Consider the following 115,343-nt stretch of genomic DNA (forward strand, 5'->3'; position numbering starts at 1 on the left):
ATGTCACCAGACAGCCGGTACAGTGGTTTTCCCAACCGGCAACGGAGCCGCTAATGTTAGCGACGCAGGCAGTGGGGTCGTATCGCTATCTAGATATTACCGATTTCGCCCAGAGAGCCGGTTGGAAGATGGAGGTAAAGGGCACCAAGCTCTTGATTTCCTCTAAGCCAGCGCAAGTGGCAGATATTCAACCAGCACTGCAACCGAGGGGTTCGCGCATGACGATCGAGATCGATCGTCCGACGCCGTGGCAAGTGAGAAAAGAGGGTGAAGAATTAGTCGTCACAATGGATGCAGTGGCTACTCCCGCTCTCCTCCAGCGTTTTTCTTCCGCTCCAGTACCGCTGCTACAGGCTCCGAAGCAAGGGAAGGTCGCAGAGAAGGACAGGGAAACAGAAGGAGAGATTCCCTCGATAGTTCCACTTCCCCATCGCTCGAAATTACCGACTCCAGTGGTGGAATCAATTCAGAACCAAACCCAAATCCGTATCAACATTCCAGCCGGTCTGTCTCCTCGCTTTTCCTCCCTACCCAACCCGAATCGATTGGTTATCGATTTTCTACCAGAGGCGATGGTAGAGCGAGATATTCTTTGGGCGAAAGGAATCCGCTGGAAACAGCAGTATGTGAGTTTGGGTTCTTCCCGATTTCCGGTAGTTGGGCTGATATTGAATCCCCGTCTTCAGGGGGATGTCAACTTGCCCTTTTTTAAAATGAAACCGATCTGGAGCCATCCTTCCAAGATGATGGGAGTCGCTCCCCTGAGCGAGACAGCCCAGATGTGGCACGCCTCGGCGGCAGTCAACGGGGGCTTTTTTAATCGCAAGAACCAGCTACCTTTAGGCGCAATTCGGCGGGATGGGCGCTGGTTATCCGGGCCGATTCTGAATCGAGGCGCGATCGCCTGGAATGATACGGGAGCGGTGAAAATTGGGCGTCTGGCGCTCCAAGAAACTTTAATCACCTCAACGGGTGCGCGGTTGCCAATTTTTTTCCTCAACAGTGGCTACGTCAAGGCAGGCATTTCCCGCTATACCCCGGAGTGGGGAGCAACCTACACGCCGCTCATTGATGATGAAATCATTGTCGTTGTCCAGAACAACCAAGTCACGAGCCTTCTACCCGGAGGGATTGCGGGTAAAACTGCCTTTCCCATTCCCCGCAATGGTTTCTTACTCACCCTACGCGCTAACCGAGGACCAGCCGCTTCTCTCCCGCTTGGTACGAAAGTATGGGTAGAGGGAGCTACTGTCCCTGCTGACTTTAACCGCTACCCGCACATTGTTGGTGCTGGTCCCCTTTTGTTGCAAAATCGGCAAATTGTGCTGAATGCCAAAGGCGAGCAATTTAGCGACGCTTTCGATAAGCAAGCCGCAATTCGCAGTGCAATTGGAACGACCGCAGACGGCAACCTAATGATTGTTGCCGTTCACAATCGCGTTGGTGGAACTGGGCCTACCTTGAGAGAAATGGCTGCCCTGATGCAAAAAATGGGTATCATTGACGCCCTCAACCTTGACGGTGGTAGCTCTACCAGCCTCTACTTAGGAGGACAGCTCCTAGATCGTCCTCCCTCTACTGCTGCCCGCGTTCACAACGGTCTTGGTATCTTCTTCCCGCCCACCCGGTAGTCGCTGATTTAGGATTTTTTTACGATTTAGCCAATTTGTCAACCGTTAAAACTTCTATGAAGACTTGATGTAGATTGCGAGGATTCAGTAGTTTACGGTTACAACAGCCTGGTTTGATTTGCTATGTTTGGCAAAGATTCCCTCAATGTGTCAGCGATCGCTCACTACAATCGTCCATTCTCAAAATGTATTCACCATGCTGACAAAGCAACGGTTTTAAGGAGAAACATCAATGGCTCAGGCGCAAGAAATTTCTCAAACTTCTGCCTTCCCTTTACCCAGTTCGATAGCCACCAACGGAATTGCTGCAACGGAATTGCGCCCTTGGGGTTCTTTCACGATTCTGGAAGAAGGGCGAGGCTACAAAATTAAGCGTATTGAAGTAAAGCCTGGTCACCGGCTCAGCCTGCAAATGCACTACCACCGTAGCGAACACTGGATCGTGGTTTCAGGCACAGCGAAGGTTGTTTGTGGCGAGCAAGAACTGACTCTTAGCAGTAATCAATCGACCTATGTTCCTCAATGCCATACTCATCGCCTAGAGAATCCTGGTGTCATTCCTCTAGTATTAATCGAGGTTCAGAATGGGGAATATTTAGGAGAAGATGACATTGTTCGTTTTCAAGATGACTACTCCCGCAGTCAGCAAAAAAAGTAGGCTAGGGTTCAAAGTTGGGTAGCTCGACGAGCGACTACCCGATTTCAGTATTTTTTTGAAATCAAATTTTCTAGGGCGTTCTTCCATGATGATGTGGGAGTCGCCCTAAATGGTTTCCGGAGGGTATGCGATCGCGCCAAAGTCCAACTCTATCTTTCATTCATTTGTTGCATTTTCACGGCTCTTGTCATTCCTGGACGAGTCAGGAGTCCTCTAAAGCGAGACGAATGTTTCTACTCAGTTAGACTTGTGAAACTGGACGAGTTTCCTGATTTCTCTTGCAGGGGTAGCGGTTGGGCGTTAAAACATCTAAGGCTGGCAAGCAAAACCAGAGCCTTGGGGACTAATCTAGAATAACTGCCAGAACACTGCATCTACCTCATGCTGGGAAAAACGCTCAGTGGTCGCTACCAAATCATCAAACACTTGGGAGGCGGGGGGTTTGGTCAAACTTACCTTGCCGAAGATCAGCAGCTACCGGGCAATCCACAATGTGTCGTTAAGCAACTCAAACCCAAGGCTAACGATTCATTAACGTTGGAGGTAGCTAGACGTTTATTCGATCGGGAAGTTCAAGTCCTCTATCGCTTAGGGAATCACAATCAAATTCCTCAACTTTTAGCTCATTTTGAGGAGGAGCAAGAGTTTTATTTAGTACAAGAATTCATCGAAGGGCACGAACTCAAGCAAGAATTACCCGTTGGTAAGCAACTGAAAGAGGACTTAGTCCTTGTCCTTTTACAAGACCTTTTAGAAATCTTAGCTTTTGTCCATCAGCAAGATGTCATCCACCGGGATATTAAGCCGTCAAACTTAATTAGGCGCAAGCAAGATAGCAAATTAGTCTTGATTGATTTTGGAGCCGTTAAAGAAGTCGGCACGGAGACTGTCAGTCCTTCCGGGGAGACAACTTTAACGGTGGTGATTGGTTCGCCTGGTTATATGGCAAACGAACAACTCAGTGGTAAACCCCGATTCAGCAGCGATATTTATGCTGTAGGGATGCTGGGAATTCAAGCCCTTACCGGATTACCGCCATCTCAACTGCCAGAAGACTCTAAAAACAGTGAAATTTTATGGCGCGATCGCCTGCCGGTAGGGACGCGGTATACCGCGCCCCTACTAGACGTTTTAGACAAGATGGTGCGCTATGACTACCGCCAACGCTACCAAACAGCAATAGAAGCTTTGCAGGCGCTCCAGCAGCTCAATACTGGCTTAGTAACGCAGCCGATGACACCCCCTCCTTATAACGTCAGGTCATCACCTACTGCTTCTTTGCTACCCGTCACGCAGACGCTGTCGATTCAAATCTCATCAGCAAGGCAACCGACAAGCCAAAATTCTTCTGTGGCGACATCGGTTATTCAGGAAGCACCACCAAAGTCTGAAGAAGAAGGGATTTCTACTATCCAAAACAAGGCTCCTGTACTAATAAGAATTGGCGCGGGTATTGCTACAGCTCTAGTTCTGACAGTCGGAATTTTCTATTTTCAAAGACCTCATACCATTGGAGAAAAACCACAAGAAATTGCTTTAGTCAACACCCTCCCCGGTCATGCAGGCGGCGTTACATCGATTGCAATTAGCCCGGATGGTCAGTTCCTTGTCAGTAGCAGTCTCGACCAGACGATTAAGATTAGAAACGTCCGCAGCAAAGAAATCATTCACACGCTAACCGGGCATTCAGGATATGTTTATTCTGTTGCCATCAGTTCGGATGGTCAGACCCTCGTGAGCGGGAGTGCCGATAAAACAATTAAGGTGTGGAACCTGCAAACAGGGAAACTGCTTCGCACCCTGAGGGGGCATTTAGGAAATGTGTATTCCGTTGCGATTAGCCGAGATGGACGAACCCTTGTTAGCGGGAGTCAGGACAAGACCATCAAAGTGTGGAACTTGCAAACAGGTGAATTGGTGCGATCGCTGATCGGGATCAAAGAAGGGCTAGATGAGGGCGTTCGGAATGTTGCCATTAGTCCAGATGGACAAACGCTGGTCAGTAGTAACGTTTATGACATCAATGTGTGGAATTTGGAAACGGGCGAACTGCGCCGCACCTTTGGGGGACATATCGAGGCAGTGAGGGCGATCGCGATTAGCTCGAATGGTGAAACCTTAGCCAGTGGCAGTCCAGATGGAACTACAAAATTGTGGAATTTACAAACAGGCGAACTGCTGAATACGTTTCCTCATGGATCTCGATTGCCGAATGGCTCTTTTTCTGGGGGGGTGTATGCGGTTGCCCTTAGTCTAGATGGTCAGACGCTCTTTAGTGGCAGTGGTACTAGGGAAAACAGCCTAAAATTGTGGAATCGGCGGACTGGAGAATTGATTCGCACCCTGACGGGACATTCCAACACGATTTTCGCAATTGCGATTAGTCCGGATGGGCAGACGATTTATAGTAGTAGCCTGGATGGAACCATTAAGGTTTGGAGCGTGCCTTAAAGCGAGGAGCTTGGGGAAATAAGGGTAGAGAATCAAGGCTGAGGAAACAAGAGGGCGAAAAGCGATCGCGCTCATGCGAAGCGAGGGGTTAGCCTAGCGCTGACTTGTCAGTTCGCGTACTCTGTGGATTTCCCGATTCCCAAGGCTAAACTATCAGACAACTACACTGTACAAATGTCATGCTGGGAAAAACGCTCAGTGGTCGCTATTACATCGTCAAACACTTGGGAGGCGGGGGTTTTGGTCAAACTTACCTGGCTGAAGATTGGCAGCTACCCGGAAATCCACTGTGTGTTGTTAAGCAACTTAAACCCCAAGCTACCGACCCCTTAACTTTACAAGTATCACAGCGTTTATTCGATCGAGAAGCCCAAGTCCTCTACAAGCTGGGAAAACACGATCAAATTCCCCAACTTTTGGCTCATTTTGAACAAGAGCAAGAGTTCTATTTAGTACAAGAATTTATCGAAGGGCATGAACTCAAGCAAGAGTTACCTGTTGGTAAGCATCTGAGTGAAAATCAGGTAATGACCCTCTGTGGAGACATTTTAAAAATATTAGAATTTGTTCATCAGCAAGAGGTCATTCATCGCGATATCAAACCTTCAAATTTAATTAGGCGCAAACAAGATGGAAAGATCGTTTTAATTGACTTTGGGGCAGTTAAACAAGTTAGCGCTCAAAAAACTAACTCTGAAAGGAATACTACTTTAACGGTTGCGATTGGTTCGCCCGGTTACATGGCGAACGAACAACTCGGTGGCAAACCGCGATTTTGCAGCGATATCTATGCAGTGGGAATGATTGGTATCCAAGCAATTACAGGAATACCACCCAGCCAGTTACCAGAAGATCCGACAACCAGCGAGATGATTTGGCGGGATAAGGTACAAGTCAGCCAGCCGTTCGCCGATGTTTTAGACAAAATGGTGCGCTATGACCACCGTCAACGCTACCAAACAGCAACAGAAGCTTTGCAAGCACTTCAATGGGTTAATTCCCAAATGTCAACGGGGGCTTATCATGTGCCACCCACACAAACCCTAACGCCTCCAGCCGCCACGACTCAACCAATTGTCACTTCTACACTATTACCTCAAACCGACCCATCTCAGCCACAAACAATCCAGGATGCTGTTGCTGAGTTATCAACATCCTCGGTCGATACACCCATTAGCAATGCTGGTGTTGCGACTCCTCGAAATAAACCTCATTGGCTGATCGGAATTGGAGTCGGTCTTGCCACTGCTTTCGCGCTAACAGCGGGGATTTACTACTTTCCGAAACAAAATAATTCATCACCTTTATTACAAATTGCAAATAGTCCATCACCGTCGTTGCAACAACTTAATAATTCTTGGGATCGGGTAGAAAATATTGCTTTAGCCAATACTTTTATTGGAAATTCAAAAAATGTTTATTCGGTTGCGATTAGCCCGGATGGTCAAACCCTCGCAAGCGGTGGTGATGACAACACTATCAAGCTGTGGAATTTAGGGACGAGACAACAACTGCAAACCCTCAAAGGTCATTCAGACTGGGTTTATTCTATCGCCTTCAGCCCTGATGGGCAGAAGATAGCAAGTAGTAGTGGCGACGGAACCATTAAAGTGTGGAATTTGCAGTCTGGGCAACTACTGCAAACCCTCAAATCAGGGTCTGAAGATCGGGTTTATTCGATTGCGATTAGCCCAGATGGACAAACTCTCGCCAGTGGGAGTAAGGACAAGACAATCAAGCTGTGGAATCTGGGCACGGGGCAACTGAAAAATACTCTCAAGGGGCATTCAGGCTTTATTTTATCGGTTGCGATCGCTCAAAATGGACAAACCCTTGTCAGTGGCAGCGATGACAAAACAATCAAAGTGTGGAATCTGTCCACAGGTACCCTGATTAGCACCGTCTCTGAGCCTTCAAACAATGGTGTTCCTGCTGTCGCTATTAGCCCAGATGGTCAGATTCTCGCCACTAGCAACATTTCCGACAAAGTTTATCTATGGAATCTGCAAGAACTTTTGAAGGGTTGTAAAGGTGCACAGCCATGTAGCCCTACACGGACTATTTTTGCCCATAAAGACTATGTTAATTCGGTTGCTTTCAGTCCCGATGGGCAGACTCTCGCGAGTGGAAGTCGGGACAAGACAATCAAGCTGTGGAATCCACAAACAGGAGAGCTAAAAAGCCCGATTTCTAACCATTCAGGCGCTGTTAATTCTGTTACTTTTAGTCCTGATGGGAAAACCCTGGTCAGCAATGGTGAGGAAGGGAAAATCGAGGTTTGGCAATCGTCGCCCTAAAATATTGAGGATCTTGGGATAATTTTTCTAGAAAACCTAGAAAGCGATCGCCCTGAAACATTCACCACTTTTCTTGCAGTTTTTCTAAATCCTGGATAGTCAGACTCATGGGAACCTCCTTCTGCACCGAGCTGAGGCTACGGCTATCGTATCCTCAATCGCTAGACCTACAATTTGCCAAAATGGGATTGTGAACCATTCCACGAAACAATTGACTCAGCGCCCTATTTATCTCGATTGCCATGCAACGACACCTCTTGATGAGCGGGTGTTAGCGGCAATGCTGCCTTACTTTACCGAGCATTTTGGCAACCCTGCCAGTATTACCCATGTCTATGGCTGGGAAGCGGAAGCTGCTGTCAAACAAGCGAGAGCAATTTTGGCAGACGCGATTAACGCCACACCGGAAGAAATTGTCTTTACCAGCGGTGCGACGGAGGCAAATAATTTAGCAATTAAGGGCGTCGCGGAAGCTTATTTTCAAAAAGGACGCCACATTATTGCTGTAGAGACGGAACATAATGCGGTTCTCGATCCTTGTGATTATTTGCGATCGCTTGGTTTTGAGGTGACTTTCCTCCCCGTCCAAAGCGATGGACTTATTGATTTAACCCAGTTAGAGAAAGCGATTCGTCCGGACACGATTTTAGTTTCGGTGATGGCGGCGAATAACGAAATTGGGACTATACAGCCGTTGGCAGAAATTGGAGCAATTTGTCGCCAGCATCAGGTACTTTTCCATACGGATGCAGCCCAAGCAATTGCCAAAATTCCCCTAGATGTAGCGGCGATGAACATCGATCTGATGTCAATGACTGCCCATAAAGTCTATGGTCCGAAAGGAATCGGCGCTCTTTATGTCCGACGCCGCAACCCTAGAGTTCAAATGGCACCCCAAATGCATGGAGGCGGACATGAGCGGGGGATGCGCTCTGGTACTCTTTATACACCGCAAATTGTTGGGTTTGCTAAGGCAGTAGAACTCGGACTCACGGAAATGGAATCGCAGACGCAACGCCTCGTCCAGTTGCGGGAACGCCTATGGCAGCAACTGAGCGGTTTGACAGGGATTCATTTAAATGGACATCCGACCCAGCGATTACCAGGAAACCTTAATATCAGTGTCGAGGGTGTAGATGGAGCAGCGCTCTTGCTGGGATTGCAACCAGTAGTGGCAGTGTCTTCTGGATCGGCTTGTACCTCTGTCAAAGTGTCTCCCTCTCACGTTCTGACGGCGCTGGGACGCTCGGAACTTTTGGCTTATGCGTCGGTGCGGTTTGGGATTGGACGGCAGAATACCGCGGAGGAGATCGATCGAGTCGCACAGCACGCGATCGCGACGATTTCCAGTCTGCGTAGACAAGCTTCGATTGTCGGTTAAGCAACCAAATCTGCAAACTTAGGCTGAGAAAGTTCTGGCTAACGCCACTGCCAATCTAAGTTACGTCCGATCGGCGTAACAGCGCGATATAATACATCACAATAGAAGCAATTGCGGATCGAGGCTCCATCGGGTTGCCCCTCGTGTGAACCTGTCATGGTGGCGCTCGCGCAGCTAGCTTTTCTTTGAGACTTTCTGTTCATTCTTGGCAAAGTCCAGCGTTCAACCTTTTTGAAAAAGGATGGCACTGGCAACTTAAATTCATCGGGGAAGAGTTGACCCAGCTTGTCGGTTACTGATTCCAGTGACTATGGGCGATCGCACCTTTATTCTCTCTAGGTAGGGGCGGGTTTAGAATCTATCCCTGCTGTCATTGAACCAGAAGGTAAAACAAAACCGGCCCGTACAGAGTTGTTTCAGGCTGACACTGTTATTTTTTTTGAGCAAAAGTGAGAGTCACCTCGAAAGGATGAAGGATGTGGGGCGTAGACCGAAGGTCTTCTCGAAGAGCCGCTCTTCGTTGTACCTCGAAGGGTACGGAAGGATAAATGAATACATTCCATTCCGCCTTCTGCCAGTGAGCAACTTCCGCCTGTCTGTTGTGCTATCAGCTTGCTGCAAATTTTGAGGAAATTGAATGCCAAAGCAAATTATCATCGCAGAGCAGCATCGAATCGCTGCCGTATTTTGGGAAGATCAAATTCAAGAACTCGTCGTTGCGACTGGCAACCATCAAGTTGGAGACATTTATCTGGGCGTTGTTGAAAATGTCTTACCTGGGATAGATGCCGCCTTTGTAAACATTGGAGATACAGAGCGCAATGGCTTTATTCATGTTACTGACTTGGGTCCGTTGCGGCTAAAACGCTCTGCGGGTGCGATTACAGAACTGCTGACACCCCAGCAGAAAGTCTTGGTACAAGTGATGAAAGAGCCGACGGGCAACAAAGGCCCCCGGCTTACCGGAAACGTCAGCTTACCCGGACGCTATGTAGTGTTGATGCCCTTCGGACGGGGTGTAAGTCTGTCTCGGCAAATCAAGAGTGAGAGCGAACGCAACCGCCTAAGAGCGTTAGCGGTTCTGATTAAACCCGCAGGTATGGGGCTGATCGTGCGGACAGAAGCAGAAGGACGCTCGGAAGAAGCCATCATTGAAGATTTAGAGTCTCTGCAAAAACAGTGGGAGGCAATTCAGCAAGAGGTAAACTCCACCAGGGCACCAGCGCTGTTGAATCGAGACGATGATTTCATTCAGCGCGTCCTGCGAGATATGTACAGTGCGGAAGTCAATCGCATTGTGGTAGATTCCCACACGGGAGTCAAACGAGTTAAGCAATACTTACTTAGCTGGAGCGGAGGGCGATCGCCTGAAGGGGTTTTGATCGACCATCACCGCGAGCGTCTCCCGATTTTAGAATACTTCCGCGTCAATGCCGCGATTCGAGAAGCCCTCAAGCCCAGAGTTGATCTTCCTTCTGGTGGCTACATTATCATTCAACCGACGGAAGCATTGACGGTCATCGATGTTAACTCCGGTTCCTTTACCCGCTCCGCAACAGCCCGCGAAACAGTTCTTTGGACAAACAGCGAGGCAGCAACGGAAATTGCCCGCCAACTGCGGCTTCGGAATATCGCCGGTGTGATTATTGTTGACTTTATTGACATGGATCAGCGGCGAGACCAGCTGCAAGTGCTGGAACACTTTAACAAAGCACTGAAAGTAGATAAAGCAAGACCGCAGATTGCTCAACTCTCAGAACTCGGCTTAGTAGAACTGACCCGCAAGCGCCAAGGTCAAAATATTTACGAATTGTTTAGTCAGGCGTGCCCGACCTGCGGCGGCTTGGGGCATCAAGTTCGCCTTCCCGGTGAGCCTGCCCGAAATGGCGGGGAAATTTCCGAGCATTCTGTGCCAGTGCCTGTAAGGGAAGTCCGGACGGCACCTTATCGAAACGAACGAAACGAACGAAACGAACTTGGCGTCCGGGAAATGCCCCTCCCAGACATCCGTGAAAGTCGCAGCGAAGCCCTAGATTTAGCTGTTGATGATGATGATGATGATGACGCAATGGATTTGATGCATCATCCCAGTTATCAGGAACGGGGAGGAGTCAATAACAATAATCGCCGTCGTCGTCGCCGCCGTATTGGCGAACCTCCTGCAAGAGAGGAAATCACTAAAAATCCCGTTCGAGTCTCGACTTCTCCGCCACTAGTGAATCATTTCAGACAGAGTCCGGTGGCAGAACCAGAAGTATCGAGAGATACCGAGGTATTTACAGCAGCGCCATTGCCCGTTTTACCCGCTGTGGAAGAAGGTCGTCGGGCGTCAAGACCGGAGCGACCTAAACCTTCCAGGCAGGAAGTTGAACCGCCGGAGATTGTTTCGATTGAAATGACCCCAGAGCAACAAGATATCTATGCTTTAATGGGAATTTCTCCGTTGGTACTCCTGAATCGGCAGGTCAAAAATCCTAAATCAGCGATTGTTTCTGTCACCTTACCCGGAGAGTCTGCCCAAACTGCACATGCACCGTCTGTAGAACCAAGCAGGGAAGCTGTCAGCGTCATAGATAACATCATAGATAGGGATATTCCTGGCGTAGAGTCCGCGCTTGACGAGAAATTCTCTTATATATCCTCCGCCTACGAGGAAGATGAGATGAGAGATGGGGGAGATGAGACAACGGACGAGGAACCACCAACTCAGTTGGTGATGCCTGTGGTGATGTCCGAACCAGAAGCCCCTAGGGAAGAAGACACTGTGGAGAGTGCTTCTTCTGCATCCTCTAATGAAGCCGAAAGTAGCCCCGTGATAAACCGGCGGCGTCGTCGTCGGTCTTCTGCAACGGAGGCTTCTGAAGGCTGAAGGATGTTAGCGAAGCGGCGCTAATGCGCCGGATGAAGGATGAAACGAGAAAGACTGTAGGTATTTACCTAAAAATTCAGTTCCATACTGTTATGATTCATCCTTCATTCGTCAGAAGCTAAATTCTCAAGGAGTCAAAGATCGTGTCGCCGGAAGTGCAAAATGCCCCCGCCGTCGTAAAGCGAATCCGTAAACCGAATTTCAACCTAGCAGATCTGCCAGAGTTAGCTGGCGATTGGGAACTGGTTGCCGGTGTGGATGAAGTGGGGCGCGGAGCCTTATTTGGGCCGGTGGTAGCGGCGGCTGTAATTCTACCCAAGTCTGCTTTTGAGGAACTTGCAGCCGCTGGGGTTAGAGACAGCAAACAGCTGTCTAGCTATCGGCGCAGCAAACTGGCAGAACACATTCAAGCGATCGCGCTTGACTGGAAAATCGGCTATGCCAACAATCAGGAAATTGACCAGATCAACATCTTGCAGGCGTCGTTATTGGCGATGAAGCGGGCTGTCACTAAGCTAAAGGTGCAGCCGCAGATGTGTCTGGTTGATGGGAAGTGGTCGCTGCCAGACTTGGCGGTACCGCAACAGAATCTTGTGAAGGGTGATGAGCGATCGCTGGTCATTGCTGCGGCCAGCATTGTTGCCAAAGTGTGGCGCGACGACTTAATCATGCGTTTCGCCACCCAGTATCCTGCCTATCATTTAGCAGCTAATAAAGGTTACGGTACTGCTCCGCATCTCTTAGCTCTGCAACAATACGGTCCTTCGCGCTTGCATCGAATGTCTTTTAGTCCCTGTCGGGTGGGTAATCAATAAAAACAATTTACTGATGCCCTACTCCTGAGCAATTGAGTACAAGCGGGTTTATCCAAACATATTGCTGAGACAACAGATAAAACGAGCAAAACCGCTCTAATAATTTCAAAACTCAAAACTTTCGGAAGGCTGATTGCTAATTGCAGAGGACTGAGAATTAGTAGCGTTTGCCCACCGACGATAGTCTAAAAGTAACTGATGCATCAATCGTTGTTTGATAGTTAACAGTACACTTTTGAGTAGCGCATTTCCAGTCGCTTCTAAAAACGGCTTAGGGGTAAACAAAAAAGGCGGCGGCAGCTCTACTTTGACCTCTAAATCTGCTTTTCCTTTGAGATGAGTTGTTCCATTCAATTCGCACGGAGAAAGCTTACCAATTAAATTGAGAGCAAAGCGTTGGTTGATATATTCAACACCGCGCAGTTCGCAATTTGTAGATGTTAAATGAACTGTTCCATCCGACTCTGCCCATACTCTTAAATCCACAATTGGTTGAATGCTCAGGGTCATAAAGCTTAAGGGACGCATTTTCAAACGAAAAAGCTCGTCACTGAGTTGTTCAATTCGAGTCGGATCGACTAGAGCCTGCACAAGACGTTGGGGCTGGCGCAAATAATGCTGAATGGGAACAGGTTGTTCCGGAACAGCAATTTGAACAGATTGGGAGGCAACAAATTGAGTTTGCATGAGAGGATGGTAACAGAATGTAATTCTGTACGCTAAATTAAATTAATTTTACTTTACAGTTCTTAAAAAAGCGGACAGAATTTTTTCTGGAGCTAAAATCCGTCCTAGTAAAGAAGGCATTAACTAAAGCATTTTGTAATTATAAAAATTTATGAAGCAGATCTCCTCTTTCGGAGGCATAAGAAATAGACACTGGGATAGGGCATAAAGTAGCTCCACTCTATCCCTTGCGAGGGACAGCCTCGTTAGCACCGACTTTCTGAGAAAGGTAAAAAAGGTGTCAGAATGACTATCACGGAAAAATAAAGGGCTAGCTTTAATGGTCGTATCCGTTGCACACTTAGGACCTCCTGGCACTTACGCAGAAGCCGCTGCTTTGGCTTATGTTAGCTGGCTAACCCAGATGGGAAAGGAAGCGTTGTTATGTCCCTATCCCAGCATTGCTCAGACACTCCGAGCCGCAGCACAGGGACAAGTGGATCTAGCTGTGGTGCCGGTAGAAAATTCGGTTGAGGGCAGTGTTACGACAACGTTGGATACCCTGTGGCAGCTGGATACGCTGCAAATTCAACAAGCTTTGGTACTGCCAATTTCTCATGCTCTGATGTCACGAGCGCCGAATTTAGAGGCAATTCAGACCGTTTATTCTCACCCACAGGCTTTGGCTCAGTGTCAGGGGTGGCTGGAGCGGTTTCTGCCGCAGGCGCAGCTGGTACCGACAAATGCGACGACGGAAGCTCTCAAGTATCTGGATGAGGACAAAACAGCGGGGGCGATCGCTTCCTCTAGAGCTGCTCAACTCTACAATCTACCGATTCTGGTTTGCCCGATTAATGATTATGTTGACAACTACACGCGGTTCTGGGTGCTGAGTTTACAACCCGCTACCGGAGGCAATTGTACTTCTCTGGCGTTCAGCGTTCCTGCCAATGTACCTGGGGCACTCGCCAAACTGCTTCAAGTGTTTGCCAGTCGTGACATTAACTTGAGTCGAATTGAATCTCGCCCGACGAAGCGGAGTCTTGGCGACTATCTGTTCTTTATTGACTTGGAAGCGAACACTACAGAGGCATCGGTTCAATCTGCCTTAGAAGAATTATCCACCTATACCGAAACGCTCAAAATCTTTGGTAGCTATTCAATTCTGCCGGTAGGGAAACTCTAGCCTTGGGACTGTAGTCTCTAAAACTCAAACCAGACGCTATATCGAGCGTCTCTACAAAATCCCAAACTTTTATGTTTCAATCTGCTCAAGGCATTCCCGGATTGCCCGATTTAACGCATCCGGCTGAGCTAATGAAATTTGGGGGGCAGGTACTGAGTACCTTCCTCATCATTGTGTTTCTAGTTGGTGCGTTGGGAATTGCGATCGCGCTGCTAAATTTCTCTCTCCGTCGAGATCAACCAGAACAAGCGGTTTTCATGGGTGAGTGGGTTGTTCGCTACTCCCGATTACTGCGGAGTTTACCCCACGCTGCCTTGGTTTTAATTCTAATGGTGGGAGGATTTTTTCTTAGCTCAACTTTAGGCAATCGCTACCACCACTGGGAACAAGCACGGGTCGCTCAGGTAGCTGCCAGTGTTGCCGGTGACAGGCTAGAGCAACCTGCACCCCAAGTGCGCTATGTCCTCAAAGAGCCTTACACTTATACCACTCAAGTTGAGGGTAAAATCGTCAAAGTCAACGATACGCGAGAAGTTAGCCGTTTGCTAACTCTGAGTGAATCGCAAGTTCAGGTCAAAATTGACCAAAGCACAGATGCCCAAGATCGTCGCGCAATTTATCGCGTTGACTACAGTGCCGATTATAAAGTTACCAACCCGTTGACTGATATTAGCAATTTTTTCTTTGAAGTCCCGCCGCCTGCCGGTTATTCACTGCTGCAAAGCTATAAGGTAGAGCGGGACGGGACTCGGCTTCAGCAAGCGAATCCCGGTGACTATGGTTTTCCATTCCGTCTCGAACCCGGACAAACAGCTAGTTTTAAAGTCACCTATAAAGCTCAAGGAGGGCCGCGCTGGGTTTATAGTGCCACCGGGCAATTACTCTCCAATTTCCGCCTCACCGCGCTGGCTAACTTCCCTGGAGCGGATTTTGCTAGTGGGATTATCCCCACAGAAAGTAAGGTTGAGGGACAAGGCACCCGATTTACTTGGGTATTTGACGACAACGTTTCCGTCCAAAATCCATTTGGTGTCTTTACTTCGACTGGCCCAATTCGCAACACTGGCATCCTTCCTCGGTTGCTGTTACTCGCACCAGCCGTATTCTTGTGGTGGATATTATTGCTTTATATGTCGCTACCCATGAGCCTCAGAAATGTAGCGATCGCTGGCGGGATTTTCTTCGCTTGTCTGCTAACTTTGACTTATCTTAGCCGCCTGATTGATGTCAAGGTAGCTTGGACTCTCATCTCTATCGTCTTACTAGCCTTGGCGTGGGGATTGGGGTCAAACCGCCGTGCGTCTCTTGCGGCCGTCATTTGCACGATTGCTGGTGCGGTTGTGCCAGTCTTGGGACTCGTCGTTCCTTACACGGGACTTACTCTCAGCGTAGCCGCTCTCTTGGGCGCTGTCTGGCTTGCAGTTCGTCACTGGTATGGCTGGTATGACTTGCGAGCAGATGCTCGTGTTTAGTCCTTAGTCATTAGTTCTGAATCAGTGATTAGCGAGGCTTTTTGCACTGAACTAATCATTGAAGACTAATGACTAACAACTAATGAAACTTACTGGAGTGCATCTTTGAGGACTGTACGAGCCGCGAGGTGATTGCGAGTAGACGTGAGAATTTCGGCTTCGCGCTCTAGGCGGGTTGTCGTATCTTGCATTTCCAGAAGGGCTTGCTGTTCAGATGCCACCCCGTAAAGATTGCTGGCAACCCAGTAGGATAATTCTCTGGGGAGGGTAGGCAAGTCTTCTGGTAGCTCCATGTCTTGGTCGGTCAACTTGGATGAGAGACGTACCACATCTCTGAGCAGTTGTTCAACCTCAGAGGCTAAGGTTCTGAGGTCTTTTTCTGGTGGATGGTCTTCAATCCATTCCACCAAACCGACGCGATAAGGCTTTTCGCGGACGTACTCTAAGACCCTAAACCGCTGCTGTCCCAAGGTCAAGATTTTCATTCGGTCATCGGGAAGACGCTGGAAGTGGATAATTTCAGCGCAGCATCCCACGGCAGCTGGTTTACTTTGAACTGGGTCCCACATCAAAACCCCAAAACGGCGATCGCTTTCCAGAATCGTGTTCATCATGATTCGGTAGCGAAATTCAAAAATATGTAGCGGTAAAGGTCTCCCTGGAAATAGCACCACTTCGGGCAGTGGAAACAGGGGGAGTTCTCGAACTGCGATTGAGGAAGAGGATGCCATTGTCCCTATACTTGCTGTACGTGCGATTCTTTACTTACTTTAACCGATCTCTTTCCTAGAATCCCAACGACGAAGCCCTTTAGAGGTATCTCTAAAGGGCTTCGTCGAATGCAGACTCACAAGAGCGTGTATTTAAAGTTTGACTTCAATATCAACGCCTGCTGGCAAATCCAGTTTCATCAAAGCGTCAATTGTCTTGGAGGTGGGCTGATAAATGTCAATGATGCGGCGGTGAGTCCGAGTTTCAAAGTGTTCCCGCGAATCCTTATCAACGTGAGGAGAGCGCAAAAGACAGTAAATTTTCTTCCGGGTTGGTAAGGGAATGGGGCCAATAGCTGTTGCCTGTGTCCGGTTTGCCGTATCGACAATCTTTTCGCAAGAGGTGTCAAGCAAACGCCGGTCAAAAGCCTTCAAGCGAATGCGAATTTTTTGCTGCTGGATAGTTGCCATTTTCAGTTGTCCAGGTTCTAATTAGTGGTTATTTGTTAGGTTTTAGTTGCTACTAGAACGGCGGTTTTTTGCCGTACACGTACAGCTCTTGGAGTTTAGCATCTGATTTCAAGGACATAGATAAGGAGCAGAAAAGCATATGCTTTTCTGCTCCTTATTTGTTGGTCAAAATCCTACTTTAGGATCTTGGAGACGACGCCAGCACCAATGGTGCGACCGCCTTCACGAATCGCGAAGCGCATCCCTTGCTCAATTGCGATCGCGTTGATCAACTCAACGGTCATTTTGATCCGGTCTCCTGGCATCACCATCTCGGCGTTAGAGCCATCATCCGAGGTGAAAGCTTTGATGGTTCCAGTTACGTCGGTTGTCCGCACGTAGAACTGAGGACGATAGCCAGCGAAAAACGGTGTTTTCCGACCGCCTTCTTTTTCCTGAAGGATGTACACTTCAGACTCAAACTGAGTGTGAGGAGTAATTGTACCAGGCTTGGCTAGCACCATACCCCGCTCAATATCTTCCTTCTTCAAACCCCGAAGTAGAACGCCGACGTTATCGCCAGCCATCCCTTCATCCAAGGTCTTCTGGAACATTTCCACGCCAGTTACTGTTGTGCTGCGAGTGTCTCGAATTCCCACCAGCTCAACAGTTTCCCCAACTTTGACTTTGCCCCGCTCAATCCGACCAGTCGCAACGGTACCGCGCCCTGAGATGGAGAATACGTCTTCCACAGCCATCAGGAAGGGCTTATCAATATCCCGCTCTGGAGTAGGAATGTAAGCATCGACCTCATCCATCAACTTGTAGATTTTATCTACCCACTCATTCTCACCCCGTGGGGTCTTGGGATTGGCAGCCATCGCTTCCAACGCTTGTAGCGCCGAGCCGGCGACGATGGGAATATTGTCACCGTCGAATTCATAAGAACTTAGCAGTTCCCGGACTTCCAGTTCTACCAGTTCCAACAATTCTTCATCGTCCACCATGTCTTGCTTGTTCAAGAAGACAACTAGCCGGGGAACGCCAACTTGCTTAGCCAGGAGGATGTGTTCCCGCGTCTGAGGCATGGGGCCATCTGCCGCCGACACCACCAGAATGGCACCATCCATTTGAGCTGCACCCGTGATCATGTTCTTCACATAGTCCGCGTGACCTGGGCAGTCCACGTGGGCATAGTGACGAGATTCGGTTTCATACTCAACGTGGGCGGTATTGATGGTAATACCGCGAGCCTTTTCCTCCGGCGCTGCATCAATGTCGGCATAACCCTTTGCTTTCGCCCGACCCATTGCTGCCAGAGTCATCGTAATGGCAGCGGTTAAGGTCGTTTTACCGTGGTCAACGTGACCAATCGTGCCGATATTGACGTGGGGTTTAGTGCGTTCAAACTTTGCGCGTGCCATGTATTACCTGTTCCTTTTTCCTTTTTCCTTTGCCAGTTGTCAGTTGTCAGTTGTCAGTTGGCTTTTCTACTGACAACTGACCAAAGACTACAGACCGATTTATGTGTTCCCTTTGCTCTTGGCGATGATGGTTTCAGCCACGTTGCGAGGAACTTCTTCGTAATGGCTAAACTCCATTGAGAAGATACCCCGCCCTTGAGTCATCGACCGGATATCCGTCGCATAGCCAAACATCTCTGCAAGCGGAACTTTGGCTGTTACTCTTGTAATGCCTTGTTCCGAATTCATGCCTTCAATTTGACCGCGACGGGAGTTGAGGTTTCCCATCACATCCCCAAGGAAGTTTTCTGGAGCTTCCACCTCAACTTTCATCATAGGCTCCAATAGCACTGGTGAAGCCTTCATTACAGCTTCTTTAATCGCCATTGAGCCTGCGATTTTGAAAGCCATTTCTGAGGAATCTACCTCGTGGTAAGAGCCATCCACCATCGTTGCCTTGAGGTCAATCACCGGATATCCAGCTACAATACCCGATTCGCAGGCTTCTTTCATCCCTTGCTCTGCTGGGTTGATGTACTCTTTAGGTACTATACCCCCAACAATTTTGGAGACAAACTCGAAACCAGTCCCCGGCTCTCCAGGCTCGACTTGAATCACAACGTGACCGTACTGACCTTTACCACCGCTCTGACGGATAAATTTCCCTTCAGCTTTGACAGCTTTGCGAATGGTTTCGCGGTAGGCAACTTGCGGCGCACCAACGTTGGCTTCTACTTTGAATTCTCGCATCATCCGATCTACGAGAATCTCTAAGTGCAGTTCGCCCATCCCCGCAATTACTGTCTGGTTAGTTTCTGGGTCAATGTGAACTCGAAACGTTGGGTCTTCTTCTGAGAGCGATTGCAGAGCCTTGGAGAGCTTCTCCATATCCTGCTTAGTTTTGGGTTCCACTGCTACGGAGATCACAGGTTCTGGTATAAACAGAGACTCCAGAATCACTGGTGAGTTTTCGTCACAGATGGTATCGCCCGTATAGGTTTCTTTCAGACCTAAAGCTGCACCTAAGTCACCAGCCCGCATTTCATCTACTTCGATTCGTTCGTCAGCTTTGAGAACGATCAAGCGGGAGATGCGTTCCTTTTTATCCTTGGTTGAGTTGAGGATGTAACTGCCTTTTTTGATTACGCCAGAATATACCCGAATGAATGTCAAGCGTCCATAGGGGTCTGCCATAATCTTGAAAGCTAAAGCAGCCGCTGGTTCGTCATCGCTAGCGTGTCTTACTACCTCAGTACCATTTGGCAATAGTCCTTGAATTGGGGGAACGTCAATAGGAGCGGGTAGATAATCTACCACGGCATCCAACAGTAGCTGGACACCCTTATTTTTAAAGGCAGAACCACACAACAGCGGGACAATTGTGCCAGCAATTGTGCCTTTACGCAACGCCTTTTGAATCTCTGGTTCGGTTAGTTCTTCGCCTTCCAAATATTTTTCCGTCAGGGCATCATCGGTTTCTGCTACAGATTCGATGAGCTTAGTGCGGTACTCTTGGGCTACCTCCTGAAGGTTTGCAGGAATGTCTATTTCCTCAATTTCTTTGCCCTGATCGTCTTTGTAGAGGTAGGCTCGCATCCGAACTAGGTCTACAATTCCCTCAAAGTTGCTTTCAGCACCAATAGGAATTTGAATGGGGACAGCATTTGCCCGCATGCGATCGCGTATCTGGTTATAAACTTTGTAAAAGTTCGCTCCAGTCCGATCCATTTTGTTGATAAAAGCGATCCGAGGCACCTTATACCGATCTGCCTGTCGCCATACAGTCTCAGATTGAGGCTGCACGCCTCCCACCGAGCAGAACACAGCAATCACGCCATCCAACACCCGCATTGAACGTTCTACTTCAATCGTGAAGTCTACGTGACCAGGGGTATCAATGATGTTGATTTGGTGATTCCGCCAGCTCGTGCTAATCGCAGCGGCGGTAATGGTAATACCTCTTTCCCGCTCTTGCTCCATCCAGTCAGTCGTTGCTGTGCCTTCGTGGACTTCGCCAATTTTATGAACGATACCGGAATAGAACAGAATCCTTTCTGTTGTTGTTGTCTTGCCCGCATCAATATGGGCAGCAATTCCGATGTTGCGTGTTCTCTCTAGCGGGACGGTACGTGCCACAGCTACCTCCTTCCTCTGTGCCGCATAGCTAGTAATGTGCTATGCGTTCTATCTCGTTTAAAATTGTATACTTTATTTAAGATTTTCAGCTCGTACAGACGCGAGCAAAACAGTCGCAATAACCGATCTCGCGTCTGTAGTAGTGCTTAGTATCGATAGTGGGCAAACGCCTTATTCGCTTCAGCCATTCGGTGAGTTTCTTCGCGTTTGCGAATCGCATTCCCTGTCTCATTAGCGGCATCAAGCAGCTCATTTGCGAGCTTCCCAGCCATTGTGCGGCCTGGGCGAGAACGAGCAAACTGAATTAGCCAACGCAGCGCTAGCGCAGTTCCACGGTCAGGGCGGACTTCCATTGGCACCTGGTAGGTGGCACCACCCACTCGACGAGCCTTGACTTCCACCAAAGGGGTCGCATTCCGAACTGCTTTCTCAAAAGTCTCTAGGGGATCTGCTCCAATCCGTTCTTCGATGGTTTTTAGCGCATCATAGATAATCCCAGTCGCAATAGATTTCTTGCCACTATGCATAATCCGCCGCACCATCATACTGACAAGACGGCTGTTATACATCGAATCAGGGGGAACAGGACGCTTTTTAACAACGGTACGACGAGACATACTAAGCCTTCAATGAATAAAATACAGAATTTTTACGATCCCTCCCAATGTTCGTGCCTGAGATGGGATTTTTTTCAACAAGTCTTTGCGGGTTCTAGAGAGCCGCCTTCTACTAAGGTAGAGATTTCGCCCGACTGTGAAACTCTTCCCTACCTACATTGAGGACATTGAGGTTTTCCCTAAATGCCAGCAACGGTTGTCTCCCTGGCGCATTAATTTCCCAATTTTTTGGTTTGAGGAACTGAAGCAACCTTCTACGGATTTGGATACATCCTACTGGATTCGCATACACTCGCTTTAACGGGTGCTTATCTACGTGTTTACAACATCTCTGATGCGTCTTCCCGCACGGAATCCAGTAAAAACATCCTCAATCCAACTCTATCACCTATACCGGGGGTTCATCGGCATCCGCTCGTAAGCGGATATCTTCACACATTTCCTGTGCAATTGGCACGAGATTCGGGAGCTTTCGAGCCGTATGAGCGTTTTGTCTTTTCTGCAAAACGGAAGCCATCAATTGTGACTGTACCAATGCAGATAGGCACTCCGCTTACTTTGCCTTGGGACGTTTTGTACCGTACTTAGAACGACCCTGACGGCGATCCTTAACCCCGGCGGTATCTAAGGTTCCGCGAATAATATGGTAACGGACTCCGGGCAAGTCCTTAACCCGTCCCCCCCGAATCATCACAACCGAGTGTTCTTGCAAATTGTGACCGATGCCAGGAATATATGCCGTTACTTCAAAACCTGAAGTCAAACGGACTCTTGCCACTTTCCGCAGGGCTGAGTTTGGCTTTTTAGGCGTCGTTGTATATACTCTGGTGCAGACACCACGACGTTGCGGGCAGCTTTTTAGGGCTGGTGACTTAGTTTTCTTCTGTGTACTTAGGCGCTCGTTACGAATGAGCTGCTGGATTGTGGGCATGAGTTACTGGGGTTACTGAATCCTTGCTAGTTCCAAATGCAGACAAATTCTGAGTGTATCATCTGTCAGGGGTTCTGTCAATTTAAAGGAGCTGGAGATTAAGCTTCTGGGGTGGCAGAGTCGGCAAGCGGCTCATTAATAGAGAAAGAATTACCGCAACCACAACTTTCTTTAGCGTTTGGGTTGTGGAAGCGAAACCCGCCACCCATGAGATCCTCTGAGTAATCTAAGGTGAGACCATTGAGGTAGGTTAGGCTTTGAGCATCAACCAATACTTGAATGCCATTGCATTCATACAGTCTATCGTCTGGTTTTGCGGCTGCATCAAAGCTGAAAGTATAGGAAATGCCAGAACAACCACCTGATTGAACTGCTAGACGAAATAATAGAGCGTTGGCGTTTTGACGCTTGGATTGCAAACGCTTTATTTCACTAGCTGCTGCTTGAGTGAGATCGATAGTGGACTGAGTGAGTTTCACAGAGCTTTCTATAGAGTGCTGAACCAATGCTACAGCCGGTTGCGGGAAAGCTTGTCAATTTTTAAAGGAGAAAATCGAGCGTTCGGTGCTCCAGCTTGGTAGTTTTGCTACTTGTACCTCAGGATGCTTGATTTTTATCACTCCAATAGATAATAACTTGGTAGCAGAGTCTGTTCTTCACTTCTTGATTAGAAAAAGCAGAACTAGAAGAAACACTCCCATAACCAACCAAGACATCAAGTTGTTGTCATTCCCAAAAATTGATATGAATCCTGAAACTCCCTCTTCTGAAAGTAGGCTTGAATCTGAAAATCCTTCAGTAGAAGTCAATGTACAAAACGTAGAAGCAACACCTTCGGAGTTACAAGTGTCGTCTACTCAAGCCTATACTGGGCAAGTGCAGCAGGTGTGGGCACAAATCGCTAGGTTTTTAGAAAAGATGCCAAGTTATGCGGGCAACTTTTTTTCCTCCTACCAGCGATCGCTCGTTACCCTTGGACTACTCTTAGCAGTGTTAGTCACATTAAGGATAACAGTGGCTTTGCTAACGGCGATTCATAGCTTGCCGTTGATAGCGCCAACCCTACAGCTGATTGGCATCGGATATACGGCTTGGTTCGTTTATCGTTACTTACTTACTGCTGAAAGCCGCAAAGAACTATCTCAAGACTTCCAGACCTTAAAACAGCAAGTTTTGGGCAGAGGAGCTTCAAACACCTAAGCGTCCTAATCTTCGATTCGACTGAATTTGTTTAGCCTGTGTAGGCAGGCTAAGTTTCTTTATAGCCGCACCTGAAGGGGTCAGGCTGGAATCATGACATACGCAAAAACTGCGTTAGCAAAGGGTGGGCGAAGCGCAGTTGCTCTTGGTAGCAACCTCGGCGACTCCCGCGCCACTCTAGAGGCTGCTCTAGAAACGCTGAACCGAACTCCTGGAATTACTCTGCAAGCCCAGTCTAGTTGGTATCAAACGAAGGCTGTGGGGCCACCTCAACCAGATTATTTGAATGGTTGTGCCCTGCTGCACGTTCAGATGAAGCCTCAGCAATTGTTAGAGACGCTGTTGGCAATTGAAGATCGCTTTGGTCGCGTCCGTCAAGGGCGCTGGGGGGCGAGAACACTTGACCTTGATTTATTGCTCTTTGATGATGTGATTTTGGACACTCAGGGTGGGGAGATTCCGCCTCTCCAGTTGCCTCACCCTCGGATGAGAGAAAGAGCGTTTGTGCTGGTGCCTTTAGCGGAAATTGCACCAGATTGGCTCGATCCAGTTTCTGGATGTGCGATCGCGCAACTCGTTCAGGCTGTAGACTGTTCAGAAGTCCGTCGTTTGTAGTTTCCTATGGCACTGGGTCAAGAACCCCCTGAAGTCCTCAAACAACGCTTGTTCTACCAGGGGCGTAAATTTAATTTTGAAGTCAGCCGTCTGCGCCTCCCGAACCAAGTAGAGGGAGACTGGGAATGCATTCGACACCCTGGCGGTGCGCTAGCTGTACCTGTAACGTCAGAAGGGAAGTTGATACTCTTGAGGCAGTATCGTTTTGCTGTACAGGGGCGTCTTTTGGAGTTTCCGGCTGGAACCATAGAACCAAATGAAGCTCCAGAGGAGACAATTAAGCGCGAAATTGAAGAAGAAACCGGATATCGCGCTCATAAATGGCGAAACTTAGGTAAATTTTCGCTGGCTCCCGGTTATTCGGATGAATTTATCTACGCCTTTTTAGCGCAAGATTTAGAACGGCTGGAGACGCCTCCCAGTCAAGATGTTGACGAAGATATTGAAACGATTTTGATGACTCCCCAGGAATTAGAGCAAGCAATTCTGGCGGGTGAACCAGTAGATGCTAAATCGATTTCTAGTTTTTTCTTAGCTCGTCCTTTTTTACAATAGTTCGTCAGGTTAAAGTCTGCGAATACACAAAATTAGCCAGCCTAAACTGGCTAATTTTTTATATTTTAATAGCCAGATATAAGATTATTTCAATTCTCGATTAGGTGCATACATCAGTAGGGACATGGCATTGCTATGTCTCTATTGAGCATTAGAACTGCAATATATTCCACCTACCTGAGAAACGCTATATAGCAATCTTGTTTGATTTGTAAGATACCAGCGGTTCAGATCCCCCGCTTCTTTAAAGTCGGGGATTTCGCCTTCACGAATCATTTAGGATTGCTGTAGCCGTTTAGTTTGCAGTCACTCGCAGGAGTGATACACATGGTGTTGTCACCTTTTAAACTGTCAAACATAAGCGAGTTATTTGAAAAGCAAGGATTGAATGTCTGACCTGATTTTGTTTTGGCACCGCCGCGATTTACGCATTTCCGACAATCTAGGATTGGCTGCTGCACGGCAGCAAAGCCAAAAGGTGGTAGGGGTTTTCTGCCTAGATCCGAATATTTTGAAAAGGGATGATGTGGCACCGGCAAGAGTGACTTATATGATTGGTAGTTTGCAGTCACTCCAAGAACGCTACGCGAAGGCTGGTAGCCAGTTGTTGATCCTTCTAGGCAATCCGACTCAAGCAATCCCAGCTTTGGCAGCGGCGCTGAATGCGAAGGCTGTATTCTGGAATTGGGATGTCGAGCCTTATTCAAAAGAGCGCGATCGCGCTATCAGCGAAGTCCTGAAAGAAAAGGGTATTTTTGTCCAAAATCACTGGGATCAGCTATTACACGCACCAGAGGAGATTCGCTCAGGTTCTAATCAGCCGTACACGGTTTATACTCCGTTCTGGAGAAATTGGAGTAGTAAACCCAAGGCTAAACCTGCACCCGAACTCCAAAATGCCGAGGGACTTACACCAGAAGAACAGCAGAAAGCACGACAAGCGGGTGCGGGTGAACTGCCTACGGCTAAAGATTTGGGATTTATTTGGGAAAACGAACTGGTGAGTGCGGCAGGGGAGAAGGCGGCGCAAGAGAAGCTGGCAGAATTTTGCGCTAACGCGATCGCAGAATATAAAGAACAACGGAATTTTCCAGCAGTTAGCGGCACCTCTCAACTCAGCGCCGCTTTGAAATTTGGCGTAATCGGCATTCGCACCGTTTGGGATGCCACGCTAAAGGTGTTAGAACACAGCCGCAGCGATGAAGAAGACACCCATATCCGCACATGGCAACAAGAACTAGCATGGCGAGAATTCTATCAACACGCGATGTATTGGTTCCCAGAATTAGCCGAGGGTGCCTTCCGGGAAACGCTCAAAAATTTCCCTTATGACAACCATCCAGAACATTTCCAAGCTTGGTGCGAGGGGAGAACCGGCTACCCGATTGTCGATGCAGCAATGCGCCAGATGAATCAAACAGCCTGGATGCACAACCGCTGTCGGATGATTGTTGCCAGTTTTCTCACTAAAGACTTGCTGATCGATCCGCGCTTGGGGGAAAAATACTTCATGCAAAAGCTTTATGACTGGGATCTTTCGGCGAACAATGGCGGCTGGCAGTGGAGTGCTTCTAGCGGGATGGACCCCAAGCCAGTCCGAATTTTTAACCCAGCTTCTCAATCGCAGAAATTCGATCCAGACGGGGAATATATCCGGCAATGGGTGCCAGAACTTAGGTCTGTCAATACAGAATATCTCGTGAGTGGGAAGATACCGGCGAATGAACGCGATCGCTGTAATTATCCCGCTCCGATTGTGGAACACCAGCTACAGCAGCGTCTGTTTAAACAGCGCTATCAGCAGCAAAAAGAAGCACTAGGGGATAAAGATAAAGAGTAAGCGTCTGGTGGACGGTGTCCGCCGGACAAGCGTGCTTTCAATACCCTAAAGTGTCACAATAACCACAGCCAATCCTTCAATCAAGAAGATGATTTGAGTATTCATCTTTAGGGTGGCTGCTGATGTCATCTTCACATGACCGCTCCATCAACATTAAAGTAACGATTAGCAATTCGCAGCCTCAGTTATTGGAAGGACTGGATGTTTGGCTGCGCTTGGGTTTGATTTCTGAGGCTCAGGTTAGCGATTTAAGTCAAAAATACTTGGTTTGTGCGTTGCCACCCGCTGCGGGAACGCCCAAACTAACGCCTCAAGTTACGATATTTTCTGATTTGCAGTTACTACCAGGTGCTGCTGGTAAGAATGCTTCTCGCCAACATCCCAAAGCGATCCCAGGGATATGGCAGTCGCTGATGGCAGAACTCAGCGTCCGGTGGCTGCTGTTTTTGGGAGTGTTCATGGTGGTAGTGTCCTCCGGGGTGCTAGCCGCCACTCAATGGGAAAGATTTCCTGCTGCTGGGCAGTATGGGGTTTTATTGGCGTATACCTTGATTTTTTGGCGGGTAAGCGCTTGGGCGAATCGCCAACCCAGTTTGCAATTGACGGCGCAGACGTTGCAAATTGTCACCCTACTGTTAATGCCCGTGAATTTTTGGGCAATGGATAGCTTTGGGTTGTGGCAAAATCCTTTAAATCAGATGGTAGTCGCGATCGCATCCGTTCTTCTGACAGCGATCGCTTTCCAAGTATTGAAAAATTGGCGATTGGCGACTTCTGGACGGCTGAAACTACTAGAAGCGTTACCAGCATTGAATATCCTGGGACTCAGTTACCTGCATTGGGGCTGGAATTTGTCAGGCTTTCCAGTCATCGCCATTTATCTGGGAATGGTGGGAACGTCCCTCCTCGCGTTCTATCAAGTTCGTCACCGACAGCCTGCGGGGACTATCGAAAAAAAGGGAATCGGGATTGAGTTGCCAGCCGGGGTAGTGATTTATGCCTTGGTGGTGCTGCTGGTACGAGCAATTTTTATTGTCCAAGTACCTGTAACGCAGTTGGGGTTAGCCCTTGGTATCTGCGGCTGGCTGGTGGTGTGGTTATCGCAACAGCAACCGGAAACATCCACCGAATCACTCCCATTGCCGTGGGAGAAAGTGGGCGGTAGTTTGTTGTGCCTCGGTTGGCTGGTTTCGATAGGAACAACGGTTCCCTGGCAAGCAACAGCAGTTAGCGGATTAGGCTTGTGGTTTTTTTTCAGCCGATTGCAGCGTTTTTGGCTAGAGATTGATCTGGCAGCATTTTTAGGAATTGGCTTACAGACGATTTGGCTGGTTTGGCGGTTAGTTCCAGGTTCCGTGCAAGAATGGGCGATCGCAACTGGCACTCAACTGACGGGTTCGGAAACAGTTCCTTGGGCTTTGCTGAGCCTGGTTTTATTTCCCTACATTATTTTTATCGTCGGGGTAAGCGATTGGCTGCATCGAGCTTCTAAGACCGATTTAGCCACTTTTGGCGAACAACTGGCACTCACTTTTGGGGCGGTGCTGAGTTTAATTAGTTTACTAAATCCCACATTGCGATCGCTCAATCTGTTGTTTTCGACTGTGATACTGGCAGTTGTGACACAGCGCCGACTTCCCACTAGGGTCAGTCTGGTGTATTTCACTCACTTGGTGGGGTTGCTGACGCTATTCTCTACAATTGACCGCTTTTTTCCCAATCTGCACCAAGAAGTTTGGGCAAGCATTTTGTTGGCGGTGATGGTTGCCGAATGGACGCTTCACGCCCTACTACCCTCCTCAGTACTTCTGTGGAAGCAAAGTGCTTGGCACATCGGTTTAGGGCTGGCGGGACTCAGTTATCAATTACTGTTAGCGAATGTTTCCTTATTCGGGGACGATGCCTTTAGCCGTCAGCAGTGGGCAATTTTCTGGCTAATTACACCTTTGGCATTAACCGGAGTTGCCAGTCAAACTGCTGGAAAGCAACGCACATTGGCGAGTTGGTTGAGTGTCGCCAGTTTGGGAATGCTACAAATTCTCACATTCGTGCTACCTGGAGGTAGATTCATTAGCTTAGGAATGGCAACTGGGCTGATGTTAGTGAATACGCGCTATTTGCGACATCTGGCAGCAGCCGTCATTACAGTCGGGTTTAGCCTGAGTTTTCTCGGTGTGCTGCTGGGGGATGGCGTGCCTGGAGTGCCGCCCCTTTCGGTACCGGGTTGGTTTTTAGCCGGAGCGATCGCGGTGGTGGGTTTATGGCTTGCCAGAGCCTGGCTGATGCGTCGTCATGGGACGTTAGCAGCACTTTATGCACAAGCGGTTGAGGGTTGGGCGATCGCGTTGTGTAGTTTTGAGCTGTTGATGCTAACGCTGCATTCGCTTTTTGTCTACCAAGGGGTTGCTTCTCCCGGTGGGGAATATTTAATGGCGGTTACGTTGACAATTGGGGCGATCGCTTATCGCAGTTGGCAACAGCCGAATCATTGGGCATTTTATGGACTGGGTTGGGGTTTAGAACTGTTAACAGCCGAGACGTTGGGCTTCTTTGAACACTCGGTGATGAATTTAGCGATCGCAAATATCGTCTTAGGTTTAAGCACGCAGCTTTTGGGAGAAGCATGGCGGCGGCGATCGCAAATCGAAAGTGTTCCGAACAGGTGGCATATCCTGCCGCTACTATACGGCGTGTTGGGGGCACTTCTGCGGTGGGATACTTTTACCAGTTGGACGGGATTGTGTACGCTTGCGATCGCGTTCATTACGATTGGAGTTGGCAGACGACGGCAGGAACTTAAACCCATCCTCTATTTGGGACTTCTAGGAGTATCCATTTCTGCCTACGAACTTTTGTTCTATCAACTTTTACAAGCATCAGGTGGAGCTTTGGGCGATGGATTCATTGTCATGTCCGCCCTCGGCACCAGCATCATGTATGCCTATCGCCTGCTATTCCCCTGGCTTCTAAATTACTTACACCTTACTGCTGAAGAACTGAAAGTAATTGCCCATCTTCATTGGGCTTGGAGCAGTTGCTTACTCATCGCGGCGATTGGTAATCCCATTGCAGCTAGCCGAATTCTCGGATTAGGAACTGGCTTGTTTTTAATCCGATACGCGATTTTTCAAGGTCGCAGATTTTCCCTTTCTTTCCTCCCAAAAGACAGGGAAAGTTCCCAAGTCCCTTTAAAGACAGAGGAAAATTCAGCACCTTCCTTATTCAGTGAAAACTGGAGGATTACCATTGCAGAAGTCTGGGTTTACCTAGGTTTATTAGAAGTAGGTGTCATCAGAATATTCTGGCTTTATACAGCCATTGGGCAGTTCTGGGCTGGGCCATTAGTTCCCTGGAAAGCCCCGATTTCTTGTGTTTGGGCTTATTTTCTGTATATTTTGCCTTGGGAGAAGTGGGGATGGCCTAAAAGACCTTGGCTGCACGCGGCATATATTCTGCCACTGGTGATGATTTGGGAAACCAGAGTAGAAATTCACCCGATTAGCTTGCTGATTACAGCGGCATTTTATATCTTTACTGCCAAATTATCCAATCAAATTCGCTTTACTTATATCAGCCTAGCACTGATTAATTGGGCACTTTTTCGGTGGTTTTTGGAATTACAATTTTTCGATTACTTGTGGTACGTTATGCCGATTGGCTTATCCTGGCTGTATATTGCCCAAGTCGATTCTGGGTTGAGGCTACCAAGCCGCAAACAGACTCGCCACCTATTTCGTTGCCTAGGCGTTGGGGTAATTTGTGGAGCGGCATTTTTGCTACACCAAGAAACTGGATTGGTACCGGGAATTTTGAGTATTTTATTCATTTTTGCTGGATTAGCTTTCCGAGTCCGGGCATTTCTCTACGTTGGTACCGCCACTTTTTTACTGACTGCTTTTTATCAGTTGGTGATTTTTGTTTTCCGTTACTCCTTTTTCAAGTGGGTGATCGGGTTGATAGTGGGTATCAGTTTTATCTCGATTGCCGCTAATTTTGAAACTCGGCGCGATCGCTTTATCGCTTTGGTTCGGCACTGGCTGTCGGAATTGGAACAATGGCAATAATTTCCTTTCGTTCAATCCCCCTCATCTAATCCCAAAACGATTCCCAAAACGATTAAATCTAGACTTGCTTGCTTCCATCCATCAGGTGTCTCTTGGCTAACTTAGACATTTGGTAATTGCGTGGCATAATGAAGTATTTGCTTGCCTTATACGATTTGCCCTGTAAATTTACTTGGTTTTCAGATGGGAAATCGTCCCTGAGGATAAGCCGCTGGATTGAGGCGCTGTCCCTAGTCTGGGCGGGCGTACAGCCTGCAATTTAGCAAAATTCAAGAAAACAAAAACAGGAGCGCGAGGCGAACGTGAAGGTTTTGGTTGTTGGCAATGGGGCACGCGAACACGCCCTGGTATGGAAACTGCTGCAATCTCAACGCATTCGGCAGATAGTCTGTGTTCCTGGAAACGGCGGCACAGCTTCTCTGGAGCGTTGTCAGAATCTCCCTTTAAGTGTTGATGATTTTGAGGGAATAGCACGATTTGCTCAAGTGAATAACATCTCGCTGGTGGTCGTCGGGCCTGAAGCCCCCCTGGCTTTGGGGATCGCAGATTACTTGCAACGCCAAAATCTCAAGGTGTTTGGTCCCACCAAAGCGGGAGCGCAAATTGAAGCGAGTAAGTCTTGGGCAAAGGATTTGATGCGGGAAGCGGGTATCCCAACCGCCAACTCAGAGGTGTTTACAGAGCCAGAAGCTGCAAAAGCTTATGTAGCAGCGCAAGGGGCACCGATTGTTGTTAAAGCCGATGGTTTGGCAGCGGGTAAGGGTGTTACGGTAGCGGCAACGGTGGAAGAGGCATACTCTGCGATCGCAGATTTATTCTCCAGTCGAGTCAAGACTGTAGTAATTGAAGAATATTTAGCGGGTCAGGAAGTCTCGGTTTTGGCGCTGTCGGATGGCTTGACCGTTCGCCAGTTGTTACCGGCTCAAGATCACAAACGCATCGGTGAGGGCGATACAGGGGCAAATACGGGCGGAATGGGAGCCTATTGTCCTGCTCCCATCCTGACACCTGCCTTGAGTGCGCGAGTTCAGAAAGAAATTCTGGAGCCGACTGTTGCCGCTTTAAAAGCGAGGGGCATCGACTACCGGGGTGTCCTTTATGCTGGATTAATGATTACCCCCCAAGGCGATCCGAAAGTTTTGGAATTTAACTGTCGCTTCGGCGATCCGGAAACACAGGCGATCTTGCCTTTACTCGAAACCCCTCTAGAAGACTTACTGGTTGCCTGCGTCGGACAGAAACTTGCCCAACACCCTCCGATTGCCTGGAAATCAGGCGCTTCCGCCTGTGTCGTTGTAGCGGCGGGGGGTTATCCCGAAAGCTATAAAAAAGGTCACGTCATTACCGGCATTGAGCAAGCCGAGGCAGCAGGAGCGAATGTGTTCCATGCAGGCACTCAGAAGAAGCAGCAACAAGTGGTGACAGAAGGCGGTCGGGTGTTGGGAGTCACCGCCATTGGAGAGGATTTTGATGCAGCGATCGCTCAAGCATACGCGGCGATTAATTGCATTGAGTTTGAGGGGATGTACTACCGACGGGATATTGGTTATCGCGTCCGCACGGCAGGGAAACTTTAGCGTTTAACGTCATGTGCAACTGCAATCCAATCGCTCCTCGTTTCCAAAGCTCTGTAGCCTAAGCTAGAGAGTTTTGAAAAGTTGCACATCACGTAAATCTTTAAATTTCTTCAAAATCTTAGTCAAGCTGCATCCAAAGATACATGAGAGTTCCAGGGGGAACTTGAGAAAATAGAAGTGGATAAATATAATTGAGAAACGTTCAAAAATCCACCTATCCCTGGGAAGAATCCTCTACAATTTTTGATAAATCTCTAATTTTTACCATTTTTAGTGGCAAATTTACCTTGCTGGCTCTATTAAAAACCCTTCGAGAAGTTATTGCCCATTGGTGGTCTGAGTTTACTCTCCAGACGCGCCTGATGGCGGCTGCTACCTTAGTCGTCTCCTTGGTGATGAGTGGTCTGACCTTCTGGGCAGTGAATACAATTCAGCAGGATGCTCGGCTGAATGATACTCGCTTCGGGCGCGACCTGGGTTTGTTGTTGGCGGCGAATGTCGCGCCTCAGATTGCTGAAAAGAATCTGACGGAGGTGGCACGTTTTTCTCACCGCTTCTACAGCAGCACCTCCAGCGTGCGCTATATGCTCTACGCCGACGAAACTGGCAAAATCTATTTTGGAATTCCTTTCTCTGAGTCCGAGGTACAAAACTCGCTGACAATTCAGCGTCGGATTCAATTGCCAGAGGATTACGCTGATAATTCCGACTTACCAATGGTGCGTCAGCACCTAAGTCCGGATGGGGAAGTTACGGATGTCTTTGTTCCCCTGTCGCACGATGGCAAAAATTTAGGGGTTTTGGCAATTGGGATTAACGCCAATCCGACCGTGGTGGCGTCGTCCCATCTGACACGAGATGTCACGATTGCGGTATTTATTTCCATTTGGGTGATGGTGATTTTGGGCGCTGTTTTTAATGCCTTAACTATTACTCAGCCAATTAAAGAACTTCTCGTTGGGGTTAAAAATATTGCCGCGGGCAACTTCAAGCAACGAGTTGACCTGCCACTCGGAGGAGAACTGGGCGAACTGATTTACAGTTTCAACGAGATGGCAGAACGGCTGGAGAGTTATGAAGAGCAAAATATCGAGGAACTGACAGCAGAGAAAGCCAAGCTAGAGACGTTGGTTTCTACGATTGCTGATGGAGCGGTGCTGATCGACACCAACTTTCAGGTGATATTGGTCAACCCGACAGCGCGACGAATTTTCGGGTGGGATGGCGTTGATGTGGTGGGATCTAATGCTCTGCATTGCTTGCCTTCTCCAGTAAACTTGGAGCTAGCGCGACCCCTGCATCAAATTGTTGCTGGCGAATGCGAAGGGGCAGAGTTTCGGGTGACGCTATTCCAACCGGCGAACCGCACCGTCCGCATTCTCCTAACGACCGTCCTCGACCAGTACCGGGAAACCATCAAGGGAATTGCGATGACGGTACAGGATATTACTCGTGAGGTAGAGCTGAACGAGGCGAAAAGTCATTTTATTAGCAATGTTTCCCACGAATTGAGAACGCCGCTTTTTAACATCAAGTCGTTTATTGAAACGCTCCACGAATACGGCGAAGATTTGACAGAAGAGGAACGTCGGGAATTTTTAGACACTGCGAATCGAGAAACAGACCGCCTGACTCGCCTGGTAAATGACGTTTTGGATTTATCTAGGCTTGAGTCGCACAAGCGCTATCACTTTGAGCCTGTAGATATTGCCCAACCTGTGGAGCAAACGCTGCGGACTTACCAGCTAAACGCCCGCGATAAAGGAATTGAACTCATCCAAGAGATTGAACCGAATTTGCCAGCAGTCTGGGGCAACTATGATTTGTTGCTCCAGGTGTTTGCTAATCTGGTCGGTAATGGACTGAAGTTTACTGAGACAGGCGGACGGGTGGCAATTCGCGCCTATTTGCTGGAGTCGAGGGATGAGCGGAGTCAAGGCGGAGTCTTCCCTTCCGGCGCAGAGGAACGCGGGAAAATTCCTGCAACGAACAATCCCAAATTAGTGCGGATTGAAATTTCTGATACGGGAATCGGCATCGATACAGAAGACCAAGAGGCAATCTTCGATCGTTTTTTCCGAGTAGAAAACCGAGTTCACACCCTTGAAGGAACAGGTTTGGGTTTGTCAATTGTTAGAAATATCATTGAGAAGCATCACACCAGGGTTCACTTGGTTAGCGAGGTCGGCGTCGGTACAACTTTCTGGTTTGACTTGACGGTTTTTCAAGAAGCAGCACCCGTTGAGGAGTTGCCTCTAAAAGAAGCAAAAGAAGCTTCAGGAACCAGTTCGGTTACGGCGAAGGTTGTCTAGATTATTTGCTTGCATAGAAAGCGATCGCTAAACTTACGACGATGAGACTGAATAGCAGCAGCAAAGGCTGGTTTCGCTGACACCAAAGTTGAAGCGAGTGACGCCAGCCGAGACTGTAGCGAGTGGCAGTCATCGGGTGAGATTCTTGAGAGCGATCGCTATACATCGTACATTCCTTGGCGTAAGGACGCTTGGAAAACGTACAGGTATCATCTTCGTGGTAAGTACAGGTATCGCACAGAAATTTCTCCCCCGTTGCTCGATGTAGGGGAATGCCAGGATGACCGTAGGCTTTTAACTCGGTTCGGCAATAAGGACAGGTTGTTACCTGGGCATTGACGGGTTGATGGCACTTAGGACAGTTCGGCATGGATAGCAGCACGGTAATTCTAGGTTTCTATCCAGTCAGCAAGTCGCAATCTAAAAAGACCTCTAGATCCAGTTTAAGCTTGGGGAAACTTTCGGATTTGATATTCTGCTAACTGAACGATGGGAAAAGCCTCTCCCATCGCTTGGACAAACTGCTGCTCGATTTCTTCCAGGCGTTCTGATGGAACAGACTTCCACTGTTCCCGCGTCGCCCAGCGAATGACTAAAATGACCTCTGTTGGCTCGTTCGGGTTGAGCCAGACTTCTTTACCCAAAAAACCCGGACAGGTAGTAAGGAAAGCTGTCCAGATTTCGCCATCCTTCTGAATGTATTTTTCCCGCAGTTCGGGGGCGACTCTTACCTGAAGCCACTCAATTACCATGAGCTGGAGTATAAGCTGCTTTGAAGCTGTAAATAGACTCTTCAATCATCCATCAGACAGATTGATTTTGCCACGAGCAAAGTCTGGAAGATAGGCGGCAGTTGTTGAGAGAATGTCACAAAATAGAACTGTAGGCGAAAAATCGGTAAGATTTTAGCACCGCTTTATGATACGTGTTTAGCCGCTCAAAGTCGCGGCGGAGTGACAGGAAGGGAAAATGGATAATAACAACTGGCTTAAGCAGCTACTAATGATGGGTGTGGGGACTACGTCTTTGGTAGCCGACAAAATCCGCGAAGTGAGCGATGAATGGGTCAAAGAAGGTAAGATCAACCCCGAGCAAGCTAAGGGGATGGTAGATGATTTGATGCAGCAGCTCAAGTCAGATCAGGGGAACTTGGAGATCCAGATGCAACGGCAAATGCGGAATATGTTGCAGGATCTGGGGGTTCCTCGCCAGTCGGAAATGGATGAATTGCGGGGACGCATTGACCGGCTCGAACGTCAGGTGCGTGATATGGAAAATAAGCTCTGGCGGTAAGTAAAGCTGATAGGATTGAAAATCTAGTGGGACAATCAATTTTGGATTTTGGATGGGGAATTTTGGATTAAATCGAAAATTCTCTCAATCTAAAATCTAAAGTTTTGAGGTCTTAGAGGTACGGAGAACGGATGAATGAGAGAAATTCTAATCAGCGTTGGGGTAATGTTTACCTGTGTGGTACTCCTGATTTTTGCTCAAATTACCAGCAGCAATCAAGGGGATGCAAAAGCAGCTGAACTAACCAAAACTGAAACCACAGTTGTTGCAAAAACTCCCAGTAACGATCCTACTGCTGATATTACAAGGCTTATAACGATGAATACCAACCCAGGAAGTGATGAAACTGCCAGCGGCGAAGTGAAGACAACGCCTTCTGGTCTTAAGTACACTGAGTTAAAGGAAGGCGACGGAGCAACTCCTAAAACAGGTCAAACGGTGGTAGTGCATTACACCGGCACTCTAAAGGATGGCACGAAGTTTGATAGTTCGCGCGATCGCAATCAACCCTTCCAGTTCAAACTCGGCGTTGGACAAGTCATCAAAGGCTGGGACGAAGGACTCAGCACCATGAAAGTTGGCGGACGCCGCCAGTTAATTATCCCTCCTGAATTGGGATATGGCCCTCGTGGTGCGGGTGGAGTCATTCCTCCCAACGCGACTCTAATTTTCGACGTAGAATTGTTGGACATTAGATAACTAAATCCTCAATTTTTAGAACCCCGATTTCTTCAAGAAATCGGGGTTCTTTTTCGCATAATCAACAAGAATATACGTTGAACTTCTTCTTGGTAGAAGAATATACAATTACTTGCTAGGCAAAAATGTAGTATTTAAACAACATCCAGCGTAAATTCAGCGAGCACGATCGGCATTTACGTGACAAAATTCATTAGGAATGCCAAAAAGTGTGAGGAGAGACCGTCTTGAAACTGTTTCGTGCCCCTCTAAAATTTTGCCTCGCGGTGCTAGTTAACGCTTTAGCGATCGCTAGCATTGCCCAAGCAGCAGAATTTCCAACTGTGTCAGAGGAAACCGTTGATCCCTTTCTCCAGGATACTGACGCTCTAGTTGGGGCAGATACCGTTTCTCAGGGAACTGAAGAGACTGATGCGATGGATCGAGTCAGCAACGTGTCGCAGTTGCGAGATGTAGAACCGACGGATTGGGCGTATGAAGCCCTGCGATCGCTTGTTGAACGTTATGGCTGTATTGCAGGATATCCGGATGGCACCTTTCGTGGCAATCGGGCGCTGAGTCGTTATGAATTTGCGGCTGGGATAAATACCTGCTTGCAGCAAATTGAGAAATTGATTGCTGCTAGTTCAGCAGATTTTGTCACCAAAGACGATTTAGGAACCTTACAACGGCTGATTGATGAATTTGGAACGGAACTGACGGCGCTGCGGGGTCGAGTGGATACTTTGGAAGCTCGAACAACCCAACTGGAAGCTCACCAATTTTCTACAACCACTAAATTAGGCGGTGAAATTATCACCTATGCAGGCGATGCTTTTGGTGAGAATGCTAGCGATGTAAATAACGCTACTCTCGGTCATCGGACTCGCATTGATTTTAACACTAGCTTCACTGGAAAAGACCGCTTAAGGACTCGTTTTCAAATCACTAATTTGAGGCAGTTTGACACTGGGGCAACATTTGGTGGCGGGCCAGATCCAGGCTTAACAGGTGAAACTCGATTTACTCCCAGTAGCGTATCTCAAAATAACGAAGCCAGAATTAGCCAGTTAGAGTATCGCTTTCTAGTCGGAGACAAACTCAAAATTTATATTGAAGCGGGTTCAATCGATCCGTCGTATGTAACAGATACAGTTGCTCCTTTTATCGATACCTCTACGGGTTCTATTTCTAATTTTGGTCAAGTCAATCCTGTGTATTTTCCTTTGGGAAATCGAGCAGGGATTGCAGCAAATTATGCCCTTAGCGAAGCCCTCAGTTTAGACGTTGGTTACTTTGGTGAAGACGCTCCTAATGGTCCTAGTAACCCTGGTAGAGATTCAGGTATATTTAATGGTGGTTACAGTGCTTTTGCCCAGTTGGTTTATAGTGGCGATCGCTTGAAACTTGGCTTGCTTTACCTGAACTCTTTTTCTCAAGCTTTTGGTGTCGATACTCTCGCAGGTAGCAACGCCGCCAAAGTCATTGATCTCACCGATCCTGATGGCAATCCTGTGGTCGGTAATGGTTATGGCGCACAAGTTAATTACCGATTTAGTCCCCGCTTTGAACTCGGTGGCTGGGTGGGTTACACTGCCGCCCGCGCTCTTGGTAATATCAAGGGGGATGCAGATGTCTGGAATTATGCGGTAACGCTGGCTTTCCCTGATTTGGGCAAAAAGGGAAATTTAGGTGGCATTGTGTTAGGGATGCAACCAAAGTTAACAGGGACTAGCAATCGTGCTTTAGCAGAGGCGATTGGTTTACCTCCCGGACAAAGAAGCGATCGCGATACCGGATATCACATCGAAGCTTTCTACAAATATCAATTAACCGAAAATATTTCGATTACTCCTGGTTTCTTTTGGCTAACAGCACCTAACCATGATGAGCGAAATCCCGATGCTGTGATTGGTGTGGTGAGAACGAGTTTCGTCTTTTAGAATCAAACAAACCTAACCTGCTGACTTTCTCCTCTTAGGAGAGGGTTAGAGGGAGGTGAAGAGGGTTTGGAGTAAGGTTAACAAACTTATGTTTTTTTATGAGCTTATTTATCATAAAAATTTTGAAAATGTCACTTTATGTAAGCAAAATATCATCCTTAAGATAGTAGAAATGGTCTTGTGGTTTGAGTGTTAAATATTCATACGTCAAGACATTAAGGACTTACTAGCCATGCCAAAAAGGAAATGGCTTTTTGCCATCCTATTTTCTATTGCATTATCGATAAGTTTACTTTTTGGAGGGTGGAGAAGCGATCGCGTCTTTGCACAATCGCCACAATATCAAGGTAAAAAATTTGTGATGGTCACGTCAGCGGACTATCCACCTTATGAATTTCGAGATACGGCTAGCGGTAGCGCTGATATTGTAGGTTTCGACGTAGACATTGCCAACTATATTGCTAAAGAGCTAGGGTTTCAACTTGAGATTAAAGATACAGATTTTAGCGGCATAATTCCGGCTGTGCAATCCGGTCGGGCTGACTTTGCGATGGCTGGGATGACACCGACAGCAGAACGGAGAAAAAATGTTGATTTTTCCGATATTTACTATGAAGCTAAAAATACAATTGTCGCTAGAAAAGGTAGTAACCTAACTACACCTGAAAGTTTAGCGGGAAAAAAAGTCGGCGTTCAGTTGGGTTCAACTCAAGAAAAAGCTGCTAAAGAAATAAAGGGCACAAATTTGGTAGCCCTTAATAAGACTGGTGAAATTATCCAAGAAGTTAAATCAAATCGTATCGATGCTGCAATCATCGAAGATACCATTGCCAAAGGTTTTATTGCCAACAACCCAGATTTGGAATTTAATACGGTTCCGAATACCGGGGAAGCAGGGAGCGCGATCGCTTTCGCCAAAGGTTCGCCTCTAGTCAATGACTTCAACCGCGTTCTGGGAGAAATGAAACAGAACGGGAAAATAGAAAGTTTAGTGACAAAGTGGTTTGAAAATAATGGAAAGACTGAAACTCCCGCCAGCAGTTCCAGCTTAGCTTTTGCTAAGATAACGCCTCGGATTCCTTTTATTCTAAAAGGAATATTAGTAACTCTCCAATTCACTGCTATCTCAGCAATTTTGGGCTTTATTTGGGGGACAATCCTCTCTTTATTTAAGATTTCCACCTTTAAGCCACTGGTTTGGTTTGCAACAGCCTACACCTCTATCTTTCGAGGGACGCCGCTACTATTGCAAATCGCTTTAGTTTATTACGCAACGCCTCAATTGATTGGCTACAATATTCCGGCATTATTAGCCGGTGTCATTACTTTTACTCTCAACTCAGGCGCTTACATTTCTGAAACAATTCGCGGCGGTATTCTTGCCGTTGATAAAGGGCAACAGGAAGCTGCTTTGTCTTTAGGAGTTCCCTACAGACCGATGATGCTGGATATTATCTTGCCACAGGCGATAAAAAATATTTTGCCAGCATTAGTAAATGAGAGTATTGCACTACTGAAAGACTCAGCATTAGTCTCTACAATTGGGGTAACTGACTTGTTACGCCGCGCCCAAATTGTGGGTGCAGAACAATATATTTACTTTGAACCTTTGCTATTTGCAGGCGCGATTTACTATTTAATGGTCATGAGTTTAACATGGGGGGGTTATGTACTCGAACGAAGATTACAACGCAGCAGTTAAGGTTGAAGATTTGCATAAATCTTTTGGAAATCTGAAGGTTTTGCAAGGAATTTCGACTGAGATTGGACACGGGGAAGTTGTGGCGGTGATTGGCCCTTCGGGTTCTGGTAAGTCCACTTTCTTGAGGTGCATGAATTTACTGGAAGTGCCAACTTCGGGTAAGATTTATATACAAGGCGCAGACATCACCTCACGAAAAACCGACATTATGAAGGTTCGGCAAAATGTCGGGATGGTGTTTCAACATTTCCATTTATTTCCTCACAAAACCGTCCTTTCTAATGTGACGTATGCGCCTAAAAAGGTAAAGGGCATTTCTTCGGAAGAGGCGCGGCGAGAAGGAATGGAGCTACTGAATAAAGTTGGTTTAGCGGAAAAGGCTGATGTTTATCCTTCTAAGCTGTCAGGAGGACAAAAGCAGCGGGTAGCGATCGCGCGTTCCTTGGCAATGAAGCCAGATATCATGTTGTTTGACGAACCGACCTCGGCACTCGACCCGGAAATGGTGAAAGAGGTGCTAGAGGTGATGAAAGACCTCACCAAAACTGGTATCACAATGGCAATTGTCACCCATGAAATGGGGTTCGCGCGAGAAGTTGCCGACCGCATTTTGTTTCTTGATGGTGGAAAACTGGCTGAAGATTCACCGCCTAGTAAGTTCTTTACAAATCCAGACTGCGATCGCGCTAAGCAATTTTTGGATAAAATCTTGTAAGAGATAATCGTTAGAGGCTGCATTCTTTCTGTATACACTTGGGCTAATCTACCACGCTCCTCAGAAATTTAGGCAGCCTCATTCGCTCATTTGAGTAATAAACCAGTGAGTTTTTAAGCAATTGTTGTAGTTTTTGCCGTAGTTTTGCTGTTGTTTCTACTGTCTCTTCATCTCTTACCCCCTTATTTACCCAAAGTTGATTGAAAAACTTCTGTATTTTTATATAGATAAGTAACTTAAATTACAAATACTAGTCTTGAAAATATATTTTCAACTAAATACTTCTGCTTCGATTACTCTTCATTTATCCTAAAATTAGTAGATACCAATTGACAGCGCTCTAAATATATCTTAGCAACTTTATCCATCGGGTTATGCCATAAACAATCTTGAAAGAGTTGTGCAGCTTCACTAAAATTTTGATTTTTGTAGAATAACAAACCTTTCTCAAATATTGTTTTTGCGCTTAATTTACCATCTTTTAATTCCGCTAAATCCCCATCGAATACTTCATAAACTGTTACTTCTTCGGATTTACCTTTTATTTTCACCCGATCGATAATGCGGATGAAATAATCAGATGAATTCTGTAACTGCAAAAAAGTCTGATGACTGATTAATAATGACACTCCATACTCTTTCGTCAATCCTTCAATACGGGAGGCTAAGTTGACAGCATCGCTAATGACAGTGCCCTGTAGCCGGTTATTTCCTCCCACCGTACCCAACATCAAAGAACCCGTATTGATGCCAATCCCGATTTGAATTGGATGATAACCAGCTTGGGCGCGATGCTGATTATACTCGGCAAGATTATGTAGCATGGTAATGGCTGCTTTAATCGCATCATCTGCACTGCCGCTAAACAGCGCCATAATCCCATCACCGATATATTTATCAATGAAGCCGTTATTCTCGGTAATAGCAGGCTCCATGCGGCTTAAAAAGGCATTAATAAATTGAAAATTGTCTGACGGCGTCATTTTTTCTGATAGTGCAGTAAAGTCTCGAATGTCGGCAAATAATACCGACATTTCCTGCTGCACTTGGTCGCCTAATGTGACATCAATAATGCTTTGTTTCTTCAAAAACTGAAGAAATTCACGGGGTACAAACCGCTCGTAAGCAGTGTTAAGTTGATAAAGTTGATCGATCAACTGAATTCGCTCTGCTTCTGCCTTTTTGCGTCGCGTGATATCTTGAAAAGCCGCGATCGCGTAGACAATTTCGCCCTTCTCATCAAAAATTGGCGTTGCCCACACCTCTATCGGGATAATCTTGTCTGCTTGGCGAACCTCCATATCATCAACAGTCGAGCAGGAGCCACTCAACGCCAGCGCTAGGGGCTGTTGGGCATTCGGGTACAACCGATCTGTCCCTGCCACATAAGCTTGATAAAGTTCTGGCAGGTGAGCGGTGGTGTCTTCCGGGGCGATGCCCTTGCCGAGAAGCCGCTGTGCTGTATGATTGGCGTAGTAGGGTTTGCCGCTCGCATCAATCACGAAAACACCTACCGGCACGGCTTCTAGAAATTGAGCCAACCTTCTCTCGCTGGCACGTACTGCCTCCTCTGCTTTGTGATGCAACTCAGCTTCCACCCTATCGGAATGTTCCGTAGTCGTCTCCAGCAAAATTTCCAAATCGATCTTATCTCTAGTAACAATTGTCAAAAGAGACTGGAGCGCTGCTTGACTCGCTTGTAGTGCTTCTTCGGTGCGCTGGCGTTCGGCAATTTCGGCTTGTAGCTGTTGATTGGACTGATGCAGCTGGGCTTCAACCATATCGGAGTGTTCTGTCGTCGTCTCCAGCAAGATTTCCAAATCAGCTTTTTTGTTTTTTAAGTCTTCCAATTCCCGGCGCAGATTTGCGATTTCTAAAAACAGCTGTTCCCTTGAGGGTTGTTCTTCTTGCATCGCCTTAGGATTTGCACTTTGACGAAAATGAACTTATCTAGTTTTCAGTGCCAGTATCTTAGCCTTGTAGGAGTTTTTATGCCAATTCCAGCTGCAAAGAAGGCATTAGCCGCTGCAAATTTTTCAACGACTTACTTTGCCAGGGGATATTCTTAGAGCCTTGTACAATCATCTGCATACTTTCTTTTTGACGCACGTTGATGACAAATTTCGACAGAACATTGATTCCCGAACTATTCAAAAATTCTAGTTCCCGCAAGTTCAAGGTAATTTTTGGTGGATCTGAGTCTACTAGATCGTTAAGTAACTTTACGATTGGTGCATATTCTTCCATTCCGCTAAGTCGAAGCGAACCTTGAAAGATCGCTGTTTCAGTAACCGAGTCGTACCAAATGCTGTAATCTTCGGTCTTAATTTCCATTACGCATCAACTCCTTGCATATTCTGAACAACTCGGTAAGCTATACTGCCAACTGCACCATTGTGGTCACGGCGATCGCTTCCGGCTCCGACTCTTTTTGGATAGTCTCAAACTTCCAACCTAGCTTAGCTTGATAATCGTTCATCATTGTCAAAAAGCCTAGCCCAGATTCGCTCTCGCTCTCGTCTTCTGCATTTTTTTCTAGCTGGCGAAGATACAACTCGCTCGGGTCGCAGGTGGTTAACTCTGTGATAAATGCCTGAAACTTAGCGATCGCGCTTGGATTGATATTGTTCGTACCGAGGAATACCAGGCGATCGTTATGCATTTGCAGCCGAATACTAATAGGTTGCACTGATATATCATCATTAAATTTCATCGCATTCTCTAGCAACTCATTGGCGATAAAACTAACAGCACTTTTGATCTCTGCTTTTGGGTCGGTTTCGGTCGTATTTTTATTACCAGGAAAGAAAGTTGCAAAATAGTCAGCCATAAAATCAGCCGATAAACCATTATTACGCCAGCGTTGCTTTAGGGGGATGGAGGTAGGCGAAAATACAATTGTTAAGCCTTCCTGACTGCTTGGAAGCTCGTCCCTGAAGTCTCCGAATATTTGAATCATATCAATTTGGTAATTGGTAATTGGTAATTGGTAATTGGTCATATTTTGAGTTCTAAGTCTTGAAATATAGTGGTTACTCCTCTCGCTTACAATACATTCTGCTACTTGCTTCTTAACCGCGTCTTTGAAAAGCAAAGAAGGGGAATATGGAACTGCTCCCTGGTTTTCGGGCAGCGGCAGAGGTGGGATTAAACTGTACTGCATCCAAACGAGAATTACTATAAATAATTCCTTTTAACTCAACATTCATTACCAACTACGCATTTTTGCTTGAACATCGCGAAGATGATTTGCTTGTACATTGGCTCATTGATTTGCCTCTGTACAGCTAATCGGAATCTCAATGTAGAATTCTGTTCCTTGGCCTAGTTCAGAGATACATCCAAGCTGTCCCCCATGTTTTTCTACTACAATTTGATGACTGATTGAGAGACCCAATCCAGTGCCTTTGCCGACTTGCTTGGTTGTAAACAAAGGTTTAAACAACTGTTGCTTTGCCTCTTCTGAAATACCAACTCCATTATCTGCAATCCGAATCAAAATATGAGAGAAATTAAGCCCAAAGAATGAAGAATCAACTAATTTATTTTCAGTTTTTACCCTTAGATTATTCTGCTTTATTTCCGTGCTAATCCGAATAGTAGGCACAAGTTTTTGATTTTTACTGAAAATTCCAGAAGCTATTGCTTCTTCTAGCGCATCAATGGCATTGGCAATGAGATTCATGAACACTTGATTAAGTGGTCCGGCATAACACTCAACAAGCGGGATATTTTCATATTCTTTAATTAAAGTAATTCCTAGACGATTTCCGTTTGAATTTAAGCGATGCTTCAAAATTAGTAGAGTGCTATCAATGCCATCATGAATATTAAAAAGTGTCTTTCTGGATGTATCTGCACGAGAGAAGGTTCGCAGAGACACGCTAATTTGATGGATGCGGTCTATTCCTATCTTCATAGAAGAAAGTATTTTAGGCAGGTCTTCTGCTAGGAAATCAACATCAATCGCTTGTGCCTCTGATTGGATTTCTGGTACTGGATTTGAATAATGCTGTTGGTAAAGTTTTAACAACCTGAGCAAATCGCAGGTGTAGTCATGGACATAGGAGAGATTGCCAGATAGAAAGTTGACTGGATTGTTGATTTCGTGAGCGATTCCGGCGACCAATTGCCCAAGAGAGGACATTTTTTCACTTTGTATTAATTGAACTTGAGCTTGCTGCAAATCGCACAGCGATCGCGCTAACTGTTGAGCTTTTTCTCGTTCTCGCGCTTCGCTTGCCCTTAGAGATTGCTCAATCTGCTTGCGCTCAGTGATATCAATGATGGTTCCCTCGTAGTAGAGTAAGGTGCCGTTGGCATCACAAATCGCGCGGGTATTCTCGGAAACCCAGATGATGCTGCCATCTTGTTGATAAATTTGATACTCGAATCCTTTAACTTCACCCTGTTTAGTTAATAAATCTAAAAGGTTCTTGCGGCATTTCGGGTCAACATAAACTTGCTCTTTGATTTCTGGGATGCTATTCATCATCTCCTCAGGAGACTCATAGCCGTAAATTTTTGCTAGTGCCGGATTGACACAAATGTAGTGTCCGTCTAATGTAATCTGGAAAATTCCCTCAATGGCATTTTCAAAGATACTGCGATACCTCGTTTCCGCTTGTTGCAGCGCTTCTGCGGATCGCTTGCGCTCGGTGGTGTCTTGAAAGGCAGCAATCGCATAAGCAATATCGCCCCGGTCATCAAAAATGGGGGACGCCCACACCTCTATGGGAATTATTTTGTCTGTTTGATAAATCTCCGTATCGTCAACGGTTACTTTTTCGCCTCTCAACGCTCGTATAATCGGCAGGCGATCGCTGGGGTACAATTGCTCTGTGCCTGCGAGATAAAGTTGATAAGTCTCTGGCAATTCCTCGACAGTGGCTTCTGACATAATGCCTTTGCCTAGGATTTGCTGTGCCGTCTGATTGGCGTAGTAAGATTTACCGCTAGCATCAACCACGAAGACGCCCACTGGCAGGGCTTCTAGAAATTGCGCCAGCCTGCGATCGCTTTGTTTTCCCGCCTCCACTGCCTTGTCATACAACTGCGCTGCAACCGTATCCGAGTGTTCGGTAGTATTCTCCAGCAAGATTTCCAAGTCAACTTTTTCTCTTTTCAAGTCTTCCAATTCTTGGGACAAGCTTTCTATCTTCAAAAAGAGCTGTTCTGTTAATGATTTTTCTTCCTCAATTGCCATAAATTTTTATCTTTGCCAAAAAATGGATTACCCTAGCAAGGGATATTTTTAGAGTTTTGTATCACTATTTAAATATTCCCTTTCTTAGGGGCTTTTGTAACAAACTTTACAGAACATTTACTTACAAACTGGTTAAAACTTCTCGCTTCAGCAGTTTGAGTTTGAGAGCGGCAGCAAACTCACGAAAGATAAAGTGCAAGTTCTATACAAACAGCGCAGACTACAGCCTTTGGTGTCAAGGCAATGCAAGCTGTTTTGCATCTACAACAGATAAGAAGTCAAACTCGGCTTATTTCTGTTTAAGAATCAGCAAAGTGATGTCATCGTAAATTTTTTGCTCACCGATATGCCGTCGCAGATCCTCAATCACAGCTTGTTTAATTTCCTCAACGGTCTGTTGGCAGCTGCGGCTGACTATGTCGCACAGCCGATCTAACCCGTATTGCACCTTGAATCTATTTTCGGCTTCAGTAATGCCATCGGTGTACAGCACCACGACGTCCCCTGAGTGCAATTGCAACTGAATCTGGGCAACGAAATTGGTAATGTCTGCTTCTAGCCCAATCGGGAAACCTAAATCAACCGTGTCCATCCGTTCCACCTGACCGCCGGAACGCACAACAATCATTTCTTCGTGTTGCCCCGTCAGGCGTAGCGTTCCTCCTTGGTAGTCCAGTAAGGAAAGGCTGAGATTTTTATCGGAACTCATCCGCTGCACATTGTGATAAATGGTTCGGTTGAGTACGTCTAAGAATCTCTTGGGGTCGGTTTCGTTGTTTTCCAGTAGCGTCCGGACTGCTGTCTGCACCATGATCGTTAAGACGCCGCTTTCGAGTCCGTGTCCGGTGACATCGCCGATGCCAATTTTGACTTTATCCTCATAATTGAGTACATCGTAGTAGTCGCCGCCTACCTCTTCGGCGGGTTCCATAAAGCTGGCAATCTCCAGCCCAGGAAGCGATTCAAGTTCTTGCTGTTTGGGCAATAGCATCTGTTGCAGTCGGCGCGTTACGGCTAACTCAGCGCTCATGCGGATATTGTCGGCTTGAAGACGTTCGTTGAGGGCAAGAATCTCGGCGTTGGCGTGAGCGAGTTCGCTGGTGCGTTCGTCAACTTTTTGTTCCAAAGTGTGGCTGTAATTCCGCACCGCCTCCTCAGCTTGCTGGCGTTCGGTAATATCGCGCACCAGTACTACATATTCTTGAAAGTCCTGATTGAAACGGTTAGAGACGGCTGCCTCAACGATGGTGGGATGTTCGGGCGTTTTTAGGGTATGTTCGCTCCGACTCGACCAATTATCTGGTTGACCTGCCAAGGCGGGAAATATCTGGTTGAGACGACATCCTAGGAGATTGGGAGCGATCGCTTTTAATAGTTGCTCGGCGGCTGGGTTGGCTTGCCGAATAACGCCCTTTTCATCGACGACGAGAATCCCGTCAATGGCAATATTGAACAAATGCTCAGACTGTTCTCTGGCTTCGACGATTGCCATGACTTGGGGCAAACTTGTCCAGCAAGCGATTGCTACCCCAACAAAGGCAGCGATCAGCAGCATCACCACATAGAGATTGTTGCCATTCTGACCTAGGTCTACCGCCCCAATTCTGGCTCTAAACATCCAGCTAATCGTGGCAGCGCTACAGATCAGTAAGATCAGGATGACTACCTGAAACCCTACAAAATCGGATATTTTAGTTTGCGATCGCCCTCGGTAATGCTGAATCCACCAAGCAGCATGAAAGGGTGCCCACCGGATGCGGCGTATCACCCGATCTGCTGCCAAAATCCCTAGGGGGAATAGCAACCCAATCAAGAAGTCTTTCCAACCCCAAGCCAAACCCCCAACCACTAAGATAACGACTTCCAGCAAAAAGAAGACCCCCGACCACCAAGGCAGAAATACCTCCGGTCTCTTTCGGCGCAGCCACAGTGCTAAATGTACCGACATGATAGACACAAACCAGCCGGTGTTACTCACCACCGCAATCCGGGCGACATCTCCCCAAGCTAGACAAATGAAAGTGAACAACAACGTCAGCACCAAAGCGGGACCGAATACACCCCGTCGGGACACCACAGCGAACACAGGAGATAAATGTCCGTCTGTAGCAAGTTGGTACAGCATTCGGGGACAGTTGGAAAGCACCGTCGCGCAACTCAGAAGCGACCCAGCAGCGAGAAAAAAGGTAACGATGATCGCTGCCGACTGCCCCCAGAACGGCGTAGAAACTGCTAACAAATTTAAGAAAGTGTCACTACCCAAACCTGGGTCGGTTGCTAAGCGCATCAGTACCCAGGAACCCCCCAGAAAGATGGGCGGCATGATCCAACAGGAGATACTTAGAAACCGCAACGTTTCATCAGGGCGTCGGCTATCAGCAACAAATGCAGACGCAGATTCACAAGCGTAGGTCGTGTAGGTGACGAAGAATAACCACTTCGCCCAATCCACAAAAGAGGGAGGCGACCAACTGGATGGGAAAAAGCCAGGACTTGCTGGGGAAAGGGCTAACCAGCCGATGCCAAATAGACAAAAAGCGAGTAAAAGTCCAATTGCCGGGATAACAAAAAATAAGTGCAGGATACTTAAAGCGCGGGTGCCGCTAAACGCCAAAATAAACGCGATCAGCGTCAAGCCAATTTTCACAAGAGTATCGGGACAAGCAATTCCTAAAGGCTCCAGGTTTACCTTAATGAGTTCTGTAAGGACAACCACGTTAATCGCCAGCGTCGAAACCCAGCTGAAGAAGTAACCAACTGCCGCGTAACGGGCTAACCCCGGATAGTGCTTTAGCAATCGGGTGGTATAGTTGGGCGTTCCTCCGGCTACGTCAGGAAAATGCCTGCCTAAGCGTTTTACTTGCAGGTTTAGCAAGATGCCAAGGATCGTTCCTGGCAACCAGACAAAAATAGCCCCCGTACCGAGAGCAATGTGCAGTACGGGGGCTATGGCAGGCCAAGAGATATGAGCCGTTACACCAAAGCCCCACGTTTCCAGAGAGCTAAGACTGCGGGGTAAGCGCGGGGCTGAGTACTGATTTGGAGGCGCAGAGTCTATGATTGTCGGCAATGGTGTTGAGGTCATCAGGTTTATTCGTATTTTTGTCTCAATTTATTTTTAAAGCTTGACAATGAGAGCGATCGCGCTATTGAGATTTCCAGGACATTAATTGCAGTAAGATACTTTTTTTAATTTATATGTCGAACTATTCCTATTGGAGTCCTGGCATGATGTCATCGTAAATTATGCGCTCTGCAAATCATCGCAGGTTTTCAACACAACGCTGTTCTCGCCAGTATTGCATCCTAGACCTGTTTTCGGCTTCGGTAATTTCATCGGTTATCCTAATTTATTTTCTCTAGAAATACTTGCCTATCTATTCATCGTTGATTGTTATTGGAGAAGTCGTGATAAAACCTAAGCTAAAAGCTATAAACTAAAATCAAATCTTTGAATTTGATACTAATAGAAAGTTTACTTATTAAGTGATTCATATCCTTTCGCTTTATATCTCCAACCGCAACCCTAATCGAGTATTGGTCAGGGTTCTGCTATGTAGCATTACCAGAGAAAGTGGTATTTGTTTATTTGATAACTACGTTTTTTTTGAGAATTCGCACTTTGTAGAGATGCTTTCCAGAAAAGACTTTTACAAAGTGTTAAATCCTTGAAATAAGCGATTTAAGGAGCGCCCGACGGTTCGACTGGACGAATAATTGCTGGGGTAGCAGATTCTTCGGGTTGAAAGATTGCCTGAAGTGCTTCTTCTAGAGTTTCTGCCATAACGATACGGTTTTCGTAAGCGACAATCACTCTCACTAATGTTGGTAGACTATTTTGTTCTGCTTCTAGATAAAGAGGTTCGACGTAGAGAAGCGATCGCTCAATTGGAATTACTAACAAATTACCTTGTATTGCCCTAGAACCCTGCCGATTCCATAGAGAAATCTGTTGAGAAATAACCGGATCTTGGTTGATTAAAGCTTCGATTTGCTCTGGGCCATAGACCAACTCCTGTTTGGGAAACCGATAAAGCAACAGCTTGCCGTAATTCTCCCCATCGGAACGCGCTGCTAACCAGGCAATTAAATTGTTACGTTGGGTGGGTGTAAAAGGAAGCAGCAGAATAAATTCTTCCTCCTGGGCAGTTGGCAGTCTTGTGATCAAGTAGTAGGGTTCTACGGGTCGCGGTTCGCTGCCATAAATCTCAGTCGGAACCTGCCACTGGTCTTCCCGGTTGTAGAACACCTGGGGGTCGGTCATGTGATAAGTCCGCAACCGTTCCGACTGAATGTTGAAAAAGTCCACTGGATAGCGGAGATGGCTCCGCAGGGAAGTGGGCATTGCATTTAATGGTTTTACCAGGTCGGGAAAGATAGCAGTCCAGGAGTTAATAATCGGGTCTTGGGGGTCGGCAACGTAAAAATTAACCGAACCGTTATAGGCATCGATAACGACTTTGACAGAGTTGCGGATGTAATTAAATTGGTTTTCGCCAGGATCGGAGTAAGGATAGCGATCGCTTGTCGTATAAGCGTCAATAATCCAGTAAAGGTAATTTTGCTCCTTCGATGCATCGGTCTTGGCAACCACTAAGTAGGGGTCGCTGTCAAACCGCAAGAAAGGCGCGATCTTCTGAACTCGCTGTGCAATATTGCGACGAAACAACAGCTTGGTTTGCGGTGTGAAATTCCGCGTAAACATCATCTGCCAGTCTTTCAAATACTCGGCAAATAAAAGACGCCGCCACCACGAACCGATGGAGACGCCGCCAGTACCATCGTAAGTGTTATAAACATTCTCGTTGCCACTGGGATAATCTAACTCTTCGACTGTCGTTGGCGTCATTACATAAGTATTCGTGAGTTCGCCGTAGTAAATCCGGGGTATCCCAATCGGAATGCTGACTCGAATGCGTTCGCTGGATACATTTAAGGCATTGTTATCACCAGAATCCGCACTCGTTCCAATATCTTTAACAAAGTAATCTGGCAACCCACCTGCGCCAACTGTATTCACAGGGCTGAGGGTAAAGCCATAACCGTGAGTGTAAACTAAATGTTTATTAACCCAAGTTTGAGCTTCTTGGGGAACGGCATTGTAATCTAATTCTCTTGCTGCCAGAATCACCTGTCGCTTTTCTGTCCCATCGCTTTGTGCAGATGTTTCTAGCTTCAAAGTATACCGATCGATATCGGCGTCAGGAAATTTGTAGTAAAGCCGAATCTGTTGCAGTTGGCGATTTGTTTGTAACAGGGGACGTGTATCCCAAAGGCGAATATTGCGAATCGTCAGTTCATTTTGCTGGAGGTCTACGGCAGTAAGATTTGCTTGAGGGTCGAAGGTTTGAACGTCAATATTCTCTAAATTAAATGCTTCCCTCGTATAGGCAATACTGTGTTCAATATAGGTTCTTTCTCGCACCAACTCATTGGGTTGAACAATGAGGCGTTGCACTGCGACAGGTAAGCCAATTAAAAATAAAAAATTGAAAATTGAAAATCCCAACAAACCAATTTTTAATTTAAAAGTTTTAATTTTTAATTGAATTGTCTGCCAAAACAAAAGCAACGCGATCGCTAGTAAAAATACGCTCAATCCGGTATACAGTGGCAATCGCACGGTGACATCGGTGTAACTGGCACCATAAGTAACGCTGGTGGTGGAATACAACAATTGATACCGCAATAACCAATAACCGAGAGAGAGAGCAGCACATAGGCAACCGCTGAGTCCGTACAAATGGCGCATCTGGGATTTGGAAAACCCTAGAAATCTTCCCTCACTAAAACTATCTCCAGATAGCAAATATATTAGAGTGACTGCTGCAAAACCATACAAAAATAGTCCAAAAAACCAAAATTCTAGTAACTCCCAAACAGGCAACTGAAATACATAAAAGCTGATATCTCGTCCAAATAAGGGGTCAACACTGTTAAAACTGGTGGGATGAAAATACTGTAAAATTCTCGCCCAGTGGCTTGATAGCACCAGTCCAAAAAATAAACTGAGGACAAGCGCGATCGCTGTTAACAAAAACTGCGGATAAACCAACACCAGTGCCGCCGATACCAACACTAGGACAACCTGCCAGATGCTAGAGAGCATCTTTCTACCCATCTGCCAGATCAAGTCAGGCTGAAACCAAACTGGCAACAGAGGAGATACACTTGGCAACCCGACCTTAGAATGCCAATAACTCGTGGCTCTTTGACTGTAGTGCAGCAGCATCAACCCGATTGCTAAACTAAGTACCCCTAGCAAAGGCAAAAGCGATCGCAATTTCAGTGCTGAGGACTGAGGACGGATCGAAGAAAAAGATTCTCTTTGGTACTCTTGACTTAAGACTTTATCTCCCCTAACTCCCGCACCAACGCGCTGCTTCGCTAGAAAAAAGTGAGAATCAACCTCCCCCTTTTTAAACCCTGTTGGGGGGATCTCTTTAGAATACTTAAGACGATGGGCAAGATATAGATTACCCAGTAAAAAGCCAGCGGTGACAATAAATGCGATCGCCCACAACCCCGCTTGAGTGCTTACCCTGAGAAGAAACGCCGGTAGATATCCGACTTCCTGAAACCAAAAAACATCTGCTACTAGGTAAGCGACTAGATCGAAGGCTAGCCACAGTCCTAGTAGCAGTAAAAGTCCTGGAAAAATTCGATTCATTATTCATTGTTCGTTGTTCGTTGTTCATTGTTCATAGAAGTTTGCCATGAACCCTGAACGATGAACCCCGAACGATTAACTAAATTGTTCGCCTATATCCAGGTTAAACAGAGTTTGGAGTGCCTGCATCGCTTTGCGTCTGGCTTCGATATCCTGCTGCGATCGCAGTTGTACCATCGGATCGTGCAGAATTTTATTGACAATTCCGCGCGTTAGTGCCTCGATAACTTCTTGATGTCTTTCGGCAAATTCCGTACCCAAGCGAGACAAAGCTTTTTCTAACTCTTGGGTGCGAATCGTTTCCATTTTATCGCGCAGGCAGCTGATGGTAGGAACGGTTTCCAGCGATCGCCACCAGAGATCAAAGGCTTCCACCTCTTCTTCTAGCAATTCCTGGGCTTCCATTGCCATCTTGCGGCGGCTTTCGTGATTCTGAGCCACCACTGCCTTTAAATCATCGACATTAAACGCCTGCACGTTGTCCAGATCGTTAACATCCCCATCCACATTACGCGGCACGGAAATATCAAAGATCATCAAACCTCGGTGCGCTTCCAGGTGAATTTCCAGTTTCGACCGATTCAACAATGGTTCTGTGGAAGAGGTACTGGTAAACACTAAATCCGAGGAAGTGATCGCTGACATCATTTCTGACAGTGGATACAGTTGCAACTGTGCCTCTGGGAACTGATTCGCCAATTCCTGTGCCCGTTGCATAGAACGGTTCAACACCGAGATGTGAACCGCTCCTTTTGCCAGTAAATGTTGCACTAACAGCCGGGACATTTTCCCCGCACCTAGAATCATCACTCGACAAGCTGCCAAGTTCTGGGCTTTGATCTGGGCTAACTCTACCGCTGCTGAACTGATGGAGACAGCACCCGTACCGATACTGGTTTCCGTCCGAACTCGCTTCCCAGCAGTCAGTGCTTGCTTGAACAACCGATTCAGGATGCTACCAATGCCCTTGTATTGCTGTCCCAGTTTGTGAGTATGTTTCACTTGCGCCAGGATTTGCCCTTCCCCCAGCACCAAACTATCTAAACCTGCTGACACTCGCATCAAGTGCATGACTGCATCTTCATGCAACAAAACAAACAAGTGTTGCCGCAGTTGATGGAGGGGAAATTTGCTGTGTTCGGAAAGAAATTGGGTGACTTCCCGAACGCCCTGTTCGGTTTCATGAGCAACGATGTAAATTTCCAGGCGGTTGCAGGTGCTAAGAATCGCGACTTCTGCAATGTGGGGGTAGCTCATGAGGGCAAGAGTTGCACCTTCACACGCTGGCTCTGGAATACTTAATTTTTCCCGAATCTCAACCGGCGCTGTTTTATGGCTAAGACCTACGACTGCAATATTCATTTGCTAATTGCTAATTACTAATTGCTTATTGGGTTGATGGTTAAAAGATTAGAAGATTGAAGATTGAAGGGTGAAGATTGAAGGGTGAAAGTTAACCTGCACGACCTTCAACCTGCAACCTACAACCTGCAACCCGATTTCCGATTATCCGCAGACTACCTCAATTGCAGTTGCTTCGGCTCTTCAAACATGTGGATTGTATCAACAAAGCGGGCGGTCTGCGACTGGCTGGAAATGACCAAGCTTTGAGTCCGTGCCCCACCCTTGAAGAACCGCACGCCTTCCATGAGCGTACCAGGAGTGATACCACAAGCTGCGAACAGAACTGTCTTGCCAGAGGCGAGTTCCTCAGCACTGTAAACTTTGTCTGGGTCTGTGATGCCCATGCTATTAAGCCGTGCGATATTGCTCTCTCTGCTCTCTCCGATCAATCCAGTTTTCACCACATCTGGATCGTAGATCAGCTGACCTTGGAAGTGTCCACCCAGACAGCGCAGAGCGGCTGCTGAGATGACGCCTTCGGGTGCAGCACCAATTCCCATCAAAGCGTGAATATTGGTACCGGCAAAGGCGCAGGAGATGGCAGCAGAAACGTCACCATCGCTGATCAGTCGCACTCTGGCTCCCGCTTGCCGGATTTCTTGAATTAGTTCTTTGTGACGAGGGCGATCCATCACTACGACCACCAGTTCCTCAATCGAGCGACCCAGGCACTCTGCGAGAATCTTTAGGTTTTGGGTGGCGGACTTGTTAATATCAACATGACCGCGTGCCACTGGGGGCGCTGCCAGCTTTTTCATGTAAAAGTCAGGAGCGGCAAACAAACCGCCTTTTTCAGCAATTGCCAGAACTGCCATTGAACCATTTTGACCGTAGGCAACGAGGTTGGTGCCTTCGCAGGGGTCAACGGCAATGTCAATCTCAATTAATTCATCTGGGTTGCAATAAGTTTTGGCATCTTCGCGGGTACAGATACCAACTTCTTCTCCGATATACAACATGGGGGCATCATCCCGTTCGCCTTCACCGATGACGATCCGACCCCGCATATAAATTTTGTTCATCCGCTCCCGCATGGCTTCCACCGCGACTTGGTCAGCGATGTTTTTTTCGCCTTTTCCCATCCACCGGGAGGATGCGATCGCAGCTTGCTCAACTACCTCTATAATTTCTAATCCCAGCGTGTTTTCCACAAAAATTATCCTCTCAACTGCTTGATTTAGCGTCGTTTCATCTGGCGATTCCAGTTAGAAGTCTATCAGAGGGGGGATACCCAAAGCTGGAGATTAACGGCTTGGTTTATGTTAACTTTTGTAATTCGTCCGGCTGATGGGTCATGGGTCATTCGTTGGGAAATCACGAATAACTCATGACTCCTGGCTTTTTTTAAGGCAATTCAACCGATGTCGGTTTAGCAATGTGAGGCAGACCCCAACCGAGTTTTTCTCGTAAAATTCGGAAAAACTCAGGGGATTGCAAGCGGATGAATCGAGCTGAAAAAGGCGATCGCTCCAGATACACCCGATCTTCTGGCAATACATAGCATCCAGCATTCCCATCCACCACCATTACCAGTCGGTTAGGATTTGCGGGGAAAATCGTCACAGGTTCGCTATCTGCAAACACCAACGCCCTAGACGCCAGTGAATGAGGACAAATCGGCACCAACTGTAATGTCGGCACTCCAGGCGTCACCACCGGCCCCCCAGCACTCAATGAGTAAGCCGTCGAGCCAGTCGGGGTCGAGATAATCACCCCGTCTGCGGCAATATCCATCAGCGCGTGACGCCCAATCAGCACCTCGAAATGGCACATACTGGTGAGCGGTTCCCGATGAATCACCATTTCATTCAGGCACAGCGCTTCCCACAGCCGGACATTATCGCGAAATAGTTGCACCGCGAGCATCGCCCGCTCTTCGACTTCATACTCCCCAGCCATGAGCATTTCCAGCGCTTGCGGGATCTGGTTCACATAAGCTTCAGTGAGAAAACCCATGTGCCCAGTATTCACCGCCAGCAAGGGAATCCCGCAAGGTGCCACTTGGCGAAATGCCGCCAGAACCGTGCCATCTCCCCCTAACACCACGGCAAATTTCATCTCTTCATCAAAGCCGGGGGGAGCCAGGGAATCGATTGGGGTATGACATACCGGACGATCGGGGCGAGAATATCCCAAAATCCCACCGGAACCTGTTGTCATGCAAACTTCCCAACCAGCGGCTGTCAGCTTGTCTTTTAACTCTGTTGCAGCGCGACAAGCTACAGGTTTGGTGTCATTGTATATAATCCCTGCTTTGGGCACGCTTCGAGTCCGGTAGTAGTTCATTCTTAATTGTTAGCGATCGAGGATTGGTTTTTAGGTATGTAACCTATTAAAAACCAACAACTAACAACTCACTTTGCTTTGAGGCTGTAATCAGTTCAAGAGGTATAGGGCATCTTCTTTTTATTCTGCTTTTTATTTTTTGATTTTTCGTAATCAATTTCCTTGAGTTTTTTCAAGATGCGACTGAAGTAGTCTTGCAGGTATGCCTCCAAAGTCGTGATTTGGGCTGAGTCTATCCCGAAGACTTGATAAACCTCATCCATCGACGCATTCAGGGGTTTGCCGGTCGCTACCACTTCGGCAAAAGCCAACCGATCTGCTAGGTTCCAGCCCCATTCAAAAAAGCGAGCGATCCGTCGCACTGTCCGCAGTAAGCCCAAAGGCATTCGCGTCACCTTGGATTCTCGCCCAGAAAGACGTTCGCACAGGCGGATGATTTCATAAGCACCCCAAGCGCGAGAACCGACAATCGGGAAGGTTTTCTTTTCAGTTTCCGGAACCTTCAGGGCTTTGATTGCAAACTTAGCAATATCCTGAGTGTCCATGTAAGCCACCGGAGAGGTGTCCCCTGTCACCCATACAGCTTGTCCATCTAAGATCGGCACTGCATACTGACCAATCAGCCCTTGCATAAAGCCGCAAGGTCGCAAAATGGTGTAATTTAACCCGGATTCTGCTAAGAAAAGCTCCGTACACCGCTTGATTTCCATCAACGGGACATTAGGATACTTTTCAGCATCCAAGATGGAAAAGAAGATAAAACGATCAACTTTGGCAGCGCTGGCGGCTTGAATCAGCGCTACTTTGCCATCCCAGTCTACCTGTTTGATACTAGTGGCGTCTGTCGGTCGTGAAGTTGCCGCATCAATCACGGCTGTGACACCTTCAAAGGCTGCTTTCAGGCTTTCAGGATTGGTGAGATCGCCGCCGACTAACTCAGCGCCCCATTCTTTTAAAAATGCCGCCTTCTTCGCACTTCGTACCAGACAGCGAACTTGATAGCCCTCTTCTATTGCCCGACGAGCCACCTGTCTGCCCAGGGTGCCGGTGGCACCGACAATTAATAAAGTCATCTAGTAATTAGTAAGGAATCTTAAACTTTCTATAAGATGTTATCAGAAATCTCAGAATTAACGCAAAGAAAGTTTACAAAACTAGTAATCAGAGCGATCGCGCACTTCAATTACTAGTCGCTAATCCTATGAAAATGCCCAATAGTAAATTCTCGCCAGATGACAAAGCAACGGGCGAGGAACAAATCAACGATTCGTTTTTATGGCAACGGACAAGCTGCTAGGCGCGTTGATGGAACACGCCCCAGCGTGGCTTGCCCTTGCTTTCAGGGGTTGCCCTTAGAGGGACTCGTTTTCGCCGCCTTGGATTTTGAGTAACAAAAAGCCTAGACCCAGACCCACTAAAATCAGGGTAGAGGACAATATAGCTGCATTAAAAATCTCACCGCTCATCGGTTATAGGCTCCTTGGGAATCAATTAAAAAGTTTAGAGTATTTTAAACTGAAAGCTGTGAAAACTTTCTTTACACAAACACCGACCAATCTCACACAACGGCAAGAACGTCCTCGGTTAGCGGTAACACTGGGAGATCCGGCGGGGATTGGGCCAGAGGTGGTGCTGAAGGCGTTGGCAGATCCGATTACCGAAAATTGCGAGATTACTGTCGTTGGCAGTCGGGGACTGTTGCAAGAAACTTATCATCGATTGACCCGACAATGTAAGGGCAGGGTGCCGTGCCGCTCCCAGCAACAGGAACAAAGCCTGCCTACACAGACTTTAGAAGCGGGTGGGGAGGCATCTGAGTTGGTGTCAGCACCGCTAGCAGACCCGGCACAGTTATCAATTCTTGATGTCCCACTGGACGGGGAAATAGAGCGGCAAATCAAGATTGGAACTGGGAATGCTGCGAGTGGCGCGGCAAGCTTTGCTTATATGGAAACAGCGATCGCGCACACGCTTTCGGGTGAGTTCCAAGGCATTGTTACAGGCCCGATTGCGAAATCTGCTTGGAAAGCCGCAGGATATGATTATCCTGGTCAAACAGAATTGTTAGCCAAGCGTTCTGGCGTCCAGCGATTTGGGATGTTATTTGTGGCGCGCTCGCCGCATACTGGTTGGACACTCCGCACTTTACTTGCCACTACTCATATTCCCCTCCGTCAAGTCGCTGAGGTGCTGACACCGCAACTGCTGACGAATAAGCTTGATTTGCTGGTGGAATGCTTAAAGGCAGATTTTGGGATAGAAAAGGCAAAGATAGCGATCGCTGGATTAAATCCCCACAGCGGCGAACAAGGTCAACTAGGACGAGAAGAAATCGATTGGTTAATCCCTTGGCTAGAGCAACAACGGCGACCCGATCTGCAACTGGATGGCCTAATTCCCCCAGATACGATGTGGGTAAAGCCCGGTCAAGCCTGGTTCGGTTCAAATGGCATCTCATCGGCTCACGATGCTTACTTGGCGCTCTATCATGACCAAGGTTTAATCCCCGTTAAACTGATGGCATTTGACCGAGCGGTGAATACTTCTATCGGTCTTCCCTTCATCCGCACCTCTCCCGATCACGGGACTGCTTTTGATATCGCTAGTCAGGGAATTGCCGATGCTACCAGTATGAAAGCAGCGATTCAACTTGGGGCTGAATTAGCGGCTCGGAGGACAGCCGCGAACGCTATGTAGCTTTCGCTAGCGAATCAGGTATCGTCAGCCAGATTAATTCGAGAAGAGATTGTTCATGTTTGCATATTTGATTTTTAGCGCGATCGCTCAAAGCATCCACTTGAGCGCTCCAAAACTTCCTGCGTCTAAATCTGAGAACGAGCGAGCCAAGTTCGAGCGAATAGCAGCCTCAACAGTACCAACGAACTCCGCCTTCGCAGACTTAAGGTATTTAAAAACCGCACGGAGGGGTTTTGCCGTTTTACCTGTTGCTTATGTAGCCGCGAATTCTATTCACCGGGAACATTCTCTAGGGTTGGATGCTAAAAACGGTATCTCCTCACAAACACCATTTGTTAAAAACGATCGCAATCAAAAATTCTTTCCTCTTGGTTTTAAAGCTATTAGAAGTGCGCCAGGAGTTACGCTTTATAACCAAAAATCTGATTATGTGCAAGTTGTTGATTTGAGCCAAGGCGCGTCTGTCAAATTCCTTTATGGCGAGATTACCAATCCCGGTAAGAAACAAGGCGCTTATGGAGGAAACGATCCTAAGTTGAGACGCCAAACGCTGACACAAGCTTGGAAAAATTTCTATTCTTTTAATAAAAAAGCTTTTTCGATAACGAATGGTCAGTTTTTCAGAAATGACACTAAATCCGCCACCATCACTAACTTAGCTTTTCCAGTTAAAGCCAATGGAATCATTATGAGTGACGGCTATGCAGGCGAAAGTGAATTTGCTAGCCAAAAGCTGATGCTTGCGGTTTGGAAGAATCGCGCAGAAATTAGCGTTTTCAATGGTAAAAACTCTCTTTACTCTTCTTCAGCTCCCAATATCATTGTTGGTTTAAGCGAAAAGGCGAATAAATTTATGAACAAAAATTTAGGTAGAACTTTTATGGGAGTCCTAGATAGAGACTATAATGGAATCTCCGAAACCGTTTTAATTTTTAATTCGAGTGATTCAACTCAGTTTCATGCAGCACAGACACTAAAAAAGTTTGGTGCAGATCAAGTAGTTATGCTCGATGGTGGCGGCTCTTCACAGTTGCTTGCTCAGGGTGTAAATTATATTACATCTCCAAGAACAATTCCACAAACTATTGGCGTGGTGAGCGCTCCTTGAGCAAAGAGTAGGCAGGAATAAGAATGCGATCGCAAGGAATGCCCTGTTGATTCAGGTAGGGTGCGCTCGCATTTTCATTTTTTTGCTTTCTTCATTTTAAACCTTTGCAAATTAGGTAAACCAAGTAGATGGGGAAAAACTCTGCTCAGACGAGCTAGGAAGTTGATGTTTAATCCAATCTCTCTTCCTTTGGAGAATCTCAAAAATTCCTTGGCGAATTACTGTTTCTATGTGCAGCTTTCTTTCTCCAGAGCAGTAACGGCGATTACATTTCTCTGAAAGTTTTTGACCATCCTCGATCGCAGCGTATACGTTAGGAACTCGACTCAGGGTATAAGTCATTAATTCTTTATATAATCTAGAATTTAAAAAAGCTCCGTATTCAAAATACTCTTGTTCATTGTCTAAGATTTGAGCAATTTCATCGGCAACCCATAACATTGTTAAATTGATGGTTCGATTAGCCATTTTAACCTCACTTTTTATCGAATAACATTCTGGTTTTGTCTGGTTGATTTTCTAATTTATATCTATTATTTTTACTTTTAAAAATATCAACGTCTTGCCCGAACCAAATTTTAAAACTGGAGATTTTCTCTTATTTTATTTATGAAGTTTTCACGTAAAAACACAGATGAAATTTAATTACTTTCTTTGCAAATAAAGAGACAAAAATAGTACTTATAGGCTGACTAATAGGTAATAATTTCCCCCAGCCATAAAGTTTATGGGTATCTTGCTTAGAGGTTTTTGTTAACATCGGCTGCTTTGTAAACTCAAGGCATGAATATTAACAGGAAACTCAGCTTCTATTGGATTAATATCAGTTCTATCTACTAGCGCAAAGAGAGCATACTGGATTAATCGCTTCTAGCGTATGCCGACTAACCCAGCCTGCATTAAAAGGAGGTCGTCAGATTGGGAAACAGACTCTAGCCTGTTTTGAATCTAAGATTACGTCTCAAATGTAAAAAACTAGAGGAGAAATCGGGAAGAAATCGAGAAGAAATGAAAAAAACAGTAAACTTTTGTAAGGAATATTTTGCTGCTGTTTACAAAGCATCAAATTAAGATAGCTGTTTAAGGCGATACCCAATACCGTGAATTGTCTCAATCAAATCGGGCGGTGCGCCTACTGCTCTGAGTTTCTGCCGTAGGCTTTTAATATGGGCTTTAACAGTCTCCTCCTCTGGCGGTTCCTCAAGAGACCATACGTGTTCAATGATGCTACTGCGGCTGAGTACCCGCCGACCATTGCGGAGGAATAGCTCCAATAAAGAATATTCCTTGCGGGTTAAGTGCAAAGATTGCTCAGCATAGCTAACTTCATAGGTACTAGGGTTAAAGCTCAAGCTGCCCCACTCTAGCACTGGAGACGCTGAGGAACTCCCTCGACGCAACAAAGCGCGTATCCGGGCTAATAACTCTGGCAGATCGATCGGTTTAACAATATAATCATCCGCTCCAGCATCTAAGCCGGTGACTTTATCTGCGCTAGTGTCACGGGCAGTGATCATGAGGATTGGCTGGTTGTAGTCATGAGAGCGCAATCGACGGCAAAGGCTTATGCCATCTAGCTTAGGCAGCATTACATCTAGCAAAATTAAGTCATACGTAACGGTTTGGACTTGATCCCAAGCAGCTTCCCCATCTGTCACCACATCAACCACATAAGTTTGATCGGTAAGAGCTTCTACTAAAGCTTCTGCAAGACGCAAATCATCTTCTATTAGAAGGATTCTCATTGCATAAATTGCTTTTAGTTGATAAAAAACGGGAAATAAAGATGATTGATAAAGTCTCTAATTGGCTAAAATGCCCTATTCATAGAATATCATCTATCATTCGGACGATTAACGCAGGATAAACAGTAACCTTAGCAAGAAAACAATGCGATGAAGTGGCCTATTAAAAAAACAATGATTATCAGCGGTTTAGGGTTGGCATTGTTGCTACTCGGTGCAACAAGTACAGCTTCGTATTGGAGCATGACTCAACCGATCGAATGCCATGAATGGATACAGCACACTGAAGAAGTTGTGCAGAACCTTGATGAGATGCTTTCTACGCTAAAAGATATTCAAGCAAAGGAACGCAACGATATCCTCAGGGGCGACGAAACTTGGCTAAACACCGCTCCCGCGGCTAGTCCGGAAATTGGCTCGAAAATTCAAAAGCTCCGAAAGTTGACGGGCGATAATTCCCTGCAACAGACAAAGTTGAATGTGCTTGAGTCTTTAGTGACAAAGGAACTCCCTGTAGTCGAAAAGTTAGTTTCCTTGCGGCAAAACAATGATGAAGATGCGGCTGGTCAGATTGCCCTGATTGAAGAGGAGCAAAAGCGTCAGGGTGAGATTCGCCAGTTAATTCAGCAGATGCAGAATGATGAGCGAGCATTTTTACAGCAGCGATCGCTAGCAGTATCAACCAGCGCTCAAAATACAATCCTGATGCATTATCTTGGCACAGGCTCGGTTTTTTTGCTTTTATGCTGGGTTTACTTGCTTCTGTATAGCGAAAATGCAAAGCGTCAACGCGCAGAGGAAGCACTCAGAAAGGTTAATGAGGAACTAGAAATCAGAGTTCAGGAACGAACCGCAGAAATCGTTAGTACGAATGAATTGCTGCTGGCTGAAATTATCGAGCGCAAGCGAGCTGAAGAAGCGTTACATCTAACCCAATTTTGTGTCGATCGGGCAGTATATGCGATCGCTTGGATAAATCCGGAAGGGCGGTTTGTCTATGTAAACGACGCCCTTTGTCATTCCATCGGTTATTCACGAGAAGAATTACTCTCGATGAGCCTATCTGACGTAAATCCGGACATTCCCCCAGCAGTCTGGCCAGATATTTGGCAAGCTATCAAGCAACGCGGCTCTCTCTCCCTGGAGTCTCATCATCGTAGTAAAGATAGCAGGATATTCCCGATTGAGGTGACAGGCAATTACTTGCAGTTTAAGGGCAAGGAGTACGCTAGTTTTTTTGCTCGCGATATCAGCGATCGCCTGCGGCACGCTACGCTACGCCAACAAGCAGAACTCGCTCTCAAAGAGAGCGAACAACGGCTACAGGCAATTTTAGATAACTCTCAAGCAATTATCTACCTTAAAGACACTTCTTGCCGACACATTCTAGTCAATCGCCAGTTTGAAAATTTATTGCACCTCACTAGAGAGCAAGTTCTTGGCAAAAACGATTACGATATATTTCCCAAGGAAATCGCAGATAGATTGGTATCAAACGACAAAAGAGTGCTTGAATCTGGAAGTTCCTTTGAGTTTGAAGAACTCATTCCTTGCCCCGACGGTATCCGCACTTACTTATCGCTCAAGTTTCTCATTCATAACACCGAAGGGATTCCCTACGCAATTGGTGGTATTTCTACCGATATTAGCGATCGCAAAGCTGCTGAAGAAGCACTGAGAATTAGTGAGGAACGCTTTCGGATTGCGCTCAAAAATTCACCCATCGTTGTCTTTAATCAAGACACCGATTTACGCTACACCTGGGTACATCATCCCACCTCAAGGGTTGTTGACGAAGTTTTACTAGGAAAATTAGAAACCGAAGTCTTTTCGCCTGAAGATGCCCAACAGCTGGTAGCGATTAAGCGCCCGGTGCTGGAAAGCGGAATTGGAACGCGCAAACAGACGTGTATTGCACTCAATGGAAAAGTTCGCCACTACGATTTAACCGTAGAGCCGTTGCGGAATCCAACCGGGGAAGTTATTGGCATTACCGGCTCAGCGATGGATATTACCGACATCCGTACTAGGGAAGAACAACTGCGAGCAATCTTTGAGAGCGCACTCGAAGCGATATTAATTACAGATAACGAGGGCGCTTATGTAGAGGGGAATCCCGCTGCCTGCCAACTACTGGGGCTGCAACTTCCAGAACTCCTGGGAAAGCGGATTGCAGACTTTATGGAGCCTAGTTTCGATTTTGAACAGGCGTGGCACAACTTCCAAAAACAAGGGCTGGCAACCGGAGAATTGCGCCTCCTTCATCCAGATGGAACCGTGCGAGAAGTTGAGTATTCGGCTAGAGCTAATTTTCTTCCTGGGCGAAATCTATCGGTGCTACGCGACATCACCCTGCGTAAACAAGCGGAGGCAGCGCTACGGGAAAGCGAGGCTCGTTTCCGCATGATGGCTGATAGTGCCCCTGTGATGATTTGGATGTCCGATCCAGACGCACTTTGTACGTTTTTCAACCAGACTTGGCTAAACTTTACCGGACGGACTCTAGAACACGAAATTGGGAATAGTTGGTTGGAAGGCGTGCATTCTGAAGATATTCAGCATTGTTTAGATAGCTACTTATCCGCTTTCAATTCCCGAATGTCCTTTTGTATAGAATATCGATTGAGAAAGGCTGATGGCGAATACGGTTGGATTGTAGATAAAGGAGTTCCCCGGTTTACCCCAGAAGGAGATTTTGCGGGTTACATTGGCACCTGCATCGACATTACCGAGCGCAAAGCTAACGAGGAAGCGCTGAAGGAAAGCCAACGTTTCATTCAGAAAATTGCCGATACAACTCCTAATTGGCTCTACATTTATGACATAATCCAAGATTGTAATGTTTATGCCAATCGCCGAACGGAAGACTTTTTTCAATGCACCCAGGCAGAAATTCAAGCAATCGGATCGCGGATTTTATCAGATTTTTTACACCCAGAAGATTTCGCTAAAATCGAGGAATTTAGCAAAGAGTTTGCCACTACTACAGAAGATCAAGTAATCGAAAAAGAATACCGGATGAAAAACGCCACGGGTGAATGGCGTTGGTTTCATATCAGTGAGGTTGTCTTTACAAGAACTGCTGACGGTAGACCCGAACAAATCCTAGGTACAGGAGTAGACATCACCGATGTTAAAAAAGCGGAAGAAATTCATCTGGCGCTAGAAAGAGAAAAAGAACTCAGTCAGCTTCAGATGCGCTTTTTTTCAATGGTTTCCCATGAATTTCGCACTCCAATCAGCACGATTTTACTCTCTTCGCAATCCTTAGAACATTCCTTCGAGCGATGGTCAAAAGAGAAATTATTGAAAAATATTGCTCGGATTCAAGCCAGTGCCAAACACATGGTTCAGCTATTAGAAGATATTCTAATAATCAATAGAGCAGAAGCTGGGAAACTAGAATTTAATCCTGCGTCTATTGATATCAAAAAGCTTTGCTACTACTTAACTGAAGAAATGCGGTTAATTGCAGGTAGTAAGAATTCAATAATATTTGTCAGCCAGGGAGATAGCCCAAACTCAGCAATCGATGAAAAACTTCTGCGCTCGATTGTTACCAATTTACTTTCCAATGCGATTAGATACTCCCCCCAAGGCAGTCATATTCATTTTTCCCTCGTTTGCGATCGCCAAGAGGCAACTCTGCAAATTAGGGATAAAGGCATTGGTATTCCACCAGAAGACCAACTTCATCTATTTGAGCCGTTCTATCGAGGGGAAAATGTTGGAAATGTCGCTGGTTCGGGATTAGGACTAACCGTGACTAAGAAGTGTGTGGACTTACACGGCGGCACAATTACAGTAAAGAGTGAAGTCGGGGTGGGAACCACTTGCACTGTGACATTGCCTTTATACAACCCTGTAAGGCCAGGAAGTCTCCAGCCCAGCTAGAGCAGTCAAACCATTCTGAGGGTAGACGGCTGCGATCGCACCCACCGAGTACAGTAAAAAAGTAGCTCAATTGACTAAGATTGGCATTTGGTAGCAAGATAAGTCATGACTTCTTGGCGCGATCGCTTCAATCAAATCAGTGGCAAAAGCCGCTTTGTAGTCTGTCGTTTGTTTGTCCATCTAGCAGGTGCAGAGGTTGCGCCTCTGTTGGGAGTTCTAAATCGTGCTGCTAGAGAAGCCGTCGAAGCTGACGGGGATCTGCAAATTTTGGGCGAAGGACTGGTTGAAATTTGTCAGAACCTCTTACAGTACGATACTTACTGGCAATCCGCAGCGAATGAAGGCGACGTTTTCTGGAATGAAGGTGAAGCTGGGGACTATGTGAATGAATTGTTCACAGACTCTGCTGAGCGCTATTTGAGCGAACCAGACTTCAGCCAACCTTCTCACGGAAATGAACCCTTGTCATTGCCAGTCACTCGCAACTTGATTGTGATGATTACGGTGGCTTATGAGGGGGAAGTTCCCCCACTCGAAGGCGATCTCGCCAATCTTAGTGCGCTTAAAGAAGGTCTAAAAGCCTTGGTTAATCTGCACTATCAGGAAAGGCTGCGAGCAATACAAGTTCACTTTTCTCCAGCGCAGTTGGGTGATGAACTCACAAACGATCAATTGTTGCTGAATTTTCCAGAACTGATTCCCCTTTAGATTCCCCTTTAATGGCTAATAGCTTCCTCATCAAAATTATTCATCCGTTTATGTTACGTAGATTGACCATTCTTTTCATGTCCCTGACGTTGTGCTTCACAACGGTAGCTTGTGGTAGTCCCTCAACCACAACCCAAGCCCCATCTCAGAATCGGGACTTTAAGACAACGACCACTCAAAGTCGTTTGCCTGACGGACAATATCCAGTCCAGCAGGCAACCTACAATGATGCCGATGGGGAATACACCCTCATGTTGCTCAATACCCCTCCGGGCACGCCCGCCGTTTATCGCTCTACAGATTTGCAAATGGCACGTCTGACAGACGAAGAAATTAAGTCTGGTCAGAAGGGTTATGTGAAAGCAGCTAACGGTCAGGCATCTCTGCACATTCCAGAAGACTTCAAAATTGAATACGTTCACAACGTCACTGAAACGCGACCCGACCCTCAAACAGGTCAACCCCAGACCGTGGTCGTGCGTCAGCAGTCAAGCTTCTGGGCACCTTTTGCAGGAGCATTGGCAGGTCAAGCCGTAGGCAGTTTGTTGTTTACGCCGCGTTACTATATGCCGCCAGTGTATCAACCGGGCGGAATTATGAGAGGTTACGGCGGATACGGCAACACTTATAGTCAAGCGGTTCAGCAATACCAAACCCGCTACCAAGCACCGCCACCTGCTGTTAGAAATCGTCAAACCTTGCGGACAACTGGGCGCTTAAGATCGCCTTCATCCAGTCAACCGACCAGCATTCGTCGAGTCCCGCAAAGCGGAAACCGTTCTACTGGATCGGGTTATGGTTCCAGCACGCTGCGTCGCTCTAACGGATCAACTCCCAGCCGCGCGAATAGAAGTCCCAGTTTTGGCAGCGGATCGCGATCGCGTCCCAGTCGTAGTCGGGGATCGTTTGGTTCTGGTGGCAGACGCCGCTAATTATCGAGAGCGTGGGTAACGCCTATTCTCCTAGCTAGCTCTGTAAGCGCACATTGCCTTGCGCTTACAGAGTCAAAAGAAATTTTTACAAGCTGTATCTTATTGCTTTTGGCCGTTTGAGAAGACTCTGGGGCTGAACTTCCTGGAACCCCTCCCCGCAAGCGCGGAGGGAAATTAACTTGCGGTTACGAGTATTAAGTCAAACAAAAAACGCCCAACAAAAACTTGAGGGCGTCGATCATCAGGGTGCATCTACTAAATTCAATATACCTCACTGAGGGGTCACACCCCCCACCCCTAATAAAAGATTGTTATAAAACTTCTCAATCGCTTCTCAAAGAGCCAAACGTTCTGGCTGTCGCGCGTTATCCCCCTTCACTTTATGAGCGCTACATCTGTGATTCCTCTTTTCCCACTTTGGTAGGTAGCGTAGCGGCGCGCCCATTGCGGGGGTTAAGGAACTGTTGCAGACGATTTGCACAACAAAATGACATTACTACCAGAAGCTGCTTCTACCAGCTTCAAAGAACCGAGTAGCCGCCCATAGCCTGCGCGATCGCTACTCCCCCAAAAACAAAAAACGCCCAACAAAAACTTGAGGGCGTCGATCATCAGGGTGCATCTACTAAATTCAATATACCCCACTGAGGGGTCACACCCCTCACCGTTAAAAAAGTTGTTACAAAACTTTACATTTTGGGGGAGCGATTAGCCGAGAGTCCTTATCAAAGGGGTTGAAGGATGCTTGCAGTCAATCCAGATAAAGCAATACCTTGAAACCTACGTACAGCCTAGACGTCAAGAGAGACTGAGAGACACACTAAGCGATCGCTTCTGTTAGCTTTGTATTTACTTGATCTGTACTTTGTCTACCCAAATCGCTTATCTCTCAAGCAGTGCGTGCAGATTGAGCTTTCTCGCCTGATTGACTGAAAAAACTCCCCTCCTTCCTATCCCTGCTACCTATAGCAGTCCTCAAGGATTCATGAAGCCTTGCTCCCCGGCTTCTTAGAGAAGTTGAGAAGCTGAAGGGCTGGCATTCCACAACTCAAATAGGATTGCTATAGTTAGTTGAATTTCTCCAGCGTAGCTGCTACTTAAACGAAATTCGCCCAAAATAGTATCAGTAGTTTTGGTCGCAACAATGCTATATTTGATAGCCGTTATCGTTCTTATTTAAATTTGTTTTTATAAATTGACGGCGACTTAGGGCGTAAAATTTAAATTCGATCTATACTAATCCCTCAGACGATCCCCTGTATTTTTCCTAAGAAAAGTTTACCCATTAGGGTGATGTGTAAAGGAGGTGAGGAGGGAAACATGGTAATAGCTTGATGGAATGACCCTAAACAGGGCAACTTGACAACAAGTAGCCTGCATATTCGATTTCAAGAGGTTTTGGATATGTCCTTGCTTTTTTTAATCCCTTTAGCAATCTCGATAGCATCAGCCTTCGTCATCTTTGAGAATTCTCACGATGAAGTTGCCATGCTTGCTGCATCAGCAGCATCTGTCAGTTTGATTCTATGTTTGCTCTTTTTGCCTTGGCAAGTCCAGCTTTTGGTGTTGATGTTTGTCTTAACGATTACTAGACGGGTTTCTGTGCCAAATCAGAGCAAATTTAGGTAAAAAGACAATAATTTATGCTGCGCTTTCCTGTACAGCGAACTCCAATCCAGTCTCGATCTAGGTTGTTAGAGCTGGATTTGGTAACGCTGATACTGAACCTCTAACTGAAACATCTGATGAACTGCTGCCATTTTGAACAGCAGCTATCGTTTACAGGTTCTTCGGATAAACTCATCGACTCTCAAGAGTTTATTTGCTTTAGTAGATATATCCCAGTTTGCCCTGCCAACCTAAGCGTGAAAAGGCGCGATCGCTGGAACCTCTACACCCAGCGCTGAAACTGCCCTTTCTTAAACACAGTCTTTACCAGTGCTGCCTTGTGCTTTTCGCCTTGATAATTCACTTAATAGAGTTTGGTGTGAATACGCCTACTTTTTTGGGATACGTCATGAGCTGAGGATAGAACCATGTTTGTCCTCTAGTTGTTTGGCGCTCGGCACGCATAGCCGCGCCATTGCTTGTGACAGATGTGTAAGTCCTGACGATTTTACTTCATGTCTGCAATGGAGACATCTATTGTCCCCTTAAAAGAGGACTGGAGATATCTGATATGTAGTCTCCAAAAATGAAAGGTATAACACCTGTCTTGAAAGCTTCAATCAAACTTTTAGCAATTAATACCAAAGGAAGAGCCTAAATCATTTTTGATTTGATAATAACTTTTTCGAGAAAATAAAAATACGAAATATTAAGCTTATAAAAATTTTCCGGATTCATTGCCAGATCTATCGTTGAAAATACTGAATACTAAACTTACAAATAAACGTTTAGTTGACCACTACACAGAAACGCCTGCTATTGTCAGAAAATCACTCGAACAACTTCCACAGCTTTGTTTAGCGTACCTTACTACAGATTCTAACTTTACAAATTCTTTGTAGAAGCTCAAGTTTTCATGAAGAGAAAGTAAAGAAAAAGATTTGATAAAGGTACTGGCTACTGAGGTTTTCAGTGGATATACTGATATTACTGGCACTCCCAAAAGTGGCACTCCCAAAAGTCTAGGAACTGTAACGGGTGTTATGAGTAATTACTTTCGATTCACAGGAACAGCAACTTTACTGATTGGGTTGCAACTATTCAGCCCCCAGATGGTGTCTGCCAGAATCGACCCCACTCTTCCCAACAACAGCCCGTCAAACAGCTTCTGGAGTGCTGCTGAGACCCAGAATTTACTACAATCTGGCGGGGAAGGGAAAGCATTTCAACCGAAAGATAACGGCCCTCCTGCTGGCGATGGTACTGGTGCAGGAACGCGCTGAACCAGGCAAAGGTAAAGGTCAAGTAAAAGTTAAAAGGCAAGCAGAAAGAAGTTTGTTCTCTCTTCTAACTGTTTAGTTTTGCAGAGGGGGAGATTTCCACCAATGCTGATGTTGAACTAAGGTGTGAACTTGCCAGTTTGGCGAGGTTTGAGAGAAGTCAGTTCGGTAGTGTCCGCCTCGACTCTCTGTACGAAAAGCAGCACTTTTGAGAATTAGATACGCTACATCTAGTAAGTTGTGAGTTTCTCCCCAAGTTCGCAGTTGTTGGTCGGCATCGGGTAAGTCGAAACTAGCACGCTGACCGGGGATTAAATTCATCAGGTACTCACTTAGAGACAGAGCAGCAAATTCCTGTTGCCAAACTTCGATTTGAGCGATCGCATTCTCTAAAACCTCTTGCGATCGACAAATTCCAGCACTTTGCCACACTAAGCGCGGTAAATCTTGCCGTAAAGCTTCAATTTTGTCTCGTTCGGTCGAATCGCAGGTGAAGGATAAGGGATGAGAAGGAGTCAAAGGGGAATTTTCTCCCCTTCTTCCACTGTCTGGTTTTTCTTGTATTGTTTCATCCTGCATCGTTGCTGTTTGATCCTTTCGAGTCTTTCCTTCTTGCTTCTGACTCCTTTCTAAATGAGCCAGTTGGGCACCAAACACCAAACATTCCAGTAGGGAATTACTGGCGAGACGATTGGCACCGTGAACGCCAGTACTAGCTGTTTCCCCAATCGCATATAAACCGGGAATCGAGGTGCGATTCATTAAATCGCTGGCGACGCCTCCCATCCAGTAATGAGCCGCTGGCGCAACCGGAATTGGCTCGTGAAAGACATCAATTCCCCACCGCTGACACACCTGGATAATGTTAGGGAAACGGTGGCGAATCTTTTCTTCGGGAATTGGGCGCAAATCCAAGAAAACGTGGCCTGTCGCAGGGTCGGCTGCAATTTGCTGCAAGTGGCTAAAAATCGCTCGACTGACAACATCTCTCGGTGCGAGTTCACCCGCTGGATGGTAATCAAAGGCAAATCGTCGTCCTTGGGAATCGACCAGATGAGCGCCTTCCCCCCGGACTGCTTCGCTAATCAAAAAACGAGGCGCACCCGGCTTGGTGAGGGCTGTAGGGTGAAATTGGACAAATTCTAAGTCTCGCAGGATAGCCCCAGCACGCCACGCGATCGCTACCCCATCTCCCGTACTGACCGATGGATTTGTCGTTTGAGCAAATACTTGACCTCCGCCGCCTGTCGCCAGCACCACCGCACCCGCCCTTATCCAGCTAATCTGATTTTGGTAAACCAGGCAAATTCCCTGGCACTCACCAGTTTCAGGATTGAGCCACAGACTTAGGGCAAATGCTTGAGAGATAACCTGGATATTCTGGCGGCGCAGCACTTGTTCGGTTAAGGTACTCACCATTGCGCGACCCGTTGTATCGGCAGCATGAAGCACGCGGGGACGAGAATGAGCCGCCTCTAAGGTCAAAGCGAGATAGGTTCCTTTGCGGTCAAAGGCAACGCCCATATCCACGAGCGAATCAATGCAGGATGCAGCCTCCTCTACAAGAAACTGTACGGCTTCTTTGTCACACAAACCCGCCCCTGCCCGCATTGTGTCCTCAATGTGCAGCGAAGATGAGTCTGTCGGGTCAATTGCAGCCGCGATGCCGCCTTGCGCCCAGTCGCTGGCAGAAAGGGGCAGAGTATCCTTTGTAATCAAACCAACTTGATACGAGTCTGGCAGGCAAAGCGCTGCATAAAGTCCGGCTGCACCAGCGCCTACTACTAAGACATCAAAGTGGATAGGTATTTCCTGCTGGGGTAAAGATTCTGAGCTTATAGGGTTCAATGATAAGTTCCTTAATACTTCCACTCATAATAAATAACCCACTCCATTGAGGAGTGGGTGGTGAAAATGAGTCGTTAGGGGCGAATGTTCTTTTTAGGGTCTGGATTATGCGTATAAAGTAAGTTTGGCTCACTTTATACGCGGAATCTTTTCCTTGTTAGTCCCTACTCAGCATGATTAGCCAATCGCTAAGTTTATGCTCAAAGAGCTATAGCACTCGGCATTAGCACCCAGCACTTTAGTAGTAGCCGTTGTTATAGCGATCGCCACCTTCCACGAAGCTTGATTCTATTTCTGTCACCGTGAAATTATCCAAGTTCGCTTGAAGCCGTTCTTTTTGACCGTCACTTAGGCCTGGAATTTGCAGGACATCTTCTACTTTCTTGTAAGGTGCATTATCGACAACTTTGCGAGCCAGAGTGGGGTACAGCCCTGGATATTGCCGAAACGCTCGCACATTGGTGTTGTTCAAGTCAATCTTTTTCCCGAACTCGGTGGCTAGCTTATCATCCGCCCGATTCCGGAGGGGTGCCTCGACTGCTGCCAACACTGATGAAGAGTGCAGTGCTACACCCGTCAAATCGGCTGCAATAGCGCTTTTGGGCAGCCCCATCCATCCTAAGCAGCTCACCAACATAGCCAACACTGTCAGCAGACGAACCAATCGTTTCATAAACTTAAATCCTCCTGACACAGCATGATTGAGGGTACCATGTCCTCAACTATTAGTTTAATTTTTGTTTTCTATCCTCTCATCTTATTACCTCTCGGTACCCACTCCACCTCAACTCTGGAACAATTGGAAGTTGGTTAGTTTTCCCAAATCTTAATAAAGAGCTAAACTCCGACCGGGAAACTGGGGTTTTATGGCAATATAGAAGATCGTTCCTCAAGGTAGTTCACAGGAAATCCGATATGGTTCTTAGATTAGGCGACCAAGTACCCGACTTCACTCAGGATTCTACACACGGTCAAATCAACTTTTATGAGTGGGCTGGCGATAGCTGGGTAGTGCTATTTTCTCACCCCGCAGACTTTACGCCCGTTTGCACCACAGAACTTGGCGAAGTCGCTCGTCTCAAGCCAGAATTTGACAAGCGCAACGTGAAGGCGATCGCACTTAGCGTCGATGATGTTGACTCCCACAAAGGTTGGGTCGGTGATATCGAAGAAACTCAGAGTGTTGGTCTTAACTACCCAATTCTGGCAGATCCGGATAAGAAGGTCTCTGACCTTTACGACATGATCCACCCCAACGCCGCCAACACCGTAACGGTTAGATCGGTTTTCGTCATCGATCCGCAGAAGAAACTGCGTCTCACCTTCACCTACCCCCCCAGCACCGGACGTAACTTCGATGAATTGCTGCGGGTAATCGATTCGCTGCAACTGACGGATCACTACAGCGTAGCCACTCCAGTTAACTGGAAAGAGGGAGACGATTGTGTAATCGTTCCTTCGCTAAAAGATCCGGAAGTGTTAAAAGAGAAATTCCCTAAAGGTTACACGGAAATCAAGCCTTACCTGCGGATGACTCCCCAACCGGACAAATAGTTTTGAGTGGGTAAGTGAGCGATCGCGCACAGCGATCGCTCACTAGATAATTAACAATAGCCTGATGGGTCGAAAGCTAATCGTCCGTCAGGCTATTTTCATTGGTTTGAGTGAGCCAACAGTAAAATTTTGGAGTAGGCGTTGCCCACTCTAACTGAATCGAGGAAATCCAGAATGCTTTCTTCTCCCCTAGTTGTGCGAATTCCGCCATCAATGCCAATGACAGACGAACAGTTTTTTGAGTTCTGTCAAATTAACCGCAACTTACGCATTGAACGGAATAAAACTGGGGAAATCGTCATCATGCCCCCAACTGGTTCAGAGACAGGAAACCGAGAAGGTAACATATTCGGGCAGCTATGGTTATGGTCAGAACAAGACGGCACGGGGATAACTTTTTCTTCTAGCACGGGATTTATTCTATCAACAGGTGCAGAAAGGTCGCCTGATGCTTCATGGATAAAACTGGAACGATGGAATGCTTTATCCTCAGAACAACAGCAAAAGTTTGCCCCTATTTGCCCTGATTTCGTGATTGAACTGAGGTCAGCTTCGGACAACTTAAAGCCTTTGCAAGAAAAAATGCTCGAATACATGAGCGAGGCAGGATTCCAGCTAGGTTGGCTGATTGACCGAAAAAACCGCCAAGTTTATATCTATCGTCCCAGTCAAGAAGTGGAATGCCTAGACAATCCCGACACGGTAAGTGGCGATCGCGTTTTGCCTGGATTTTCCCTCAACATGACTAAAGTTTGGTAAAAGTCGAGTCGGACTACCGCGATACGCCAAAATTTTTATAGGGAAGAACTTAGGTAATTTCAGAATGGATATCAGAAAGGGTTTTGTAGAGACAGTTGGCAACACACCGCTCATCCGCTTAAACAACTTCAGCGATGAAACAGGTTGTGAAATTCTAGGAAAAGCAGAATTTCTCAATCCAGGCGGTTCTGTGAAAGACCGGGCAGCACTTTATATCATTGAAGACGCCGAAAAAAAAGGTTTGCTCAAACCTGGCGGTACAGTCGTTGAGGGAACCGCCGGGAACACCGGCATCGGTTTAGCTCATATTTGCAACGCCAAGGGCTACAAATGCCTGATTATTATCCCAGATACCCAGTCTCAGGAAAAGATGGATGCTTTGAGGACGCTGGGCGCAGAAGTTCGTCCCGTTCCAGCTGTACCTTACAGCAACCCCAACAACTATGTCAGGCTCTCCGGCAAAATTGCGTCTGAGATGGAAAACGCGATTTGGGCGAATCAATTTGATAATTTAGCCAATCGACAAGCGCACTACGAAACTACCGCAAAAGAAATCTGGGAACAAACGGACGGTAAAGTTAATGCTTGGGTTACAGCCACGGGAACTGGCGGCACCTTAGCGGGTGTAGCGATGTACCTGAAAGAAAAAAATCCTGCTGTTAAAACCGTCTTAGCCGACCCGATGGGCAGCGCCCTCTACAGTTATATCAAGACGGGTGAAACGAAGAGTGAGGGCAACTCAATCACAGAAGGAATTGGCAATAGCCGCGTCACTGCCAATATGGAAGGCGTACCGATAGACGATGCTATCCAAATTGATGATACCGAAGCGGTACGGGTTGTCTACAGACTCTTAAGAGAGGAAGGACTGTTTCTGGGTGGCTCCACAGGAATCAATGTAGGAGCAGCCGTAGAACTCGCCAAGCAGATGGGGCCAGGTCATACGATTGTGACCATCCTCTGCGATAGCGGCGCTCGTTATCAGTCACGGCTGTTTAATCGGGAATGGCTAGAATCGAAGGGACTTTCACCCGATTAGAAAGGAAGCAAAGGGGGGGCGGTGAAAATTCTCACCGCCTCCCTACCCTCAGCATTTAGTCGTTTTTATCTAACCATTGCTAGCATCCCATTGCCAGCAGCGGGTGCAAGTGCCAGTTCCTTCCACAGCAAGAGCGGCTACGTAGTCGAGTTCCGGTTTCAATTCTTGGAGTGACCAGCGCTCGCTTTCAATGCGATCGCCTTCAATGCTTAGCAGCATCGCTGGTTCCCCTGGAGCCAGCGTTACCTCAATTTGATCCAGAGGTCGAGCCAGCCCTTCTCCAATTGCTTTTAGGTAAGCTTCTTTGCGAGTCCAGGCGTTTAAAAATGCTTGCTGCTTCTGAGGTGCAGGCAAGGCACGCAAAACGGCATTTTCTCGCGCCGAAAAGAAGCGTTTAGCGATCGTTTCAACTTCGGCAACGGAACGAATGTATTCAACATCGACACCGATCTGGCGATCGCGTGTTACTGCATACAGGCAGATATCTTGAGAGTGAGATAAATTAAACCGAAGGTTACTTTCTCCGTGCGTTCCAGCTAATGCTGGCTTGCCACGGGAGCCATAGCAAAATTGCACCTCGAGTGGGTTGATTTCTAAATAGCAACTCAGAATTGTCCTGAGCAGACCTCGCCCAATGATGAAACGCTTCCTGTCCCGCTCAAAGTGGAAACGTGCAGCTCTTATTTGCTCATCTTCAGAAAGGATTTGTTGCAGATGCTGAACGTGAAATGCCGATTGGTCGAGGGAAGCACGCCAGACATGGACATCATTGCTCGATAGCGCTAAGTCGGTTGGTGGAGGACGCCACATAGAATCAATATCAGTCATCAGTCTGAGCCATCAATCTGAGCCTGTGGTTATCTAACTCCAACGTTGCGCCATTTTGAGTCCGGAAAATTACCGAAGGAAAGCTTCTATTTCAGCGTGTCATTATCACTGAACCCGAACAAGCTGACAAAAACTCTTAAGCATTTTCTCGGACTCGATCTAATACAGTTCGCTTAACTCTGCTTCATGTCTCTCTTGTGCATTGGTCCCGCCCGTGAGTTAGGAGACGCGGTTCGCGATCGCGCTGCTAAAGAAGTCTGGCTCTCTTACTGCACCCTCTGCCTCTGCATTATACTTTCTACCCATCAGAACGCACCTGAGCGCTTAGATTGGCATCGCTTGGCTTTACCGGGTACTTCTCCTTGCTCGTGGGGCGGAGAGAAGCCATACGCTAACGGCGCTACTGGTAGATTTTTCGGGAAGTAGCCTATCCCTTATTCTTTGAGAAAACTAGTTACTCCGAAATTGCCGTTTCTTCAGTATAGCTGTCTCTCTTTTTTGTAAAAAACAACACTCATACTAAATTAGTTACAAACCTTGACACACATATACAAGAATTTATATAACTGCTTATAGTTAATCCCACACATGGTCAATAAATTTGGCTGAGTATAGATTTCAGAAAATTACTTCAGCATAGCCTTCCGGCTTCTTACTACGAAAGGACTTCAAATCTTTTTGCCATCTTCCAAGCTGTAATGCTTACCAGCAAAGCAATTTAACTTTGCTGGTAGTCGCGTCTTTCGGAAACCAGCTTGTGCAAGAAGTTTTCATATTTGTAATTTAGATGACAGATTAATCGGACTTAACAATGAAATAACTTTACAAAATCTTTATAAAACTTTTTAGGTGCCATATCAAGAAAAGCAATGTAGGATAAGTTATTTGCCGTATTTAGTCGGGAGTTTAAAATATATTTTTTTAGTAAAGATTCGTAGAATTACTAGTCTTAAAGATAGACATCAGACCAAAATTGAAAAACTACCGAAAGGTTGATTTTTTTTACTCAAGACCACTGTCTGTACCTTGCCAGATTGTTCAAGCTAGAAGCTTTTTTAAAGTCTGAACAAAAACAATAAAGAAGATGAATTGTAGTTCTTAACCTTGATATGTCAACTTTCTGGTGCCGCGACCACTTCTCAATAAAGCTAGTAAGTTTCCATTAGTACTTATGAACACCGTTACACCAAGCGATATTGATTCTTCTACAGCTCAAAATTTTTCTACCCTAGTTGAACTGCTGCGGTGGAGGGCACTCCAGCAGCCAGAAAAGGTAGCTTATACTTTTCTGATTGATGGCAAGAAAGAAGGTTCCCAGCTCACTTATGCTCAGCTCGATCGCCAAGCAAGAGCGATCGCTGCCTTGCTACAACAGCATAATGCGAGGGGAGAGCGGGCACTGCTGCTTTATCCACAAGGTCTAGAGGTTATTGCCGCTTTTTGCGGTTGCTTATATGCCGGGACAATTGCCATTCCCGTACCCCCACCGGAAGCAGGGCGATTGAAGCGAACCTTGCCTAGACTGCAAGCGATCGCCAAAGATGCCCAAGCCTCATTAGTGCTAACCACCTCTGGCATTCTTTCCCTCGTTGAAGAGTACGACGAGAAAATTCCGGAATTTCAGGCAATGAGCTGGATTGACACCGAGCAGGTAGACCTGTCTCTGGCTGAGACCTGGCAAGATCCATCTGTAACCAGCGATATGCTGGCCTATCTCCAGTACACCTCAGGCTCCACCTCCACTCCTAAAGGTGTGATGCTCAGCCACAGTAACGTAATGTTCCACTCAGCGAACCTCCAAAAAGCCTGTGGCTACACCCCGGACAGCGTAACTGTGGCGTGGATGCCTTACTTCCACGATTATGGACTGGTTGAAGGACTCATCCAACCCCTCTACAACGGTATCCCCTGCTACGTGATGTCACCCTTCGCCTTTATCAAACGCCCATTCCACTGGCTCCAGGCGATTTCGCGCTACAAAGTGACCCATAGCCAAGGCCCTAACTTTGCCTACGATCAATGCGTGCGTAGGATTACACCAGAACAACGCGCCACCCTGGACTTGAGTAGTTGGCGTGCAGCAGGCAATGCCGCTGAGCCAATCAACCCCCAAGTTATGGAAAGTTTTTACGAAACCTTTGCACCATCCGGGTTTCAGTGGAATGCTTTTTGTCCTGCCTACGGATTGGCTGAGGCAACTTTGTTAGTATCCTTCTCTGCACAAACCGCAACACCCGTTTTGTGCAATCTCGATCCGGCAGCACTAGAAAAAAATCGCATCGTTCCAGCCTCCAAAAATCAAGATATTGTACGAACAGTTGTTGGATGCGGGACTAAAGTTTGCGACACCAAGATAGCGATCGTGCATCCGGAGAAATTTACCCGATGTGCCGCTGATGAAGTCGGCGAGATTTGGGTATCCGATCCTAGCGTGGCTCACGGCTACTGGCAGCGACCCGAAGAATCGGAACGCACCTTCCGGGCACGCATCCCAGATACAAATGAAGGGCCATTTCTACGTACCGGCGATTTGGGATTCTTAAAAGATGGCGAACTATTTATCACGGGGCGCATCAAAGATTTAATTATCATCCGAGGCACCAATCACTATCCTCAAGATATTGAATGGACGGTGCAAGAAAGCCATGCAGCGCTTCGACCCGAACATGGCGCAGCCTTTTCAGTGATGGTGAATGGCGAGGAGCGACTGGTAATTGTCCAGGAAGTCGAGCGTCATACCCAGAATCTAGACACCAATGAGGTCATGGGAGCCATCCGTCAGGTGGTATCGGAACAGCACGAGCTACAGGTTTATGCGGTGGTATTGGTGAAGCCGGGAAGTATCCTGAAAACTTCCAGCGGCAAGATTCAACGTCAGGGTTGTCGAGCAGCTTTCTTAGCAGGAAGTCTAGATGTCGTCGCGGATTGGAGCGAAAATCCTCAAGCCACGGCAAAGTTTCAAAGTCTCAAGGGAGAAGTAGAATCCCTGTTGCAGAAAGTGCAAACTCCTAAATAGCGATTGGGAATTGGGAATTGCGAATTGCTTGCGATTACCCACACCGATAAGCCATTACCCATTACACGGAGAATTCAATGCATCAACTAAAACAGTACTGGGTCGCTGAAGCGCTCGAAAAGGACTTAGGCGATCCAACACAGCCGGAAAGCGTGATGTCTTTCAAAAGCGTCATGGAGCTGGACGAGCGCGAAGAATTTCCAGAAAAAGACGTTGAATGGCTTTATAACTGGAATCTTCATCACTACCACATCCCCGTGGAATACGGTGGAGAGCTGAAATCTTATGAAGAATTCGTCGCTTTTGTTAGAGTTTTGTCCAGACGTGACCTAACGACATCGATAACTTTTAGCACGCTTTTCTGGTCTGGTTTAGTTTGGATGGCAGGCACCCACGAACAGAAACAAAAGCTGGCAAAGTTTATTAAAGATAAACATGGTGCCATGTGTCTTGCTTATTCAGAAAGGGCACACGGAAGCGACCTAGTTGCTAGTGATGTGCAGGCAACTAAGGTTCCCGGTGGTTATCTGCTGAATGGGGAAAAATGGCCAATTAACCGAGCAACAATTTCTGGAATTTCAGTTGTGCTTGCCAAAACAGATGACAGTGGCGGGGCACGTAGCTTGTCGCTGTTTGTTGTTGATAAAAGTGAAATCGATCCAGCGGGTTATTCCAATCTTCCTAAGATCAAGACTTTGGGAATTCGCGGTTCTGATATGAGCGGAATCCGTTTTGATAATTGCTTTGTACCTGAAGAAATGCGTCTGGGGCAAGAAGGAGCGGGTTTAGAATTGGGGCTGAAAGGCTTTCATCTAACCCGGACGTTGTGTGCAGCCTTTTCTTTAGGATCGGCGGATACAGCCCTGAGAACGGTGCTGAAGTTTTCTCTAGGACGGAAATTATACGGCAAAACAGTTTTCGATATTCCTCACCCCCGGACTACTTTAGTAGACGCTTTCTTAGATATTTTGGTCTGCGATTGTGTCACGATTGCGGGGGCAAGAAGTTTTCATGTCGCGCCGGAGCAATCTAGCGTTTCGTCTATCTTCGTAAAATATTTTGTGCCTATAACGGTTGAAAAGTTAGTTCAAAACCTTTCCGTAATTCTAGGGGCACGTTTCTATTTGCGCGAAGGTCACGATGAGGGAATTTTTCAAAAAGTTGTCCGAGATAATGCCATTATTAGCGTGTTTGATGGCAGTACGGTTGTTAACTTGCACGCGCTGATTTTACAGCTTCGTCAGATGGCGAAATACCGGGCGAAAAGAAATGCTGCCACTTATGAGGGATTGCGATCGCGTCTGGAAACCCGGTTTTCTCTAGAAGCACCGTTACCACCATGCGAACGGGCAAAATTTGAGCTGTTCAGCCGGGGATGCGATGATGTTTTACAAGGTCTGGAAATCTCTCTAGAACACTTGTATGACTTAAAGACAGATTCTAGCGTCGATGCTGAAGTGTTGCAGAAGCTGATAACACTGACAAGCGCGGTCCTCGAAGAACTCGACGCACAGGATGAATTCTTGGCAAGCTCAGGTTTTGAATTCGGACACGATCAGTCTCCTGAGTTATTTGAACTCGCTAAGAGGTACTGCACATTGCACGCAGCCGCAGCTTGCGTACATATGTGGATTTACAACCGAAAAGTCTTGGGTGACTTTTTTGCCAAAGGTGAATGGTTGGCAATTTGTCTGAACAGACTCCTGATGACTTTTCGTCCTTCATCAGGTATTATTCCTAGCATTTACGTCGAGAATGTTGCCCAAGAACTTCTCAAGCTTGACAGAGAAAACAAGATGTTTTCGATTGTCCCCCTCCAACTAGCCCAGTCCCAATCACAAGAGGAGAAAACCCATGCAGCTTCAGAACTCCAGCTCCAAGCCTAGTGAAGATTTAAGCAAAAACAATTTACAAGACGAGAATATGATTGTTGAAAACTCCCCTGCTGAAGCGATTCAATCCTGGCTAGTTACCAAGCTTTCTAAGCAACTTTCACTCAATGCAAAAACCATTGATGTCCGCGAACCTTTGACGCGCTACGGTCTGGATTCCATCGATGCTGTTACCTTAGTGGGCGATTTAGAAGATTGGCTAGGATGCGAGCTACCTTCTACTCTGCTGTGGGATTATCCGACTATTGAGAAATCTGCTGAATACTTGGTTAAAGAGTTTGATGTCTCAGCGGCAGTTTCTTCAGTTGCGTCTAGCAATGTCAAGGATGCTAGTGACGATAAAACTGAAAAAGTAGAGGCATCTTCCAAGTCTTCTGGCTGGGGCGGTTTGTGGAACCGAATTAGCGGCAGCTAGAGCAAGATATCTGGTTGGTAATTGGGAATTGGGAATTGGTTAAAGATTTTATCGCTGTTGTGGTGACTGTAAATCTTCAACTTCGGACAAGGAAAGATAACCCATTCTTGATGACTAATTACCAATCGCTAAATACTGGATAAGAGAATAACTTTTAAACCCTAGAAAATAGGGAGGAAACAGTCAATTGAATTTCTCTGATTTCTCCTTCTGGTGGGTACTTTTTCTGATCGGCGTTCCCTTCTTCACGGTTCGCTATATAGGCAAGTACCTGAATATTTGGCGAGATTACTTGGATAGTATCGGGTTGATGGTACTGTCGCTGATGCTGTTTGTGAATGCATCGCGCTCCAGCTTTATCATCTTCGCCTTTGAGATTATCTTTAACTATGTGATGGTGCGGCTGATGTTGCGCCGTCGAGGTTGGGAGTCGCAAGCGATCGCAGCCACGGTGATCGGGATCGACATCGCCATCCTTGCCTACTTCAAATACGTGAACTTCTTTGTGGAAGATGTTCTAGGACTATTTGTAGGGGGAGTTACTGCGAGTTGGCAGCAGAGAGGCGGCATTCCTGGTGCAGGTGCAATTCCTCCAGGGATTTCGTTTTACACCTTCCAGATGGTTGCTTTTGTAGTGGATTCATTCAGAAGCAAAAATAAGCAGCCAATTGGAGTTGTTGATTACATCAACTTTGTTTCCTTCTTCCCGCAAGTCGTCGCTGGCCCGATTGAGCGGCGAGCTGACTTGTTTCCTCAAATTGAATCATTCCGCTTTAAGTTCTCCGCAGAAAACTTTGAGGACGGTCTCAAGTGGCTGTCTTTGGGCTTGTTTATGAAGTTGGTACTGGCGGATAACTTGTCGCCGTACATCAACTTGCAAGAAACAGGAAATGTCTGGCTGGTGTGGCTATCTATCTACTTGTTCACTCTGAGGATTTACTTTGATTTTGCTGGCTATAGTTTCATCGCACTAGGTTTAGCTAAATTTGTAGGCGTTCAGCTAACACTCAACTTCATCGCCCCTTACACTTCACCAAGCATCCAAGAATTTTGGCGTCGCTGGCACGTGACGCTGAGTACCTGGTTTCGAGACTACGTTTTCCTCCCCCTGATGGGCGCAAAGAAGCAGTGGGCGGCATTTTATCTGTTCGTCACGTTTACGCTCTCAGGGTTTTGGCACGGAGCCGCTTGGAATTTTATCATTTGGGGTGCCTATCATGGCTTGTTGCTGCTAGTTCTGCGATATGCAGGTCGCCCTTTTTACCGCTTTGTTGGTGAACGTTTATTCATGCCTCAGTTCTTATCGTGGGCGCTAACCTTTGGTTCGGTGATGCTGGGCTGTCTATTCTTCATGGAGTCAGATATGACTCGGCTAGGACAGAAGCTGCAAACACTGGTGACACCTTGGGCGTACTCGTTCTCAAATTTGGGAGCGGCAATGAGTTCCTTTAGTGCGAATGAGGGTGCGGTCTTAGTTTTGATCCTCTTTCTCACAACGGCGGAATTGTTCTTGGAACACCTCGCAGTTTGGCAAAAACGGAAGTGCGAATATGATTTGCTGTTATCCCCCTGGTTAACTCGCGTTCTTTTGGGTTTGACCATCTTGCTAGCTGCAAATACCCCCTCTAAATTTATTTACTTCGAGTTCTAATGTGGAAACCTCTAAAGCTTGCTAGTTGGATAGCGGTTGCTGGTTTAGCCTGGTCTGTTGGGTACCTTTACAACGTGCGCTACGGTGGAGAACTGAGCTGGCTGCGTGCTATGTACGAACGTAAGGTAGCGCTGGCAAGCCAAATTGAAGCACCCCACCGCCTGCTGATAACGGGTGGTTCTGGAGCGCACTATACGTTGAATACCAAGCTAATGGAGCAAGAACTTGGCATTCCCGTATTCAACATGGGGTTAGATGGCCCAATTGGTTTAGATGTCATCCTTCCCAGCGTTTTGAGTCAAGTTCGCCGGGGCGACATTGTGCTTCTGATTCCAGAGTACCTATTACTGTTGGATGAGGATGGGTTGGGCGATCGCTCTGGTTCGTTTGGGATGGCAATTGGACAGCCCGGTTTGGGAGGAATCCCTCCCAAACAGTTAGCTCTAGACGCAATGATGCTAGGGGTTCCGACTCTTAGAGGAATTACTAAGTCGAGCTTGGAGGTGATTGAAAAAGGAAAAATGACCGGCTACTACTCCGATCCGGTTGACGAACGTGGCGACCCTACAGTGACGAAAGAACGCGCTGGGAAGTGGTGGCAGATGACATTTCAAGAACCCGTATCCAAACACGCGCTTCAGCGGATCGCTAAATTCCGCGAAGAAGTCGAGGCAAAGGGAGCAACTTTAGTGCTGTCATTGCCGTGGGTCTATGCGAACGGCAACGACGAAAAGACGATTCGTAACGTTAAAAAGACGGCTGAGGAACTGAGTAAAATCGCTCCTTTGATCTACGAAAAAGACTCGTTGAACCTGAAGAGTGACTCCAACTTGTTTGCCGATACCCACTATCACCTGAAGCCGGAAGCCAGAACAATCAGGGCAATGGAGCTGGTTCAACAGTTAAAACCAGCGATCGCTGCACAACTGACAGCACCCAACTCCACGACCAAAGTGCCGCAATAGCAAATCGCTTTAGCCATTCGCGTTCGATATCAAGCTTATTTACCAAACCCCTGTTAATGATATGGACGGCAAGCTAGACGGTACAAAGCATCAAAGAAAGGTCAGTTCCACTCCTTCTGAGTCTGGAAGCGCAACGCCCACCCGAATTTGCATTCTTGGTGGGGGCTTTGGCGGTCTCTACACTGCTTTGTACCTGCGCCGTTTTCCTTTATTGAAATCAAGTCAATGCGAAATTACGCTGGTTGAGCAGAAAAATCGCTTTCTTTTTACCCCCTTGCTCTACGAACTGGTCACAGACGAACTGCAAGCGTGGGAAATTGCTCCTTCTTATCAAAAGCTATTAAAAAATACAAATATTCGGTTTTGTCAAGAGACAATTCAGGAAGTTGATTTACAAACACGCCAGGTAAAGCTTGAATCCGGTGAGGGTCTCGCTTACGACTACCTCGTTTTGGCAGTCGGGGGAGAAACGCGCTTAGAGGGCGTTCCCGGAGCTGGCACTTATGCCCAAACCTTTCGCAGTTTGGCGGATGTAGAGCTTCTGAAACAACAGCTATACGAGTTTGAGCTTTCTGAGCAGGAACAAATGCGGATTGCGATCGCGGGCGCTGGTCCTAATGGCGTAGAACTCGCTTGCAAAATCGCCGACCGGCTACAGAAACGAGGGCAGGTACTGTTGCTTGACCGGGGTAATCAAATTCTTAAAACCTTTTCCGCTCATACTCAAGCTGCGGCTCACCGTGCTTTATCAAGTCGTGGCGTGCGGGTAGAATTAGAAACGAGCATCCACCGCATTGAACCTGACCAAATTACCCTAGTTCGGGATGGTCAGATTGACACTTTGCCTGTAGATTTGGTATTTTGGACGGCTGGAACCCGGCAGCTCGATTGGGTGCGCGAACTTGATTGCCAGCATAATAACCAGGGACAACTGATTTCTTGCCCTACCTTACAATTAGTTGACTATCCAGAAGTGTTTGCTTTGGGGGATTTGGCAGAAATTTACAATCCCCGTGGCGCACGGGTGCCAGCAACCGCTCAAGCCGCTTTTCAACAGGCAGATTGTGCTGCTCGCAACATTTGGGCAGCGATCGCGGGCAAACGCTTACGGCGCTTCCGCTATTTGCACTTAGGAGAGATGGTGACTTTGGGAAAGGGTGCGGCTGCGGTTTCTAGCTTTGGTCTGAATTTAGAAGGGCGCTTGGCATCGATTACTAGACAAGTCGTTTACCTCCAGCGCCTGCCAACCGTGCCTCACCGCCTCCGAGTAGTGAGAAACTGGATTTATCAAGCGATTCGGCGGGTTGTTTTAACAGTCTGGAAGTGGCTGGCAGCAATCCGGCGGTTAGGGTCCAATAGTTTGGGAAAGCGGCGATTGGCGGCGAATTACTCCCGGCGATCTAAGTATTAAATTTAACAAACGGCAATTGCTTACTGCCGTTAACCATGAAAAAATTTTCCATCAAGGTCTAATGTTTTATGGCTTCTACTCAGCAAAAATCTAAAGCCATTTTTACTTCCAAGCTTGAGCAACTGTTTGGGTTAGACCTGCGATCGCTAGCCCTGTTTCGGATTGGTTTGGCGCTGGTTGTTCTTGCCGATTTAATCATTCGGGCGGGGGATCTGACAGCACATTATACAGATGCTGGAGTGATGCCGCGATCGCTACTAACTACTATCTTAAAACCTTGGTATTGGTCAGTTCATGCGCTGGGCGGTCAAACCTGGTTTCAAGCCATTCTATTTTTGCTAGCTGGATTTGTGGCTTTAGCGCTATTGGTGGGATACCGAACCCGGTTAGCAGCGATCGCAACTTGGGCGCTGATGGTATCTCTCCACAACCGAAACCCAGCTTTGATTTTCGCGGCGGATGATGTAATTCGCGCGCTGCTTTTCTGGGCAATGTTTTTGCCCTTGGGCGCTTATTACTCGATTGACAGTGCCCTAAATACATCTACCCAAAAATTACCCAAGCGCATCCTCTCCGGTGCCACCCTAGCACTTACGCTACAGCAATGCTTTATCTACATCTTTTCGGCGGCTTTTAAAGCGAAGAGTCCACTTTGGTGGCCTGATGGCAGTGCGGTTTACTATGCTTTGAGTTTCGACCAATACGCAACACCCTTTGGTCAATTCCTACTTAGTCTGCCTTCTGCACTTTTAGTCTTGCTCACCTTTAGCGCCCTGTGGTTGGAAACTCTTGGTCCCCTGTTACTCTTCGTTCCCGTCCGTACCAGCTTTTTCCGCTGCTGTGCAATTATCTCGTTTATCCTCTTACATATCGGTTTCGGATTGTCGTTTGTGCTGGGGATTTTCCCGTTTCTCAGTACAGCTAGCTGGCTAGCTTTCATCCCGACGGAAGTTTGGGACTCGGTATCTAAGCGGCTGTATACTCCAGAACGAGCTGGACTCCAGATTTACTACGATGCCGACTGTGGCTTCTGCAAGAAGGTTGTCCACCTGATTCGCACTTTCCTGATATTGCCTGCACAGACGCCACTGCTCTTAGCTCAGGACGATCCCTCGATTTTTGCAGATATGCAAGCGAAAAATTCTTGGGTAGTGGTGGATTGGCAAGGAAACAGGCATTTTAAGTGGGAAGCGATCGCTTACGTTTGTAGTTTATCCCCAATATTTAAGCCACTGGTTCCCCTTCTCAAATGGGGACCCGTAATGTCTGTAGGAACAAAATTTTACGAGACAATTGCATCTAACCGCAAGGCTGCTGGTAACTTTACCAAACCTTTCAAGTTCCGTCCTCTTGAAGTACGTTCTTCGCGACCGATCAATATAGTGACGTTACTCTTGCTAGCTTATGTCACTATCTGGAACTTCAGAAGTTTTTCTCCTGAAAAATTCAATCGAAAAGCCTTAAATTCGATTGACTGGATTAGCCGAATTTTGAGGGTAGATCAATCTTGGAGTATTTTTGCCCCCGCTCCCCCCAGAGATGATGGTTGGCACGTAATCCCTGGCAAGCTGAAAGATGGAACTGAAGTTAATGTTTTGAGAGATGGGGAGCCTGTAAGTTGGGAAAAGCCGAGTCGGAAGAGCCGAAACGCCCTCTATCAAAATATGCAATGGCGCACCTATTTCATAAACCTCAATCGCACCATCGGCAAAAAGCTTTATCCCTACTATGGACAATACCTCTGCCGCGACTGGAACGCTCGGCACCAAGGTTCAAAACAACTAGATAACTTTGAAATTGACTTTATGAACGAGAGAACCGTGCCACCCGGTCAACCTCAGAATGTCGAGAAGAAGCCCGCTTGGCAGCAATCCTGCTCACAGAATCCCGAACAATATCAGTGAGGCTCGTCAAAGAAAAAGTTTGCTGTGACAAGTTTAAAACACTTATCATTCAAACTTTCTCTAGTCGATTGGCCGGATAAAACTTAGTATTTAAAGTTTGCGTTTTTTCAGTCGCATTGGCTTTGTCTTTTTTCGTTCTAACTTGACATCTGGCGCTATTTTTACACATTTAAAATGCTTAAATTAAACTTTTGGAAGCCTGATAGCAAGAATAAGCAAAAAGTTAAAGCTTATTTAAGTATATTTATTTTTTTCTGGATACTCTTTATCTTGAGTAATTGCGGATTTGATTATGCCGAAGGCTCCTTCCACTATAAACTTGCAGAACATATTGTTACCACTGGGCAACTAGGTTTTGATACTCCACAAGAGGGAATTTTTTCAATAGCACCCAATGGGAGAACCTATGCTTCCCAAGAAATTGGAAATACAATATTTTTTCTACCTACCGCCTTTATTAATGTAATTTTAGAAAGGATTTTAGCTCCTTTCACTACGGTAAAAGTTATATCTATAACGAAGGAATTTATACGTTCATTTCAGCCTGGGTTTTATTCTGCACTCACAGTCACTGCTTTTTTCGGTATCTTGCGGTTTCAGTTTGGTCAAGCTATCTTACCCAGCTTTATCGCAACCTTATGCCTAGCCGTCAGCACTTATTTTTGGACTTATACCAGAGAATCCTTTGATGGAGTTCTCTGTTCTACATTATTGACTACATCTTTTCTGCTGTTATTAAATTTTAGAAACAACAAAAAAAATCAGTATTTAATACTAGCTTTTATTTGTTTGGGTTTTTCTTTAATTACTAGAATTTCCATGATTTTAGCTATAGTAGCTTCACTTGGTTATCTAGTACTTATTAGCAGACTATCTTTGATCAGCCGAGCAAAGAATGTTGCCACTGCATTACTGATAATCTTCCCTTTTTTAGTATGGCAATCATGGTACAACCATCTAAGAACTGGATTTTTCTACCTTTCCCCGGTTCAAACAGACGCCAAATATTTGGGTAACAATGCGTTGGATGGAAATATCTTTATAGGATTGACAGGTCTTTTGCTGAGTCCTGGAAAAAGCATATTTATATATGCCCCTTTATTAATCCTATCTGTTGTTCTATTTAGAAAATTCTTTAAGGAGCATAAAAAAGAAGCTTTGTATATATTGGTACTGACAATAGCTTGGTTTCTACTGCATGCAAGATTAAGGAGTTGGTATGGTGGCGGAGGATGGGGACCCCGTTATCTAGTGACCATCCTGCCCATTCTCTTTTTGCCCTTTGCAACCAATCTGGAATATGTTTTACAAAGAACCTCGTTGAAGCTCTCAGCAATTTTTCTAGCTGGTTTTGGTTTCATTCTCTCATTTTCATCAATTCTTTCACATTGGTACTGGAGACTAGAATTCGCTAGAAAAGATGAAGTAGCCTATGTCTGGAAGTTCTCAAATAGCCAGTCATTGGATATGTTGAAGAGTGCAGCGAGAAATCTTCTCAATTCCTTTAAAATTGCTACTCATTCTCCAGGAATTCAAAACCAAAATTTATGGTATTTAAATTCAGGCATAGAAGCTTACGGTAGTCATACTGTAAATCTCTGGCCTAACTCTCTTGTGTTTATCGGTGTTCCTTGGTATTTAGTAGCGACTTCAGTTGCCTTTTTATTGTTGATGATGTACTTATCTATTTGGAACATTTTTAATCTGGAAGATACTAGCAAAATGGCAGATTAAATTAATTTTGGTGACAAAAAGAAAGAATAACTTTTTTAAGGAATAGGGTTAAACCAGTGTTCAATCTTAAGAAGAATCCAGCCAACATTACTGCATATACTTTAATCGTATTATCCTTAGTTTTTGGATTTTTTATACGCCTATTCAGTGTTCTCAGATATACCACTTTTTTTTATTACGATCAGGCCAGAGATGCTGAAATCTACATGAAGATGTGGCAGGGAAATTGGCCTATATTAGGTCCTTCTGCCTCTGTCGGAGGATATCATCTACCGCCCCTTTATTATTATCTAGTTTTTCCTTTTGCTATATTTGGCTCAGATCCAGTTTTTACAGCTGTACCTAATGCTTTATTCTCTTTTTTATCTATTCCGCTTTTAATTTATTTAGTTTATGAACTCTTAGAAAATGTTGAATTTTCAAAACGCCTTCTTCTGGCAGGCTTAGCGGGTTTCTGGTACAGTCTAATCTTCGGAGAAATTTTTATAAGTACGTTCCAGTGGAACCCCAGCCCTATTATATTTTTTCTGCTTTGTTTTACTTTACTCTATAAATACCAGTTGGAAGCTAGATTTTATCTAGTTCCTCAATGCTTCTCCTGGATACTTTATGGGATTGTTTTAGCCATATTAATTAGCTTGCATTCCACAACTCTTTTTGTAATGCCAGTAGTTTTTATTGCAAGCTCTATTTTATTCATCTCAAAAAACCGCAGAACTCCTATTAGGTTTTTACTGCCTATCTTGTCCGTTTTAGCAGCATTTGTAGCTTTGTTTCCTTATTGGAAAGGAGAACTTAGTCGCGGTTGGTTGAATACCAAACAAATTATCGCTACTTTAACCAGCTCTAATCAAGAAGCTAATTCTAATATCTTAAGTAAGATTGGTAGGCTGGTATTTAATTATGTTGAATTAGGACAACAAGCCTATTTTACTGGAGAAGGTTGGTTTTATATTTTAACTTCTATTATTTTCTTAACAGTGGTTTTAACGGTAGCAATAGCCAAGTTTAAAGGGAACAAAACTATTTTTGCTTTTTTAGCATTTACTTGGTCTATTTATCTATATGCTGCTTCAAATTATCAAGGAATTTATTACATTCATTACAAACTTTTAATTTTAATCTCTCCAATAGTTTTGGCTGTCTTGAGTTTAGCTTACTTAGATTTATCTAAGAAAGCAGATAAATCTTTAAGTGCTTTTTTAATTGCAGGTATAGCTCTATCAATCTTGATTAATGCGAGTTATGACTATCAGTATTTAACCAGCAAATATAGCCAAAATAGACTGGTATCTACTTCTGACATTACTCAAATTTTAAGTCAATTACCTGCAAACTCAACAATCTGTACATTTGATCCGAAACCTGTCGGTTGGATGTCAATGTACCAGCCCTATAAATATATCGATCAATATATCACTAAAAAGAATTTCAATATTGTTAAAACTTTTTGTCAAGCAGGGAACTACCTAATTTATCCAAAGTCCTATATGGTACAACGTACTGATAACCTTTTTCCAGTTTTTAATGTTTATAGAAATCCAGATTTAACACAAGCTCATAGTACAGTTTTAGAGACTCAAGTTGCTGAGGTTCATCTTCTCCAGTAAAAGAGACCTTATTTTTGGGTAGGTTAAATATTTAGGGACTGAAATGGACGGACTAACCTCATGATGAAAATACAGGAAGCGAGCCACAGGTTTTATTCAAAAGAGGTACGATTTTTTATCGCAATTTTATTAATCATAGGTCTTTTCTTTCGATTCGCTAACCTTGAAAAAAAAGTTTATTGGGGCGATGAAAGTAGCACTTCACGTCGGATTTCAGGTTATACCTTAGAAGAAGTTAAGCAGGAAGCTTCTAGCACTGGTGCAATCGCTGTAAAGGATTTGCAGAAATATCAGCGCCCTAATACTGAAAAAGATTTAACTGATATGATTAATTCTTTAGCAGCAACTGCTGAACATCCACCACTCTATTTTTTGTTAGCTCGGTTTTGGGCACAGTTGTGGGGAAACTCGGTGGCAGTGATGAGAAGTCTACCTGCTTTGATTAGTCTGCTTGCGTTTCCTTGTATTTATTGGCTATGTCTAGAATTATTTGAATTGCCTCTGGTGGGATGGATGGCAACCGGGCTAGTAGCTATTTCACCATTTCATATCTTATACGCTCAGGAAGCTCGGCAGTATAGCCTGTGGACTGTAGCAATTTTAATATCTAGTGCATCGCTTTTGAGAGCAATGCGAGTAAAAACAAAATCCGCCTGGGGTATGTATGCAGCAACCTTAATTTTAGGCCTTTATTCTCATTTATTTTTCCTGTTGACTGCAATTAGTCATGGAGTCTATGTATTTTCGCTAGAAAAGTTTCGAGCAAGTAAAACATTTATCTCCTATCTACTGGCATCTTTAACAGCTATCTTACTTTTTATACCTTGGCTTCTGATTGCTCTTGCTAATTTGTCAACAGTCGATGAAGCAACCGAGTGGATGCGATCGACTTTTCCGATACAATCTTTAGTAAGAACGTGGATTTTAAATCTTAGTCGTATTTTTGTTGATTTTAATTATAGTTTTAAATATAGAAATTTTGGATTATATATTGCAATTTTTCTGTCGTTGATTTTAGTAATTTATGCAATTTACTTTCTTTGCCGCCGGACTGAAAAGCACGTTTGGTTGTTTATCTTGACGATGCTTGGAGTTACTGCGATCGCATTGACACTACCAGATTTAATCTCTGGAGGAAGACGCTCTGCTGTTGCTCGTTATCTTATCCCTTGTTACTTAGCAATAGAAATCGCAATTGCCTACCTACTTGCTGCTAAAATATCCTCATTTTCTGCTAAAAACTGGCAGCGGTGGCTATGGCAAATTGCTACAGTCGTCATCATTTCGGGAGGAGTTTTATCCAGCGCAGTCAGTTCTCAAGCACAAGAATGGTGGAATAAATATAACAGTTGTCACTATAAAGAAATCGCTCAGATTGTTAACCAGGCTAATTATCCACTTTATATCTGGTACAACTTACCTCCTTTTTCCTTGACTTACCTGTTCGATCCCAAAGTTAAACTTCAGTCAGTTTCTAATCAACCTGTTATTAAACCAGGTGAAGAGATTGACAGCAAGTTACCTATAAATTCTATTGCTAATGATTTCAGTGATGTATTTGTGGATTCTAAAAAGGCTTTGAAGGCTGTTCTCGATCGAGAACCAAGCTACCAGATAAAGAAAGTATATGAGTGGGAACAGCAGATAGATCCTGTTTACATTACGAAGACTACTCTCTGGCATTTAGCAAAACAGTAATGATTAGAAAAGTTGATTTTTTAAAATTGTCTGTTTAGCAAATTACAGCGCGATCGCTTACTCTACCGAAATTGCCGCTAACCTAGCATCGTTGTCTCGTGCAATTGCCTTGCCCTGGGTGGGAATCTGCCTGAGCTACCCTAGAATTGTAGGCTTCGGCTTCTTACCCAAAGGAGCGGAAATTTTTCTAACCTTTACCTTGTCTTGCTCTAAAAGTATTTTGATCTGCCAAAACCGCAGCTGCCGCAAGCAGGGTGCAGCTAAAGTTTTGGCAGCTTTCCAGGCGTCTGAAGTTCCCGACGTCACTGTAACAGGGAGCCAATGTTTAGGACAATGTGGCAATGGCCCGATGGTATTGGTGATGCCAGAAGAAGTGTGGTACAACCAGGTTCATCCCGATGAAGTGCCAACAGTGATAGAACGACATTTGCGGGGCGGAAAACCTGTTGCAGCAATGCTTTATGGCAAATTTCACCAGCGTTCGTAGCGTATTGCCCCTAAACGTAGTCGTGTGTCACGAATGGCACCGCGACGAGTTCTCCCTCGCTTTCCCCTACTTGTACTTTCAGCCCTTCACCACCGGCTTTGGTGCGGACGTAGCCGAGTCCAAAGGAACCTTGGTCAGTTTCAGTATAGCTAGTGAGTTTGCCGACTTTTTCCTCTCCAACGCTAATTACACTTCCTGGTTGGGCGGGTGTGTTGAGTCGAACGCCCCAAAGGTGTTGTTTGACTCCTTTATAAGTATTTAAACGGGCAATTGTCTCCTGTCCGATATAGCAGCCTTTTTCAAAGGAAATTGTTTGCCACAAGCCTGCCTCTAGAGGATTGTAATCCTCAGTGAGTTCAAGGTCAGGTGCGGGGCGTCCTTGTTCAATTCGCAGATGTTCCCAGACGCGATCGCTCATCGGCACTGCCCCTGCTTGCGCTAAAGTATTCCACAGCGTTTCCTTATCAGCAGCGGAGAGAATCAGCGTGTATCCCGGCGTTGCCAAACCGCTGCCCACAGCTACCCGCACCTCGATATCCCCCACCGTCAATTGCTGATGAGAACCATCAGGTTGACCAATCATGGCACCCGCACCCAACTGTTCTAAGAGGGCATCACTCCCTGGCCCAATCAAGCTGAAGGTTGCAGTATTATCAGTTACATCGGTTAACTGCACCTTGTCGGCGAAAAAAATGTATTGGTCTAGCCATTTGAGCAGCTTCTCGCGCCGATTGGCTGAAACCAGCAGCAGGACTGCATCTTCCATCACATAGGCGGTGGTTAAGTCAATCGTTCGCGCTGTTGATGTGACAAAAACCGTATCGCAGCCTTGTCCTGGCTTGAGTCGCTGGAAATCGTTTGTACTCTGGTTGTGCAAAAATCGGATGCGATCTCCTTCGGAAACTTGAATCCGTCCCCAATGAGAGCGATCGCATACAGCAACCCCCTCCCGCGCCGCTTGGATAGCTGCTGCACTTTTGTCGTCAAAATTGCCGTCAATTGCAGATGTAGGCATGGTGATTGTTGCTAATAATTTCAATTTTTACCTAGCATTTCTGCTAGTTTCTCTGACTTGAAAATCTTATCAAATAAGACTAATCAGCTTCAATCCGGTATTTAATATGAAGCTAACATACTGTGCAAATCGCTCTGAGTAAGGATATCAGGCAATAGTTACTGCTGAAATTGGGATAATAACCAAGCACCCACTAAGCTTTGATTTTCTTGACGACTGCGCTGTAAAGCTTCCACTAGCACCGAAATAGATAATCCCGGCAACACCTGAGACTCAGTAATTCTTTGACTTCCCCCAGCAGAGGTGATGGTAAAAGCAATAATTCTGATGTTCGCAACATCTACCACCCAATATTCTGCCACTCCTAAATCTTCGTATAGCAGCCGTTTTTGCCCAATATCATCAGATAGTGAAGTATTAGCAATTTCAATTACTAAATCTGGTGCTGGATATTGGTTTAAGTCAATGATTGACGTTCCCCAAGGGATTACATCAGCATTTTCACCAATATAATAAGACACATCTGGTTGACTTTCTTGAACGCCTATTTTTCTGTATGTACAGTTATCCCGTCCATGTATAGGAATACCTTTGAGGGTAGCAAACAGGTTAACGGCAAAGATAATAATAGTGTGATCGCTGGCGTGGTCAGAGCCGATAGGTGACATTTCTATCCTCAATTGTCCATTGTGGTAATAGCCTTTCGCTTGTTCTAGTTGCGGATCTTCAATCGCCTGGATATATTCATCCCAAGTCGCTACAACCCAAGTTTCTGTCGGTATTTTTGTTTGTAGTTTACTCATAGTTAAGGCGTTTAGGGCGCGATCGCTTCTTTAAATGTAGTGTAGTTTCTGGAATAGCATGCAATTGTCTATTACCAGAATTAATGGCTGAATTTGACACAGATTATTGGCTTTCTATCAAAATCTTCCCAAAGTGATCAATAAACTCTCGTAAAACTTCCCTTGAGCTGATACATACTTGCCAAGTATCGGGGAAAAGGTTATCTTCATTAAGTACTAGATAAGTGTCTCTACTACTTAAGGTTTCAGGGTTAAATTTTTCTAAAGGAATTTGAGGAATAACCAATTCCGAATTATCATCGTCCACTACTAGTTTATCCAGATAAAAAATGCCCATAGTTTTTCCTTCTACTTTTAAAAGATTCCAATAGTAATAGTCAAGTGACTGTAAAAAAATAGCTTTTTTACTAGGTAATATCCAAAACCTTCCTTTTGTGAAAGGACATATTTCCCCTGCTAAATCAAAATATTCCCGATACTGGAATATAAGTGAGTATCGATCTAAAATTTCTTTAGCAATAGAAATAAATAGCTTTTCTTTTTGCTGGACTAAAATAAGTTGATAGGGTTTAGCTCCTTTACCAGGATTCTTGAGCTGATACCCTCTATGTTGAGCGAATTCACTCACTTCAAACGTTTCATCAAAACCAAGTTGTGTCAGCATAGTGAGAGCCAAAGCCCTTAAATTCTCTCCGGCTTCACTATCTTTCGTGCTTGATGATGAAACTGGCTGAGATAGACCATTTAAATTTGCCTTTTTCTCTTCATCGCTAACCTCATTTGTGGCAGCAGGAGAACAATCATGAACCCACTCAGGCTTGTACTTGGCGAATAGAGCAACTAAGTCGCCGCGTTTCGACCGTCGATCGCCTTCAAATTCACTTTTGATGCCGAAGGCGGCATAAAGTTTTTCGATGTGCTTGCGTATAGTTCCTTGATGAATGTCCAGAGACTTAGCAACTTCAGCATCTGTACGCCTAGTCAAGACCATTCGCAACACCTCAACTGTACGAGGTTTCCGCAATTCTAGCTTTTCCAGTTCTTCGTTGAAGTGTTGACGATTCATATCTTTTCAAATATCGCAGTTATTCCATTATCTGCGTACTTTGCGTACTCTGCGTACTGAAATTAGGCTATATAGATGCCCATTGTCGTATGTATCTGCGTACTTTGCGTACTCTGCGTACTGAAATTAGGCTAATAGATGCCCATTGTCGTGTGTATCTGCGTTCTGAGCATGATATTCACAGAAGCATTTGAGTAAAGCAATGAAAATTCTAGAAAGTCAGCCTAGATTCCACCAGTTAGAAATACCAGGCATGGAAGAACTTCTTGGCGATCTGGAAATGCAGCCAGAAACTACAAAGATGAACCCAAAACCTATCTCCGAAATTTCGGCTAATAACACAGAAATTTATACCCCATTCCATCAGTTGGAAGTACCGGGGATGGAAGAATGTCTCTCAAAGCTGAAAACACAATCAGAGACTACTGACTTGAGCGAATACGGTGACGCGATCGCAATTAGCATCGATAATCTGGCTGACGAGACTGCCGCTTGAAGAAAAAGCGATCGCGTTCTTTCCTAACCTTTCAACTTGCGGTCAACTTGCGGACTTTTTAACTAGCTGGTAAGTCCGCAAACACCTTCTCTACTAGCTGTCGCGCTTTAGCGTCCAAGAGGTTCCAATCTACATCGCCAGTGTCCTCTTCAATTAAGCTAGTATCAATCTCAATTTCCTGATTTTCTGGGTGAGCGATCGCTCGATCGTAATTGCGAAAACAGACTTGATAACAAAGTTCCCACAAATCAACTGTAACTTGCTGGTCTTGATGCTTCAAACAAAGAATATAACCAGGGTAGGGATTAGGCATCGCCATCAAAGCTTGTTCTATCTCCGAAGCTTCTTCTGGAGAAGCAGATGCAAGCTGTTCTCTTAATAACGTAAAAGTGGTTTTAGTTTCCTCCGGTGTCCCCTCAGGCCAAATCAATACATCTTGGTAAGTTCCCTTCCAGCTTGATTGGTCTAGCTGTTTGCGAATCTGGTCGATGATTCGGATAAAAGCTGGTTGCATCAGTAATTCAGCTTGCTCCCAACTGGTAGTATCTGTGAATTTTGGCATCATTTTTATCTTATAAAACTGAAAAAAATGTGATAGAAAAAACTGAAAACTGAGGCGGAGAGGGTGACAAAAATGGAGTTTTTTGGTGTACCTTTTCGATTTGACTAATTCCCCCAGCCGCCACAGCAATTCCCAAATCTAGTAGAGTGGCTTTAGAGCGAGATAGCACTTCCCTGCCAAATTCTGGCAGCCCTACAAAGGAACCCAGAAGCATCGCTAAAACAATCGCCAGACACGTCCCCACGACGACCGCAACCAACCCGTGGCGAAACAGAATCACGTCGCCTTCTAAAGCGGCAAAGGCTAATCCTCGAATGGGGAACATCAATGGGGCAACAATCATCGCACCAATAATGACAGCCGCACTGTTAGTCAACAATCCCAAAGTTGCGATCGCGCAGGAACCAATAATCAACACGATGTAGTTCAAATCCATCGTGGATTCTTCCAACAGCCCCTCTCGCTGCACACCTAACTCCTGCTGTGCCTTTTGTCGCCATCGCCGATATTTCGACCACTTCCAATGAATATTTTTTAGCAAATGAAAATAATACCCTAAAATTCTATCTGAAGCCTGATAAAAGCTCCGCTTGATGCTCAATATTCACAATGATCGCAATCCCTCCGCCAAATTTAGCTACTTCTCTAGATGGAAATCAGCAGTGAATTATCGGTGTTTACAGGCACCCTTCCCGAACGCTTCACACTCCAATCTGAAAAAATTAGTGAAATCTTTGACAAACTCTGCGGATTCGTTGGGTTTATCCGAGTGGTATTAATATTGAGCGTACATTCTTTTTTCGGCAGGTCGCACCATGATCGGGCGTTTATTAGACCAGCGTTACCAAGTTGTCCAAGCCTTAGGTGCCGGTGGATTCGGAAAAACCTACATCGCCAAAGACACCCGCCGTCCTGGTGCCCCAACTTGTGTTGTCAAGCACCTCAAGCCTGCTAGTAGCGACCCTCATTTTTTGGAAACGGCTAGACGGTTATTCACTAGCGAAGCCGAAACTCTAGAACAACTGGGAAATCACGACCAAATTCCTAGATTATTAGCCAATTTTGAAGAAAACCAAGAATTTTACTTGGTACAAGAGTTCATCGATGGGCATCCCCTTAGCGCCGAACTCTCACCCAGTTATCGTTGGGAAGAAGGTCAAGTCATCCAGATGCTGCAACAAGTCTTGAGCGTTTTGGAATTTGTCCACTACAACGGCGTCATCCACCGCGACATCAAACCAGACAACATAATCCGACGCAACTCAGATAACAAGCTAGTTTTAGTTGACTTTGGCGCAGTCAAGCTACTGCGAACTCAAACACTCATCAATCAAGCACAAGCCAGTGCCACCGTTGCTATTGGCACTCCCGGCTATATGCCAACCGAACAAGCGCAAGGCAGACCCCGCCCCAATAGCGATATTTATGCTTTGGGTATGATTGGCATCCAGGCACTGACGGGATTGATGCCGCTACAATTGCACGAAGATCCCCAGACAGGCGAGATTCTCTGGCAGCATCTAGTGGCGGTCAGTCCAGGGTTAGCAGGTTTTTTAACAAAAATGACCCGCTACCACTTCAAAGACCGCTATCAGTCAGCGACGGAAGCACTACAGGAATTGCAACAGCTAGCCTATGGGGGTGGACAGCAAGCTGTGGGGGTTGGATATCCACCCATCGGGTACACACCCGCTCCCCCACCGCCGCCAACCCCACCGTCTGAACAGAAAACTCTTCCAGTCGTTCCTCCCCAACCCACGCCACAACCTACTCGACAACCAATTAGTCAAGAGTACAATCCGCCTGTTGTTGCTCCCTCGTCTAATAAATTTCCCCTCGTGATGGGGGTCGGTGTAACTGCTTTGGTGTTTTTGCTAGGAGGATTTTTCTTATTTGATCAACTGCAATCTAGTAATGATAGAAAGTCTAATAGTAATAACAATGAAGTGGTAGAAAAACCACAAGACACTTGCAAAGTTTCAGAGGGTCCCTTAAATGTACGTTCTAGACCTAACGCTACGGTAGTAGGCAGCGTCAAACAAGGGACAATTTTATCTGTTACCGGGACTGAAAAAAATGGGTGGGTGCCGATTAGTTCGCCCGTAAAGGGATGGGTCTTTAGCAAATTTATCGATTGTGGCTCATCTGCCTCAGCAACTCCCAAGCCTTCTCCCACAACAACTCCCAAACCTTCTCCAGAAACGCCGAAACCTGTCGTCGATCGAGGACGGGAGATTATTGCACAGGCAACAGAAAAATTTCAGGCAGGAGATTTAGGCGGTGCGATCGCTCTAGTAAAATCGATTCCCGCTAACAGTTCTGCTTACGGACAAGCGCGGGAGGCGCTGCAAGAGTGGTCTCTCAACTGGTCAGTTGCAGAAGGGATATATCGGGATGCCCAAAGAGCTTTAGAGCAAGGTCGGTGGCAAGACGTCATTGCTGCTGCAAACGACCCTGGACTTCCCCAAATCCGGTATTGGCAAGATCGGTTACGCCAATTAGCGGCACAAGCCGAGCAAAAACAGAACGAACAAACACCGTCTCCCAGCCCCAGCGAAAGCCCCACCGAGAGTCCTAGTCCCACTGAAAGCCCTAGCCCGATTCAGAGTCCGAGTGAAAGCCCTCGCCCCACGGAGAGTCCGGCAACTGAGCCTTCCTTGTGACGACACTCAGATAAGTGCTAAGCGATCGCTTTCCGCTCAAATCGCGCACATTTCCCTACTTGCTCTCATCGGGAGGTGGAGGGAAAGGCACCAGCGCCACTTGGAAGAAATAAACGCGACCGCAATATTGCGACCTGTTAGAACAGATCGTTTCTATCGCCACATTATTGACATTAGTAACATCAAATGACATGGAATCTTTCTGCCCAGGAGCAATCGTGCGAGAATGCTTACGCTGTCCATCTAAATAAATATTGACCGTGGTGGGAGGACTACCGCTGTCGTTATCCCGCATTCCATATTCCAAATTCAGAGTTTGGAAGTAAGTGTCATAACCCTCCGGCATGATTCTACAGGTCATCGACACAAAAGCGTTGCCTGGAGCCAGACTGAGACGGCTGGTGTAGACGGCTCTACCCACAGCAACATCTGACTTATAAGGACGCCAACGACCAGGGCCAGTGCTAACACATTTAGTCTCTGGTAGAGAGACTGTACGCCGTGCCTGTACAGCTTGATTGCCCAGAGTCGCCAAGACAAAGGACAGCAGCCCGCCAACAAGAAGTTGACTGATCAACTTGGTTTTTTGCATGGAGAGATCGCCAAGTTAAAAGGTAACAATCTTTACTAATGATACCGAATCCCCATCCCCTGAATTCGCACCGACTCCAATAATAATCAGAATGCGAGCGTTTGGGTTAGAGAAAGCGCGATCGCGATGGGCTGACTGACAAATCAGATCGGACTAAAGGCGAGATCCCGGACTTCTCTAAGAATTCCGGGATCTAAACCGCTGGCATCTCACCACTCAAATAAGACTGCAATATAAAATGCCTGCAATCCAAACCCCCAAAAGACAGCTCTAGTGGGTGCTAAATATCCTAGCGGCAGCAGCAACACCGGCACCAGGAGTAAAGCCTTCGTATCCGACTTCTCGTAGTGTCGCTTCCAAAGCGGCAACGGCAGCGAGAATATCGCGATCGCTCACAAAACCCAAGTGACCAATCCGGAAGATTTTGCCTTTGAGATGGTCTTGTCCGCCAGCCAGGACGATGTCGAACCGCTTTTTCATCACGCTACGGATTTGCTCCGAATCCACCCCCATCGGTGCCACAGCGGTAATCGCCGGACTACCTGCACCTTCAGGCGCAAACAGCGGCAACGAGAGCGCATTCATCGCCTCGCGGGTCGCCGTCATCAGCCGTTGGTGACGGGCAAAAATCGACTCCAAACCCTCGGCCTTCATCATTTTCAGGGCAACGTGCAGCCCCACAAATAAGTTCACCGGAGGGGTAAAGGGAGTGGTGTTTTTGGCGGCATCTTTGCGGTACTTGCCCAAATCCAAGTAGTAGCGGGGCAACTTAGCCGTTTTGTAAGCTTCCCAAGCTTTCGGGCTGACAGAGACAAACGCGAGTCCTGGGGGAATCATGTAACCTTTTTGGGAGCCAGATCCCACCACATCAATGCCCCATTCGTCAATCGGCAGATTAACAGCTCCTAAGCTGGTAACAGCGTCAACAATAATTAAAGCTTCACCGTGGGCTTTAACATGACGATTGATCGTTTCCAGGTCGTTGAGAACGCCAGTGGATGTCTCGCTATGGGTGACAATCACCGCTTTGATTTGTTTATCTGTATCGGCTTCGAGTTTTTCCCGGAATTGTTCTGGGTCGAGGGCTTGACCCCACTCAGCTTTTACCGTATCAACATTCAGACCGAAAGCTTGGCTAAGTTCCGCCCAGCGATCGCCAAATTTGCCATTACAGCCAACCAAAACGCGATCGCCTGGACTCAGGAAGTTAATGATGCCAGCTTCCATCGCCCCCGTGCCACTGGCAGTTAACATCAGCACGTCATTCTCGGTTTGGTGCAACCATTTCAGGTTTTGCGTCACCTCAGCCATCAGTTTGCTAAATTCACTGCTGCGGTGCCCAAATGGATGCTTGGCTAAGGCGAGTAATACCTGTTCCGGCACTGGTGTTGGGCCGGGAATCATCAACATTAACTTATCGTCCATCGATCTGTCCTTAAACTTGAAGAGCGCATACTCCAGAATCGCATATCTTTTCCAATCCATTCACCAATTAGCAATCAGCTTTTTAGCTTTTCGGAGTAATTGAGTAATCGATAGTCAGTAGTGGGTAATCGGTTTACAGTCTCTTTACGAGCTAGTACTGACAAGTAAGGAGTTAATAACTACTAAAACATTGACAAAAAGCCAAATCTTTACTCTAATTTCTCCGGTGGGATTTTTCTTAAAAAAGCGGGAAGGTCTACCTGTAAATGTTTGTTGGGGTGAGGAGATGATAAAGGAGTTCGGTTGATTGGCTGAGGAATCTCAGCCACAGTTGGGGGTTCTATTGCCATCAGCAGTTCTTCCAGATCCTCAGGGCTATCTGCTAGCACTCGTTGCAAGAAATCCTTTAGTTTTTGAGCGCTACGAAGGCTAGCATTGCAACGGTCTTTCCAGTACTGGATGGCGGCTTCGTACTCATTTGCTTGCTGGGCTTGCATGAGAATTTGCTCTTGCAGGGTCGCGGTGTGAGTTTCTAATTCGGTTGTCTGGGCTTGATAGCGATCGCGCGACTCTGCCAAGTCGTGGCAAGCTTGTTGCAATCGAGCCTGAATTTTGGCTTGCTTGTCTAGCTGGTTTTCTAGGTCTTCAATCTGGCGGTGAAGAGCTTTAATGGCTGCATCCTGTTCACCAACCAAGTCTTCAGTCTCGGAAAGGTTTGCCAACAGTTGTTGCTGTTCTTCCAATGTTTCGTTGGCTTCTTGGAGTTGATCTTCTAGCTGATTGATAACTGTAGCGCGATCGCTACATCGACTATAAAGCGCCTGCATTTGCTGCTCTTGCTCTAGCGCCTGCACCTCCAAACGCCTTATTACAGTTCGAGCTTCCAGAATTTGAAATTCTAGCTCCTGCACTCGTTGTTGCTGTGCTTCTAAGGCTGTTTGTCGGTTCGCTAGCTCTTGTTCCAGCAGCGTTTGACTGTTTTGGCTAGTCTGACGGCTCTGAGCTAGCTGCCTTCGCAAACGTCCTACTTCTCCTTGCTGCGCCTCAGCTAAAGTTTCAATCGTCGCTAACAATTCTTGAACCGTTTCGTCTTTGAGAACCGCTTGCGATTGATGATTCTCTAGCGCTTGCTGCTGCTCGAACAGCTGTTGCTTGAATTGATCGAGCGCCCGCTGTTGAAGATTCGCGGCTTCCTCTGTCGATGCTAGCTGAGTTTCTAAAAGATGTTGCTCGCTTAGTTGGAGTCTCAACTCACTGACACAAGCCTGGGATTCCTCCAACGCCTGCTCTAACTGATGAATGCGAGCTAACTGCTGCTGTTCTTGCGAAGGCGATCGCGCCAATTCCAGCGGTTCTGGAGGCTCCAGTTCACAGCATTGCCCTTGTGAGTCTTCTAACGAGGGTAATTCGCTGGGATGAGGCTGTGGAGTAGCAAGAGCATCCTTTGCCTCTGCGTCTGCTGAAGCTTCCTTTGAATTTAACCAAAAACGATCGGCTGAATCTGGTTCAGTCACTCCGAACCTCCCAGAAGTCAATAACGGTCTTGGAGCATCCAACAGCCATCTCGCATTTCCGAGTGATGAGTTAGCAGTTAGCAGTTCTCGGAGCGTTTATCACTGTTTATCACTTAAGTAAGTAGAAAGCATTGACCCTAATTTTAGGGCTTTCCGGCGATTTTTCTGTATTGAGGACGAAGCATCAGTGCCAGCATCTAGGCACAGAATTCAGGTATTTAACAATTCTGGCTTCGCCCCACACCCTTTCTAATCTCAATACCTTTTATACCTTGGGTTCTCGGTGTCCGGTGACAATATCTGGCGAAGGTGGTTGATCGAAGGCAATGTTATTCAGAGACCAACGGTAATCAATTGGTAAATTTGCTCGTTCGCAAGTTTGTTCGAGTTGCTTCTGTTGAGCCATTGCTTTGCGGAGAGTACCGATCAGCTGGTGAACTTGCTCCCGCACTGCCGGTTTTTGACTAACGGCGAACGAGGTGTGGCGTTCCAACACTTGCAGGAGTAATTCGTAGTGGATACGAGAGGGAAGAGGAATTGGCTCCATGAAACCTAATTTACCTATAGGGGTCAAGATATTGGGCAAGGATGAAGGCGGAAGGGGGAATGAAAAAGTTCTTTATTCAATCTTTTATCCTTCCTCCTCCCTCCTTTATCCTGCAAAAGGGTTTTCATTCTAGGAAAACAGCTTGGCGATGCCAACAGCAGGGTCGGACTGTTTCACCAAGGACTCACCAATCAGCACCGCATCAGCACCCGCTTGCACAACCAAGCGAAGGTCAGATGGCGTGTGCAGACCCGATTCGCTAACGACAGCGATCGCCCGATCGCGCAACTCGCTACCTCGCGCCGCTAAAATCTGGCAGGTTGTTTGTAAGTCTACGGAAAAATCTTCCAGATTGCGATTATTTATACCAACTAGCGTAACGCCTTCTAAGGAGAATACTCGGTCTAATTCTGCTAGAGTATGCACTTCAATCAGCGGTGTCATCCCCAAAGCATTGGTAATTTTGACAAAGTATTGGAGGTCTTGATCGCTCAGAATTGCTGCAATCAAGAGAACGGCATCGGCTCCGTGGCGTCGGGCGAGATAAATTTGGTAAGGATAGATTAGGAAATCCTTACATAAAACGGGCAAGTCTACGGCAGCGCGAACAGCCGTCAGATTTTCAAAACTCCCTTGAAAAAATTTTCGATCGGTCAAGACTGATAAACAGCTGGCTCCTCCTTGCTGGTAAGCAGTCGCGATCGCCACTGGGTCGAAATCTTCCCGAATCACACCTTTACTGGGAGAAGCCTTTTTGACTTCTGCAATCAAGGCAGGTTTTGTCTTCCCTTGCCGCAAAGCACCGATAAAATCACGAGGTGCAGGTGCAGACTGCACTTGACGCCGCAACTCCACTAAGGGCAGGCGTTCTCGCATCTGGTCAACTTCCGTTTCTTTTTGCCAGACAATTTCCTCCAGAATGTGGCGGGGTTTGGCATCAGGTACGGCAACCTGATAGCGTAAAGTGCTGATGGCAATCGATGGGTTTGGGGGACGGCGGCGAATTTGCATATTTCCTAGTTTGGCACAATTATTCATGGGGAATGGGGGCTTAGTAGGGGTCATTTGTCAACGGTGATTCGTCATTCGTCACCAGCAATCGACGAATGACAAATCACGAATGACTCTTCTCCCTAATGAGAACCTACAGCCCGTTTGTAAGCTTCATCCAATACTTCTGAGAGGGTAGGATGTGCGTGGACAAAATATGCCAGAGTCTGGACAGAATTGCGTTGAGCGATCGCGTTGGCGGCTTCGTGAATCAAATCCGCTGCGTGCATTCCGATGATGTGGACGCCCAGCACTTCGCCTGTATCTTTGCGGTAAATTACTTTTGCCATCCCATCCGCTTCCCCTTCTGCGATCGCTTTCGAGTTTCCTTTGAAATAACTCTTCGCCACTGCAACTTCAAATCCCTCCTCTTTCCCCATTTCTTTCGCTGCCAGTTCCGTCTTGCCGACAAAGCTAATTTCTGGGTGAGTAAAGGCGGCGGCGGGGATGCTGTGATAATCGATCAAACGGTGACGCCCGCAGATATTCTCTACCGCCACAACGCCTTGAGCCGACGCCGCATGAGCCAGCTGCATCTTGCCCGTCGCATCTCCAATTGCCCACAGGTGGGGCACGGGTTCGCCACTTGACAAGACTGCCATCCGGTCATCGACGGGGATAAAGCCTCTATTTGTCTCAACGCCGATAGCATCCAGCCCCAAGTCCTTAGTATCCGGAATGCGACCTGTAGCAACCAAGCAAGCGTCTACTTCTAGCACGTCCACAACTTCTTTCGTTTTGGCGTCGGCTAGCTCAATGACCACGGGAGAACCCGGTTTAACACTCTTCGCCAACGTGCCTACTTTCGTTTCAATGTCACGCGGCTTAATCAGCACTCTTTCGGCAATCGTGGCAATGTCCCGGTCAAACCCAGGCATCAGCTGGGGTAACGCTTCAATCATGGTGACTTCAGCGCCTAATGCGGTGTAAACATCTGAAAATTCTAGACCAATGTAACCGCTGCCAATAATCGCAATCCAGGAAGGTAGCGACTCCAATCTCACGCCGTCATCGCTGGTAAAAACAGTTTTGCCATCAATTTCAATTCCTGGTGGAACCCAAGGAATTGACCCAGAGGCAATGATAATGTCTTTTGCCGTAACGGTTTTTTCACCCGATCCCGTGCTGATAGTGACTTTTTGCGGTCCCGCAATTTTCCCCCGACCTTGGAGAATTTCAACGTCCAGCCGTTTCAAACTGTTTGTCAAATCGCCGCGAAGCTTGGAGACAAGGTTGTTCGCATGGTCTGCGATCGCTTGTCGGTCAAACTCAACGCCTGCAACTTGAATCCCCAGCGATTTCAGATGGTGGGCATTGCGTAACTCTCGCACTCGACCGGATGCTGCCAACAAAGCTTTAGAAGGAATGCAGCCCCGATTCACGCAGGTGCCGCCCATATCGGCTGCTTCCACAATGGCGGTTTTGAGACCGCAGGAAACGGCGTGTAGGGCAGCGCCATGTCCGCCGACACCGGCTCCAATAATCACTAAATCGTAATCAAATCCTTGAGTCACGTTACTCTCCCCTAGACGACGATGCCCTCCTCATTTTCAGCTTGACCAACGGTGAGCGCAAGTCCCCAATCGGTTGTGGAGTGAAAGAGTGCAAGTTATTCTCCTTACAATTTTCTCTAAAAAAATTACGAATGAGTCATCCCTTCAGCCGCGTGTTATATCTTAGAAACTAAAAGAAATCCAGCGATCGCTCAATTCGAGCGATCGCTGTCAATTACTAGGGTGCCCTGCCATCAAAAGCAGTGTTTGTGGAACCAGCGTAATGAATCAGAGTGACCAAGACCATCGTCGCGCCGCCGATCAAGCGTTTAGCGAATCGCTTGAGCAATTGCAGGATTTATTGGAATTGCCGGACAATCAGACGGCTCGATCCCAGTCAGAGTCGGACAGCGGTAATCATCAAAAAGAATTGACTGAAGCAGATGAGCTGGAACAAGCCGCTGCTGACATTGAGGAATATATGCAGAAAAAGACTAAATCATCGGGGAACGGATAGCAAGTAATTGGTTGGGAAAAGCGAAAAAAACACTAACCATTGTTGACCCATAACTACTGATTAGCGGCTACTTCCTAACTTCTGCCATTCTGACGCTTTACTTCGTACAACATCAAAGCAGCTGCTACAGCCACGTTTAGCGACTCGACTCCTGGACTCAGGGGGATGGTCACTTGCACCTGTGCCAGTGAAACTAACTCTGAAGACAATCCAGCACCTTCATTGCCCATCAAAATCAGAGTGGGACGACGTAAGTCTACCTCCCAGTAGGTTAAAGTCGCACTAGGCACAGTTGCCACGACTTGCATTCCTCGTTCCCGACACTGAGAGATATCTGCGATCAAATCAGAACTGCTCCGCATCGGTAGCCGAAACCATTGTCCAGCAGAGGCTCGCAGCACCTTTGGATTGTCCAGATCCACACTATCTTCACTGACACACAACCAATCCGCACCCGCAGCGGCGGCAGTACGAATCATCGTGCCGAGGTTGCCTGGATCTTGCACGGTTTCCAAAATTAGCCCCAAACCCGTAACTGGCAATGGGGACACCTGGCGGCTCATCCGGGGTGCCGTAGCGATGACACCATCGGGTTGAATCGTGGTAGCGATCGCTTTCAGAACTTCCTCGCTCACCACTTCAGCCCTTTGACATCGATTACAAGCTTGCTCCCACAATTGCTGGTGACGCTCCTGCCATTGAGGCGTACAACAGACCGTTTCTAACGGATAATCAACCGCACAAGCTTCCTCTAGCAAATGCGTCCCTTCCAACAAAAATATTTGCTGCTCCCGCCGTTCCTTGGAGCGATGTAACTTGCGAATTTGCTTGACCAGAGGATTCTGGAGACTCGTCAACATCAACAAGAATTAGGACTGAGGACTGAGGACTGTAGGACTGAGAAAGTGTCAAAAGGCAAGAAAGAACTTTTTCCCAATCTGGCAAAGGATTGAGTTCTGAGTGTTACTAAGTGACGAAATTCTTTATTAGCGTCTGACTACATGAGCGTCTGACTACCCTATCTCGATCGCCACTTTTTTCTACTCAGTCCTCAGTCCTGATACCTCAGTCCTAAAAATGCGGAACCCGGGACTTGAACCCGGAAGTCCTTGCGAACACTAGAACCTGAATCTAGCGCGTCTGCCAATTCCGCCAGTTCCGCTGACGTCTGGATTTATACCACCGATTTACTATCTTGCAACAAACCCTAGAATTTGTCAATACCTTTTATCCGGAAAAGTGAACCGATACAAGGTACAATGCTTCATCGACTGACAATGAAGCGGGATTGCTAATCTAGACATTTAAAATCTTTCCTGTAGAATCAAAACCAAATTTAAAAAAAAGCCACCCTATTCCGTGAAATTTGGAGGACAGACCTATTAACCCCCCTCTCAGCCTGACCGATACTTACTCTCTGCCCGAAGAAGACAAGTCCGTTTTGCACATTTGGGGTAGAGCTTCCTTGCAAGGGCACGTCAAGATTAGCGGCGCAAAGAACGCGGCACTAGCGATCATGGCAGGAGCCTTGCTGTGTCCTGAAGATTGCCGAATCCGTAACGTTCCCTCGCTTGTCGATGTCAAGCGCATGGGTCAAATTCTGTCGTCCCTAGACCTGAAGCTGGAATGGAATGGCGACATTCTCGACATCAACGCTAGCCACATTGGGCAATCAAAAGCTCCCTACGAGTTAGTTTCTCAGCTACGAGCTAGTTTCTTCATCGTTGGACCGATGCTGGCGCGACTGGGTGTAGCAAAAGTGCCACTACCTGGCGGTTGTGCTATCGGTGCCAGACCCGTCGATCTTCACGTCCGAGGTTTGCGGGACATGGGGGCAGATGTCCAAATCGATCATGGGATGGTCAATGCCCATGTAACTGGCAGCAATCGAAGATTAAAGGGAGCCAAAATTTATCTGGACTATCCCAGTGTTGGTGCGACAGAGACACTGATGATGGCGGCAACCCTAGCAGAGGGAGAAACAATCCTAGAAAACGCCGCCCAAGAACCAGAAGTCGTGGATCTCGCTAATTTCTGCATTGCAATGGGAGCCAAGATTCGCGGTGCAGGTACCAATACAATTGTGATTTCTGGTGTTCCCAGCTTACATTCTGTAGATTACAGCATCATTCCCGACCGGATTGAGGCGGGGACATTGCTCGTTGCAGGAGCAATTACCCATTCAGAACTAAGTCTGTCCCCAATTATTCCAGACCATCTCACGGCTGTGATTGCCAAGCTGCGGGAAATTGGAGCGACGGTACTCGAAGAAGCGCCCGACTGCCTGCGGATTATCGGAGGACAAACACACACGGCAACAGATATTGAAACATTGCCATATCCTGGATTCCCCACGGATATGCAGGCACAATTTATGGCATTGCTGACCCTCAGTGAAGGGGACAGCGTGATTAGCGAAACGGTTTTTGAAAACCGATTGCGTCATGTGGCAGAGTTGAATCGCATGGGTGCAGATATTCGCGTGAAAGGCAATCATGCAATTGTGCGGGGTGTGCCAATGTTATCGGGGGCACCTGTCCTAGCTACTGATTTGCGTGCTTCGGCGGCGTTGGTTTTGGCATCGCTGGCGGCAGAAGGAAAAACAATCATTCGAGGATTGCAGCATCTAGATCGGGGTTACGAAAAGCTGGAGGATAAACTACGGCAGCTGGGAGCTAAACTACAGCGGGTGCAGGATGATGACAGTTTGCCAGTTGAAAATTTGAAGGTTGAAGGTGACAGCCTGCCGGTTGAAGGTTTAAAGGTTGAAAGTTGAAGGCAGAATAATCGGTAATAGGTAGAGTGATGAGTGATGAGGTATTCATTCAAAACTCATAACTCAACACTCATAACAATTACCTTTTACCGAATTGTCTATTCCTTCACAATTTCTGTCAGCGCTGGTTTTAGGGTTGAATACTGATATTCAAATCTTTGGGACAAGGTGCGTTTTGGAAGAACTTGTTGCCCTTCCAAAACGACTTGGGCACCATCTCCTAAGAGACCTTCTAAAACAAAGCTGGGAACTGGTAGCCAGGAGGGTCGATTTAAAACTTCTCCCAAAGTTTGGGCCAATTCGTTCATCCGGACTGGATTCGGAGCTGTACCGTTTAGGACACCTTCAATTTCTGGGTGGCTGAGTGCAAATAGAATTAGATTCACTAAATCGTCTCGGTGAATCCAGGAGAACCACTGACGCCCTGAACCAATGGGGCCACCAGCAAACATTTTAAAGGGGGGAAGCATTTTAGCAAGTGCTCCTCCCATTCCTAAGACAATTCCAGTTCGCACAATTACCAGTCGCGTGCCGCTGTCTTTGACTTTTTGGGCTTCTGTTTCCCATTCTTTACAGACAGTGCTGAGAAAATCATTACCGGCTGAGCTAGTTTCATCAAAGGCAGCCGTCTCGCTGGTGCCGTAGTAGCCAATTGCAGAAGAATTAACTAAGACAGCAGGCTTGGGATTCGCTTGATTAATTGCTTCTACAATTTTTTGCGTCCCTAGCTTTCGGCTATTTAGGATCGTCTGCTTTTGTTCTGGAGTCCAGCGTTTTTCCGCAATCGGTTCTCCTGATAGATTCACCACAGCATCGCACCCAGCAATGGACTGTTGCCAGGAGCCTGATTCAGTGGGTGTATATGCAATGATTTCGAGATTGGGATAGGTGTTGGCAGGAAAGACTTGCTTCGCTTTCGCAGGGTTACGACTGAAAACCAAGATTTGATTTCCTTGAGCGTGTAGTCGTTCTACCAGACGAGAGCCGACAAATCCAGTTGCTCCTGTAATGGCTACTTTCATGCTTCTCTGGTTGCCTCGCTATCGGGGGTTTTTTTCGTGTCGCTGTAAGCCATACCATTGACCTCAGCATAGCGATTCATAAACCGCATAAATCTCTCCCAGTGGTCTTCTCGCTGAATTTCAAATTCGCAGTCCAACCGCTGAAAATCATCCCCTTCTGGTCCGCTGAAAACAAATTTTACAGAAGAAGGCTCAACGCTTATTTCACCTTCTTCATCCGTTAATCGCAGCCCATTAGAAAACTTATTTTTAAAGCTGTTGAATTTTTCTATGGCTTTCAGCTCGTTAAATGTCATCAATACCGTGCGGACTCCAGAACTGCGATTCCGCCGTAAGCTGACGTTACCGATTTCTTCAGGAATCCCTTCAAAAAATTGAATTAAGGGTGTATTAGAAGTCATGCACAAAATTAATGAAACTCATAAAGTAGTATACAAAAGTCAAATGCCCTCCGAGCGCTGACTCGGTGAGCTAGAGAGTTTAGAGGCGATCGCCTAAAATATTTTTGACAAGTTGTCGGTAAATGCGTCCTAAAACCGACATCCAAGGTAGGGAGATTTTTAACTCAACTTTTCCCTAACCAGATTCTGAGCAAGTAGCTTTAAATTTATTAATTACAGGGGTTGACTCCCCAAACTCCTCTTAGAAGCCCGAAGGAGCCTTGAAGATGGCTCTCCTTCACTCTATAGGGAAGGGGCTGGAGGTTGGGTCTGTATTGCACTCAACTGCAAACCGTTATCGTTGCTCAATCTTCGTCTTTCCTGTTCATCCTCCCAGTCTTAACCATCCAAACACATCCCTTACCGTTAGCCGCAGTTCTGTTAACAAGTCTGGAACAGGTAGCACGTCGAATGCTTCCTGCAACAATTCCGGTTGCTGTCCGGGAGGATAAACTAGCACGGAGCGTTCGTCTGGATCGAGTAGCCAGCCTAATTTGCTACCGTGTTTGAGGCAGTGCAGGATATTTCCGGTTACTTTGGTTTGACTTTGTTCTGGAGAGAGAACTTCAATTGTCCAATCTGGAGCAGCCTGAAATACATTGGCAATATCCTCATTTTCATCAAGAGGGATTCTATCCCAAGCAAACACCGCCACATCTGGCACGATTGACCGTCCGCCGAAGGTACACCGCAATTCCGGAAAAGCTAGGGCAATTCGCTTAGCCTCGACCACCTCATTAATAACAGTGACTAGCTTTCCCTGTAACTTGCTGTGCTTCCCTTGCGGCATTGGCTTTTGGATGCTTTGACCCTTGATGTATTCGCTGGCTGGCTTAGTTTCTGGCAGCTTCAGAAACTCCTCTAGAGTCAGGGTTTTAGGAGGTGTATGTACCATAAGCGCTCGCATAAATGCCGCTACTATTACCCTACTCGTGCAGTTTCACTCCCCGAATTGACAAATCCAACAACTCTACCGGATGCATGATGGGAATTGTCTTCTCTTGCAGTTCTAAATGCTTGCTAATTTGGATCGTACAACCGGGATTTGCCGAAGCAATTAATTCAGCACCCGTATTCAGAAGATTTTCAACTTTTTGCTTACCCAATTCTCCAGCAACTTCAGGTTGCAGCATATTGTAAACCCCAGCACTGCCACAACATAACGCTGCATCAATCGGTTCCCGAAGTTGAACGCCTGGAATTTGTCGCAATAATTGGCGCGGTTGTACGCTAATTTTTTGCCCGTGCAATAAATGACAGGCATCTTGATAAACCAAAGTCAATGGTTGATCGGAAATTGGGGAAAGTTTCGCCGTGATTCCGGCTTCGTATAGAAACTCTTGAGCGTCTTTCACTTTAGCAGCAAATTTTACGGCTTTCTCTCGATAATCGGAGTCATCTTGTAGCAGGTGTCCGTATTCTTTTAGAGTATGACCGCAACCAGCAGCATTGATGATGATGGCATCAACGTTTGTACCTTCAAAACTATCAATCATTTGGCGCGCGATCGCTTTTGCTTGTTCTTCCTGTCCTTGGTGATGTGGCAATGCAGCACAACACCCCTGAGCCTTTGGAATCACGACTTCACAGCCATTGGCAGTTAATACCCGTACCGTTGCTTCATTGACCTTTGAGAAGAATAGACGTTGCACGCAGCCCAAAATAACGCCCACTCGATAGCGTTTCTCACCCTCAGCCGAAATCACCTCTGGTAGGGTATCTACAAAGGTTCTGGGAGTAATTTCTTGCAGATTTGATTCCATCGCTGCTAAGCGGGGAGAAAGGCGTTGGAGTAATCCAGTCGAACGAACTAATTTCTGCAAGCCTAATTTCTGATAGACCATCAGAGGCGCTAGCAAAACCCGCAACCGATTAGGATAAGGAAATAGGGAAAAAATTAGTTTTCGATACAACTTGTCTGGCAAACTGCGCGAATAATTGCGTTCAATTTGGGGACGCATGGCAGTAATTAACTTGTCATACTGCACGCCAGAAGGACAGGTTGTGACACAGGCAAGACATCCTAAACAAGAGTCAAAATGCTGTACTGTTGCAGTATTTAGAGAAATCTCACCTTTATTGATAGCATCCATGAGATAAATTCTGCCTCTAGGAGAATCCATCTCTTTGCCAATCACCCGATAGCTGGGACAAGTAGATAGACAGAAACCGCAGTGAACGCAGCTATCAATTAACTTGGGATTGGGGGGATGATCGTTATCAAATCCGTTAATATTAATCGGGTTTGAGTCATCTAAATTTGTTAAAGAATTTTCTGATGTTTGCATGGATGAGTGTAATCTTCCCTACTTTTTAGACGGTGTTTTCTGCGATGAAAGCGCTTTGTTCACATTCCACCGATAAACCGACTTGGACTTAAAATATTTTCTGGATCAAATTGCGTTTTGATTTTCTGCATTAAATCCAGGGCGTTGCCGGTATAACCCCAGACATCTAGTTGCTGCTTCAAGAAAATCGGCGCTTCTAGAATTGTCAGAAACCCGCCGTGAGATTCACAGAGCGATCGCATCTGTTGTAAAAACGCGATCGCTGTTGTTTCTACAACGTCACTATTGCACCGCAATAGTCCCAACCCACTTCCAGCATGGATCAGACACATCACCGATGGGACGTGGATTTGCAGATGAGCCAAAATGGTCGCGGCGGCAGTTGGTAATACTCCTATTTTGCAAGCGATCGCTGCCTCTGTGTGAGATGCCCACATTTGTTCTTGTAACTTCTGCCATAACTCAGCCTCATCGGCATCTGAATACAAGACACCCTGTAAACCGAGATGTTGCCCCACTTCCAACCATCGAGCGCACTGTTCCTTCACGCTCGGCGATACACTTTGAAAGCGAGCGATCGCACCAATGCCCTCCCCTAAGCCTAAACTAGCCACGATTTGAGTGGATAGCAGGTCAACAGCCGTGGGCGTTAAGGCTGAAGCAAGCAAAGTTTTGGTGGCTGCGGCAATTTTTTCGGCTGTGCCAGTCAGCACTACGGTTGCAGATGCCTCAGGCAGAGGATAAACCCGAAACGTCACTTGACTGATAATCCCTAACGTTCCAAAAGAGCCGGTAAATAGCTTCATCATGTCGTAACCGGCAACATTTTTTACCACCCGACCCCCAGCTTTGGCAATCTGACCATCGCTGCGGACGAAAGAAAGACCCAGTAGCATATCCCTCACCCCACCATAGCGTTGTCGCAAAGAACCGCCCCCAGCAGTCGCAACAATACCACCAACCGTGGCGTCTTTTGGATAGGCTGGATCGAGGGCGAAAAATTGACCTTGTTGCGCTAGAATCTTTTGCAGTTCGGCAAATTTCATGCCTGCTTCGACCGTAACGGTTAAGTCGCCAACCGCATGAGCGATTAAGCGATTCAGACGTTCGGTACTGACAACCAAATTGACCCCATCGACTAATCCGCCCCAACCTAGTTTGCTAGCGCTGCCACAGGGTAAGATGCCCCACCGATGCTGGTAGGCATAAGCCATAACCTGAGCAAGTTCTTCCTCGGTGCGGGGAGAAACAATGCAATCAAGGGTGGTTCCCGGTGCAATTGCTTGAGATATTTGTGCTTTTCGAGTGGCTTCTATCTGTTCCCACGGCACAATCCCAGAGCTGGGGAGGAGACTTTCAAGTTTTTGGGCTACGCTATTCATTGCTTAAAAAAACATCTGTGCGATCGCACTCAGGTGGACATGAACACTAGCAAAACATAAGCACGGTACGCAAGTAACACTCAGTTCTCGACGTAACATCATTTAATTATTTAGTTATAAATTTATTTCTTTATATCTCAAGATAGATGCAGCACTTCATACTGGTATTTGTGGGGTCTATTTCTCTCTTTAGACAGGTTTAATTGAATGGTTCGACGAAAGAATATACCGGCATTACAGCAAGCAAGAAGGGCAGGGACAACCCGATCTTACGATAGGGAAAGCTTGCTAAATCGAATTACAACCCGAATTCGCCAATCTTTGGAGCTACAAGAGATTTTGGCGACAACAGCGCGGGAAATTCGCTCATTTTTAGACATGGATCGGGTCAAAATTTACCGATTTCACCCAGATGCCAGTGGAGAAGTAATTGCCGAATCTATAAATGGCGATTGTTTACCCTCTATGATGGGGCTGCGGTTTCCAGCCGAGGACATTCCGCCCAATGCTCGTGAGTTGTTTGTCAAAGTCCGCCAGCGAGTCATTGTCGATGTCATTTCTAGGCAGAAAACTCAAGAACAGTTAGATTGTCTATCAACCGGCAAAAATTTAGTAACTAGAGACATCCGCTATTCCCCAGTCGATCCTTGCCACGTCGAATATCTGACGACGATGGGGGTGAGTGCTTCTCTCGCCGTGCCAATCCTACATCAAAACAGCTTGTGGGGGTTGTTGGTGTGTCACCACGCATCCCGGCGCAAATTTAGCGAACAAGAATTACAAATTGTTCAACTGCTCGTGGATCAGGTGTCGATTGCGATCGCTCAGTCCAATCTTCTTCAAACCGCACGCGAACAAGCTCAGCATGAATCAACAATCAACCAAATTAGTAGTCTACTCCACTCTCCGCTAAAAATTTCAGAAATTCGGCAGACCGTTTTAGAAGAAACCGTTAGCGCCTTACACGGTGCTGCTGGCAGATTGTACATTACAGCAGATACAACAGGTCAGCCTGCTCAACTTTATACGACTGGCGAGCAGCCACTCCAAGCTTGGATTGAAGAAACTCCTTTTTGGCAACAAATTATCTCCGGGAAACCGAACAGCGTCGGTATC

At 46.4% G+C, this 115,343-nt stretch carries 95 protein-coding genes and 1 tRNA gene (2 of these 96 only partly in view); 50 read left to right on the forward strand and 46 right to left on the reverse strand.

Annotated elements, in window-relative coordinates:
* The 7 genes from NDI44_RS10095 to NDI44_RS10125 form a co-directional block, all read left to right on the forward strand.
* Window positions 1–1,631, forward strand: the 3' portion of a protein-coding gene (locus tag NDI44_RS10095; protein ID WP_242037183.1) for a phosphodiester glycosidase family protein. The gene continues 544 nt to the left of window position 1, outside the view; only the last 1,631 of its 2,175 coding nucleotides appear in the window; its start codon lies beyond the left edge, outside the window; the stop codon is at window positions 1,629–1,631.
* Window positions 1,632–1,863: 232 nt separating this feature from the next.
* On the forward strand, window positions 1,864–2,289 hold the full coding sequence (locus NDI44_RS10100; RefSeq protein WP_190415385.1) for a phosphomannose isomerase type II C-terminal cupin domain: 426 nt from the start codon (window positions 1,864–1,866) through the stop codon (window positions 2,287–2,289).
* Between the two features lie 381 nt (window positions 2,290–2,670).
* Entirely contained in the window at window positions 2,671–4,740 is a 2,070-nt protein-coding gene (locus tag NDI44_RS10105) for a serine/threonine-protein kinase (protein ID WP_190415387.1), read from the forward strand.
* Window positions 4,741–4,919: 179 nt separating this feature from the next.
* Entirely contained in the window at window positions 4,920–7,037 is a 2,118-nt protein-coding gene (locus NDI44_RS10110; RefSeq protein ID WP_190415389.1) for a serine/threonine-protein kinase, read from the forward strand.
* Window positions 7,038–7,248: 211 nt separating this feature from the next.
* The gene (locus NDI44_RS10115; RefSeq protein ID WP_190415391.1) at window positions 7,249–8,418 is read left to right on the forward strand and encodes an IscS subfamily cysteine desulfurase; all 1,170 of its coding nucleotides are present in this window, start codon (window positions 7,249–7,251) and stop codon (window positions 8,416–8,418) included.
* Window positions 8,419–9,055: 637 nt separating this feature from the next.
* Window positions 9,056–11,287, forward strand: a complete 2,232-nt coding sequence (locus tag NDI44_RS10120) for an Rne/Rng family ribonuclease (protein ID WP_190415393.1) — start codon at window positions 9,056–9,058, stop codon at window positions 11,285–11,287.
* Window positions 11,288–11,502: 215 nt separating this feature from the next.
* Window positions 11,503–12,102 (forward strand): ribonuclease HII, encoded by a 600-nt coding sequence (locus tag NDI44_RS10125; protein ID WP_199299825.1) that lies wholly within the window; start codon window positions 11,503–11,505, stop codon window positions 12,100–12,102.
* A 105-nt stretch (window positions 12,103–12,207) separates the two neighbouring features.
* Here NDI44_RS10125 and NDI44_RS10130 read toward each other — a convergent pair whose 3' ends face one another.
* On the reverse strand, window positions 12,208–12,789 hold the full coding sequence (locus NDI44_RS10130) for a DUF1997 domain-containing protein (RefSeq protein WP_190415395.1): 582 nt from the start codon (window positions 12,787–12,789) through the stop codon (window positions 12,208–12,210).
* A gap of 319 nt (window positions 12,790–13,108) precedes the next feature.
* Here NDI44_RS10130 and pheA point away from each other — a divergent pair, with 319 nt between their 5' ends.
* Window positions 13,109–13,954 (forward strand): prephenate dehydratase, encoded by an 846-nt coding sequence (gene pheA / locus NDI44_RS10135; protein ID WP_190415397.1) that lies wholly within the window; start codon window positions 13,109–13,111, stop codon window positions 13,952–13,954.
* Between the two features lie 71 nt (window positions 13,955–14,025).
* Entirely contained in the window at window positions 14,026–15,426 is a 1,401-nt protein-coding gene (locus tag NDI44_RS10140; RefSeq protein ID WP_190415399.1) for a hypothetical protein, read from the forward strand.
* Between the two features lie 89 nt (window positions 15,427–15,515).
* On the opposite strand, the gene NDI44_RS10145 is transcribed toward NDI44_RS10140, so the two are convergent.
* The 8 genes from NDI44_RS10145 to NDI44_RS10180 all read right to left on the reverse strand — a co-directional run bounded on the left by NDI44_RS10145 (window position 15,516) and on the right by NDI44_RS10180 (window position 22,212).
* On the reverse strand, window positions 15,516–16,157 hold the full coding sequence (locus NDI44_RS10145) for an LON peptidase substrate-binding domain-containing protein (protein ID WP_190415401.1): 642 nt from the start codon (window positions 16,155–16,157) through the stop codon (window positions 15,516–15,518).
* 132 nt (window positions 16,158–16,289) lie between these two features.
* A complete protein-coding gene (gene rpsJ, locus NDI44_RS10150; protein ID WP_190415403.1) occupies window positions 16,290–16,607 on the reverse strand; it encodes a 30S ribosomal protein S10 in 318 nt (105 codons plus the stop codon).
* A 173-nt stretch (window positions 16,608–16,780) separates the two neighbouring features.
* Window positions 16,781–18,010, reverse strand: coding sequence for an elongation factor Tu (gene tuf / locus NDI44_RS10155; RefSeq protein WP_190415405.1), 1,230 nt, complete (start codon window positions 18,008–18,010; stop codon window positions 16,781–16,783).
* Between the two features lie 99 nt (window positions 18,011–18,109).
* Entirely contained in the window at window positions 18,110–20,185 is a 2,076-nt protein-coding gene (gene fusA / locus NDI44_RS10160; RefSeq protein ID WP_190415407.1) for an elongation factor G, read from the reverse strand.
* A 146-nt stretch (window positions 20,186–20,331) separates the two neighbouring features.
* Window positions 20,332–20,802: a 30S ribosomal protein S7 gene (gene rpsG, locus NDI44_RS10165; RefSeq protein ID WP_190415409.1), complete on the reverse strand. Its 471-nt coding sequence runs from the start codon at window positions 20,800–20,802 to the stop codon at window positions 20,332–20,334.
* Between the two features lie 388 nt (window positions 20,803–21,190).
* A complete protein-coding gene (locus NDI44_RS10170; RefSeq protein ID WP_277878243.1) occupies window positions 21,191–21,319 on the reverse strand; it encodes a hypothetical protein in 129 nt (42 codons plus the stop codon).
* 36 nt (window positions 21,320–21,355) lie between these two features.
* Window positions 21,356–21,733 carry a 30S ribosomal protein S12 gene (gene rpsL / locus NDI44_RS10175; protein ID WP_190415413.1) on the reverse strand — a complete coding sequence of 126 codons (378 nt, stop codon included), beginning with the start codon at window positions 21,731–21,733 and terminating at the stop codon, window positions 21,356–21,358.
* Between the two features lie 98 nt (window positions 21,734–21,831).
* On the reverse strand, window positions 21,832–22,212 hold the full coding sequence (locus NDI44_RS10180) for an iron-sulfur cluster assembly accessory protein (RefSeq protein WP_339380811.1): 381 nt from the start codon (window positions 22,210–22,212) through the stop codon (window positions 21,832–21,834).
* A 265-nt stretch (window positions 22,213–22,477) separates the two neighbouring features.
* Between NDI44_RS10180 and NDI44_RS10185 the strand changes: the two genes are divergently transcribed.
* The 7 genes from NDI44_RS10185 (at window position 22,478) to nblS (ending at window position 33,896) form a co-directional block, all read left to right on the forward strand.
* Window positions 22,478–22,933 carry a CAAD domain-containing protein gene (locus NDI44_RS10185; protein ID WP_190415415.1) on the forward strand — a complete coding sequence of 152 codons (456 nt, stop codon included), beginning with the start codon at window positions 22,478–22,480 and terminating at the stop codon, window positions 22,931–22,933.
* A gap of 93 nt (window positions 22,934–23,026) precedes the next feature.
* Window positions 23,027–23,548: a 2-amino-4-hydroxy-6-hydroxymethyldihydropteridine diphosphokinase gene (folK, locus tag NDI44_RS10190; RefSeq protein ID WP_190415417.1), complete on the forward strand. Its 522-nt coding sequence runs from the start codon at window positions 23,027–23,029 to the stop codon at window positions 23,546–23,548.
* A gap of 6 nt (window positions 23,549–23,554) precedes the next feature.
* Entirely contained in the window at window positions 23,555–24,103 is a 549-nt protein-coding gene (locus tag NDI44_RS10195) for an NUDIX hydrolase (RefSeq protein WP_190415419.1), read from the forward strand.
* A 388-nt stretch (window positions 24,104–24,491) separates the two neighbouring features.
* On the forward strand, window positions 24,492–25,943 hold the full coding sequence (locus NDI44_RS10200) for a deoxyribodipyrimidine photo-lyase (protein ID WP_190415421.1): 1,452 nt from the start codon (window positions 24,492–24,494) through the stop codon (window positions 25,941–25,943).
* Window positions 25,944–26,065: 122 nt separating this feature from the next.
* Window positions 26,066–30,007, forward strand: a complete 3,942-nt coding sequence (locus NDI44_RS10205; protein WP_190415423.1) for a DUF2157 domain-containing protein — start codon at window positions 26,066–26,068, stop codon at window positions 30,005–30,007.
* 302 nt (window positions 30,008–30,309) lie between these two features.
* Window positions 30,310–31,584: a phosphoribosylamine--glycine ligase gene (gene purD / locus NDI44_RS10210; protein ID WP_190415425.1), complete on the forward strand. Its 1,275-nt coding sequence runs from the start codon at window positions 30,310–30,312 to the stop codon at window positions 31,582–31,584.
* A gap of 287 nt (window positions 31,585–31,871) precedes the next feature.
* Window positions 31,872–33,896, forward strand: coding sequence for a two-component system sensor histidine kinase NblS (gene nblS / locus NDI44_RS10215; protein WP_190415723.1), 2,025 nt, complete (start codon window positions 31,872–31,874; stop codon window positions 33,894–33,896).
* A gap of 1 nt (window position 33,897) precedes the next feature.
* Here the strand turns inward: nblS and NDI44_RS10220 are convergent, their stop codons facing one another.
* Together NDI44_RS10220 and NDI44_RS10225 are read right to left on the reverse strand one after the other, a co-directional pair.
* Complete coding sequence (locus NDI44_RS10220) at window positions 33,898–34,266, reverse strand: zinc ribbon domain-containing protein (protein ID WP_190415427.1); 369 nt, start codon at window positions 34,264–34,266, stop codon at window positions 33,898–33,900.
* 73 nt (window positions 34,267–34,339) lie between these two features.
* Complete coding sequence (locus tag NDI44_RS10225) at window positions 34,340–34,648, reverse strand: TIGR03792 family protein (RefSeq protein WP_190415429.1); 309 nt, start codon at window positions 34,646–34,648, stop codon at window positions 34,340–34,342.
* Window positions 34,649–34,865: 217 nt separating this feature from the next.
* Between NDI44_RS10225 and NDI44_RS10230 the strand changes: the two genes are divergently transcribed.
* The 5 genes from NDI44_RS10230 to NDI44_RS10250 all read left to right on the forward strand — a co-directional run bounded on the left by NDI44_RS10230 (window position 34,866) and on the right by NDI44_RS10250 (window position 40,227).
* Window positions 34,866–35,189 carry a phasin family protein gene (locus NDI44_RS10230; RefSeq protein ID WP_190415431.1) on the forward strand — a complete coding sequence of 108 codons (324 nt, stop codon included), beginning with the start codon at window positions 34,866–34,868 and terminating at the stop codon, window positions 35,187–35,189.
* Between the two features lie 135 nt (window positions 35,190–35,324).
* Entirely contained in the window at window positions 35,325–35,888 is a 564-nt protein-coding gene (locus NDI44_RS10235; RefSeq protein ID WP_190415432.1) for an FKBP-type peptidyl-prolyl cis-trans isomerase, read from the forward strand.
* A gap of 227 nt (window positions 35,889–36,115) precedes the next feature.
* Entirely contained in the window at window positions 36,116–37,810 is a 1,695-nt protein-coding gene (locus NDI44_RS10240) for an iron uptake porin (protein WP_199304988.1), read from the forward strand.
* 232 nt (window positions 37,811–38,042) lie between these two features.
* On the forward strand, window positions 38,043–39,512 hold the full coding sequence (locus tag NDI44_RS10245) for an ABC transporter substrate-binding protein/permease (protein ID WP_190415434.1): 1,470 nt from the start codon (window positions 38,043–38,045) through the stop codon (window positions 39,510–39,512).
* Window positions 39,478–40,227: an amino acid ABC transporter ATP-binding protein gene (locus NDI44_RS10250; RefSeq protein ID WP_190415436.1), complete on the forward strand. Its 750-nt coding sequence runs from the start codon at window positions 39,478–39,480 to the stop codon at window positions 40,225–40,227. The genes NDI44_RS10245 and NDI44_RS10250 overlap by 35 nt, the downstream gene beginning before the upstream one ends.
* Before the next feature lie 293 nt (window positions 40,228–40,520).
* Here NDI44_RS10250 and NDI44_RS10255 read toward each other — a convergent pair whose 3' ends face one another.
* The 10 genes from NDI44_RS10255 to NDI44_RS10300 form a co-directional block, all read right to left on the reverse strand.
* Window positions 40,521–42,140 (reverse strand): adenylate/guanylate cyclase domain-containing protein, encoded by a 1,620-nt coding sequence (locus NDI44_RS10255; protein WP_190415438.1) that lies wholly within the window; start codon window positions 42,138–42,140, stop codon window positions 40,521–40,523.
* Window positions 42,141–42,216: 76 nt separating this feature from the next.
* Window positions 42,217–42,561: a hypothetical protein gene (locus tag NDI44_RS10260; protein ID WP_190415440.1), complete on the reverse strand. Its 345-nt coding sequence runs from the start codon at window positions 42,559–42,561 to the stop codon at window positions 42,217–42,219.
* 40 nt (window positions 42,562–42,601) lie between these two features.
* Window positions 42,602–43,186, reverse strand: a complete 585-nt coding sequence (locus tag NDI44_RS10265; protein ID WP_190415728.1) for a DUF6272 family protein — start codon at window positions 43,184–43,186, stop codon at window positions 42,602–42,604.
* Window positions 43,187–43,492: 306 nt separating this feature from the next.
* Complete coding sequence (locus NDI44_RS10270; protein WP_190415442.1) at window positions 43,493–45,433, reverse strand: PAS domain S-box protein; 1,941 nt, start codon at window positions 45,431–45,433, stop codon at window positions 43,493–43,495.
* Between the two features lie 289 nt (window positions 45,434–45,722).
* Window positions 45,723–48,518: a SpoIIE family protein phosphatase gene (locus NDI44_RS10275; RefSeq protein ID WP_190415444.1), complete on the reverse strand. Its 2,796-nt coding sequence runs from the start codon at window positions 48,516–48,518 to the stop codon at window positions 45,723–45,725.
* Window positions 48,519–49,115: 597 nt separating this feature from the next.
* Entirely contained in the window at window positions 49,116–52,103 is a 2,988-nt protein-coding gene (locus NDI44_RS10280; protein WP_190415446.1) for a UPF0182 family protein, read from the reverse strand.
* 75 nt (window positions 52,104–52,178) lie between these two features.
* Entirely contained in the window at window positions 52,179–53,465 is a 1,287-nt protein-coding gene (locus NDI44_RS10285) for a glutamyl-tRNA reductase (protein WP_190415448.1), read from the reverse strand.
* A 155-nt stretch (window positions 53,466–53,620) separates the two neighbouring features.
* Window positions 53,621–54,658 (reverse strand): class II fructose-bisphosphatase, encoded by a 1,038-nt coding sequence (gene glpX, locus NDI44_RS10290; RefSeq protein ID WP_190415450.1) that lies wholly within the window; start codon window positions 54,656–54,658, stop codon window positions 53,621–53,623.
* A 193-nt stretch (window positions 54,659–54,851) separates the two neighbouring features.
* Window positions 54,852–55,769 carry an NAD(+) kinase gene (locus NDI44_RS10295; RefSeq protein ID WP_190415730.1) on the reverse strand — a complete coding sequence of 306 codons (918 nt, stop codon included), beginning with the start codon at window positions 55,767–55,769 and terminating at the stop codon, window positions 54,852–54,854.
* A gap of 119 nt (window positions 55,770–55,888) precedes the next feature.
* Window positions 55,889–56,866, reverse strand: a complete 978-nt coding sequence (locus NDI44_RS10300) for an SDR family oxidoreductase (RefSeq protein ID WP_190415452.1) — start codon at window positions 56,864–56,866, stop codon at window positions 55,889–55,891.
* 159 nt (window positions 56,867–57,025) lie between these two features.
* On the opposite strand from NDI44_RS10300, the gene NDI44_RS10305 reads away from it, so the two are divergent.
* Complete coding sequence (locus NDI44_RS10305; protein WP_190415757.1) at window positions 57,026–57,184, forward strand: hypothetical protein; 159 nt, start codon at window positions 57,026–57,028, stop codon at window positions 57,182–57,184.
* Here NDI44_RS10305 and NDI44_RS10310 read toward each other — a convergent pair.
* Complete coding sequence (locus NDI44_RS10310) at window positions 57,146–57,259, reverse strand: PetM family cytochrome b6-f complex subunit 7 (protein ID WP_190415454.1); 114 nt, start codon at window positions 57,257–57,259, stop codon at window positions 57,146–57,148. The two genes, NDI44_RS10305 and NDI44_RS10310, sit on opposite strands and share 39 nt — an antisense overlap.
* Before the next feature lie 58 nt (window positions 57,260–57,317).
* Between NDI44_RS10310 and pdxA the strand changes: the two genes are divergently transcribed.
* Both pdxA and NDI44_RS10320 read left to right on the forward strand, forming a co-directional pair.
* On the forward strand, window positions 57,318–58,490 hold the full coding sequence (pdxA, locus tag NDI44_RS10315) for a 4-hydroxythreonine-4-phosphate dehydrogenase PdxA (RefSeq protein ID WP_339380813.1): 1,173 nt from the start codon (window positions 57,318–57,320) through the stop codon (window positions 58,488–58,490).
* Window positions 58,491–58,545: 55 nt separating this feature from the next.
* Window positions 58,546–59,598, forward strand: a complete 1,053-nt coding sequence (locus tag NDI44_RS10320; RefSeq protein ID WP_190415456.1) for a phosphodiester glycosidase family protein — start codon at window positions 58,546–58,548, stop codon at window positions 59,596–59,598.
* A 111-nt stretch (window positions 59,599–59,709) separates the two neighbouring features.
* On the opposite strand, the gene NDI44_RS10325 is transcribed toward NDI44_RS10320, so the two are convergent.
* Together NDI44_RS10325 and NDI44_RS10330 are read right to left on the reverse strand one after the other, a co-directional pair.
* A complete protein-coding gene (locus NDI44_RS10325) occupies window positions 59,710–60,066 on the reverse strand; it encodes a hypothetical protein (RefSeq protein WP_190415458.1) in 357 nt (118 codons plus the stop codon).
* A gap of 599 nt (window positions 60,067–60,665) precedes the next feature.
* Window positions 60,666–61,343, reverse strand: a complete 678-nt coding sequence (locus NDI44_RS10330) for a response regulator transcription factor (RefSeq protein ID WP_190415460.1) — start codon at window positions 61,341–61,343, stop codon at window positions 60,666–60,668.
* A 150-nt stretch (window positions 61,344–61,493) separates the two neighbouring features.
* On the opposite strand from NDI44_RS10330, the gene NDI44_RS10335 reads away from it, so the two are divergent.
* The 3 genes from NDI44_RS10335 to NDI44_RS10345 all read left to right on the forward strand — a co-directional run bounded on the left by NDI44_RS10335 (window position 61,494) and on the right by NDI44_RS10345 (window position 66,877).
* Window positions 61,494–65,237, forward strand: a complete 3,744-nt coding sequence (locus tag NDI44_RS10335) for a PAS domain S-box protein (protein ID WP_190415462.1) — start codon at window positions 61,494–61,496, stop codon at window positions 65,235–65,237.
* Window positions 65,238–65,342: 105 nt separating this feature from the next.
* Window positions 65,343–65,945 (forward strand): DUF1517 domain-containing protein, encoded by a 603-nt coding sequence (locus NDI44_RS10340; RefSeq protein ID WP_190415463.1) that lies wholly within the window; start codon window positions 65,343–65,345, stop codon window positions 65,943–65,945.
* A gap of 50 nt (window positions 65,946–65,995) precedes the next feature.
* Window positions 65,996–66,877, forward strand: a complete 882-nt coding sequence (locus NDI44_RS10345) for a hypothetical protein (protein ID WP_190415465.1) — start codon at window positions 65,996–65,998, stop codon at window positions 66,875–66,877.
* Window positions 66,878–67,330: 453 nt separating this feature from the next.
* Here NDI44_RS10345 and NDI44_RS10350 read toward each other — a convergent pair whose 3' ends face one another.
* Window positions 67,331–67,489, reverse strand: a complete 159-nt coding sequence (locus tag NDI44_RS10350) for a hypothetical protein (RefSeq protein ID WP_190415467.1) — start codon at window positions 67,487–67,489, stop codon at window positions 67,331–67,333.
* 792 nt (window positions 67,490–68,281) lie between these two features.
* On the opposite strand from NDI44_RS10350, the gene NDI44_RS10355 reads away from it, so the two are divergent.
* From NDI44_RS10355 to NDI44_RS10365, 3 genes are all read left to right on the forward strand, one after another.
* Window positions 68,282–68,506 carry a hypothetical protein gene (locus tag NDI44_RS10355; RefSeq protein WP_190415469.1) on the forward strand — a complete coding sequence of 75 codons (225 nt, stop codon included), beginning with the start codon at window positions 68,282–68,284 and terminating at the stop codon, window positions 68,504–68,506.
* A gap of 116 nt (window positions 68,507–68,622) precedes the next feature.
* A complete protein-coding gene (locus NDI44_RS10360) occupies window positions 68,623–68,784 on the forward strand; it encodes a hypothetical protein (protein ID WP_190415471.1) in 162 nt (53 codons plus the stop codon).
* A gap of 642 nt (window positions 68,785–69,426) precedes the next feature.
* Window positions 69,427–69,768: a hypothetical protein gene (locus tag NDI44_RS10365; protein WP_190415473.1), complete on the forward strand. Its 342-nt coding sequence runs from the start codon at window positions 69,427–69,429 to the stop codon at window positions 69,766–69,768.
* Between the two features lie 72 nt (window positions 69,769–69,840).
* On the opposite strand, the gene nadB is transcribed toward NDI44_RS10365, so the two are convergent.
* Both nadB and psbU read right to left on the reverse strand, forming a co-directional pair.
* Complete coding sequence (nadB, locus tag NDI44_RS10370; protein WP_190415474.1) at window positions 69,841–71,613, reverse strand: L-aspartate oxidase; 1,773 nt, start codon at window positions 71,611–71,613, stop codon at window positions 69,841–69,843.
* 238 nt (window positions 71,614–71,851) lie between these two features.
* Complete coding sequence (gene psbU, locus NDI44_RS10375; RefSeq protein WP_190415476.1) at window positions 71,852–72,286, reverse strand: photosystem II complex extrinsic protein PsbU; 435 nt, start codon at window positions 72,284–72,286, stop codon at window positions 71,852–71,854.
* Between the two features lie 242 nt (window positions 72,287–72,528).
* Between psbU and NDI44_RS10380 the strand changes: the two genes are divergently transcribed.
* The 3 genes from NDI44_RS10380 (at window position 72,529) to NDI44_RS10390 (ending at window position 74,965) form a co-directional block, all read left to right on the forward strand.
* The gene (locus NDI44_RS10380) at window positions 72,529–73,167 is read left to right on the forward strand and encodes a peroxiredoxin (RefSeq protein WP_190415478.1); all 639 of its coding nucleotides are present in this window, start codon (window positions 72,529–72,531) and stop codon (window positions 73,165–73,167) included.
* A gap of 174 nt (window positions 73,168–73,341) precedes the next feature.
* A complete protein-coding gene (locus NDI44_RS10385; RefSeq protein ID WP_190415480.1) occupies window positions 73,342–73,926 on the forward strand; it encodes a Uma2 family endonuclease in 585 nt (194 codons plus the stop codon).
* A 64-nt stretch (window positions 73,927–73,990) separates the two neighbouring features.
* Entirely contained in the window at window positions 73,991–74,965 is a 975-nt protein-coding gene (locus tag NDI44_RS10390) for a cysteine synthase A (protein WP_190415482.1), read from the forward strand.
* Window positions 74,966–75,034: 69 nt separating this feature from the next.
* Here NDI44_RS10390 and NDI44_RS10395 read toward each other — a convergent pair whose 3' ends face one another.
* Entirely contained in the window at window positions 75,035–75,793 is a 759-nt protein-coding gene (locus NDI44_RS10395; RefSeq protein WP_190415484.1) for a 4'-phosphopantetheinyl transferase superfamily protein, read from the reverse strand.
* A gap of 186 nt (window positions 75,794–75,979) precedes the next feature.
* On the opposite strand from NDI44_RS10395, the gene NDI44_RS10400 reads away from it, so the two are divergent.
* From NDI44_RS10400 to NDI44_RS10455, 12 genes are all read left to right on the forward strand, one after another.
* The gene (locus NDI44_RS10400) at window positions 75,980–76,219 is read left to right on the forward strand and encodes a hypothetical protein (protein ID WP_190415486.1); all 240 of its coding nucleotides are present in this window, start codon (window positions 75,980–75,982) and stop codon (window positions 76,217–76,219) included.
* A gap of 745 nt (window positions 76,220–76,964) precedes the next feature.
* Window positions 76,965–78,809 carry a fatty acyl-AMP ligase gene (locus tag NDI44_RS10405; protein WP_190415488.1) on the forward strand — a complete coding sequence of 615 codons (1,845 nt, stop codon included), beginning with the start codon at window positions 76,965–76,967 and terminating at the stop codon, window positions 78,807–78,809.
* Window positions 78,810–78,886: 77 nt separating this feature from the next.
* Window positions 78,887–80,695 (forward strand): acyl-CoA dehydrogenase family protein, encoded by a 1,809-nt coding sequence (locus NDI44_RS10410; protein ID WP_190415490.1) that lies wholly within the window; start codon window positions 78,887–78,889, stop codon window positions 80,693–80,695.
* Complete coding sequence (locus NDI44_RS10415) at window positions 80,664–81,116, forward strand: acyl carrier protein (RefSeq protein ID WP_190415492.1); 453 nt, start codon at window positions 80,664–80,666, stop codon at window positions 81,114–81,116. Before NDI44_RS10410 ends, NDI44_RS10415 begins: the two co-directional genes overlap by 32 nt.
* Before the next feature lie 187 nt (window positions 81,117–81,303).
* Window positions 81,304–82,767 carry an MBOAT family protein gene (locus tag NDI44_RS10420; RefSeq protein WP_190415494.1) on the forward strand — a complete coding sequence of 488 codons (1,464 nt, stop codon included), beginning with the start codon at window positions 81,304–81,306 and terminating at the stop codon, window positions 82,765–82,767.
* The gene (locus NDI44_RS10425) at window positions 82,767–83,732 is read left to right on the forward strand and encodes a hypothetical protein (RefSeq protein WP_190415495.1); all 966 of its coding nucleotides are present in this window, start codon (window positions 82,767–82,769) and stop codon (window positions 83,730–83,732) included. Before NDI44_RS10420 ends, NDI44_RS10425 begins: the two co-directional genes overlap by 1 nt.
* 61 nt (window positions 83,733–83,793) lie before the next feature.
* The gene (locus tag NDI44_RS10430; RefSeq protein WP_190415497.1) at window positions 83,794–85,143 is read left to right on the forward strand and encodes an NAD(P)/FAD-dependent oxidoreductase; all 1,350 of its coding nucleotides are present in this window, start codon (window positions 83,794–83,796) and stop codon (window positions 85,141–85,143) included.
* Window positions 85,144–85,211: 68 nt separating this feature from the next.
* Window positions 85,212–87,047 (forward strand): DCC1-like thiol-disulfide oxidoreductase family protein, encoded by a 1,836-nt coding sequence (locus NDI44_RS10435; RefSeq protein WP_190415499.1) that lies wholly within the window; start codon window positions 85,212–85,214, stop codon window positions 87,045–87,047.
* A 174-nt stretch (window positions 87,048–87,221) separates the two neighbouring features.
* Window positions 87,222–88,781, forward strand: coding sequence for a glycosyltransferase family 39 protein (locus NDI44_RS10440; protein WP_190415501.1), 1,560 nt, complete (start codon window positions 87,222–87,224; stop codon window positions 88,779–88,781).
* Window positions 88,782–88,987: 206 nt separating this feature from the next.
* Window positions 88,988–90,391, forward strand: coding sequence for a hypothetical protein (locus NDI44_RS10445; RefSeq protein ID WP_348235272.1), 1,404 nt, complete (start codon window positions 88,988–88,990; stop codon window positions 90,389–90,391).
* Between the two features lie 60 nt (window positions 90,392–90,451).
* Window positions 90,452–92,089, forward strand: coding sequence for a glycosyltransferase family 39 protein (locus tag NDI44_RS10450; protein ID WP_190415504.1), 1,638 nt, complete (start codon window positions 90,452–90,454; stop codon window positions 92,087–92,089).
* Between the two features lie 199 nt (window positions 92,090–92,288).
* Complete coding sequence (locus NDI44_RS10455; RefSeq protein ID WP_190415734.1) at window positions 92,289–92,576, forward strand: (2Fe-2S) ferredoxin domain-containing protein; 288 nt, start codon at window positions 92,289–92,291, stop codon at window positions 92,574–92,576.
* Between the two features lie 10 nt (window positions 92,577–92,586).
* Here the strand turns inward: NDI44_RS10455 and NDI44_RS10460 are convergent, their stop codons facing one another.
* The 3 genes from NDI44_RS10460 to NDI44_RS10470 all read right to left on the reverse strand — a co-directional run bounded on the left by NDI44_RS10460 (window position 92,587) and on the right by NDI44_RS10470 (window position 95,460).
* Window positions 92,587–93,591, reverse strand: coding sequence for a folate-binding protein YgfZ (locus NDI44_RS10460; RefSeq protein WP_190415506.1), 1,005 nt, complete (start codon window positions 93,589–93,591; stop codon window positions 92,587–92,589).
* Between the two features lie 158 nt (window positions 93,592–93,749).
* Window positions 93,750–94,394, reverse strand: a complete 645-nt coding sequence (locus NDI44_RS10465) for a Uma2 family endonuclease (protein WP_190415508.1) — start codon at window positions 94,392–94,394, stop codon at window positions 93,750–93,752.
* A gap of 103 nt (window positions 94,395–94,497) precedes the next feature.
* On the reverse strand, window positions 94,498–95,460 hold the full coding sequence (locus NDI44_RS10470; protein ID WP_190415510.1) for a hypothetical protein: 963 nt from the start codon (window positions 95,458–95,460) through the stop codon (window positions 94,498–94,500).
* 202 nt (window positions 95,461–95,662) lie between these two features.
* On the opposite strand from NDI44_RS10470, the gene NDI44_RS10475 reads away from it, so the two are divergent.
* On the forward strand, window positions 95,663–95,956 hold the full coding sequence (locus NDI44_RS10475) for a hypothetical protein (RefSeq protein ID WP_190415512.1): 294 nt from the start codon (window positions 95,663–95,665) through the stop codon (window positions 95,954–95,956).
* Window positions 95,957–96,014: 58 nt separating this feature from the next.
* On the opposite strand, the gene NDI44_RS10480 is transcribed toward NDI44_RS10475, so the two are convergent.
* A complete protein-coding gene (locus NDI44_RS10480; RefSeq protein WP_190415513.1) occupies window positions 96,015–96,521 on the reverse strand; it encodes a hypothetical protein in 507 nt (168 codons plus the stop codon).
* 7 nt (window positions 96,522–96,528) lie between these two features.
* Window positions 96,529–97,059 carry a DUF389 domain-containing protein gene (locus NDI44_RS10485; RefSeq protein WP_339380815.1) on the reverse strand — a complete coding sequence of 177 codons (531 nt, stop codon included), beginning with the start codon at window positions 97,057–97,059 and terminating at the stop codon, window positions 96,529–96,531.
* 274 nt (window positions 97,060–97,333) lie between these two features.
* Between NDI44_RS10485 and NDI44_RS10490 the strand changes: the two genes are divergently transcribed.
* The gene (locus NDI44_RS10490) at window positions 97,334–99,181 is read left to right on the forward strand and encodes a protein kinase (RefSeq protein WP_190415515.1); all 1,848 of its coding nucleotides are present in this window, start codon (window positions 97,334–97,336) and stop codon (window positions 99,179–99,181) included.
* A gap of 55 nt (window positions 99,182–99,236) precedes the next feature.
* Here NDI44_RS10490 and NDI44_RS10495 read toward each other — a convergent pair whose 3' ends face one another.
* The 6 genes from NDI44_RS10495 to lpdA form a co-directional block, all read right to left on the reverse strand.
* The gene (locus NDI44_RS10495) at window positions 99,237–99,773 is read right to left on the reverse strand and encodes a hypothetical protein (RefSeq protein ID WP_190415517.1); all 537 of its coding nucleotides are present in this window, start codon (window positions 99,771–99,773) and stop codon (window positions 99,237–99,239) included.
* A 270-nt stretch (window positions 99,774–100,043) separates the two neighbouring features.
* The gene (locus NDI44_RS10500; RefSeq protein ID WP_190415519.1) at window positions 100,044–101,198 is read right to left on the reverse strand and encodes an alanine--glyoxylate aminotransferase family protein; all 1,155 of its coding nucleotides are present in this window, start codon (window positions 101,196–101,198) and stop codon (window positions 100,044–100,046) included.
* 209 nt (window positions 101,199–101,407) lie between these two features.
* Window positions 101,408–102,712: a hypothetical protein gene (locus NDI44_RS10505; protein WP_190415521.1), complete on the reverse strand. Its 1,305-nt coding sequence runs from the start codon at window positions 102,710–102,712 to the stop codon at window positions 101,408–101,410.
* A 265-nt stretch (window positions 102,713–102,977) separates the two neighbouring features.
* Window positions 102,978–103,259 (reverse strand): DUF5340 domain-containing protein, encoded by a 282-nt coding sequence (locus NDI44_RS10510; RefSeq protein ID WP_190415523.1) that lies wholly within the window; start codon window positions 103,257–103,259, stop codon window positions 102,978–102,980.
* A gap of 129 nt (window positions 103,260–103,388) precedes the next feature.
* Window positions 103,389–104,270: an indole-3-glycerol phosphate synthase TrpC gene (gene trpC / locus NDI44_RS10515; protein ID WP_190415738.1), complete on the reverse strand. Its 882-nt coding sequence runs from the start codon at window positions 104,268–104,270 to the stop codon at window positions 103,389–103,391.
* Window positions 104,271–104,392: 122 nt separating this feature from the next.
* Complete coding sequence (lpdA, locus tag NDI44_RS10520; protein WP_190415525.1) at window positions 104,393–105,823, reverse strand: dihydrolipoyl dehydrogenase; 1,431 nt, start codon at window positions 105,821–105,823, stop codon at window positions 104,393–104,395.
* Between the two features lie 262 nt (window positions 105,824–106,085).
* Here lpdA and NDI44_RS10525 point away from each other — a divergent pair, with 262 nt between their 5' ends.
* Window positions 106,086–106,319, forward strand: a complete 234-nt coding sequence (locus tag NDI44_RS10525; RefSeq protein ID WP_190415527.1) for a hypothetical protein — start codon at window positions 106,086–106,088, stop codon at window positions 106,317–106,319.
* Between the two features lie 74 nt (window positions 106,320–106,393).
* Here the strand turns inward: NDI44_RS10525 and NDI44_RS10530 are convergent, their stop codons facing one another.
* Together NDI44_RS10530 and NDI44_RS10535 are read right to left on the reverse strand one after the other, a co-directional pair.
* Window positions 106,394–107,179, reverse strand: coding sequence for an RNA methyltransferase (locus NDI44_RS10530; protein WP_190415529.1), 786 nt, complete (start codon window positions 107,177–107,179; stop codon window positions 106,394–106,396).
* 218 nt (window positions 107,180–107,397) lie between these two features.
* Window positions 107,398–107,481, reverse strand: a tRNA-Leu gene (locus NDI44_RS10535).
* 204 nt (window positions 107,482–107,685) lie between these two features.
* Between NDI44_RS10535 and murA the strand changes: the two genes are divergently transcribed.
* Window positions 107,686–109,095 carry a UDP-N-acetylglucosamine 1-carboxyvinyltransferase gene (gene murA / locus NDI44_RS10540; RefSeq protein ID WP_190415530.1) on the forward strand — a complete coding sequence of 470 codons (1,410 nt, stop codon included), beginning with the start codon at window positions 107,686–107,688 and terminating at the stop codon, window positions 109,093–109,095.
* A gap of 98 nt (window positions 109,096–109,193) precedes the next feature.
* Here the strand turns inward: murA and NDI44_RS10545 are convergent, their stop codons facing one another.
* The 5 genes from NDI44_RS10545 to NDI44_RS10565 all read right to left on the reverse strand — a co-directional run bounded on the left by NDI44_RS10545 (window position 109,194) and on the right by NDI44_RS10565 (window position 114,227).
* Window positions 109,194–110,117: a TIGR01777 family oxidoreductase gene (locus tag NDI44_RS10545; protein ID WP_190415532.1), complete on the reverse strand. Its 924-nt coding sequence runs from the start codon at window positions 110,115–110,117 to the stop codon at window positions 109,194–109,196.
* Window positions 110,114–110,518, reverse strand: a complete 405-nt coding sequence (gene psb28, locus NDI44_RS10550) for a photosystem II reaction center protein Psb28 (RefSeq protein WP_190415533.1) — start codon at window positions 110,516–110,518, stop codon at window positions 110,114–110,116. The genes NDI44_RS10545 and psb28 overlap by 4 nt, the downstream gene beginning before the upstream one ends.
* A gap of 364 nt (window positions 110,519–110,882) precedes the next feature.
* Window positions 110,883–111,452 carry a Uma2 family endonuclease gene (locus NDI44_RS10555; protein WP_190415535.1) on the reverse strand — a complete coding sequence of 190 codons (570 nt, stop codon included), beginning with the start codon at window positions 111,450–111,452 and terminating at the stop codon, window positions 110,883–110,885.
* Between the two features lie 31 nt (window positions 111,453–111,483).
* Window positions 111,484–112,845, reverse strand: coding sequence for a (Fe-S)-binding protein (locus NDI44_RS10560; RefSeq protein WP_190415537.1), 1,362 nt, complete (start codon window positions 112,843–112,845; stop codon window positions 111,484–111,486).
* A gap of 59 nt (window positions 112,846–112,904) precedes the next feature.
* The gene (locus NDI44_RS10565) at window positions 112,905–114,227 is read right to left on the reverse strand and encodes an FAD-binding oxidoreductase (RefSeq protein WP_190415539.1); all 1,323 of its coding nucleotides are present in this window, start codon (window positions 114,225–114,227) and stop codon (window positions 112,905–112,907) included.
* Window positions 114,228–114,434: 207 nt separating this feature from the next.
* On the opposite strand from NDI44_RS10565, the gene NDI44_RS10570 reads away from it, so the two are divergent.
* A protein-coding gene (locus tag NDI44_RS10570; protein WP_190415541.1) for an EAL domain-containing protein crosses the window boundary here: on the forward strand, window positions 114,435–115,343 show its 5' end (the start). Its footprint extends 1,863 nt past the window's final position; only the first 909 of its 2,772 coding nucleotides appear in the window; its start codon is at window positions 114,435–114,437; its stop codon lies beyond the right edge, outside the window.

Source organism: Trichocoleus sp. DQ-A3, assembly GCF_039961975.1.
Classification (GTDB): domain Bacteria; phylum Cyanobacteriota; class Cyanobacteriia; order Cyanobacteriales; family FACHB-T130; genus FACHB-T130.

Bases quoted from the DNA above. Each gene is read 5' to 3' on its own strand.
- NDI44_RS10100 (WP_190415385.1), top strand. From the start codon at position 1,864: ATGGCTCAGGCGCAAGAAATTTCTCAAACTTCTGCCTTCCCTTTACCC.
- NDI44_RS10105 (WP_190415387.1), top strand. From the start codon at position 2,671: ATGCTGGGAAAAACGCTCAGTGGTCGCTACCAAATCATCAAACACTTG.
- NDI44_RS10110 (WP_190415389.1), top strand. From the start codon at position 4,920: ATGCTGGGAAAAACGCTCAGTGGTCGCTATTACATCGTCAAACACTTG.
- NDI44_RS10120 (WP_190415393.1), top strand. From the start codon at position 9,056: ATGCCAAAGCAAATTATCATCGCAGAGCAGCATCGAATCGCTGCCGTA.
- NDI44_RS10130 (WP_190415395.1), bottom strand. From the start codon at position 12,789: ATGCAAACTCAATTTGTTGCCTCCCAATCTGTTCAAATTGCTGTTCCG.
- pheA (WP_190415397.1), top strand. From the start codon at position 13,109: ATGGTCGTATCCGTTGCACACTTAGGACCTCCTGGCACTTACGCAGAA.
- NDI44_RS10140 (WP_190415399.1), top strand. From the start codon at position 14,026: ATGTTTCAATCTGCTCAAGGCATTCCCGGATTGCCCGATTTAACGCAT.
- NDI44_RS10145 (WP_190415401.1), bottom strand. From the start codon at position 16,157: ATGGCATCCTCTTCCTCAATCGCAGTTCGAGAACTCCCCCTGTTTCCA.
- rpsJ (WP_190415403.1), bottom strand. From the start codon at position 16,607: ATGGCAACTATCCAGCAGCAAAAAATTCGCATTCGCTTGAAGGCTTTT.
- tuf (WP_190415405.1), bottom strand. From the start codon at position 18,010: ATGGCACGCGCAAAGTTTGAACGCACTAAACCCCACGTCAATATCGGC.
- rpsG (WP_190415409.1), bottom strand. From the start codon at position 20,802: ATGTCTCGTCGTACCGTTGTTAAAAAGCGTCCTGTTCCCCCTGATTCG.
- NDI44_RS10170 (WP_277878243.1), bottom strand. From the start codon at position 21,319: ATGGCTTCCGTTTTGCAGAAAAGACAAAACGCTCATACGGCTCGAAAG.
- rpsL (WP_190415413.1), bottom strand. From the start codon at position 21,733: ATGCCCACAATCCAGCAGCTCATTCGTAACGAGCGCCTAAGTACACAG.
- NDI44_RS10185 (WP_190415415.1), top strand. From the start codon at position 22,478: ATGAATCCTGAAACTCCCTCTTCTGAAAGTAGGCTTGAATCTGAAAAT.
- folK (WP_190415417.1), top strand. From the start codon at position 23,027: ATGACATACGCAAAAACTGCGTTAGCAAAGGGTGGGCGAAGCGCAGTT.
- NDI44_RS10195 (WP_190415419.1), top strand. From the start codon at position 23,555: ATGGCACTGGGTCAAGAACCCCCTGAAGTCCTCAAACAACGCTTGTTC.
- NDI44_RS10200 (WP_190415421.1), top strand. From the start codon at position 24,492: ATGTCTGACCTGATTTTGTTTTGGCACCGCCGCGATTTACGCATTTCC.
- NDI44_RS10205 (WP_190415423.1), top strand. From the start codon at position 26,066: ATGTCATCTTCACATGACCGCTCCATCAACATTAAAGTAACGATTAGC.
- NDI44_RS10220 (WP_190415427.1), bottom strand. From the start codon at position 34,266: ATGCCGAACTGTCCTAAGTGCCATCAACCCGTCAATGCCCAGGTAACA.
- NDI44_RS10225 (WP_190415429.1), bottom strand. From the start codon at position 34,648: ATGGTAATTGAGTGGCTTCAGGTAAGAGTCGCCCCCGAACTGCGGGAA.
- NDI44_RS10230 (WP_190415431.1), top strand. From the start codon at position 34,866: ATGGATAATAACAACTGGCTTAAGCAGCTACTAATGATGGGTGTGGGG.
- NDI44_RS10235 (WP_190415432.1), top strand. From the start codon at position 35,325: ATGAGAGAAATTCTAATCAGCGTTGGGGTAATGTTTACCTGTGTGGTA.
- NDI44_RS10245 (WP_190415434.1), top strand. From the start codon at position 38,043: ATGCCAAAAAGGAAATGGCTTTTTGCCATCCTATTTTCTATTGCATTA.
- NDI44_RS10250 (WP_190415436.1), top strand. From the start codon at position 39,478: ATGTACTCGAACGAAGATTACAACGCAGCAGTTAAGGTTGAAGATTTG.
- NDI44_RS10255 (WP_190415438.1), bottom strand. From the start codon at position 42,140: ATGCAAGAAGAACAACCCTCAAGGGAACAGCTGTTTTTAGAAATCGCA.
- NDI44_RS10260 (WP_190415440.1), bottom strand. From the start codon at position 42,561: ATGGAAATTAAGACCGAAGATTACAGCATTTGGTACGACTCGGTTACT.
- NDI44_RS10265 (WP_190415728.1), bottom strand. From the start codon at position 43,186: ATGATTCAAATATTCGGAGACTTCAGGGACGAGCTTCCAAGCAGTCAG.
- NDI44_RS10270 (WP_190415442.1), bottom strand. From the start codon at position 45,433: ATGGCAATTGAGGAAGAAAAATCATTAACAGAACAGCTCTTTTTGAAG.
- NDI44_RS10275 (WP_190415444.1), bottom strand. From the start codon at position 48,518: ATGACCTCAACACCATTGCCGACAATCATAGACTCTGCGCCTCCAAAT.
- NDI44_RS10280 (WP_190415446.1), bottom strand. From the start codon at position 52,103: ATGAATCGAATTTTTCCAGGACTTTTACTGCTACTAGGACTGTGGCTA.
- NDI44_RS10285 (WP_190415448.1), bottom strand. From the start codon at position 53,465: ATGAATATTGCAGTCGTAGGTCTTAGCCATAAAACAGCGCCGGTTGAG.
- NDI44_RS10300 (WP_190415452.1), bottom strand. From the start codon at position 56,866: ATGACTTTATTAATTGTCGGTGCCACCGGCACCCTGGGCAGACAGGTG.
- NDI44_RS10305 (WP_190415757.1), top strand. From the start codon at position 57,026: ATGACAAAGCAACGGGCGAGGAACAAATCAACGATTCGTTTTTATGGC.
- NDI44_RS10310 (WP_190415454.1), bottom strand. From the start codon at position 57,259: ATGAGCGGTGAGATTTTTAATGCAGCTATATTGTCCTCTACCCTGATT.
- NDI44_RS10320 (WP_190415456.1), top strand. From the start codon at position 58,546: ATGTTTGCATATTTGATTTTTAGCGCGATCGCTCAAAGCATCCACTTG.
- NDI44_RS10325 (WP_190415458.1), bottom strand. From the start codon at position 60,066: ATGGCTAATCGAACCATCAATTTAACAATGTTATGGGTTGCCGATGAA.
- NDI44_RS10330 (WP_190415460.1), bottom strand. From the start codon at position 61,343: ATGAGAATCCTTCTAATAGAAGATGATTTGCGTCTTGCAGAAGCTTTA.
- NDI44_RS10335 (WP_190415462.1), top strand. From the start codon at position 61,494: ATGAAGTGGCCTATTAAAAAAACAATGATTATCAGCGGTTTAGGGTTG.
- NDI44_RS10340 (WP_190415463.1), top strand. From the start codon at position 65,343: ATGACTTCTTGGCGCGATCGCTTCAATCAAATCAGTGGCAAAAGCCGC.
- NDI44_RS10345 (WP_190415465.1), top strand. From the start codon at position 65,996: ATGTTACGTAGATTGACCATTCTTTTCATGTCCCTGACGTTGTGCTTC.
- NDI44_RS10350 (WP_190415467.1), bottom strand. From the start codon at position 67,489: ATGATCGACGCCCTCAAGTTTTTGTTGGGCGTTTTTTGTTTTTGGGGG.
- NDI44_RS10355 (WP_190415469.1), top strand. From the start codon at position 68,282: ATGTCCTTGCTTTTTTTAATCCCTTTAGCAATCTCGATAGCATCAGCC.
- NDI44_RS10360 (WP_190415471.1), top strand. From the start codon at position 68,623: ATGAACTGCTGCCATTTTGAACAGCAGCTATCGTTTACAGGTTCTTCG.
- psbU (WP_190415476.1), bottom strand. From the start codon at position 72,286: ATGAAACGATTGGTTCGTCTGCTGACAGTGTTGGCTATGTTGGTGAGC.
- NDI44_RS10380 (WP_190415478.1), top strand. From the start codon at position 72,529: ATGGTTCTTAGATTAGGCGACCAAGTACCCGACTTCACTCAGGATTCT.
- NDI44_RS10385 (WP_190415480.1), top strand. From the start codon at position 73,342: ATGCTTTCTTCTCCCCTAGTTGTGCGAATTCCGCCATCAATGCCAATG.
- NDI44_RS10390 (WP_190415482.1), top strand. From the start codon at position 73,991: ATGGATATCAGAAAGGGTTTTGTAGAGACAGTTGGCAACACACCGCTC.
- NDI44_RS10395 (WP_190415484.1), bottom strand. From the start codon at position 75,793: ATGACTGATATTGATTCTATGTGGCGTCCTCCACCAACCGACTTAGCG.
- NDI44_RS10400 (WP_190415486.1), top strand. From the start codon at position 75,980: ATGTCTCTCTTGTGCATTGGTCCCGCCCGTGAGTTAGGAGACGCGGTT.
- NDI44_RS10405 (WP_190415488.1), top strand. From the start codon at position 76,965: ATGAACACCGTTACACCAAGCGATATTGATTCTTCTACAGCTCAAAAT.
- NDI44_RS10410 (WP_190415490.1), top strand. From the start codon at position 78,887: ATGCATCAACTAAAACAGTACTGGGTCGCTGAAGCGCTCGAAAAGGAC.
- NDI44_RS10415 (WP_190415492.1), top strand. From the start codon at position 80,664: ATGCAGCTTCAGAACTCCAGCTCCAAGCCTAGTGAAGATTTAAGCAAA.
- NDI44_RS10425 (WP_190415495.1), top strand. From the start codon at position 82,767: ATGTGGAAACCTCTAAAGCTTGCTAGTTGGATAGCGGTTGCTGGTTTA.
- NDI44_RS10430 (WP_190415497.1), top strand. From the start codon at position 83,794: ATGGACGGCAAGCTAGACGGTACAAAGCATCAAAGAAAGGTCAGTTCC.
- NDI44_RS10435 (WP_190415499.1), top strand. From the start codon at position 85,212: ATGGCTTCTACTCAGCAAAAATCTAAAGCCATTTTTACTTCCAAGCTT.
- NDI44_RS10440 (WP_190415501.1), top strand. From the start codon at position 87,222: ATGCTTAAATTAAACTTTTGGAAGCCTGATAGCAAGAATAAGCAAAAA.
- NDI44_RS10445 (WP_348235272.1), top strand. From the start codon at position 88,988: ATGAAGATGTGGCAGGGAAATTGGCCTATATTAGGTCCTTCTGCCTCT.
- NDI44_RS10450 (WP_190415504.1), top strand. From the start codon at position 90,452: ATGATGAAAATACAGGAAGCGAGCCACAGGTTTTATTCAAAAGAGGTA.
- NDI44_RS10460 (WP_190415506.1), bottom strand. From the start codon at position 93,591: ATGCCTACATCTGCAATTGACGGCAATTTTGACGACAAAAGTGCAGCA.
- NDI44_RS10465 (WP_190415508.1), bottom strand. From the start codon at position 94,394: ATGAGTAAACTACAAACAAAAATACCGACAGAAACTTGGGTTGTAGCG.
- NDI44_RS10470 (WP_190415510.1), bottom strand. From the start codon at position 95,460: ATGAATCGTCAACACTTCAACGAAGAACTGGAAAAGCTAGAATTGCGG.
- NDI44_RS10475 (WP_190415512.1), top strand. From the start codon at position 95,663: ATGAAAATTCTAGAAAGTCAGCCTAGATTCCACCAGTTAGAAATACCA.
- NDI44_RS10480 (WP_190415513.1), bottom strand. From the start codon at position 96,521: ATGATGCCAAAATTCACAGATACTACCAGTTGGGAGCAAGCTGAATTA.
- NDI44_RS10490 (WP_190415515.1), top strand. From the start codon at position 97,334: ATGATCGGGCGTTTATTAGACCAGCGTTACCAAGTTGTCCAAGCCTTA.
- NDI44_RS10495 (WP_190415517.1), bottom strand. From the start codon at position 99,773: ATGCAAAAAACCAAGTTGATCAGTCAACTTCTTGTTGGCGGGCTGCTG.
- NDI44_RS10500 (WP_190415519.1), bottom strand. From the start codon at position 101,198: ATGGACGATAAGTTAATGTTGATGATTCCCGGCCCAACACCAGTGCCG.
- NDI44_RS10510 (WP_190415523.1), bottom strand. From the start codon at position 103,259: ATGGAGCCAATTCCTCTTCCCTCTCGTATCCACTACGAATTACTCCTG.
- trpC (WP_190415738.1), bottom strand. From the start codon at position 104,270: ATGCAAATTCGCCGCCGTCCCCCAAACCCATCGATTGCCATCAGCACT.
- NDI44_RS10525 (WP_190415527.1), top strand. From the start codon at position 106,086: ATGAATCAGAGTGACCAAGACCATCGTCGCGCCGCCGATCAAGCGTTT.
- NDI44_RS10530 (WP_190415529.1), bottom strand. From the start codon at position 107,179: ATGTTGACGAGTCTCCAGAATCCTCTGGTCAAGCAAATTCGCAAGTTA.
- NDI44_RS10545 (WP_190415532.1), bottom strand. From the start codon at position 110,117: ATGAAAGTAGCCATTACAGGAGCAACTGGATTTGTCGGCTCTCGTCTG.
- psb28 (WP_190415533.1), bottom strand. From the start codon at position 110,518: ATGACTTCTAATACACCCTTAATTCAATTTTTTGAAGGGATTCCTGAA.
- NDI44_RS10555 (WP_190415535.1), bottom strand. From the start codon at position 111,452: ATGGTACATACACCTCCTAAAACCCTGACTCTAGAGGAGTTTCTGAAG.
- NDI44_RS10560 (WP_190415537.1), bottom strand. From the start codon at position 112,845: ATGCAAACATCAGAAAATTCTTTAACAAATTTAGATGACTCAAACCCG.
- NDI44_RS10565 (WP_190415539.1), bottom strand. From the start codon at position 114,227: ATGAATAGCGTAGCCCAAAAACTTGAAAGTCTCCTCCCCAGCTCTGGG.